An 88020-nucleotide genomic window follows, 5' to 3' on the forward strand; every position below is an offset into this window, starting at 1 on the left:
GACCCCGACCCCGATCCCGACCCCGACGGGCGGCGCCTGCAGCGCGACCTACCGCACCGTCAACTCCTGGTCCGGCGGCTTCCAGGGCGAGGTCACCGTCACGGCGGGCAGCGCGGCGGTCAGCGGCTGGACCGTACGGTGGACCCTGAGCAGCGGGCAGAGCATCACCCAGCTCTGGAACGGCACGGTGACCACCAGCGGCTCGACCGTGTCCGTGACCAACGCGTCGTACAACGGCACACTCCAGCCGTCCGCGTCGACGACGTTCGGCTTCACCGGCGGCGGCTCGCCGTCGACCCCGGCCCTCACCTGCACGGCGGCCTGAGAACCGAACACTGGGAAACGGCGGGCCCACGGACGGAGAGCCGTCCGCGGGCCCGCCGTTTCTCAGTCGAGCCAGATCACGACGCCGGTCAGCCCGCTGAGCACGGCCGCGGCACCGGCCCGAACGGCGCGCCCGGCGCGTTCGGGGGTGAAGGAGGCCGCGTCGTACGTCGACGACGCGCCGAGCCCCTCCCCCCGGAAGGAGGCGCCGGCCCAGTCGGCGGAGGTGACGTTCGCCGTGGGCTCGGCCAGCTCGGCGCCGACCACGAGGAACTGCTGGTCGAGGTGGTTGGGGGTGACCATGGCCAGCGGGTCGATGAGGTCGTTGCCGGCGCTGATGATGAGGTCGGGCTTCATCTGGATCGCGCTGCTGATGCTCGGGATGAACCGGTCCGGCTTCGTCGCCCTGATCGTCTTAAGGCTGACCTGCTGCTCCTCGGCCCATCCCGTCACGGCGTCCACCAGTGTCCTGGTCTGGCGGTCGTCCCCAGCGGTGAGCAGCACGACGCGATAGTCCGGTGACGGACGGACCCCGTCCCACGACCGGGGCCGGGGCGTGATCGTCGCCTCCGGAGCGGGTGGCGCGGCCGGGTCGAAGAACCCCGGGCCGAGGGTGCCGACGGCGGTGGGCTTCGCGTGCGGCCGGGACCAGTCGTCGCCGGGGCCGCATCCACCGACCAGTACGACGGTCGCGACTGCCGCCGTGAGCATGCCGGCGGGCAGAAGCCGAGAGCGCATGGGGATCGTCCTTCGAGGTGACGGGAAGTGCGCCTATTTCCTACCTCAACCAGCGCCGTCCTCGGAGCGGGGGCTGTGTCCATCTCGGCCTGGTTCGTCACTGTTTGCGCGCACGCCGCCGTTCGTTCATCTCCGTCGAGCAGATTGCGTTACCCAAACCGGAAAAGGAGTCACATGTCCCCCGCCGCTCGGCGTCGTGCCTGTGCTGTCATCGCCGCCGTAGCCGTGGCCGTCCTGCTCAGCGCCCTGCCTGCTTTCGCCCACGGACTCAGCTCGACCGTGTACGTCGACCTCACCTCGCCCGCGGCCGGGCACGTCCGCACCGAACTCGAGCTGGAGTACGACCTGCTCGTCGTCTCCGCCGCCGACGCCGAGAAGGACGACCCGCTCTTCCAGACGGGCAACGCGGCGTTCGAGGACCACGACACGGCGAAGCAGGCCGCCGCGCTCAACGCCCACGCCCGCACGGTCGTCGCGTACGTCACCCAGCGGTTCGGCGTCACGGCCGAGGGCAGGCCCTGCGCCCCGGCCCAGGAGGGCGGCTTCAGGATCGGGCAGCGCGAGGGCGTCCCGTACGCGCGGATGGTCCTGGACTTCCGGTGCCCCGAGTCCGCCGAGTCGCACGAGGTGCGCGCCCGGCTGTTCCCCGACTCCGAGGGCTACGTGCGCGACAGCAAGACGATCGTGACCTACGACCTCGACCTGAGGACCGGGAGCACCGCGATCGACGCCCAGCACCGGTCGTTCTCCACGCAGCAGTCCTTTCTCGAGCGGTTCTGGCAGTTCTTCCGGCTCGGCGCCGAGCACCTGCTCACCGGGCTCGACCACATCCTGTTCCTGCTCGCGCTCATCGCGGGGTCACGCCGGCTGCGCGAGATCGTGCTGGCCGCGACGACCTTCACCCTGGCCCACTCGGTGACCTTCATCCTCGCCGCCCTCGGCCTCGTGCAGCTGCCCGGGTCGTTCGTCGAGCCCGTCATCGCCCTCTCGATCGCGGTGGTCGCGGCCTGGCATCTGTGGCGGCTCTGGCGACGCCGATCGCACGCCACGGATCTCGAGACGACCGGGCACGGTCACCTCAGTCTGGACCGCGCGGGCTGGACCCGGCTGGCGGTGGTCTTCTGCTTCGGCCTCGTGCACGGACTCGGCTTCGCCTCGGCGCTCGGGATCAACCAGGCCTGGTCGTGGACCCTGCTGTGGTCGCTGCTCGTCTTCAACGTGGGCATCGAGGTCGTCCAGCTGTCGATCATCGCCGTCGTCTTCCCGTTGCTCGCCCTGCTGCGTCACCGGCGGCCACTCGCCGGGCTGGGGACGACCGGCGCCATCGCCACCGGCGTGTCCGTGATGGGCCTGGTCTGGTTCGTGGAGCGCGTGGCCGGGATCTGAGGAAACGTCACAACTTCCGGCACGCGCAACGATCCGCCTGTCTGACGTTCACCTCCAGGTCATCGACTTCCGGAATCTTGACAAACCTCCCCAATACCCTCAAATCGGATGGAACTTCATGAAGATCGACAAGGGGACGCAGCGCCCCGGGCTCGTTCTGCGCCGCGCGGCCATGACCGCCACCGTGGCGGCCATGGGCATCACCGCCGCCTTCGGCGTCGGCATGGCGACCGCGGCCCACGCGGACAACGCGGCCGCTCCCACGGGGATCGTCCTCGGTGTGGGCGCCAACGAGGCGCAGCGCGTGCTGTCCTGGTACTCCTCCACCAACACCCCGCAGGTGGTCCAGGTCGTACCGACGCACTCCCTGAAGCACGGCCAGTTCCCCAAGAAGGTCGTCACCTTCCCGGCCACGGTGACCGCGAACACGGTGAACGGCGGCTACAACGCGCACGTCACCCTCGACGGGCTCAAGCAGAACACCTCGTACTCCTACCGGGTGGGCGCCGAGGGCAGCTGGTCCGCGACCTACACGTTCAGGACCCAGAGCTTCAAGGGCGACTTCGACTTCCTGTTCTTCGGCGACCCGCAGATCGGCTCGTCCGGCGACACGGCGAAGGACGGCGCCGGCTGGCAGGACACCCTGAACGTCGCGCTCTCCGCGAACCCCAAGGCCGAGCTGCTGGTGTCGGGCGGCGACCAGGTCGAGTCCGCGAACACCGAGACCCAGTGGAACGCGTTCCTCGGCTCCGACAAGCTGCGCCAGTACCCGTGGGCCGCCACCATCGGCAACCACGACGTGGGCGGCAAGGCGTACGAGCAGCACTTCTGGACGCCGAACACCGACCGCTCCGCGCCGTTCTACAACGGCGACGCCACCACCCGGTCGGGCGGTGACTACTGGTTCATCTACAAGAACGTCCTGTTCATCGACATCAACAGCAACGCGTACGCCAACGGCGCCGACGCCGCGCACATCGGCTACGTCACCAACGTGGTCAAGGCGCAGGGCGCCCGCGCCAAGTACACGGTGCTGGTGTACCACCACTCGATCTACTCGCCGGCCGACCACGCCAACGACTCCGACAACAAGCAGCGCCGTCAGGACTTCCCGACCGCGTTCTCGAACCTCGGCGTCGACCTGGTCCTGCAGGGTCACGACCACAGCTACTCCCGTAGCTACGTGATCAAGAACGGTCAGAAGGCCAACAAGGACGAGCGCCCCGGCGACGCCCAGGTGGTCGAGGGTCCGGGCGGCGTCGTCTACGTGACGGCGAACTCCGCGTCGGGTTCGAAGTACTACGACCTCACCGCTCCCGACACGACGGCGGACCCGAACTACGGCCCCGACCCGCTCAACCCGAAGAGCCACTGGGCCAATTCGGTCGAGAACCAGGAGCACGTCCGCACCTACGTGAAGGTCCAGGTGCGCGGCGGCAAGCTCGTCGTCCAGAACATCCGCAGCGGCAACTGCGCGGCGCCCAACGCCGCCGTGGAGCTGGGCAAGGTCTCGTGGTGCGGCCCGAACAGCGGCGCCACCCCCGCCCAGCCGGTCGGCTCCACGGTCGACAAGGTCGTGATCCACACGGCTCACGACAACGGCCACGGTGACGACCACGGCAACGGGCACGGCCACGCCACCTCGGCGGCGCTGGAGTCCTGGCTGCAGTAGCCCGCGGTAACGGCGCCGGAACCGTCGGCGCGCTCGCCGCGCCGGGCTGATCCGGCTCCCTCCACCAGGTGGGGTGGGCACCGTCCGGTGCCCACCCCATCACCCGTCTTCCCACCTCGCCGTTCATAGGGATCACCAGATGCACCCGTCCAGACCCCGTACGACCACAGCAGCCCTCGCCCAGGTCGCCGTCGCGGCGCTGCTCGCCACACTCGGCCTCCTCGTCACGGGAGCGGGACCCGCCGCCGCGGACGGGGACGTCACGTGGACGGTCAGGACGGCGTCCAACGACTTCGGGTCGGACCGGGAGAACTTCAGCTACACCCTCGATCCGGGCGGACGGATCGAGGACGCCCTCGTGGTCGCCAACAACGGCGCGGCGCCGCTCCACCTCGCCGTGTACGCCGCCGACGGCTTCACCACGAAGGACGGGCGCCTCGACCTCGTCGGCAGGGACGTCTCGTCGGCGAAGGTCGGCGCATGGGTCCACGCGGACCGGCCCGACGTGACCGTCCCGCCCGGCGAGTCGGCCGAGGTGCCGTTCACGCTGACGCTGCCGGACAGCGCCGTGCCCGGCGAGTACATGGGCGGCATCGTCACCGTGCCCGCGGAGGCCGGTCATGGGGACCGGCGTCTCGGCATCCGGATCCGGCTGCGCGTCGGCGGAGAGCTCAGGCCGAGCGTGTCGGTGGAGGACGCCCGGGTGCGCTACTCGGGCACGTCCAACCCGTTCGGGAAGGGCGACGCCACTGTCACGTACACGATCCGCAACACCGGCAACGCCATCCTCGCCGCCCGGCAGGCGGTGTCCGTGTCCGGCCCCTTCAGCCGCCTGGCCGTCCGCGCCGGCCGCATCGGCGACTCGCCCCAGCTGCTGCCCGGCGACACCTGGAAGGTCTCCGTACCGGTACGCGGGGTCACGCCGGCGCTGCGGCTGACGGCGACGATCAGCCTCCTCCCGCTGCTCACCGACTCGGCGGGCTCGGTCGCCCCGCTCGCCGTCGTGGAGGGCACGGCGGACGCCTGGACCGTCCCGTGGGCGCTGCTGCTCCTCCTCGTCGTCGTCCTCGCCGGGCTGGTCGCCGCGGCCCTGGCCGTCCGGCGCCGCCGGAACGGGCCCCGGGAGGACGTCCGCGAGCACGAGGACGTGCGCGAGCGGGGGCCCGCCGAGCAGCCGCTCCGCGAGCGGGAGACCTCCGGCCAGTGACCGCCCGGCGGCGCGGGGAGCGTGACGCCGAGCCTGACGGGGGCCTCGGCGATCGGACCCTGTCCGTCAGTAGACGAAGGGCCAGCCGGCCGCGTCGTAGCCGATCCGGTTGATGCCGAGGCTGGAGGCGCCGTTGTCGGCGTACCAGTGGTAGAAGAGGACGTCTCCGTCGTTGTCGGCGAGGACGGCCTGGTGGCCGGGTCCGTGGATGCCGCCGTGGCCTGCCAGCACCTGCGTGCCTCCGCCGGAGTTCATCGGCACGCCGTTGCGGTCGGCGTACGGGCCGGTGACCGAGGTGGAGCGGCCGACCATGATGCGGTAGGTGCTGGCGGCGCCCCGGCAGCACAGGTCGAAGGAGACCCACAGGTAGTAGTAGCCGCCGTGCCTGAAGACGAACGGCGCCTCGATCGCCCCGCCGCCCCGGCCGGCGATGCTGAGGACGGTGCCGTCGGCGCGCTTTCCGGTCGCCGGGTCGAGCCGCACCATTTTGATCCCGGACCAGAACGAGCCGAAGTCCAGCCACCAGCGGCCCTGGTCGTCGATGACGAGGTTGGGGTCGATGGCGTTGAAATTGTCGGAGGTGGTCGACTCGACCACCAGGCCCTGGTTGGTCCATGACCCGGACGCCCCGGTGGCGCTGGTGGCCAGGAAGATCGCCGAGCGGTTGCTCCCGAAACTGGAGGCGGCGTAGTACATGTAGTACCGCCCGTTGACGTAGGTGATGTCGGGCGCCCACAGCGTGTCGTCGCCACCGGTGTAGGCCCGCGCCCAGGGAACCCCGCCCGGGAACGCCACTCCGGCGTCGCGCCAGGTGATCCGGTCGGTGGAGGTCTTCAACGAGATGTCGTTCCCGGTGTGGGCCAGCAGGTAGGTGCCGTCCGGCCTCTTGGTCACCTCGGGGTCGTGCACCCCGACGTCACCGGCCACGCGCCCCGGATTGGGATAGGAGGCCGGCGGGGTCGACGGCCCGCCCGACGGCGCCGAGGGACTGGGCGAGGAGGACGGCGAGGGCGACGGGCTGGGAGTCGCGCTCGGGGAGCCTGGAGTGCCGGTGCACGGCACGCCGTTCAGGGAGAAGGATGACGGATTCGGGTTGGCGCCGTTCCAGGACCCGTTGAACCCGAACGCCGTGGAGCCTCCGGAGGGGATCGCGGCGTTGTACCCGGCGTCGGCGGCGGTCACGCCGCCGCCGGCCTGGGTGACGGTGGCGTTCCATGCCTGGGTCACCTGCTGACCGGCCCCGAACGACCAGGTCAACCGCCAGCCGTCGACCGCGTCACCCAGGTTGTGGATCGTCACGCTCGCGCCGAAGCCGCCGGACCACTGGTTGGTGACCGCGTAGTCGACACGGCAGGAGACCGCGGCCATGGCCGGCGCCTGAACGGCGATCGTTCCGGCGAGCACCGGCGCGAGAACACCGGCGAGGGCCGCCAGACGTGCCGCCCGCGTGGAACCTCGCATCGTCAACCCCGTTTCGAGCCGGAGCGTGAAGGGGATTTCCGACGCTAAGAAGCAGGGCGCACAACGTCAACGACGCGAATGAATGGACTGAATCCGCGAGACCGGCGTTCACGGCCGATATCGCAGGTCGCATGCGGGTCGATCTCCATCCCATGCCGGTGAAACTTTCACAGGACATCGGACGCAATCAAAACTTTCGCGGCAATGCCGAAATTTTCCAGCTCGCCGAATGCATATCCGTACCGGGCCTCGTCGGCATTCATCTCGCGGGAAACGCCGGAGGCGTATTGGAGGCAGGGTAATCGCCTCCAGGACCTGCCCTGCCTGTGTGGCGACTCAGGCGGCGAAGATCAGGGACAGGCGCACGGCCTCGGGTCACCCAGGCACGAACGGCGTCACGCCCTCTGGATCACCCCACAGGCGATCCGGCCGCCGGAGTCACCGGCCTTGAGCGTCTCGGCGTCCGGGCCCGCCTTCCCTGACTGGGTGTACCGAGCGGGGACGTTGGCCTCGTTGTCGGGCTTGGCATGGATGACGACCGACGTGCCGCCCGCCTTCAGGAGATCACCCACACCGAAGCGGTCGGTGACGAAGGACGCAGTGCCGGCGCCGTTCCTGGCGACCAGGAGACCGGGCAGGTCCCCCGCGTGCCCGGGATGGGAGCCGGAGCCCAGGTGGGGCCCCGCGCTGAAGAAGGGACTGCCGGTGGCCGGGTCGGTCGACCGCGGGTCGCAGACGCCCTTTTTGTGGATGTGCAGTCCGTGGAAGCCGGGCGGCAGGTTCGAGGTCCTGATAGTCAGTCTGGTCCTGCCGTTCCCTCCGTCCTCGACGCGTAGGGTGCCCACGCGCTGCCCCTTGACGTCCTTGAGCACCGCCGCGGCCCTGACCGCGGCCGCGTCTTCGGACGGGCCGGCGCCCGGTGGTGACGCGGTGATGCCGCCGGGCGCGGCCGCTCCAACGACGAGCGCGGCGGTCAGGGACAGATATGTCTGCCGGAGCATGAGGTCCACCTCCTGCCTCTACGGCGGGGTCCCGCGACCGGGTCCGTCCTGCGGACGCTCGGCGAGAACGCGCGGGACCCTCCCTCTGACCAGCCTAGGTACGCCTGCCCGCGACCCGGACACGGCCGCCGGAGGGGACACCGCGAAGGCGAATCCCGAGCACCCCGGCGCTCAGTAGCTGAACGTGGTCGCGCCCTCGTCGCCGATCCACTGCCACATCGGGATCGTGCCGCCCAGCTCCGCGCCCTCGATGAGCCGCCGGCTGTCGAGCGCACGCGCCTCGAAGCAGATCGGGCAGACGAGATATCGGCCGCCCGCCTTGGCGTACCGGGCCACGAGGTCGGTCAGCGGAGGGCAGCCGTCACATGCGACGGCGGTGGCGACGCCCTCCAACGCCAGCCGGGCGGCCTCCTTGGTGAGGAACATGAGCGTGGGGCGGCCCTGTTCGGCCGCCCCCAGCGCGACCAGGAAGGCCACGGTGACGCGCTCGGGATCCTCGAGCCCCGTGGTCAGGCTGACGACGGCTTTACCTGCCATGATCTTCTCCTTGTCCGTTGTCGTCCGGGCCGGCCGGGTCACTCGCCCCGCCGACATGGGGAGGCCTCGTCGCCGGTGACCTCGACGGCCGCCCGGATATCGGGGGGCAGGTCGCGGAGGACCGGATCCGGGACGGCGCCGACCGCCGACAGCACGCCGCTGAAGAACCGGCGCAGACAGACCGCGAGGACGATCTGGAGGATGTCGTCGTCGGCCAGCCCGTGCCCGCGCAGGACGGCGATGTCCCTCTCGGTCACCGCCGTGGGATCGGCGGCGACGCGGTCCGCGAAGTCCATGACCGCCACGTCCACCGGCGCCAGCCCCGCGTCGTGGTGGTCGGCCACGATCGCCCGCAGCGCCGCGTCGTCGTAGAACCGCTGACGCAGCACGCCCGCGTGCGCGAGACCGCAGTACGCGGAACCGAGGCGACGGGCCGCCGTCAGGGTGACCAACTCGTAGCGGCGCAGGTCCATGCCTGCCCTGACCGCCTCCGCCAGCCGCAGCCAGGCCTGATAGACCTCCGGTCGCGGCGCCAGCACCCGCAGGTAGTTGGGCACGTATCCGAGCACGGCCCGCTCGGCCTCGTAGAGCGGTGACTCGGTGGGCGTGCTGAGATGACTCATGTCTCCCCCTTGCGGCGGCGTCTGCGCGTGGAACGGTAGGTCCTCGCGACGATCCGCGATTGGGGAGAACTCCCTACTTTGCCGGCTTCCGGACCAGGTTCAGCCGGTGCGCCGCTGCGGCCGCCTGACCCCGGCTGGCCACACCGAGCTTGCCCAGCACGGCGGAGATGTGATGATCGACGGTTTTGGCCGACAGCGACAGACGCCCGGCTATCTCGGCGTTGGACAGCCCCTCGGTCAGCAGCGCGAGCACCTCCGCCTGCCGGGGTGTGAGGCCGCCGGGGTTGGCGGCCGTCGCCGGGCGCGGGCCGCGCGGCATCCCGGTGAACCCGCGCCGTCGAAGCTCGCCCCGCAGCCGCTCCGCCGTCCGCGTCGCCCCCAGCTCGCCGAGGACGCGCAACGCCTCGGCCGCCGCGGCCCGGTCACCGCCCGCCAGCGCCTCGGCGCGCATGTACGGGGCACCGCGCCGGGCCCACTCCTCCGCCGCGCCCGCCCAGTCTCCGTCGGCCATCAACCGGTACGGCCGGGCCCCCGCCTCGGGGAATCCGGCGCCCCCGGCCCGCCACAGCCGGTAGGCCAGCTCCCCCATGTACACCGAATGACCCGCCCGACCGGCCAGGTCCAGGCCGCGCCGGGCCTCCTCGGCGGCACGCCCGGCATCGCCGTACAGGAGGAAGTACTCCGAGCGGGCCGCAGCCACCGGGCAGACCCGCTGCACCTCGCCGGTGCGGTCGGCCTGGCGGGCGGCCTCGTCGAGCGTGGCCCGCGCCTCCGGCTCCCCCCGCGCCGCCTGGATCCTGCCGCGCGCCACCAGCGCGGGCACCACGGCCACCCCGGCCCGGGCCGGCCGGTCCAGCGCCGCGTCCGCGTCGGCGAGAGCGCCGGCCCAGTCACAGCGCACCAGCCGCACCCCCGCCCGCACCCCGAGCAGGTACTGGACGTACCCGTCGAGATCCTGTTCGGTGGCGTACTCCAGTGCCCGGTCGACCGCCGGTGCGGCCGCCTCGTACTCGGCCAGCTGCACCAGCGCGGTCGCCAGGTTGACCAGCGCCCGGGCGGCGTGATCGGCCATCCCGAGGGCGGAGGCGCGTTCGTGCACCTCCCGCAGCGCCGCGGCCGCCGTTTCGTCGCCGTCCGTGAGCCGGGCCGTGCTCACGTTGATCTCGGCGTGGACGGAGGTCTCCGCGTCCCCCAGCCGATCGGCCAGGGTTCGCGCCCGTTCCCCCCACGCGACCGCCGGCTCCGGCTCGCCCGCGAGCATGTGCAGCTGCGACAGGTTGCTGTAGGCCATGGCCAGGGGCCGGCCCGGCGGCTCGGACTCCAGGACGGTGACCGCCCGCGCGGCCGCCTCCCACGCCTGCTCCGCGTCCCCCGCCCACCAGGCCAGCCGGGAGATCCAGCGCAGGTTCTCCCCGGCCGCCTCGGGTTGCCGCAGACCCTCCCGTACGGCGAGCGCCGCCCGCCGGGCGCGCAACCCCTCCTCGGCCAGCCCGGCCAGGTACGCCTGGAACGCGTAGGCCTCCAGCAGTTCGGCGCGGCGCGGGGCCGGCAGCCGGTCGGCGTACACGGCCGCCGACCGGTAGTGCGCCGTCGCCTCCCGGTGGGCGCCCTGCCGGGCCGCGCCGGCCCCCGCCACCTGGCCGTACCGCAGGACGGCGGCCTCGTCCCCCGCCTGCGTCGCGTGGTGCACCAGGCGGCCCGGATCGATTTCGGCGACCCCGGCCAGCACGTCCAGCACCCGCCGGTGCAGCGCGGCGCGGCGCGCGGGCGAGAGCGTGTCCTCCACCGCGCCGCGCAGCAACTCGTGACGGTACGACACCCCGTCGCCGGACGGCACGAGAACTCCGGCGTCGACGCACATGTCGACCAGGTCCGGCGCTCCCGCGACGACGGCGGCGTCGGCACGGGTCGGGATCACCGACACCAGATGGGCCAGCTCCCGGGCGGGACGCGGCAACTGCCGCAGCCGGTCCAGGACGAGGTCCTGCACAGTGGCCGGCACCGCCCGCCCCTCCGCCTTGAGCAGTTCGGTCACCAGCAACGGGTTGCCGCCGGACAGCCGGTAGACCGGCTCCGGATCCCTCCCGGCCCGGCGCGCCTGGCCGGCCACGCACTCGCGCGACAGCGGCGGCAGCGACACGCGCCGGGTGATCGCGCTGGGCAGGGCGGCAAGGGCGCCCCGCAGCGGATGCTCGGCGCCCACCTCGTCGTCACGGTGGGTCACCACGAACAGGACCGGCAGCCGGCCGATCCGCCGGCCCGACCAGATCAGCCAGTCGAGTGTGGCCTCGTCGGCCCAGTGGGCGTCCTCCACGACGACGACCGGCCGCGGACGCTGCGACGGGCCGGAGACCGCCTCCAGGAACGCCGCGAAGAGCTCCTCCTGGGCGGCGCCGGCGTTCAGCCGCTCGGCCAGGGCGCCCCCGGCCTGGCGCCCGATGTCGTGCAGCGGACCGAGCGCCCGGGGGGTGATCAACCGGTCGCAGCCGCCCCAGAGCACCCACGCCGCCGGCCCGCAGCGCCGGGCGAACTCGGCCACGAGCACGGACTTGCCGATCCCGGCCTCGCCGGCCACCACCGCCACGCGGCCGCCGTGGGCGCTCTCCCGCAGAAGACCGCTGAGGAGATCCAGCGTCTCGGAACGCTCCCACAGCTCCATGCGAACGATGGTAAAGGCGCACCCTCCACACAGCCCGTCTCCCGATTCGGCATGCGCCGTTTTTAGCCGCCTTTGAGTTAGTTCCAGAGCTTTAGGAGGCACGAGACCCTGGTCAACGCATGACTGGGGGCACGCGATGGCCCGTGCGAAGGCGCCCGTCCGGGACTGGACGCGGAGGCGGACCGCGAAGCGGGAGCGGCTGGCGGCGGTCCGGCCGTTCGCGTCGGGCCGGATCGTGGACGCCGCGCGGACGGGCGACGCCGTGCAGGCGCTGCTGCGCCCGGGCGACCGGGTGGTCCTCGAAGGGGACAACCAGAAACAGGCGGACTTCCTCGCCGGGGCGCTGGCCGCGTGCGATGCGGATGTGGTGCACGACCTGCATCTGCTGATCGCCTCGATCAGCCTGCCGGAGCACCTGGACGTGTTCGAGCGCGGCGTGGCCCGCCGGCTCGACTTCGCCTACGCCGGTCCGCAGAGCGTCCGCATGGCGCAGTTGCTCGCCGACGGCACGGTCGAGGTCGGCGCGATCCACACCTACGTCGAGCTGTACGCGCGGATGTTCGTCGACCTCATCCCGGACGTGGCGCTGCTGTGCGCCGAGCAGGCCGACCGCGACGGCAACCTGTACACCGGCGCCAACACCGAGGACACGCCTACCATCGCCGAGGCGACGGCCTTCTCGGACGGGGTCACCGTCGTCCAGGTGAACGAACTGGTCGACAGGGTCCCCCGCGTGGACATCCCGGGCGACTGGGTGGACCTGATCGTGGAGAGCCCGCGGCCGGTCGCGCTGGAGCCGCTGTTCACCCGCGACCCCCGCCGCATCGGCCAGGTGGAGATCCTGATGGCGATGATGGCGATACGCGGGATCTACGAGCGGCACGCCGTGACCACGCTGAACCACGGGATCGGCTTCGACACGGCGGCCGTCGAGTTCCTCCTGCCCACGTACGGCGAGGAGCTGGGGCTGCGCGGGAAGATCTGCCGGCACTGGACGCTCAACCCGCATCCGACGCTCATCCCGGCCATCGAGAGCGGCTGGGTCGAGTCGGTGCACTGCTTCGGTGGCGAACCCGGCATGGAGCGCTACGTCGCGGCCCGCCCTGACGTGTTCTTCACCGGCCCCGACGGCTCGCTGCGGTCGAACCGGGTGCTGTGCCAGCTCGCCGGCCAGTACGCCGTGGACCTGTTCATCGGGTCGTCGCTGCAGATCGACGCCGACGCGAACTCCTCGACGGTCACCGAGGGCCGGCTGACCGGCTTCGGAGGGGCGCCCAACATGGGACACGACCCGCACGGACGCAGGCACGCCTCCCCCGCGTGGCTGGGCCTGCGGGCCGGAGAGCCCCCCGCGCTCCGGGGGCGCAAGCTCGTCGCGCAGATCACGCAGACCTTCCGCGCCGGCGGCGTTCCCGCGTTCGTCGAGACGCTCGACGCGGTGCAGGTCGGGACGGACGCGGGCATGCCCATCCCACCGGTCATGATCTACGGCGACGACGTCAGCCACCTGGTGACCGAGGAGGGAGTGGCCTACCTGTACAAGGCCGCGGGGCCGGCCGAACGGCGCGAAGCGGTGGCCGCGATCGCGGGCGCCACCCCCGTCGGCCGCGACGCCGACGAGCGGCGCGTCGAGGCGCTGCGCCGGGACGGCCTGGTCGCGCTGCCCGAGGATCTCGGCGTCGACATCCGCAGGGCGCGGCGCTCCCTGCTGGCGGCCCGCAGCATCGAAGACCTCGTGGCCTGGTCCGGAGGCCTGTACGACCCGCCCGCCCGGTTCCGGAGCTGGTGATCCGCGATGGCGGCCGGGAGCGGGACGTCGGCGGGGGGAGGCACCCGCACGCCGTTCCCGGCGCTGCTCGCGGAGACGGCCGTGCGGGCGCTGCGCGACGAGGCCTGGCTGAGTCCCACGCCCGGCCTGGTCGACCGCCGCGGAGGCGGCGCGCACGATGACATGGATCTGGCGCTCCTGCTGGCCTCCGCCGAGGCGCTGCGCCCGGCGTTCCGGCGGATCGCGGAGGCGGCGGAGCGGACGGCCGCCGGCGTCGGGCTCCGGGAGGAGCTGGGCGGGCTCGGCCGCATGGGCGAGCGGGCGATGCTGCGGGTCACGGGTGGGGTCAACACCCACCGCGGGGCGTTGTGGGCGCTCGGGTTGCTGGTCGCGGCCGTGGCCGGGGGCGCCGGCGACGAGCGCGAGGCCGCCCGCGCCGCTGCCCGGCTGGCCGCTCTGCCCGACCGGTGGGCCCCGGCGGGGACGCCCTCCCACGGTGAGTCGGTACGGCGGCGGTACGGGACAGGCGGCGCCCGGCGCGTGGCCGAGGCGGCCTTTCCCCACGTCACCGAGGTCGCGCTGCCGCGGCTGCGCCGGGCCAGAGCGGCCGGCCGCCCCGAGGAGGTGGCCAGGCTGGACGCGTTGCTGGAGGTGATGAGCCTCCTGGACGACACCTGCGTCCTGTACCGCGGCGGCCCCGACGGCCTGCGCGCCGTACGGCTGGGCGCCGGACACGTGATGGCCGAGGGAGGCGCGGGCACGGCCTGCGGCCACGCCGCGCTCATGGAACTGGACGAGCGGCTGCGGAGACGGCGGCTGTCCCCCGGCGGGAGCGCCGACCTGCTGGCCGCCGCCCTCTTCCTCGACGCGGCGCCATGGCCGGCCCGCTCCCCCCGTGCCGTACGGGAGGCGCCGGCATGCAGACGCTGACCTACGAGTTCCCCGCGGACCGGCCGGCCGCCCGGCGAGCCCACGTCGGCGTGGTCGGTTCCGGCGATCTGGAGGTCCTGATCATCCCCGCGGACGGCGCCGCCCGGGTGCGGGTGCGCACCAGCGTCGACGGGTTCGACACGGTGTGGCGAGTCGTGCTGGAGCGGTTCTTCGCCCGTCACCCCGTCGCCGGCAACTACGAGCTCAACGACTTCGGGGCCACGCCCGGGGTGGTCACCCTGCGCCTGCGGCAGGCGATCGAGGAGAGCGGGCCATGACGGCCCCCGAATGGGAGGCGCTGCTCGGCCGTACCAGCTTCATCGAACTGGACGCCCGCGCGCGGGCCGTCGCGCTGCTCGACGACGGCACGGCCCGTGAGCTGTGCGGGCCCTTCGACCACCTGGACTCCCCGTGGCTGGAGCCGCAGGGCGTCGTCCCGCAGTCGGACGACGGCGTCGTCGTGGTCAGGGGAAGGCTCGACGGCCGGCCCGCGGTCGTGATCGCCGTCGAACAGGCCTTCCAGGGAGGCGGCATCGGCGAGGTCTCCGGCGTGAAGATCGCGTCCGCGCTGTCCCTGGCCGCCCGGGACAACCGCGACGGCATCCCGACCAGCGCGGTGCTGCTGCTGGAGAGCGGGGGCGTACGCCTGCAGGAGGCCAATCTGGGCCTCGCCACGGTCGCCGAGGTGTGCTCCGCGGTGCTGGAGCTACGCGCCCACCAGCCCGTCATCGGCGTCATCGCCGGAGCGCTGGGCTGTTTCGGCGGCATGAGCATCGCCGCCGGGCTGTGCACCAGACTGATCATGACGGCCGAGGGCCGGCTCGGGCTCAACGGTCCCGAAGTGATCGAGTCGGAGGCCGGTCTCGCCGAGTTCGACGCCTCCGACCGCACGCTGATCTGGTCGATCGACGGCGGAGCGCAGCGCGTCAGGACCGCTCTGGCGGACGCGCTGGTCCTCGACGACGCCGGCGCGCTGCGCTCCGCCGTGATCGAGGCCGTACGACAAGGAGTGCCGGGCGAGCACCGCTCGCAGCGCATCGGTGAGCTGCGCGCCCGCGTCGAAGCCGTCGACCCGGCCCACCCGCCCCAGCCGTCCGGCCTCGCGACCCCGGCGAAGGGCGCACCGCCGGAGGGGGACGGATGACGAGCCGCGGGCGGACCTGGACGCACGCGCTGGCGGACGGCGCCGTGGGGGGCGCCGTGCCGTCGGTCGTCACGGCGGACAGCTCGGTGGGCCACGACGTCGCGCGCCTGATCGCCGTCGTTCCCGACCCGGGGAGCCCCTACCCCCGCGCCCGCGACGGCGAGGTCGGCCTGCGCGAAGGACTCGCCCTCGCCGAGGCGGTGACCGAGGTCGTCGCCGGCGACGCGCCGCTGCCCGACGACCGACGCCGGCCCATCGTCGCCGTCGTCGACCTGCCCAGCCAGGCCTACGGACGCGTCGAGGAGATGCTCGGCATCCACCAGGTCCTGGCCGCCGCCGTCGACGCCTACGTCTCCGCCCGCACGGCCGGACACCCCGTCATCGCGCTCATCGTCGGGCAGGCCCTGTCCGGCGGACTGCTCGCACACGGCGGCCAGGCGAACCAGATCCTGGCGCTCGACGACCCCGGCGTGGTCATCCACGCCATGCACAAGCGGGCCGCGGCCAAGGTGACCCTGCGGACCGTGGAGGAGCTCGATGAGCTGGCCCGTCACATTCCGCCGCTGTCCTACGACGTCGCCGACTGGGCGACGCTCGGCCTGTGCGACGGTCTCCTGATCGTGGACGACGCCGACGACCCCACCGAGAGGGACGTGACGACGGTGAGGGAGGCGCTCACGGCCGCGGTCGAACGCGCCCGCCGTGGCCCGCGCGACCTGAGCAACCGCCTCGACTCGCCCGGCGCGCGTGAAACCCGGGTGGCCTCCCGCCGTGTCCACGAGGCGCTGGCCGCCCAGTGGCGACGCGCCCGCGACGACGACGGGAAGCCGCCTCAATGAGTCCACCACCATGAGTCCGCACCGCGACGCGTCCGCGATGGCGATGGAGATGGCCGCGCACGGCGACGACCCGGCGCCGGCGACGACCGCGCGCCCACACGACCTGCTGCGCATCGCGGGAGACACGGTCGCCGACCCCCTGGTTCCCGGCTGGGCCGCGGCCTCGCTCGCCGCCTGCCCCTGGGCGGTGGTCCGGCGGGCGCCGCAGCCACCCGGCCGGATCCCGATCGGCGTGCGCGGCCGGGAGCGATGGCAGCGCCACGCCGCCCTCGTCCCCGCCCACGCGGTGACCCGCCGTGTGCCGCCCGAGGACCTGACCGGACGGCGTCCCCGCCTCCCTCCGCTGGCCGCCACCCTGGCGGCCGTCGCCGTACGGCTTTCCGACGAACTGGACGACGACATGGCCTGGGGCCCGATCGGCGGCGTCGGCTTCGAACTGGCCACCGGACAGCCGGCCACGCACCCAGGAAGCGATCTGGACCTGCTGATCCGGGCGCCGCGCAGGATGGAACCGGCCCTGGCCGCGCGGCTGGCGGCCGCCTTCGCAGGACTTCCCCGTACGGTCGACTGCCAGGTGGAGACGCCGCGAGGTGGGATCAGCCTCATGGAGTGGGCCCGTACCGGCGGGCCCGTCCTGCTCCACACCGGGCACGGCCCCGAACTGGTGGACGACCCGTGGGCCCGCGCATGAGAGTCGCCTTCCTCTACCCCGGCCAGGGCACCCAGCGGCCCGGCATGCTCCACGACCTGCCCGACCACCCGGCCGTCGCCGCGACCCTGGCCGAGGCCGAACGGATCCTGCCCGGCTCATCCCGGCAGGACGGCGCGCAGGCGTTGACCTCGACCGTCACCGCGCAGGTCGCCCTCTGCGTCGCCGGCGTCGCCGCGGCCGACGCGCTCGCGTACGAGGGCGCCGCGCCCGACGCCGTGGCCGGGCACTCCATCGGGGCGTTCCCCGCCGCCGTCGCCGCCGGGGCCCTGACCTTCGCCGAAGCCCTTCCCGCCGTGCGCCGCCGCGGCGAGCTGATGCGTGCCGCCTTCCCCTCCGGGTACGGCATGGCGGCCGTCCTCGGGCTGGGCGTGCTCCAGGTCCGGCGCCTGGTCGAGGCGATCACGACCGGCGACGACCCCGCGTACATCGCCGTCGTCGACGCCGACCAGCAGATCGTCGTCTCGGGCAGCGTCCGCGCGCTGCACCGCCTCGCCGCGGCGGCGGCGACTTGCGGGGCCCGGCGGGTCAAGCTCCTGGACATCGGCGTCCCCTCACACTGCCCGCTGCTCGGCCACGTGGCCGACGCGATGGCGGAGCACCTCGCGACGGTCCCCCGGCGTCCCCTCGCCGTCCCCTACCTCGGCAACTCGACCGGTCGTCTCCTCCGCGACGCCGACGCCGTCCTCGACGACCTCGCCCGCGGCGTCGCCGCCACCGTGCGGTGGCGCGACATCACCGCCCTGCTCGGCGAGCTCGGCACGACCCTGTTCGTCCAGGCGCCCCCCGGACACGTGCTCGCCCGGATCGCCCGGGCCGCGCACCCGCAGGCCCGCGTCGTCGCCCTGGAGGACACCGGCGTCGCGGACGCGGCGCTGCTGGTCCGCCGCGCCCGGCAGCGCGACGGCCTCGCGCACCGGACGTGACCGAACGCCGCACGCCGGTGGGCGGCCCCGCCTGTGCGGGTGGTGGCCGAGTCAGTCGGACGCCGGCTGCGTACGGCCGGCCACGGCGCGGAGCTCGTCGACGACGGCGGGCCAGAGTGCGCGCGGGAGGTCGTGGCCCATGCCCGGGTAGAGGACGAGACGGGCGCCGGGAACGGCGTCGGCGATCTCCTTCGCCGAGCGCGGCCGGATCATCGGATCGTCCTCGCCGTGGACGACCAGGGTGGGCACGTCGACCGCGGCCAGCCGCGGCAGCAGGTCGCCGGTCGCCCCGGCCGCGGCGGACTGGCGCATCTCCCCACCCGCCGGGCTGGAGTCGCGCTCGTACGACACCCCGGCGGCGTGACGCCACCACGCCTCGTCGAGCGGGTAGCCGGGCGATCCGAGGATGCGCATCGCGTCGACGACACGCTGGACCGCTCCCTCCCGTCCGGAGGGGTACCTCTTGAGAGTCTGGCTCAGCATCAGCCTGAGCACGGTCCGCATGTTCACCCTGCCGCGCTTCCACCCGGCGTAGCTGGAGGAGACGGTGAGGCTGCGCACCCTTTCGGGGTGCCGGATCGCCGTGAGCTGGGCGATGGCGCCGCCCAAAGACGCCCCGAAGAGGTGCGCGCTGCTCCAGCCGAGCGCGTCCATCACGGCGAGGGCGTCGTCGGACATGTCCTCCAGCCGGTACGCCGCCGTCCTGCCGGCCCGGAACCAGTCCTTGACCAGACCCGGCCGCCCCGCCTCGGAGAAGTGCGTCGACAGGCCGGCGTCGCGGTTGTCGAACCTGGCCACGGCGAACCCGTGGCCGGCCAGCATGGAGCACAGCTCGTCGGGCCACATCACCATCTGCATGGCCGTCCCCATGATCAGCAGCAGGGGCTCGCCGTCCGGCGACCCGAACGTCTCGTGGGCGATCTCCACCGCGTTGTGGCGCGTCGTCCGGATGGGCATGATCCTCCTCCGCTTTTGCAATGCACTTGCATCGTAAAAGCCGGACGTACGGGTGGCAATGCGACCGCATGAGAAATCCACCACCGCGTCAGGGTGCGTGAGACCGCGTTCCTGCTCGAGCGGGGTTCGAGATGATGGCCGTATGGCCGATTACCCTGTCGTTCTCTTCTCGTACGGCACGCTGCGGCAGCGCGACGTACAGCTGTCGGTGTTCGGCCGCGAGGTGATCGGCACTCCGGACGCGCTGCCCGGCTACCGGCTGTCCATGGTCGAGATCACCGATCCGCATGTCGTCGCGGTCAGCGGGGCCACCCATCACCCGATCCTGCGGGCCACGGGACGTGCGGACGATGTCGTGGAGGGGACCGCGCTCCGCCTGAGCGAGGACGAGCTCGCCGCGGCCGACGAGTACGAGGTCGACGACTACCGGCGCGTCCTGGTCCCGCTGGCGTCGGGTCTGCAGGGCTGGGTGTACGCGGCCGATCTCAGCAGGCCGGGGATTCGCGCCGGCAGCAACAGCGGGAGCCTGCCCGGCTTCGCGGCGTCGGCGAGCTCGGCCTTCGGCGCGGGCCTGGCGTTCCCCCTGCCCGGGACGCTCGCCCTGCGGAAGGAGGCCGAGGACTCCCGCGCGGCGGCCCTGGAGGCCAGGACCGAGGCGGAGGCCCGCCGGATCGTCGAGGCCATGAACGAGAAGATCCACGAGAGCCGGGGCAGGCCCCTGATGGGCCCGCCGGTGCTCCAGCGGCTCATCGACGTGGAGGACGTGGCCCGCGAGTGGCGCAGCCGCCATCCGGTGGCGCAGGACGACCGCCCCGAGCCGCCTCGCGAGACGCGCTCGTTCTTCCGGCGGCTCCGGCGGCGCTGACCTGACGCGGCTCCCACAGGTCCACCCACCCATCGCACCACACAGGTGCGGGCGCTTCGCGCAGGACGTGGCCCGGGTCCGTCAGTGCGCGGACGCCGTCGAGCCGGCCGGAAGCGGCGTCCTCCGGTCGGGCTCCAGCGGAGCCGGGGGCGCGGGCAACCTGATCGTGACGCGCAGGCCCCCCTCCGGACGCGCGACCGCGATGACCGTCCCGCCGTGGGCGTCGACGATGGCGCGGACGATCGACAGCCCGAGCCCCGCGCCGCGCGCCGAGCGGACCCGGTCGCCCTGCTGCCGGCTGAAGGGCTCGAAGAGATCCTCCACCTCGTACGGCGGAATCGGAGGCCCGGTGTTCTCCACCGTCAGGCCGTCCGCGCCGCAGGAGACCCACACCTTCCCGTCGCGCACGTTGTACTTGACGGCGTTCTCCACCAGGTTGAAGACGGCGCGCTCGAGGAAGAGCGGGTCGCCCTCCACCGTCAGCGGACGCAGGTCCTCGTGGACGGCCGTCGTCCGCCTGCGAGACCTCGGATCGGCCTGGCCGAGCTGGTCGAGAGCCGCGCGCACGACGTGATCGAGCCGGAGCCGCTTGCGCGTCGTCAGCTCCTGCGACGACTGGGCGAGCAGGAGCAGACCCTCGATCAGCCGTTCGTAGCGCGCGTTGGTGCCCAGCAGCGCGCGGGCCATCGTCTTGAGGTCGGCGGACGCCTCGGGCTCCTCGAGCGACACCTCCAGGACCGTACGGTTGATCGCGAGAGGTGTGCGCAGCTCGTGTGAGGCGTTGGCGATGAACCGGCGCTGGGCGTCGAACGCCCGGTGCAGCCGGTCGAGCATCGCGTCGAAGGTGTCGGCCAGCCTCTTGACCTCGTCGTGCGGGCCGCGCAGCCCGATCCGCTCGTGCAGCGTGCTCTCCGACAGCCGCTGCGCCGTCTCGGTGACCCGTTCGAGAGGCCGCAGCGCCCGGTCGGCGACCAGGTAGGCCAGCAGCAACGCGATGATCCCGATCATGATCATGACAACGAGGGACGAACGGACCATCTCGCTGAGCACGCTGCTCGTCCGGTTCTCGATGTCGCTCAGGAAGACCTGGTTCACCTGCTGTTTCGTCGGCACATCGAGCGGCAGTCCCCGGCTCTGGCTGATGACCTTCACGTTGAACTGCTGAGTCAGCACGCGGGCGGTCAGCAGATAGGTGAGCCACAGCAGGATCGACCCGGCCGCGAAGAACAGCCCGCCATACAGCAGCGTGAGCCGGGTCCGCAGCCGGCGCGTCTCCCACCAGTGGCGGGCCGCCCTGACCCGCGCCCCGCCGCTCACAGCCGATACCCCCGGCCGGGCACGTTCTCGATCAGCGGGGGCGTGCCGAGCTTCTTGCGCAGCGACGTCAGGGTGACCCGCAGCACCCCGCTGCCGGTGTCGGCGTACTCGTCCCACACACTCCTGCGCAGGTCGGCCGTGGTGATCAGGCGCCCTCCTGCGCGCAGCAGCTCGTGCAGCACGTCGAACTCCTTGCGGTTGAGAGTGATCTCCCGCCCGTCGCGGGCGACCGTACGGCGGGCGGGATCGAGCGTGATCCCGGCCCGCTCCAGTGTGGACCGCGTCTCCCTCGGGGAGCGCCGGGACAGGGCGCGGATCCGGGCCACCAGCTCGGCGAAGGCGAACGGCTTGGTCAGGTAGTCGTCGGCCCCGAGCGACAGCCCCTCGACACGGTCGTGGACCCGCCCGGCCGCCGTCAGCATGAGGACGCGGCTGCCGTTGCGCAGCTCGCCGCAGACGTCGTCCCCGTGCACCTCGGGCAGGTCCCGGTCCAGGACGACGACGTCGTAGCGGACGTAGGAGGCCATCTCCAGCGCCTCCTGCCCGTCGTAGACCACGTCGACGGCCATCGCGTGGAGCCGCAGGCCGTGCGCGATCATGTCGGCCAGTTCCTCTTCGTCCTCCACCACGAGCACGCGCATCCGCTCCCCCTTCCGCCCCTGCGTCGAGGGTGGCGGAACGGGTGTTAGCCACGAGTAAGGCGATCCCGCTTATCCGCGTTTAGCACCCGGCTCGCTGGAGTGAGCCTCGCGCCCCAGGCGAGCGACCCGCGGCGCGAAGGAGCGGCATGTCATGAACGTACGACGGTTGCTGGCGGCCACACCCCTGGCGCTGACACTGGCGGTCAGCGCGTGCGGCGCCGCCGCGCAGAACGACGTGGCCAGCGCGGATGGCGGCACGGCGAAACCGGCCGCCTCGGCGTCCGGCTCGGCGCCGACCGACCGCAGGGAGGCGCAGCTGAAGTTCGCGCAGTGCATGCGTGAGCACGGCGTCAACATGCAGGACCCGGGCCCCAACGGAGAGATCAAGATCGAGGCGCACAAGGGGGACGGGCAGAACGTCCAGGAGGCCCAGCAGGCCTGCCAGCACTTCCTCCAGGCCTCCATCGGCGAGGCGGGCGGTAAGCCGGACCCGCGGCGGCTGGACCAGGCCCTCAAGTTCGCCCAGTGCATGCGCGAGCACGGCATCGACGTGCCGGACCCGACTTCCGACGGCATGATCCAGGTCAAGATCAAGGCGGGAACCCCGGAGTCGAAGGTCAAGGCCGCGCAGGAGGCGTGCCAGGAGTTCGCGCCCGGCAAGGGCGCGCCATGAGGAAGGGACTCGTGTTCGCCGCCGGCGGCGTTCTCGCGGTCGCCGCGGCGTGGACGGCGCTCGTCGTGGTCGGCGACCGCACCGGCGGCACGCCGGCTCCGGCCGCGGCGTCCGTCCCGCCCACGGCGACGGTCGAACGGCGGGACCTGGTCGGCACCAAGACCGTCGACGGCGCGCTCACCTACTCGGGCGAACGCCGCGTGAGCACCGGCGCCGCCGGCACCGTGACCTGGGCGCCGGCCGAGGGAGCGGTGATCCGCCGGGGGCGGGCGCTGCTCAGGGTCGACCGCAGACCCGTCGTGCTCATGTACGGCAAGCTTCCCCTCTACCGGGAACTGCATGAGGGCGTCTCGGACGGCCCGGACGTGGAGCAGCTCGAACGCAATCTGAAGGCTCTCGGATACGGCGACTACATGACCGTCGACGATCACTTCAGCTACGCCACGTACCTGGCCGTCAAGGAATGGCAGGACGATCGGGGACTGCCCGAGACCGGGCGGGTGGACGCCTCGCAGGTGGTCTTCCTGCCCGGGGTGGCCCGCGTCACCGAGGCCAAGGTCGAGGTCGGCGACCGTGCCGCGCCGGGCGCGCAGGTGCTCACCGTCACCGGCATCCGGCGGCTGGTGCACGTGGACCTCGACACCGCCGACCTGGACCTGGCCCGCAGGGGCGCGAAGGTGACGGTCGAACTGCCCGGCGGCGAGCGCGTCAAGGGGAGGATCACCTCGGTCGGCTCGGTCGCCCAGGCGAGCCAGGATCCCAACGACGACACCTCGACCGTCGACGTCGACATCACGCTCGGCAAGACGCCGAAGACCGGGCTCGACCAGGCCCCGGTCCAGGTGGAGATGGAGAGCGAGCGGCACAGGAACGTCCTCGCCGTACCGGTGGAGGCGCTGCTCGCGCTGCGCGAGGGCGGCTTCGGCGTCGAGGTCGTCGAGGGCGGCTCCACGCGGATCGTGGCGGTCGAGACCGGCGCGTTCGGCGGCGGCATGGTGGAGATCACCGGCGCGGGGCTGTCGGAGGGCATGAAGGTCGGGGTGCCGGCGTCATGAGTGTGCCGTACGTCGTGGAGTTGCGGGGCGTGACCAAGGTCTACTCCGGTGACGTGCAGGCGCTGCGCGGAGTGGACCTGACGGTGGCCGGGGGCGAGCTGCTGGCCATCGTCGGCCCGTCGGGATCCGGCAAGTCCACCATGCTCCACATGATCGGAACGCTGGACCGCCCGACCAGCGGAACCGTGCGCATCGACGGGTTCGACGTGGCGGGGCTGTCGGACCGGGAGCTGTCCGCGCTGCGCGGCCGCAGCCTGGGGTTCGTCTTCCAGCAGTTCCACCTCGCGCCGGGCGTCAGCGCGCTGGACAACGTGGCCGAGGGCCTGCTCTACACCGGCACTCCCCGCCGGGAGCGGCGCGAGCGGGCCGCCGCCGCCCTGGAACGGGTCGGCCTCGGCCACCGGCTGGCGCACATGCCGCACCAGCTGTCGGGCGGCGAGCAGCAGCGGGTCGCGGTGGCCCGCGCCGTGGCGGGGGACCCGCCGCTGCTGCTGGCCGACGAGCCGACGGGAAACCTCGACTCGGCCGCGGGCGCCGAGGTGCTGAGCGTGTTGCGCGACCTGCACGCCGCGGGCACGACCATCGCGGTCATCACGCACGACGCGGAGATCGCCGAATGGTGCCCGCGCCGGGTCCGGGTCCGCGACGGCCGGATCGTCGACGACGCGGGAAACGGGGCCGACCCCCCGGCCGGCGTCCCGGGGCGAGCCGGGAGCACGGCGGACGCCGCGGACCAGGCGGACGGTTCAGCGGACGTCCCGGGGCGGACCGGAAGCGCGGCGGACGTCCCGGGGCGGGCGGCGCGTGCGGCGGCGGACATCACCGGGAGCAGGACATGACCCGCAGACTGAGCCCGTCCCGGCTCGCGCCGTCCGACGTGCTGCGCGTGGGCGCGGCCGGGCTGCGTGCCCGCCCCACCAGGGTGATCCTGTCCGCGCTCGGCATCGCCATCGGCATCGCCACCATGATCGCCGTGATCGGCATCTCGTCGTCCTCACGGGAGGAGTTGCTGCGCCAGCTCGACCGGCTCGGCACCAACCTGCTCACCGTGTCCCCGGGTCACACCCTGTTCGGGGAGCAGGCCGAGCTCCCCACCACCGCCGTGCCCATGGTCAGACGCGTCGGCCCGGTCTACACGGCCTCCGCCACCGGCTCCATCGACACCACGATCCGTCGTACGGACCGTATCCCGGCGGCCGTCACCGGCGGCATCAGCGTCCAGGCCGCGACCACCGAGCTCCTGACGACGCTGGAGGGCCGCGTGACGAAGGGCGCGTGGCTGAACGCCGCCACGGAACGGCAGCCGGCCGTCGTCCTCGGCTCGGAGGCCGCCAAGCGGCTGGGCATCACCAGGATCGGCGTGCAGGTCTGGATGGGCGAGCGCTGGTTCACCGTCGTCGGCATCCTCGGGCCCATGCCGCTCGCCCCGGAGATCGAGCGCTCGGCCCTCGTCGGGTTCCCGGTGGCCGAAAGGCTCCTCGGCTTCGACGGACATCCTTCGAAGATCTACGAGCGTTCGAGCGAAGAGTCGGTGGAGACCGTACGGGACGTCCTGCCGCGCACGGTGAACCCGGAGAACCCGCAGGAGGTGGAGGTGAGCAGGCCCTCGGACGCGCTCGCCGCCAGGGCCGCGGCCGCGGGCGCGTTCACGAACCTGCTGCTCGGCCTCGGGGCGGTCGCGCTGCTGGTGGGCGGCGTCGGCGTGGCGAACACCATGGTCATCTCGGTGCTCGAACGGCGCCGGGAGATCGGCCTGCGCCGCTCCCTCGGCGCGACCCGGGGCCAGGTCCGCATCCAGTTCCTGGCCGAGTCCCTACTCCTGTCCGCGCTGGGAGGCGTCGTGGGGGCCGTCCTGGGCTCGCTCGCCACGGCCGGCTACGCCCTGTCCCGCGGCCTGCCCACGGTCGTGCCGCCCTGGGCGATCGGGGGCGCGGTCGGCGCCACCCTCGTCATCGGCGTCATCGCGGGGATCTACCCCGCCATGCGCGCCGCCCGGCTCTCCCCGACCGTCGCCCTGTCCACCACATGAGAATCGACGGGAGAGCCGGCCGGCGGCCGGCGTGAGGGCACTGACAGGGACGGTCGCCGGGGGTGGTGGGAGGCGGGCCGCGGCCGGAGGTGGGTGTCGCGGGTCAGGGGGGCCAGCGCTTCGGTCGGGGACAGCCGGGCCGCGCGGATCGCGGGGTAGAGCCCGGCGACCCCGCCGATGAGCACGGTGGCGGCGAGGGCGCCCGCCGTCGCCCAGGCCGGCACGACCGCCGGCCAGCTCTGGTAGGCGGCGTACCCGGAGGTGACGGCGATGCCCAGCAGCACTCCGCCCACGCCGCTCCGGCGCGTGCGCCACCGGGTCGAGCACGCCGATGACGGTGAACCGTTCGCCGCCGACCAGGATCTCCACCTCCGGGCTGGCCCGGCCGATGCCGAGCCGCTCCGCCGCGGCGGCGCCGAGCACCGCCGCCGGGTAGCGGCCCGTGACGCCGTTGAGCCAGGCGCCGTCGCTCGGGGTCGCGCCGACGGTCTGCGGCAGGCTCGTGCGGGCGGCCAGCACAGTCAGCGCGTTGGTCTCCACCTTGGGGATCCTGTCCGAGCGGTACACCTTGGCGCCCCGACCCTCCAGCGCTGGCACGCCCGCGGCCAGGTGGAACTGCTGGAACACGAAGCCGATCCGGCTCTCGCGCAGGGCTCTCGGCGTGGCCCTCGGACAGCCGAATCCGGGCCGCCCTGATTCAGAGCCAGCCGGTGAGCCGGGCCGCCCAGACGAGGGCCGCCGTCAGCGCGGCCGCGGCGAGGACGGTCCGCAGCCGGGCCGGCCAGGCGGGCCGCAGGACCAGTGCGAGCGCGAGCGACAGGGCGAGACCCGTCCAGTCCTGCCAGGGGTGCCCCCACTCCACGCCGGTGCAGCACTCGCCGTCCGGACCGGTCACGAGCGCCGTCACCGCGGGGACGAGCTGCGCCTGGAGCAGCAGGGCGCCGGCCAGATCCCCGGCCACGTCACGGCGCCGGGTGAGACAGGCGAGCACGGCCCCGGCCACGGGCGCGACCAGCACCCACGCGTTCAGCGGGGTGGAGAGGTCGGGCACCAGCGCGTCGGGAGTGCCGCGGAGCGCGGAGACCGCGGCGTCGCCGGCGAGCGCCGCGGCCATGACGATGACCCCGTGGACCGCCGCCCGCGCGACCGTCGGTGAAAGCCGCCCGACCGCGACCACCACCAGGAAGTACACGAACCTGAAGAAGAACGACGAGGCGACCAAAGCCACGTCGGGCCAGTCGCCGCCGTGGTAGGCGACCGCGCCGCTCAGCGCGCCGAGGACGACCCCTGCCGCCGCATACCGCAGACCGACTTTCACCGGCGACCCTTTCGGCCCACTTACTCCAGAAGTTGAAAAATTAGACTTCCACCCCTTAACGAGAACGTGATTCACTTTAGCCGTTTCGATCATGCTTTCGTCGAGAGCTGGAGAACCCCCCATGCGCAACGCCTTAATTCGGCGTGCCGTACTTTCGGGCGGCGTCGCCGCCCTGACCCTGACCGCGCTCCCCTCGGTCACCGCCTCCGCCGACCCGGCCCCGATGGTCGAGGTCTTCACCGACGATCCGTACGCCAACGTGACCGCCCCCGACTACAAGCTGAGCTACGCGCTCAAGGAGGCCGAGGCGCGGGCCCTGGCGAAGCCCGACCAGTACGCCCAGCCGTATGTGCAGTCGGGCGCCGTCTACATCCCGGTGACCAGCCAGGACGTGGTCTCCGAGGCGAGCCAGCCGCTCAGCCTCCCGCCCCAGCTCACCCCGCCGGACGACGGAAGCGGCGACCCCACGAACGTGCCCGACCCGGTCGACAAGGACGCCGTCCCGGTCACCGAGCCGACCGCCGCGGCGACGCAGACCGCGAGCGCCCAGCAGAAGCAGGCGGCGGCCCTCGCTGAGGCCACCGCCGGCGGCACCGCGAAGACCACGACCCAGTCGGCCCAGTCCGCCTCCCCCGGGGTGACGAACCCGTGGATCGTCTACCCCAAGGTCCGGGTCGTGGCCCACAGCATCACGCAGCTCAACGCGTTCAAGGACGAGGTGCTGACCCTCGGCACCGATGTGCTTCCCGGCGGCGACAAGCTGCTCACGTCCACGATCCAGCCGGAGCGCGACCGGGTCATCCTGGAGTCGACCCTCGCCTCCGACGAGCTGCGGACCGCCCTCGCCGCCCGGTACGGCGCCGACGCCATGGCCATCCGGCTCGTGTCCGACCCCGGTGAGGTCCAGCCGTCCTCGGGACGGTGGGACGACGGCCACGTCGGCGGCTTCTACGGCGGCGCGCACATCGACACGTCGGTCGGCGGCTGCACCGACGGCTTCTCCTGGTACTCGGGCAGCACGAGGTACATGCTGACCGCCGGCCACTGCACCACCCTCGGCGGCTCGGTGTGGACGTCGGCCGAGTACCTCGGCAGCGTCGTCGAGGACACCTTCGCCAACGGCTCGGGCACCGTCTACATCAACGGGCAGAGCACCTACCACGGCGACCTGTCCCTCATCAAGATCACCGGCAGCTACTACGGCGCGCCGCGCATCTACGTGGGCGGCAAGACCAGCAAGACGAGCCGGCCGGTCAGCGCCATGTGGTCGCGCCGCGCCGACTACGGCGACCAGTACTGCACGGGCGGCGCGATGGCCGGGGAACTGTGCGGCTGGCGGGTCAACGCGCTCCGGATCAACTTCAAGTGGAGCGACGGCCGGATCACCAAGAACATGATCCGCGGCATCAAGCAGGGGCAGTGCATCATCAAGGGCGACTCCGGCGGCCCGGTGTACACCGTGACCTCAGCCGGCAACGTCGTCGCCAAGGGCATCCAGAGCGGCAAGGGCGGCGGCGGCTCCGACAACTGGGGTGGCGCCTTCGACCCGTGCATCGACACGTTCACCGACGTCTGGGAGGCCTACTACGGCTTCCCCGGGTTCCTGAGCACGACGTGACGTGAGGGGTGAGCGGGGTTTCGCCACCGGCCGTAATCCGGGAGGAGGGGCCACCGGCGGGGACCCCGCTCACCACCACGATGTGTCAGACACCACCTAGGTGTATTGACCACGAGCGTTGTTGACAGTTCCGCTTGATCAAGAGGAAGACCTCCGGTGTGGTGGAGGTGTCGAGGCTCCACACCACGCACGGAGGTCTTCGTGTCCCACCGTAATGCCCGGCTGACCGTTCACGGCAGGCGTCTTTTGGTCGACCGCGTCCTGGCCGGGCGAGCCGTCGCGCATGTGGCGGCGGAGATGGGCATCTCCCGGCCCACCGCCTACAAATGGGTCCGCCGCTGGCGCGAGCTGGGCGAGGCAGGACTTCACGACCGACCAAGCCAGCCGCCCACACCACGCCGCACCGCACCCCCGCCACGGTCGAGCATGCTCTCCATCTTGGACATCCTTCGGGGGACGAACCCCTGATCTCAGATGTCCGTCAAACCGGATCAAGCCCAGGTCATCTCACCGCTCGACTGCAGTGCGCGGCCCGTTCCTGCCGTATTCCGGTGGCACCCCAAGTGCGGGCGTGGTGTGTCAGCTGATGGTGCGTAGGGTGGGCCAGATCGTCGTCCACGGGGCACGGGTGCTGGTGCATACCGTGACCGGTCTGCCCTGTTCGCCGTTGTCGATGCCAAGCTGGTTGTCGATATGGGCGACATCCCGGCAGCCGGCGAAGTACTGGGCCCAATTGGTCGGTCGCCAATCCCCGACGTGGACGACAGTGGTGCGGGCGGCGGGTGGAGGTCCCCAGCTCCAGTAGGAATTGTGACCCGAGTAGACCGGCGGCAGTCCTTCGCCGAGGAGAACGAGGGCGCTGGCCTCGCTGTAGTCATTGGTCAGGATCACCGCGTGGTCGCGCTGCTCCGGGGGCAGGGCGGACACGACCTGCGCCACGGTGGCGACGAACTGCGGCCAGCCGATCTGATTGGCCACGTCGGGCACGGTGGCGGGCAAGGCGGTCCTGGCGTAGTCGGCGACCGGCAGGACCGGCAGGGTCAGCAACGCGATCAACCCGCCGGAGGTGATGGCCGCCGCGGCGAATCCCGCGGTCTTGAGCAGTCGATGGCCCCGGGCGATCCACCCGTCCAGGACGATCCCGCCGGCCGCCATGAACAGAGAGGCGCTGCCGATCACGTAGTACGTCTTGCCGCCGCTGACGAGGTCCAGGGCCAGCGCCACGAGGGCCGCGACCCCGAGTGGTCGCCACAGCGCGGCCGCCCGCGACCCCAGCACCCAGACCAGGCCGGCGATGCTCACGGGGAACAGCAAGGGACCGGTGAACAGCCACAGGAATGGCAGGACCTGGGCCCGGTTCGTCGCGGAGTACCCGGCGATCTGCGAGGCCATGGTCAGCTGCGGCCAGCCGTGTACAGCCTGCCAGGCCAGATTCGGTGCCCACCCGATGGCCGCGATGGCGGGCGCGGCCCACGCCCACCGCGAGCGCACGACTTCCCAGCGCCGGCACAGCAGCACCCCGGCGGCGAGGCCCGCGGCGAGAAACAGCAGTGTGTCCTTGTTCTCCAGCCCGATGCCCGCACCCACCCCCGCTGCCACCCATAGCCGCCGGTCGCCGCCGGCGAGCACCCGCACGAGCAACCACAGCACCGCCGCCCAGACCAACAGGTCCAGCTCTGTGGTGGTGTTCAGATGCCCGGCCGCGAGGTAGCCCGAGACGCCGGCCGTCAGCGCGGCCAGCACCTGCGCCCGGCGGGAGCCACCCAGGTCACGGGCGATGAACCCCACGATGACCACAACGAAAGCCATCTCCAGCGCCGGCAGGATCCGCATGGCCGTCGGCGAGACGCCAAGGAGCGCGACCCACGCCGCCGACAGCAACGGGGTTAACGGGGGCTGATCCACGTACCCGAACGCCGGATGTCGCCCGGCCACGACGAAGTAGAGCTCGTCGCCGTGGAAGCCGTACGCCCCCGACAGGCTGAGCAGTCCGGCGAGCATCAGCCCGGCAGTCAGCCACACGGGCCACGGCACCGTCCACCATCGGGAGGCAACCAGCGTGACGTGCCGGCCGGCGGGCGGATGCGGAAGCGACAAGACTTCGGCGTCCGGCGGCGGCGCCATGTCAGGCGCCCTGCCGTTGCCGGGAAGCATGCGACGCCAGGGTGGCGGACGCTGCGATCGCGGCGGCGCCGGCCATCCAGAACAGGGCCAGCCAGTCCCGGATCGACTCGATGTCCAGGTGGAGTCGGACAACGCCGGCCAGGAGCAGCGCCACCGGCATGGTGGTGACTAGGAGGTTGATTCGGGTGTAGCCGAATCTGATCAGCAACGGGAGTTGAATCGAGATGTTGACTGCGAACAGCGCCCAGCACAGGGTCAACAGCGTTGCCACACTTCTGCCGAACGGTATGCCTTGGGCCTGCGCGAGGAGAGCAGCCAGAGCGGTACCGGCGATGGCGACGACGAAAAAGCTTATCAGGGCCCAGGCGTAGTGCCCGAGCAGCACCGTTCGGCGCGGCAGGGGCAGCACGGCGTACAGGGTCTGCAGGTCCGCCTTGTCACCGACGACGAACGGCTGCGCGGTGAGAATCGGCGCGAGCACCAGCGCGAGCGTCGGTACGAGAACCACCGGGTTGCGGGAGTCGATCAGGACGATCGCTCCGAACACCAGCAGGCCCGGGATCCGATACGGCGCAATGGTACGCAGGTGGAGCAGCGTCATCCGGGCGACGGCGGTCATGCGAACTCCTCCCGTCGGCCGTTGGGCACGGTCGCCGCTGAGTTCCTCGACGACACTCCGATGTGGACAGCGATCTCCTCGAGGGTGGGAACCTCGACCAGGACGCCCCCGCCGAGAAGGTCGGCCTCCTCGGTGCGGACCAGCGCCTGCGCCGTGGTCGACGACCGCTTGACGCCGATCAGCTCTACGCCGACAAGGTCGATCAGCTCGTCCGGCCCGGCCCGCACCACCCGGTAGCCGTCCAGGATCTCGTCCTTGCGGCCCGTCCGGACGACCCGACCACCATGGATGAGCGTCACGAAGTCGCCGATGCGGTCCAGGTCCGTGGTGACGTGCGTGGAGAACAGGACACTGTGCCCCTCGTCAAGAAGGAAGTCCCCGATGATACCGACGAGCTCGTCCCGAGCCACGAGGTCAAGGCCGCTGGTCGGCTCGTCGAAGACAAGGAGCCGCGCCCGGTGCGACAGCGCCACCGCGATCATCAGCTTCATCGCCATGCCGCGGGAGATTTCTTTGACCTTCGCCCGCGGGTCCAGGCCGAACTCCGCGAGCAACTGTCGATATCGGACGCTGTCCCAACGGTCATAGAAGGGCCGCAGCGTCCGTTCGACCTCAGCCAGCCGCCAATCGCCCACGAGATAGGTGTGATCGAGCACCACCCCGACGTCCTGGCGCAGCGCCGCCGGTCCGGGCACCCGATGGCCCAACAGCTCGATCTCTCCCGTCTCGATCCCGCGCATGCCCAGTAGGCAACGAATCGTCGTCGTCTTGCCGGCACCATTGGCACCGATCAGGCCCATAACGTAGCCGGTCGGCAGCTCGAAGCTCACATCACGCAACGCGAAGCCGTTGCCCACCGCGCAGCCCACTCCACGCAGGGCGAACGCGAGATCGCCGTTCACTGATTCATCCCTCCTGAGCTGAGGCGTACTCATACCCGCCCTGGAGCAAGCCGTCCAGGATCTGAATAAGACCGTCACGATCCAGGCGAGCCAACAAGGCGGCGTCTAAGGCGGCCTGCAGACCGTCCTCCACCCGGCGCAGCAGCTGCTCGCGTACCAGGGCCGAGTCCAGCGGCAGAACATAGGCGCCCTTGCCGGGGACCGTGACGATGAACCCCTCCGCAGCCAACTCCGCGTAGGCGCGGGTCGTGGTTATAACGCTGATCCGCAGATCACGAGCAAGGACCCGTACAGACGGCAGAGCGCTGCCCTGTACGAGCTCCCCCGACAGGATGGCCGTACCGACTTGTTCCTTGATCTGTTGATAAAGGGGCACGCCACTGCTATTGGACAACACCACCCGCACGACAGCCTCCGTTCGCCCGCATCTGTACATAGCGACTATATACAGTGATTACGGTAGTTGCACAAGGACGCGGGCAGGAGTTCCAGTAGTTCGGCGAATTTCCAACGGATATGCAGGTCAGGGACCCTTCCAGGGTTCGCTCTGGAAGACCCTTCGCGACGACGACGGGGACAGGGCCCAACGCCGGCCGCGCCGTCCTGGCCGGTATCAAGGTCCGTGTTCGGATCGGCCGCCCGCGTACCCGACCGGACGCGGTGGCCGCGGATAAAGCGTACTCAGCCCGCGCTTAACCGCCTCTACCTGCGCAGACGCCGCATCCGGGCGGTGATCCCTGAAAAGGCGGACCAGGCGGCCAACCGTAAGAAGCGCGGGTCGCGCGGTGGCCGCCCGGTCAGCCACGATCCGGATCTGTACAAGGAGCGCAACACGGCCGAGCGCTGCATCAACCGGATCAAGGAGTGGCGTGGTCTGGCCTTCCGCTTCGAAAGACCCCGGACAGCTACCTCCCTGGCCTCCATCTACGAGGTGCCATCTTGTGGATCCGAAGCCTCCGGCCCGCGTGAAGATCCGAACTCCCGTACAGCCCCTAACCCGCGTTGGCGCGGCGGGCCGTGCCGAACCGGCGTTGGTAGGCGGCGGGGCTGATCGACAGCTTCCTGGCGAAGACCCGCCGCATGCTCTCGTAACTGGGGAACCCGGCGAGGGTCGCGGCCTGCGTCGCGGTGTGTCCCTGGTCGAGCAGTGCCCTGGCCAGGTCGAACCGGATGTTCTCCACGTAGCGGGCCGGTGTCGTGGACAGCTCGTCGTGGAAGAGCCGGGTGAGGTGCCGGGTGCTCACATTCAGGTGTTTCGCGAGCTCACCCAGCGAGTGGTCCCCGCCGGGGTTCGCCGTCACCAGGTCGGTGACCGTGCGGAGAGCCGGCGAGCGGGGCGGCGGTCCCTGCAGCGGCGCCGAGAACTGGGACTGGCCACCCGCACGCTGCATGTACACCACCAGGGCGCGGGCGACATCGCGCGCCAGGTCGGGCCCGTGGTCCTCCTCGACGAGGGCGAGCGCCAGATCGATGCCGGCCGTCACCCCCGCCGACGTGTACGTGGCGCCGTCGCGGACGTAGATCGCGTCGGGCTCGACGTGGCACGTCGGACACCGGGCGGCGAGCTCGTGCGCGACCTTCCAGTGCGTGGTCGCGCGCTTGCCGGCGAGGAGGCCGGCGGCGGCGAGGACGAACGCCCCGGTGCAGATCGACGCGACCCGGCCGGCCACGGCCGCCGGTGTCCGCGCGGCGTCCGCCAGGTCGCGGGGAACGCGGCTGCGGGGGTAGAGATCGGACCCGGCCACCAGTAACGTGCCGAAAGCCGGCTCCGAGGAGACGGCGCCGTCGACCGCGATCCGGACCCCGAGGCTCGTCGTGACGTCCGCCCCGGTGGGCGACAGCAGCATGATCCGGTAGTCGGCACCGAACCGGTTCGCCTCCTTGAACACCTCCGCGGGACCGGCGACGTCCAGCAACGTCACTCCGTCGTAGACGAGGATCCCGACACGATGAGGGCCGGCGTCCGCCGCTCCGGCCCCTCCGGAGCCGGATATGCGCGGTGTGGACCCCGCCGGCACCGACCGCCCTCGGACCGGCGACGCAGGAGGCATGGACACCGTTCATTGGTAGCACACGGTCACCGGAGATCACGGAGGCCCTCGGGGGGCGAGGCCGCTCAGCCGGCACGCGTCGCGGAGCAGGGCGGGGATGCCGCCATGTCCGGATATGTGTGATTCGTGGCCGTACACAGGCGGCGCCGCGGGCCGATCCGTCGGGAGTATGGAACTCGGACAATAAAGTCCATACCTCCCGGAAGGGCCGGCGGTCATGCCGCATCGCGGGCTGGAGGCCCCAGAGACAGCGGCGGTCGCCGACGCGACCCGAGCGGCCGTCGCCCATCCCGCAGCGTTGAGATGACGTACGGAGCACGATGAAGGAAACACCAGAGGCGGCGTCAGGGCGCGAGGACGCGGCCCTCGATCAGGAGCACGTCTTCGGCACGCTGCTGCAGATGATCACCGGTCACCAGGTGGCGCAGATCGTCCGGACGGCGGCGGCCCTCTCGATACCCGACCATGTCGCCGCCGGGGCACGTACGGCCGGCGAGGTCGCCGAACGGGCGTCCACCCATCCGGCCACGACCTACCGGCTGATGCGGGCGTGCGCCTCGATCGGCCTGCTCGCGTACGAAGGGCACGGCAGGTTCGTCACCACCCCGATGGGAGAACTGCTGCGCGAAGGCGTCCCGGGCTCGCTGCGCGACACCACCCTGCACCTGGCGGGCTACTCGACCTGGGTGAGCTGGGCGCACCTTCCCGACGCCGTACGGGAGGGCAGGACACAGGTGTACAAGGCCCTGGGCATGGACCAGTTCACCTACTTCTCCCAGCATCCGGAGGAGGGCGACGCCTTCGCCTCCAGCGGGTCGAGCATGTCGGAGGTCGTGGCCGCCGAGGCCGTGGGCATGCTCGACCTCTCAGGTGTCTCGACGGCCGTCGACGTGGGCGGTGCCAACGGCCGGCTCGTGCTGGGGCTGATGCGGGCCAACCCCGCACTGCACGGCGTCGTCCTGGATCTGCCGCATGTGACCGTCGCGGCCGCCCGTGCCGCCGAGGACCTCGGCTTTTCGGACCGCTTCAGTGTGAGGGAGGGCGACTTCTTCGACGAGGTGCCCACAGCGGACCTGTACCTGCTGAAGTGGATCCTGCACGACTGGGACGACGAGGCGTGCGTCCGCCTCCTCCGCAACTGCCGGGCCGCCGCCCGGCCCGGAGCCCGTGCCCTCGTCTTCGAAATCGTGCTCGGCGAGGTCGGTACGCCCGACTTCGGTGCCGTGGTGGACATGAACATGCTGTCCGTCACCGACGGAGGCCGGGAACGACACCTGCACGAGTACGACGCCCTGTTCGCGGCCGGCGGATGGCGCCGGGTCTCTGCCCGGCCCACTCGCTCACCCCTGTGGATCATGGAACTCGAGGCCGCCTGACGCCGTCCCGTACTCGGCTGGTCCCCCGCGTTCGACCGGTCAGGGCTGCAGGATCCGGTAGTCCGCGACCGGCCGGTAGCCGATGCGCTGATACAGCCGATTGCTGGTCGCGTTCGCGAGGTCGGTGAAGAGGAGGACGTGTGCCGCGCCGGCCTCCTGGGCGGCTCTGGAGACGGCCATGGTGACGGCGGCGCCGTATCCCCGCCCGCGGTGCCGGGGCGGGGTGTAGACGGGGGTGATGCGCGCCATGCCGGCCACGGCGGGGGTCGTGGCGGCCATGGCGACCGCTTCGCCCCCGTCGTCCCACAGTCGCCACCCCTGTCGGGCTATGCGCTCGTCGATGAACGTGTCGAGGTCTGCCCCGAGAGAACCGGCCTCCGCGACGAAGCTCGTGCACCAGTTGTGCAGAAGGTCGCGATCCCCGGCGGTCGCCACGCGAGGTTCCCCCGGAGGGACGACACGCGGAGGGACGACCTGGTCCAGACGGTACAGGCGCAGGTGCACTCTGCTCTCAGGGGCGGACCCCGTGGCCGCCTTCCATGCCTCCGAGAAGACTCCGATCGTCGCGTCGTCAGCCATCAACCCGCTGAAGGACCGGTCTCCGGCGGAGAGCAACCGGGCCAGGCCTGTGCATGCGGCGCCGGAAAGACGGCTCGCCGCGAGCAGTTGCGGCGGCGTCCAGACGAAGGCGGCCGTCGTACGGCTCTCGCCCCGGTCTCGCCACCATCCCAGAACAGCAGGCGGCGTCGCGCCGCCGGAGCGAAGGCGCTCAATCGTGTCGAGTCCCGACAGCATCATGGTGTGCAGGTCAGGACGCGACGCGACGAAGGCTCCCGCCTCGGCACGAAAAACGTCAGGACTGTCCGTGATGGACCAGGCCATGGATCAGGTCTCCCAATCATCAGCGGGGCGATGTTTTCGTCGCTCGTCTCCAGGCAACCGGCGGCGCCTTCCGGTCCGGGTGGGTGGCTGAGCGTCGGAGACATCAGGTGGTGATGCCGTCCAGGACCAGCCGCCGCACGTGGCCCTCGCCGAGGGATCGCGCTACGCCATGAGCGCGCCGTAGTCGACCGACTGGCCGGGAGCCAGGACGACGTCGAAGCGGACCCGGGCCCACTGCCTGCCCTGCGGATCCCGCCCGTCCGGGGTCGGCTCGGCGGCGGAGTGGTGCGACCAGTCGTGAACCAGGGAGTCCTTCACGCCGAAGACGGAGTCCTTGTCGAGCAGTTCGTCGCCTCGGACGAAGATGTGGGTGACGAGGGTGCGGTAGCCGGGAGCGCTGACCATGAAGTGCAGGTGAGCCGCCCGATACGGGCTGCGTCCGGTGGCCTGGAGGAGGTCGCCGACCGGCCCGTCGTCCGGGATCGGGTACGGGGTGGGAAACAGGCCCCAGAAGCGGAACTCGCCGTTCTCGTCGGCGAAGAGGCGAGCACGGCCGTAGACGCGGCCGTCGTGGTGCTGCACGTCGTAATGGCCGTCCTCGTCGGCCTCCCACACCTCGATGCGGGCGCCGGGGATGGGCACACCGCCGACACCCTTGACGGTGCCCTCGACCCAGGCGGGCTCGCCGGGAGCGCCGCCGGACACGTCATCGCCGTTTTCGACCTGGGGGGCGTCCTGGGCGAAGAAGGGGCCGAGCACGGTCGCCTCGGTGGCGTTCCCCGCGGCCTCGCTGTTCACCGCGACGGTCTGCATGGAGACGCCGAGCACGTCGCTGAGCAGCACGAACTCCTGTCGATGCTGGTTGGTCATGTGGCCGACCCGGGTGAGGAACTCGATCGCGGCGTTCCATTCGGACTGGGTGAGCCGCACCGTGCGCACGAAGGTGTGGAGGTGCGTCACCAGCTCCTGCAGCAGGTACCTCAGGCGCTCGTCGGGGGTGTGGTCGAACGACCGCAGCACGCGGGTGAGGAGCTCTTCCTCCCGGGCGCTCTGCTCGGGCGAGATCTGGCTGGTCATGGTGGCGGGCTTCCTTACACGATCTGCTCGCCGGCCCAGGCGGCACGGATGACGCCTTCCAGGTCGGACACGGTCAGGGGTCGGACGGCGGCACCCGCGGGCAGGGCCGGTTCCGCCGCCTGGGGGATGCCGGGAGCGCGCGCGATCGGAGCGGTCGTCGGCGTGCCTTGACCGTCACGGCGAGCGACAAGCGGGGCCTACCCGCGATCTTATCCAGGGACATGTCTCGACATGTCTGGCAGCCGCTCCAAACCCGCTTCTCAGGCGAAGCGATCACGTGAGGATGAAGTCCTGGTTCACGGGTGCGGCGGGGCTGAGCAGTAGACGTGAGGCGGCCGGCTGCCGGCCGGGGGCGCCGGCGACGACGATGGCGAAACCGTGGTGGAAGCCGGTGGCCGCGTACTCGCCGTTCTGGTCGGTACGGGTACGGACCAGTTGGCGCCCGCGCGGGTCGGTGACCGTGATCGTGGCCGACAGTGGTTCTCCGGCGAGACCGCTGACTCTCCCGGTCAGTATCGGCAGTTGCTCGCCGAAATGGTGCCGGTGCGGGGGGAGGGCGACCGGCTCGGGGAGCTCCACGGTGGGATCCTCCGGGGGAGGTGCGGGGACGGCTCCCGTCATGCCTGCCTGTGCGTCGCGCACGAGCTGCCGTAGCTGCTTGAGGTATCCGAGCACGATGAGAGCCGCGCCTGTCGCGATCCAGGCGCAGAGCACCGCGGTGGGCCGGCCCAGTTGCCGGTAGTCGAAGTAGCCGACAAGACGCAGGGCGTCGGCGGCGTTGCCCATGGGCAGGACGGGGTGGAGGAAGCGGAAGAAGCCGTTGAGCAGGTCGACGGGGACGGTGCAGCCACTGGAGGGCACGCCGAGCAGGAGAAACAGCGTGACGGCCGCCCCGGGGAAGAACGGGCCGAGAAAGGGGACGAACCCGTACGAGGTCAGCGACACGGCCTGCGTCAGCAGGAACAGGTACAGCAGCGCGAGCGGATGCCGCGGGATCGCGTCCATCCCGTAGGCGCCCACGAGGTAACAGGCGAGGGCGGCGACGGCGCCGCCCCCCACCATCGTGGCCACGTGCGCCCGACGGCTGAAGCCCACCGCGCGCTGCATGGCGACCACCAGGAAGTACGCGGGGAGAGTGCAGGCCATCAGAAGGTACAGCGGGCTGATGCCCAGGCTGTCTCCCGGCCTCGTCGAGACCAGCTCGTGAAAGGCGAGGCCGGCGCCCGCCTTCTGGACCGCGGAGGTGAAGACCTGGCGGACGAGCGATTCCATGGCGGCGCCGTCGGCCTTGGCGCCGTACAGCTGGGGATGGTGCGGCGCCGGCACGAACGCCGCCACCACGTCGTGGTTCAGGACCTCCGCCCGCGCCTCGGCCGCAGAAGCGACCGGCTGAAGGGTGAAGCCGCCCGGGACGGCCGTGTCGAGCTGGGACTGCAGCTGCGCCGTCGTGGTCGGCGGGGCGGCTACCGCCACTTCGATGTGGTGCGGCGTCGGGTTGTGGAAGGCCAACAGGAAGGAGAAGAGCAGTCCGGTCAGGAAGATCGCGGGGAGCCAGACGCCCATCGCGAGTGTCCGCATGATCTCACCAGGGCGTTTCTTCTTCGCGTGCGCAGATGCCATGCCGCCCAGGCTAGCGATTCCTGCACTCGTGCAACGATGCACCCGTGCAAACTTCTGGGTGAGTACGCTGACCCCCGCAGGTGGTGAGAGGACGTGGTCGACATGCAGGGCGCGGTTCCAGGACTTCGTGAACGCAAGAAGGCCGAGACTCGTGAGGCCCTGCGTGCTGCCGCGATCCGGCTCTTCCTGGAGCAGGACCCCTCGACGGTAACCGTGAACGACATCTGCGAAGCCGCCCGGGTCTCCCGCCGGACCTTCTTCAACTACTTCGAGAGCAAGGAGGAGGCACTCTTCGCCTGGGACCAGCGCCTCACCGACGAACTCGCCTCCAGACTCGCCGCGCGGCCATCGCATGAACCGCCGCTCACGGCCCTGCGCCGGGCGATGGACGACACCATGCCCAGCTTCGCCACACAGACCGGCTGGCATGCGCGCAAGGAGCTGTTCAGCGCGTCTCCCGAACTGAGGACCAAGACCCTGCACGCGGTCTTCCGCCTCGAGGACAGGCTCGCCGACGTCCTCACCGACCGCATCGGATGCCCGCCGGGCAGCCTCTATCCGCGGCTGCTCGCGTCGGCGACCGGGTCGATCTTCCGCTCGGCCTTCATCACCTGGAACCCGGAAACGGGGATCGAGGGCCTGCGAACGCTGATCGACCAGGCGTTCGACCACCTCGCCACCGGCCTCACCGCCCTCTGACCTCCCCCTGACCGTCAAGGGCGGCGGCCGGCGCTTTTCCGCTGATTCGTCACCCTCTCGCCGCCAGGAAGAACACCGGATGATGGCCGCATGAATTTGCCGCTACGCGTCACGTAATAGACCCTGATGTGCCGTATATAGCCACTAGCCTGTGCTCGCCCTTTTTGTGGTGATTCATCAGGAGACGATCGTGGACATCAGGCGGCCGGGCGCGGTGCTTGCGGCGTCGCTCCTTCTCGCGACCGGGTGCTCGGCGACCGGTGCCGACGACCGTCCCTCGCCGCCCACGCCGCCCACGGTCCAGATCTCCGCGAGCCACTGCGGCGAGGGCTGGACGAGTCCACAGGCCGGTCTCCAGACCATCATGGTCACCAACACCGGGGACGTCGCCTCGGGGGTCGACCTCATCGACGTACCCGGCGGCGCCGTACACGCCGAGCTGGAAGGGCTGGCCCCGGGGGTGACCCGGCCCCTGCGGGTCAGCCTGGCCCAGGGGACGTACGCCATCCGGTGCGACGTGGACGAGCGGGACCTGGTCGTCGGGCCGTCCGTCAGGGTGGTGGGGAACGCCCCCGGTGGACCGGCGACGGTCCCGATTTCCTCCAACGACCTGTTCGCCCCGGCGCAGGCGTACACCACGTACGTGAACGGCGGGCTGAAGACCTTGCTGGCCAGGACCGAGGCGCTGACCAAGGCGGTGGACCGGGGCGATCTGGCCGCCGCGAGGACGGCGTGGCTGCCCGCCCACCTGGCCTACGAGAGTCTCGGCTCCGCCTACGGCACCTTCGGCGACTTCGACGGCGCGATCAACGGGCGCCCTGCGGGCCTGCCTGGGGGCGTCCACGACACGAACTTCACCGGCCTGCACCGGATCGAGTACGGCCTGTGGCACGACGAGTCCGCCACGACGCTGCGCCCGGTCGCCGACAAGCTGCACCAGGACGTCAAGGCGCTGAGCGGCGACTTCACCGGCGAGCGGCTCGACCCGGCCGATCTCCCGCTGCGCGCGCACGAGATCCTGGAGAACACCCTCCAGTTCGAGCTGTCCGGACGGTCCGACCAGGGCAGCGGAACCACGTTGGCCACCGCCGCGGCCAACGTTCAGGGCACCCGGGCGACCATCGGCGTGCTGCGGCCGCTGCTCGAGAGCCGCTACCCCGGGCTGAAGCAGGTCGATGCCCACCTGAAGCGGTTGCACGCACTCCTCGCAGCGCAGAAGCACGGCGACGCCTGGACACCGGTCGACCGGCTGGACCCCCGAGCCCGTAAAACCATCAACGGCACGGCCGGTGAGTTGCTGGAAGAGCTCGCCCCGGTCGCCGAAATCCTCGTCCCGAGGCGGACACGATGACCGGCCACAACCGCAGGGCGTTCATGGCCGGAGCGCTGGCAAGCGGCATCGCCGCCACCGTCGCCCGTGCCGCGCAGCCGGCCGGCGCCGACGCGGGCGCACCGCCGGTACCCGCCTTCCACGGCCCGCACCAGGCCGGCATCCTCAACTCCCCCCGGCGCAGGACGGTCGTCGTGGCCTACGACGTCATCGCCGACGGCAAGGACGCGCTGACGGACCTGTTCCGCACGCTCACCGACCGGGCGCGCGCCCTGACCACCGGCGGCGTCCCGCCGCAACCGGGCATCACCGCGCCGCCCGCCGACTCGGGCATCCTCGGGCCGGACGTACCCGCCGGGGCGCTGACCGTCACCCTCGGCCTCGGCGCCTCCCTCTTCGACGACCGGTACGGCCTGGCCTCCCGCAAGCCGGCCGGCCTGGTCCAGATGCCGGTCTTCCCCAACGACGACCTGGATCCCGCCTGGTGCCACGGCGACCTCAGCCTGCAACTGGAGGCGGACGACGACGACATCGTCCTGCACGCGCTGCGCGACATCGCCCGGCACACTCGGGGGGCGATGCAGATCCGCTGGCGGATGAACGGGTTCGCCAACCCACCGCGGCCGAGCGGCACCCCGCGCAACCTCATGGGCTTCAAGGACGGCATCTCCAACCCCGACACCAAGGACCCCGCCGAGATGGACAGGCTGGTGTGGGTGCGGGACGACAAGCCGGAGACGGCCTGGGCCACGGGCGGCAGCTACGTCGTCTTCCGGCTGATCCGCATGCTCGTGGAGTTCTGGGACCGGGTCGGGCTGAGCGAGCAGGAGCGGATGTTCGGCCGGACCAGGGACACCGGCGCGCCGCTGGACGGCGCCCGCGAGCAGGACGTGCCCCGGTACGAGCTCGACCCGGCGGGCAAAGTGATCCCGGTCACCAGCCACATCCGGCTGGCGAACCCGCGCAATCCCGAGACGGACGACAGCCGCATCCTACGCCGCAGCTTCAACTACGACCGGGGCGTGGACGACGTGGGCAACCTCGACGTCGGGCTGCTCTTCACCAGCTACCAGCAGGATCTGCACCGCCAGTTCGAGGCGGTCCAGATGCGCCTGGTGGACGAGCCGCTGGTCGACTACATCTCGCCGTTCGGCGGCGGCTACTTCTTGGCGGTCCCCGGCGTGCCGGACGCGTCGACGTTCTACGTCCAAAATCTAGTTATCTGAGCGCTAAGTAGATGTTTGTCGTCGCGGCACCCGCCATGCGACCGTATGCGCCCATTCGTTACTTATTCACCCTCCCGTCCGACACGTGATCTAGTGTCCTGCCCGATTATTGCCGCGCGGTACCCAAAAAGGTGGATACGTGTCGTTCACGAAGAGAGCAGTGTTGACACTTGTGGGGGTGGCTGCGGCGATCACCGCGGTCATCCCCCAGGTGGCTCAGGCAGCGCCTCGGGCGGCCCAGGTGGCCCAGTCGGCCCAGGCGACAGGAGACGAGCTCGAGCGGATCACCCCGCCGGCGGACCCCGCCAAGCCGCCACAGGATCAGCTGGTCCTCGCCGTGATCGGCGACTACGGCGGCTGCGGTGTGGACCGGGGCTGTGCCTCGGAGAACCAGGTGGCCGACATGGTCCACTCCTGGAACCCGGCCGCCATCCTGACCGTCGGGGACAACACCTATCAGCAGGGTCGCCCCGAGGAGGTCGTCAAAGCGCAGGCGCCCTACAAGGCCGACATCGACGCGGGCAAGTTCTTCCCCATCATGGGCAACCACGACTACGGCAACGGCTGCAACCCCGAGAGCGTCAAGCCCAGTGTGGACTACTTCAAGGTCCCGGTGGCCTTCGTGGCCGGGTTCGGCAACGGGCTGGTGGACTTCCTCAACCCCGACGTCAACTGCCAGTCGGCCTCGGGTACTGCGAAGCCGCCCATCTACAACCAGTACAAGAGCACGGTCGACGACAGCACCGCCGCATGGGTTCTCTCCGGCGGCCACCAGCCCATCTACTCCTCCGGCAAGGCGGGCAACAATCCGGACAAAGCGTGGTTGATGACGCCGGGCGTCGATCTGATCCTGGCCGGCCACGATCACCACGCCGAGCACGTCGTCACCTCCGACGGCTACAACATCGCGATCACCGGTAACGGCGGCGAGGGCCTCACGCCCCTGTTCAGCACCGCTCCGGGCAGTGTCTACCGCGAGGCCACGGAATTCGGCGCGATGCGGCTGACCGTCACGAAGGACTCCCTGAAGGCCGAGTTCGTCACGCTGCCCAACAAGGTCGACTACTACTTCATCCTCAAGAAGGACGCCCAGGGCAAGGCGTACGTGGCCGAGCGCTCCGACTGGGTCGACCCGAACCCGGATCCCGGGCAGAGCCCGACCCCCAACAAGTACAGCGTCTCGTTCGACCTCGCGGCCGGCACGACCGACGGCCTGACGTACAAGAACTACGACGACGGCCCCATCGAGGAGACCACGGTCGACGGCCGCAAGGCGATCCAGCTGCAGAAGAACTCCTTCGGTGGAGCCAACCAGCTGTACATGTTCGTCGACGACGACGCGATCTCCGGCGGACCGTACGCGGTCAAGGCCACCTTCACCTACCGCTCTCCCGTCCCGGGCACGTTCGCTCTCCAGTACGACTCCGCGACGAGCGGCTCCGCGTACCAGAAGTCGACGTCGGTGACGATCGGCGCCGACCAGGTGAACCAGTGGCAGACGGCGTCGATCGACATCCCCGACATCCGGTTCACCAACCGGGAGAACGGCAGCGCCGACATGCGTCTGTCGGCGCCGGCCAACCTTCCGCTCGCCGTCTCCGGGGTGAGGATCGACGTCGCTCCGCCCAAGCCGACCGCGACCCACGTGTCGATGGACTTCTCCGGCGACCCCGACGGGCTGAACTGGATGCCCTACGAGAGCGGCCCGGCCCACGAGATCACCGTCGACGGCCGCCGGGCGCTGCAGGTGGACAAGAACACCTTCAACACCGGCAACAACCTCTACCTTGTGGTCGACGACAAGTTCATCCAGGGCGGGCCGTACGACGGCACGGCGACCATCGAGTACCGGTCTCCCGTATCCGGCTCGTTCGTCCTTCAGTACGACTCCGCGGCCACCGGGTCGGCCTACCAGAGCACTGCCCGGGTGACCATCACCGCCGCCCAGGTGAACACCTGGCAGACCGCGACGCTCGGCATGCCGCAGGTGATGTTCCGCAATCGCCAGAACGGCAACGCCGACATGCGGATCGTCGCCGCCAACAATCTGCCCATCATCATCGGGTCGATGGGCGTCGACATCGCCGGGGGCGAGGACGAGGCGCTCGAGGACGCGGTGAACGCCGTCGCCGCCGCGGAGGCCCACCCGTCGGCCGAGACGATCCAGGTCGCCGAGGCCGCCATCGCCAAACTCCCCGCCGGTCCCGACGCCGACGCGCTGACCCGGCGGCTCACCGCGGTGAAGGCCATCGTGGCGGCTCAGGACCTCACGGCCGCCCGGGAAGCGGTCGCCGCCGCGGAGGCCCACCCGTCGGCCGAGACGATCCGGGCCGCCGAGGCCGCCATCGCCAAGCTCCCCGCCGGCGCCGACGCCGACTGGCTGACCCAGCGGCTCGACGTTGTCAGGGCGATCGTCCAGGCGCACGACCTGCTCGCGGGGATCACCGCCCGCGACCTCACCGACCAGGCCGCCGTCGATGACGCCATCGCCGACCTGGCCGAGGCGAGGGCGATCATCGATCGGCTGCCCGAGGATCAGCGCGGATCCCTGCAGGAAAGTGCCGCGGCCGCGCAAGGGCGAATCGTGGAGGCGATCACGGCAGTCCTCGCCGCACCGCACCAGGGCAAGCCGGCTCCCATCGCCCGTCCCTGGCTCGACCTCGTGATCGCGGACACGTACGGCCGATACGGCAAGGACACCATGCAGGGCCAGGTGATGCGGATCGTGGCCGGCCACGCCACCGGCAGAGAGGTCAAGACGGCGATCGAGGAGTTCCTCGCCAAGCAATGAACCCCCAGGCGCGGTAACGGCTGACGAACCCATCGCGAACAGGCCCGGTCATCACGACCGGGCCTGTTCGTACGCGACGCACCCCACCGCAGACAGAACGGCGGTTCTGGTAGGGGTGGCGTGGTCTGGCCTTCCGCTTCGACACGACCTCTAGTTGATCCGGAAGACGGGAAAGCCCGGAGCGATCGCCTTTATCTGTTCCTCGGACGCGTTCGCGTTGACTCCCTCGAAGAACCTCCCGACCTCCCAGCCCCAGCGCTTCAGGTACGCCTGGAGAACGGCCGGCTTCTCGTCGTCGGACAGTTCGGTGGCGGTGAACGTCTCGATCCGGCGGCCCACGTGCAGCTCGCCGTTTCCAGCGACGCGCAGGTTGCGGACCCACTGGGTGGTGCCTCGGGGTGCGACCAGGTAGCGGGAGCCGTTCAGGGTCAGCATGTTCACGGGCGTGGTGCGCCATTCGCCACTGGACCGGCCGCGGACATACAGGATCCGGGAGCCCCAGAGGCTGATCCCGAGCCGGGTCAGGCCCGCGACCGTACGGTTGAACAGGTGATCCATGCGGGTCGGTTCGATATAGCGGGTCATCGCCGGCTCCTCAGCGGAGGGTTCCGAGAGCATTGCTCTCGCTTGAGGACAAGCATGCTTGGCGATCCGCTCACCGTCAAGAGCAGTGCTCTCCGATTTGTGCGCCGATCTCGATAGCGGACGACTCTGGCGCGCCGCCGCACGCCCGTCTTCGCCGGCGCGCCGCGTCTGGAGGGTCGTCGGGCTACCAACGACTGCATGCTGTCAGCGTTGCTGTCGCTGGAAATCAAAAACGCCCCGGAGCGTGATCACTCGGGGCGTTTCGGGACCACCACCGCCTGGCGATACGTGCGCGAGTCGGTCGACCTGCATCGCCGCCCTGGCCGACGATGTGCAGGCCGCCGCGCTGCGAGCCGCCAGGCTGGCCTACGCCATCCTCGACGGCACGCTCATCGCGATCGACCGCATCGCCGACCAGAAGCCCTACTACTCCGGCAAGCACGAGCACCACGGGATGAACGTCCAGGTCGTCGCCGATCCCGCCGGCCGCCTGGTCTGGGCCTCTCCGGCTCTGCCCGGGGCCGTGCACGACCTGACCGCAGCTCGCATCGTGGGCCTGATCGATGCTCTGACCGCCAACGGCGTGATGACCTTCGCCGACAAGGGCTACCAAGGCGCGGGAGGCATGATACGCCATTCAAGCGTCACCGGCACCGCCCGCGGCTGTCACGTGGGCAGAAGGACGTCAACCGAGCACACGCGCGCATCCGAGCCCTCGGCGAACGCGCCGTCGCGACCCTGAAAGCGTGGAAGCTGCTGTCAAAGCTCCGCTGCTGCCCTCACCGCGCCACCCCGATCGTGCAGGCCATCCTCGTCCTGCAAGCCGTCGAAGACGACCGATGGTCAGATGAAAATGGCTCAGTGGACGATCGGCCCATAGCCGAAGTATGGACATGCTACCCATTGAGGTAGATGGTCAAATGGCGAGGGAAGAGAGCGGGGGATCTCGCCCGTGAGGCTGACGACTGCCTGATCAGGGAGGTAGTTGATACATGCGAGCCGTCTTGCGACCCCGATTAGCTATAGTGACCCTCATCCTCTTTGTGTGGTGCACGGCTTGCGCGCCCCATGACGACACAACCGGCGGACTTGGCGACATCCTCGCCTCGCTAGGAGCCGTGTTCGCAGGAACGTCCGGAGAGATCACGATTCCGGTCGCCGACACGACTGCTCCTATCCAAGTTTTTGTGGTGAACCGTCTGGCCAGTGGGGAGCAGACGGGGGAACTATCGCACCGCAGCCGTCCGGAGAAGTACATGGTTGGCCGCGGCGACGCGCAACTTTTTACGGCCGTTGGTCTAGATCCTGAAGGGCTGAAGAACATTGAGATGATCGGTCATGGCGAGCTCGTCTGTGCTGATGAGCCGCCTACGATCCTTTTCAATGAAGTCGTACTCGTCGAGTTCCCGGATCGCGGCGTCAGCGGCACAAAGGGTTATCAAACTCGCTATGCATCCAGCAAGGTATCGAAGGAATCCGTTGCGCCGTTTCTCGCAGTCAACAAACCGAGCTGCATTGTACGCACGTCGGTTTGTGCACGGGCGACGAACTTTGGTGGGCAAAAACTACAGTCAAGCTCGTATGTCGTTGACTTCGGTGGCCCACTTCCGAAGTACGAGTACAACGTGTATCGAACCTGTACGGGCCAGAATATCGACCCTCCTCCGAACGACCGGCCATGGTACGGCGGTTCCTCGCCAACGACAATTCCACCGATCGAGCCCTCTCAGAGCCCGGAGCCTTACAAGCAATTCGAGTTCTGCTTGACTGGCCCTGGCGGCAAGATCCACACCTTTGTAACCGCTCGCAGTGAATCGGAAGCCCGAGAGGAGCTCGCCAGGACGTATGGCGGATACACAATTGCGACCGGGCCTTGTCCTCCAGAAGAGACTTCCACGCCGACATCCTCACCTTGATGCCCGGAGTCGAGGAGGCCTCGCCCGCGTCGCCTCACCGTGAACGAGGGCACCCCGCGGTGCTGTGGGAGCCGGCGTGAACGTGAAGGAACCGCGGGGCGCCGTCGCAAGGCACCGGGCGTGGCAGCAGGTCCCGGCCAGCGAGAGCGTCGGCGTGTGGTGCGTCATGCTCAACCAGCCCGGGCACCGGCCACACGGCTTGGCTGGAGTCCACCGCGCCTGACCACCGGCCGGCCCTGCTGTTCCTCGGCGTCGGCGGCGGTCTCAGCATCAAGCGCGGCGCCTGCCTGGGCTGCGAATGGGAGGGCCCCGACCGGTCCAGGGAGACCGAAGCCGTCGAGGACGCGCACGACCACGTATGGCCCGGCTGGAATTGTCCACCTGTGCGCTGGAGCCTGCCCGGCAGGCGGGGCGGGCCGTCTTTTTTGCCCGGAGCAGGCCGTTCCCCCCGGAAGCGGCGGCATAAGCTGAGACCGTGATCAATGGCGTGCACATGATCGTCTACAGCCGTGACGCGGAAGCGGATCGCGACTTCCTCCGGAACGTGCTCGGATTCCCGTGGGTCGACGCGGGCGACGGCTGGCTCATCTTCAAGACGCCGCCCGGCGAGGCCGCCGTCCACCCGACCGACGGTCCGGGGCACCACGAGATCTACCTGATGTGCGACGACATCAAGAGCACCGAGGCGGAGCTCGCGGACAAGGGCGTCCGGCTCGCCCGGCCGGTTTCCGACCAGGGCTGGGGCCTGCTGTCCGCGGTCAGGCTGCCCGGCGGCGGCGAGCTCGGGCTGTACGAGCCGCGTCACCCCACCGCCCACGATCTCTGACGTGCGATCGCATTCACCCGATCCGTCGCCGATGTCGGCGAACGGACGCGGGACGGCTCAGCCGGCGACGGCCGGGGGACGTTCTGGTTCAGCCGGAAGAGGTTGTCCGGATCCCACTCCCGCTTGATCCGCACATCCGCTCGATCAACGCCGCCGCCAGCCACCGCGTCGGGTGGTACGACTCCATCCCCGGCTTCGCCCCGTCGTACCGGGGGCGGAAGATCCCCATCGGCGCGGTCGTCGAGGTCAAGGAAACGACCTTAGCCGCGGGTGGAAGGGCCGGATCGGCGAGCACATGATGTGGCACGGTGGTAACTACACCGGGCTGTCCATCGCCGAATGCCTCGACACCGGCGGCATCCTCAACAAGGTCGTCGGCCGGGCGACCAGGTGGAGATCACCCACTGCAAGATCACCCCTTTGCGGACGAACCGGTGAACTTGAGGTGCGACCCAATCCAGCCTCCGTCGGTCAGTCGGCCGGAGCGCAGATCGCGTACACCTCGACGTCGATCTTCTGCCGCGTTGGGTTCACCACAACGAAGTCCCAGGCGTCCTGGACCGCGCCGGGGGCGTCGCTCGCGCTGCCGGGGGCGCTGACAGGGAAGGCCACGGGCGAGCGCGGATCGTGAGCGCCGCGGAAGGCGTGGCCGCCGCCGATGGCGCGCCTGCCCTTCTCGCAGACCACATTCGTACTCAGGAGGCCCGGTCCCTCGACACTCCGTGTCTGCTTCACGATGGTGACATCAGGTCCATGTCCCCCGGCCCGGGCGTCGGAGGCGACGATCCCGCCCCAGGACAGGCCGACGGCGACCAGGATGCCCGCTCCCGCCAGCGCGACCTTCCCGCCCTCCTGCCCGGAAAGCCTCATGGCGGCTCTCTCCGTCCGGAGATTCTTGATCACACTGTACTTCGGCGCGGGCTGGGCGGGGCTCAAGGCATACGCGCCCAGGTAGACGCTGCAACACACCCGGCGGGATTCCGCCCGGGCTCCCGCTCGGCGACCGCAGGAAGATCCTCCGTCGTTGCCCGTAGCGTGCCGGCGAGAGCCGTGCCATCGGTGCCCAGAGCACGAAGCCCTTTCTCGCCCGCCCGCCGCACGGCTCTTCTACTTCGCCCACACAAATAGGCGGTCTCCTGCTCGGTCCAGCCGTCATGATGCAACGCAACCAGGACGGCACGCTGCAAATTGGAGAGTTCCTTCCCCCAGCCCGGATCGGGCCAGACGCGGAAGCAGCTGAGATAGGACCGATAGAGCGAGAAGAAGGCGTCCTTCGTGCCTGCCCTGTCGCGCAGTGCCTTCTCCGCCATGCGCCGGGCATACGGCGTGCGTCCGCCCAACAGCGACGCCGTACGGCGGAGCTGCTCGTACCAGTCCGACATCAACGGACCTTCCCGAAGACGATTGAGTCGGAGTATGGGATGCCAATCGAGATGAGCTCGCCCGTTCTGGCGTCGATAGCTATGTAGTCGTCCCCGTCCTGGATATCCGCGTCTCGTGCGACCAGGATGTCGGCGCCCGCCCACTGGAATTCGCTGAGCTCAGAGGGCAGGACCCGCACCCGCCGCCCGGTTGCGGTCTCGTACACCGAAGTCGGCTTCCCGAAGTCGATGTACCACCGAAGATCTGCGGACATATCACAGGGGCGCTCCTCCTCCGACCGGAAGCGAGTCGCCGTGCCGTCGAAGCGGATGGCGTCGATCGAGACGTCCTGACCATCGCAGCCCGCGCTGCCCATCAGGCTGTCGCCGGTCAGCCCGTAGGCCCAGCACACCTGGTTGAGTGTCCTCGTCCGGCCCGTCTCGAAGTCCGTGACGAATGTCCGACGGTTCTCCCTGGTGGACACGGCGAAGTGGCGGCTGTCGGCGGAACTGGCCACCGAGGTGATCGCGACGATCTCCTCAGGGGTGAGGCGTGGTGTGATCGGGCGGGTGAAGCCGGAGCGGAGATCCTTGGCGAGGTAGCGGAGCTCCCTCACGTCCAAGTAGGCGACGCGGTGTCCGTCCGGGGTGATCTCGATGGGTATAAGGCCGGTGTCGTACATCGACATAGAGCGAGCATGGCTGGCGGCCGTACTGAGCTCGATATCCGTGCCGAATGGCACGTGCAGTGTCCACCCCACGCAATCGATCACCGTTTCGGCCGCGGGCCCGGGCTCGAATAGGCCGCTGGGGCACGATGTGGGCTCGCCGTATGTGACCGCCTGGATATTGCGCCCGAACGCCCCCTGACAGGCGGCCAGACCCACGAAGACCACGGCGATGCCTGTCCATCTACGGATGCGCCTCCAACGCGAGAGCCTCGCCCACGAATGTGCCACAGCAAACAGTGATACATAGACGCGATCACAAACGAATCAACGTCTGACCTCGGACGTCTGCGGACAGGCGTCGACGCCCGGATCTGGCGCTCATCCGCCATTAGGGCTGTTGAACGACAATCCCTTGCTGGAAGAGGACGATGCTTGTTGCTGTCAGCGTTGCTGTCACTGGAGATCAAAAACGCCCCGGAGCGGGATCGCTCGGGGCGTTTGGGCTGTTCAAGGGTGGTGGTCAGGGGCAGGGTCGAACTGCCGACCTTCCGCTTTTCAGGCGGACGCTCGTACCAACTGAGCTACCTGACCTCGGCGGCTGCCGCCGTACGCGGTCCTGACGGGACTTGAACCCGCGACCTCCACCTTGACAGGGTGGCGAGCACTCCAAACTGCTCTACAGGACCTTTATGTCCGGAAGCTTTCGCTTCCGTGTTGTTCGGCTCGCTTAGCCTACCAGTTCCCGGGAGGTCTTCGACCTCTCCGCTTCCCGGCACGCCAGGCGTTCCGTGTGCCCCCAACGGGATTCGAACCCGTGCCGCCGCCTTGAAAGGGCGGTGTCCTAGGCCGCTAGACGATGGGGGCTCAGGGACGGTGCCCTGTTCCGTGACGCCTTCCGTCGGAGACCCCTGAAGCATAGGGGACGTTCGCCCCCGATGCCAAAGCGGTTGGCGACGGGGAGCCGCTGATCGTTCCGCTCGGAGAGGGAACGCCCTGCGACCCGGGAGAGATTCTACGACCCGGGTCCGGCTCGATATGTCGCTTGCACTGGATCCACTGCTCGCCGAGGCCGCCCACGGTGATGTCGTCCCAGGCCTGGAGACGGTGTGTGCTCTTGCTGAAGTACAGGACGGAGGCGGTGAGCGGCGTGGGCTGGTCGTGCTCCAGGCCGCGCAGGCCCGCCCCTCCGGTCGAGCCCTGGATCATGAGACGGGTGCCCGTCGGCAGCAGTTCGGTCGAGCGGGCGTGGACGTGGCCGGCCAGCACGAGGGGCGCGTACCCGGACAGGCCGCGTCCCACGGTGGGATCGTGGACGGCCACGATGTCCGTGGGGATCTTGTCGGGGGCGGACGTGGAGGCCGCGCGGGGCCAGCCGCGGGGCACGATCCGCTGGGCGTTGAAACGGCCGAGGTCCAGCAGCGACTGCGCCTCGTCGTTCGGCTCCTGGACCGTCTTGTCAGGCGTGAAGCGGGGGTCCCCGATGCCGTAGATCGTCAGGCCCTTCACGGTCGCCGCGGTGCCGTCCAGGACGATGGTGTGCTTCTGCCGCGCCACCGCGCGCTGGGTGGTCATGGAGTCGTGGTTGCCGCGCACGAAGACGTACGGCACGCCGAGGCGGCCGATCTCCTCCACGTACGTGTTCTCCGCGCTGGTGCCGTGGTCGCTGATGTCCCCGGTGTCGATGATCATGTCGACCTTGAACTGGTCCTTCAGCGACCTGATGACGTTCCAGCCGACCGGGTTGATGTGCAGGTCGGACACATGGAGGACGCGGACGGTGTCCGGGTCGGGGTCGAAGACGGGCAGCGTCGAGCCGGCCTCGTACAGCTGGGAGACGTTGGTCACCAGCTTGGCGAGCTGGCCGCGGTACTCGGAGAACCTGTTCACGATCGACTCGGCGCTGCCCACGAGGGACGGGACACCGGTCAGCAGGCCCGTGTAGCGGGGCTCGGACATCGAACGGGGGTTGAAGGTGAGGGCCGACGCCGCCCCGATGGCCGCCACCATGAGGAAGGACCCCAGGCCGGTCCAGGCGGCCGAGGAGATCCGCCGGAAGACGACGAGACCCGTGACGAAGCCGGCGATCACCGCGCAGACGACCGCGCGGATGGCGAGCCGCCGCAGCCCGTCGAGCACGTCGCCCTCGATGGTCGTGGGAAGGCGGTCGGCCCAGCGGGGGTTCTTGAGAATCTCCTCGGCGGCGTCGGGATGGACGGCCTCGAGGGTGAGGTTGAGCCGCACCGGCCCGTTGTGGCTGTCGAAGTCGAGGGTCCCGAGCGGCCGCACGTCGATGACGGTCTCACCGCCCAGGGACGGCTGGAGGGACATCCCGATGTCGGCGGGCCCGACCGCCGTGTCGACCGACGCGCCGAACGCGATCCCGAGCCAGCCGCCGAGCACGGCGGCCACGGCGACGGCGAGGACACGAGCCGCCCGGCCGTGCACGACCCGCCGGGCGAACGTCGTCAAGCGCGAGATCTCCATGCCCCTCCTGCCTACCCCACTTCCCCGCCGCCCGCGCACCGCCTCCGCCCGCGATCACCGGCGGGAGACGCTCCGCGACGCCCCTGGGCGAGGCTCGGGGCAGCGCCCTACGGCCCGGCCCGGCCCGCCGTCTCGGCGAGGCGGGCTCGCATGCCGGCGAGGATCAGCGCGACACCGCCCTCGAAGGAGGCGTCGCTCTGCGGGCCGCCCTGGTCCTCCAGGACGGCGCGCAGGAGAGGGTATGCGTCGAGTTCGTCGACCGCCTCCTCGAACTGCTCTGGACCACTGACCCCACGTTCCCTGTCCGCCTGCTCCTCAAGCACGAAGCCGCCCAGGAAACTCGCGAGGGTCCCGAGCCCGGTCATCGCGTCCGTACGGGTGAACCCGACGCGTACGAGGGACTCCAGGATGAGCTCGACCGTGGCCAGGGTCCCCTGGCCGGGGTGAGTGCCCGCGGTGAGCCGTGCGCCGTCACGGTGGGAGTTGAAGGTCCGGCGCCGGCCCCGCACCCAGTCCGCCAGCCAGGTCTCCCACGACTCCCCCTCGCCGAGCGGCCGCAGCACGGGGGCCGCGCCCAGCGCGATGGCCTCGGACATCGCGTCGAGAAGCTCCTGCTTGTTCCTGAAGTGCCAGTAGAGGGCCGGGGCCTGGACGCCCAGTTCGGCCGCGAGCCGGCGCAGGGTCAGCTTCTCCAGCCCCACCTCGTCGAGGAGCCTCAGCGCGGTACTGACGATCCGGTCGCGTTCGAGTCGCACGCTTGACAGCTTAACAACGTTCAATGCATGCTTAACGCTGTTAAATTTAACGACGTTAAGGAGAGGGATGATCCACGCCGAAGGGATCAGGAAGCGGTACGGCGAGACCGAGGCCCTGCGCGGCGTCGGCCTCGACGTGCCCGCCGGCGCCGTCTGCGGCCTGCTCGGCCCGAACGGCGCCGGGAAGACGACGATGGTCCGCATCCTCACGACGCTGCTGCCGCCGGACGGCGGGTCGGCCCAGGTGGCCGGGTGCGACGTGGTCCGCGAGGCCGACCGCCTGCGGTACCGCATCGGCCTGGCCGGGCAGCACGCGGCGCTGGACGAGCTGCTCACCGGCCGCCGCAACCTGGAGATGTTCGGCCGGCTCTACCACCTGCCCCGGCGTTCGGCTCGCCTGCGGGCCGGGGAGCTGCTCGAGCGGTTCGGCCTGGCGGAGGCGGGCGACCGGCCGGTGCGGACGTACTCGGGCGGCATGCGACGCCGGCTCGACGTGGCCGCCAGCCTGATCGTGGCGCCGCGGGTGCTCTTCCTCGACGAGCCGACCGCGGGACTCGACCCGCGCAGCCGCCTGGGGCTGTGGGACATGCTGCGCGAGCTGGTCGCGGAGGGGACGACGCTGCTGCTGACGACCCAGTACCTCGACGAGGCCGACCACCTGGCCGACCAGATCGTAGTTCTGGACACCGGACGGGTGGCCGCGTCCGGCTCGCCGTCCCAGCTCAAGGCGAAGGCCGGGGGCGACCGTGTGAGCGTGGCCTTCCGCGAGGCGGGCGACCTCGCCGAGGGGGAACAAATCGTCCGGGGAGTCCTGCCGGGCGAGCCCGAGATCGACCGCGGCGAGCGGCGGCTGGCGGTCCAGGTCGAGGACGGCGCGACGTCGCTGATCAAGGTCGCCGCGGCCCTGGACGCGGCCGGGATCGCGGTCGACGACCTCGGCCTGCGCCGGCCCACGCTCGACGAGGTGTTCCTGCGGCTGACGGGGGCGAAGGCGGCATGAGCACCACCGGCCCCAACACCACCCGCCCGGACACCAGCAGCCTGAACACCCCAGGCCGGGGCGCCGCCGGTGTGGCGGCCCTCCGGCTCGAGCCGCCGTCGACGCCGCTGGAACGGCTGCGGTGGGGTCTCGGCGACACGCTCGTCATCGCGGGCCGCAGCTACGCCCGCCTGCGCGCGCAGCCCGGCGAGATCGCGGGCGCGCTGATCTTCCCCGTCATCATGACCGTTCTGTTCGGGTACGTCTTCGGCAGCGCGATCACGCTGCCCGGCGGGGGCGACTACCGGAACTACCTGATGCCCGGCATCTTCATGCAGGTCATGGCCCTGGGCACGGTGGCGTCGGCGACGGCGGTGGCCGAGGACATGGCCCAGGGCGTCATCGACCGCTTCCGCGCCCAGCCCATCGCGCGCAGCGCCGTCCTCGCCGGGCGGACCGTCGCCGACGTGTCCCGCGGGGTGATGTCGCTCGGCTCCATGGCGCTGTGCGGCGTCCTGCTGGCCGGCTGGCGCCCGCACGGCGGCCTCCTCGCGACGATCGAGGGCTTCGCGCTGTTCGCGCTGTTCGGGTACGCGATGATCTGGGTCGGCACGTACATCGGGCTGTTCGTGAAGAACGGCGCGCAGGCGGACGCGGCCACGTTCGGCTGGGTGCTCCCGATGACGTTCCTGGCCAACGCGTTCGTGCCACTGGAGGGGCTGCCGCGCTGGCTGCGGGCCGTCGCCGACTGGAACCCCATGAGCGCGGTGGTCTCGGCCGGGCGGACGCTGTTCGGCAACCCGGGGTCGGCCGCGGACTCCTGGCCGCTGCGCCACCCGGTGGCCGCGACGCTCGCCTGGTCGTTGCTGATCATCGCGGTGTTCGTGCCGCTCGCCGTACGCCGCTACCGGACCGCGACGTCCCGCTGACCCGACGCGCCGCCGGCGGCGGCCTCGGGGACGGGCGCACGCGGCGGTCTCGCGGGGACCGGGGCGGCGGTGACACGATGGCGGTGTGATCGACGTCCCGCTGAAGAGGTTCGAGGAGCTCGTGGCCGAGGCGCTGGACACGATCCCGCCGGATCTGGCCAGGGTCATGGACAACGTCGTGGTGGTGGTCGTGGACGACCCGCCCGAGCCCGGGCTCCTCGGGCTCTACACCGGCATCCCGCTGACCGAGCGCGGCGACTGGTACTCCGGCGTGCTCCCCGACCGCATCGAGATCTACCGCAACCCGACCCTGGAGATCTGCGAGACCGAGGACGACGTGGTGGAGGAGGTGCGCGTCACCGTCGTCCACGAGATCGCGCACCACTTCGGGATCGACGACGAGAGGCTGCACGAACTCGGCTGGTAATCGTGGGGTTGCAAACGGTCCCCACAGCGGGCACTGTAAGTAACATGTTGACCACGGCCCGTCAGGCGAACCGTTGCCGCGGGCCGGCGCGACCCCACCAGCGGAGCACGTCAGCGGAGTGACATTTGGCGGCCACCAAGCAGCCCGGCAGGCTATCAGGAAGGCACCGCCGTCCTCCCGAGACGCGCATCACCTACCGCGAGGTCGTCGCGGTCAGGGAGTTCCGCGCCCTGTGGCTCGGGCAGGGCATGTCGCTGCTCGGCGACCAGCTCGCCCAGGTGGCGCTCGCCGTCCTCGTCTACTCCCGCACCGGCTCGCCGCTCGCCACGGCCGCCGTGTACGCCCTGACCTACCTGCCACCCATCATCGGGGGCCCGCTGCTGGCCGGGCTGGCCGACCGCCACCCGCGCCGCCGGGTCATGCTCTCCTGCGACCTGCTGCGCGCCCTGGCGCTCGGCGCGATGGCCGTGCCCGGCATGCCGTTCGCCGCCCTGTGCGCGCTGGTCTTCCTCGTCGTGCTGCTCGGCGCGCCGTTCACCGCCGCCCGCGCGGCGCTGCTGCCCGAGGTGCTGGAGGGCGACCGGTACGTCGTGGGCTCCGCCCTGCAGAACGTCACGAACCAGGCCGTCCAGATGCTCGGGTTCGCCGCCGGAGGGGCCTCCATCGCCGTCCTGGGGCCGTACCGCGCCCTGGCTCTCGACTGCGCCACGTTCCTGGCGTCGGCCCTGGTGATCGTGGCCGGGGTGCGGCGACGTCCGGCGCCACACAGGGGCGAGGGGGGACGGCCGTCCATGTGGACGATGACCGCGGCCGGCGCCCGGCTCGTCTTCGGCGAGCGGCGGCTGCGCACGCTCGTCCTGTTCGCCTGGCTCTGCGGCTTCTACGTGCTGCCCGAGGGGATCGCGGTGCCGTACGCCGCGACGCTCTACCGGGGCGACCTCTCGGTGCCGGCGATCACGGGGCTGCTCATGGCGGCGATGCCGCTGGGGACCGTCGTCGGGGCGTTCGCGTTCGGGCGGTTCGTCACGCCGTCGTGCCGCCTGCGGGTCATGGGGTGGCTGGCCATGCTGACCTGCGCGCCCCTCGTCCTGTGCGCCATGCGGCCGCCCCTGGAGTGGGTGCTGGCGCTGTGGGTGCTGTCCGGAGTCGGCGGGGCCTACCAGCTCGCCGCGAACGCGGCCTTCGTCCAGTGCGTCCCGCCGGCGGGCCGCGCCCAGGCGTTCGGGCTCGTGCAGTCGGGGCTGCTGGCCGCCCAGGGGGTGGGGATCCTCATCGGGGGCGCCGCGGCCCAGCGGCTCGGTCCAGAGCCTGTCGTGGCACTGGCCGGAGCCGCCGGGCTCTCCGTCGCGGCCGTGCTCGCCATGCTCTGGACCGAATCTCGTACGGAGATCATTTCCACGGTCCGGGCCCCCGCCACCTGAGTCAGGCCTGCGGGCCGTCCTCGGGGCGGGTGGCGTCGGGGCCGGGGGCCGAGGGCCGGCCGTACGGGTGCTGCTCGTAGCCGCTGCCCTGGTGCGTGGGCTGCGGGGCCTCGGGAGCCCGCGGGGCCTGGTTCCAGCCGCTCTGGGCCTGGTCCCACTTGGACTTCACGTCCTGCCAGACGTGGCCGTCCTTGTTCTTGTCGATCAGGTCCTGCACGATCGAGCCGTGCCGGCCCTCCTCGGGGAGCAGGAGCCACGCGACCGCGTAGACGCCGATGCCGAGGCCGCCGAAGAAGCTGGCGACGGCGAGCGCGAGGCGGAGGATGTTGGGGTCGACGCCGATGTACTCCCCGACGCCCGAGCACACGCCCGCGATGATCCTGCCGTTCCTGGTGCGCTGGAGCTGCTTGCCCGAACCATTGGTGTTCATCTCGTTCATGCCTCCACAGTGCCTCTCGGGGTGCCTCGCGCACATCGGGATTCCCCCTGGCACTACCCCGAGGGGGCCCGGATACCCTGGCGTCCATGGACGACCTCCTCCAGCTCGACGACCAGCTCGGCACCGAACACCGCATGGTCAGGGACGCCGTGAGGGACTACGTCTCCGACCACGTGCTTCCCCACGTCGGGGACTGGTTCGAGCGCGGCGCCTTCCCCGCGCGGGAGGTCGCCCCGGTGCTCGGATCCCTAGGGGTCCTCGGGATGCACCTGGAGGGGTACGGGTGCGCCGGGCTCGACGCCCTCTCGTACGGCGTGGCCTGCCGCGAGCTGGAGGCGGGCGACTCGGGCCTGCGGTCGTTCGTGTCGGTCCAGGGGTCGCTCGCGATGTTCCCGATCTGGAAGTACGGGTCGGAGGAGCAGAAGCAGGAGTGGCTGCCGCGGCTGGCTGCCGGCGAGGCCATCGGCTGCTTCGGCCTGACCGAGCCCGACCACGGCTCCGACCCGGCCGGCATGCGCACCACCGCCAAGCAGGACCCGTCCGGCGACTGGATCCTCAACGGCTCCAAGATGTGGATCACCAACGGCTCGGTCGCCGACGTGGCCGTCGTGTGGGCGCAGACGGACGGCGGCGTCCGCGGCTTCGTCGTCCCCACCTCGTCCCCCGGGTTCTCCGCCCCCGAGATCCACAGGAAGATGTCGCTGCGCGCCTCGGTGACGTCCTCGCTCTACTTCGACGACGTACGGCTGCCGGCGTCGGCCGTCCTGCCCGGCGTCACCGGCCTGAAGGGCCCGCTGTCCTGCCTCACCGAGGCGCGGTACGGCATCGTCTGGGGCGTCGTCGGCGCGGCCCGCGCCTGCCTGGAGGCGGCCGTCGACTACGCCACCACCCGCGTCCAGTTCGGCAAGCCGATCGGGGCGTTCCAGCTCACGCAGGAGAAACTGGCCTGGATGGCCGTCTCCCTCGGCCAGGCCGGCCTCACCGCGCTGCACCTCGCCCGGCTCAAGGACGCCGGCAGCCTGACGCCGCGGCAGGTCAGCTTCGGCAAGCTGGCCAACGTCCGGGCCGCCCTCGACATCGCCCGCCAGGCCCGCTCGGTGCTCGGCGCCAACGGGATCACGCTGGAGTATCCGGTCATCCGGCATATGAACAACCTGGAGTCCGTTCTCACATACGAGGGCACCCAGGAGATCCACACGCTCGTGCTGGGCGAGGCCCTCACGGGCCTGCCCGCCTACCGTTGACGGTCGTTCCCGTCGCCGTGGGGGCGGTACTCTCTGTACCCTGCATCTAGGGAAGTGTCGCGCAGATCTTGCCGTGGTCCGCGAGACATCGCCCTGAAGGGGTGCTAGCTCAATGGCAGAGCTGCGGACTTTTAATCCGTCGGTTCAGGGTTCGAGTCCCTGGCGCCCCACCCTCAATGAGCTGGGCAGACTCCCGAATCGTGTTCGTTCGGAAGCCTGCCCGGTTGCATTTCCGGTTGCAGTTGTGCACTCGCTGGTTCACTCGTCCCACAGCGCCCGGCCCATCCGCGCCATGGCGTCGCCGGCCAGGTTCTCGGTGACGTGCCTTCCACTCCTCCCAATCCTGCCGCGAGTCGATCGGGCTGCCGTCCGGCTCGCACCAGACGAGGTCTCGGTCCTGCCACCTCTCCCCCGCCGCCGCGCGTTCGGCCTCCTGGGCTTCACGGTGCAGCTTCAGGAGCGGGATCAACGGCGGAGGAAGCGGGACTACTCGCCTGCTCTTGCCCTTGGGCTTCACGAAGGTCCACCCGCCGACGCGTTGAGGGGCATGAGGGCGCGTGCTTGGTGCAGCCGGGTTCGCAGAACTTCGGGCACTTGCCGCCGTGCCGGTTGCACGAGGCCGGACACCGCTGCTTGACGCAGGTGTGCCGCCGTCCGGACGTTCGCTTCGCCTTGGGGCAGTCGGCCGGGCACGGATACCGGTGGAGAGCGCGCCCGCAGGCGTGCGGATCTGCACAGCCGTGCCGATAACGCTGGTGCTTGATCTGCCAGAAGATCCGGAGCTGTCCCCGCTTGAGATCCACGTACTTCCACCGCAGGCCGAGCGCCTCACATTGCCGAAGACCGAGCGCGAGCGCCACCGACCAGCGCGTACCGTTCCGGCGATCCTTGGCGACGTCAAGGGCGGCGCTCCGCGCCGCCTCGCGGCCCTGCGCCCGCTCGGCGGCCGGGCATGCGGCCTGGGGGCCGGTCCCGGCCGCCGGCAGCTCGGGCCGCCCGCCGCACGAGCAGGTGCCGTGTGACCGCGTCGGTCAGCGGTTGAGCCCCTTGCGGTAGCGCAACTTCCTGATTGGCAGGACCTCACTGCGGTCAACGACGAGCGCACCATCGTGGCGCCAGCCATTTCGCTCGTAGAAGGAGCGTGCTCGCGTGTTCCCTTCCAGAACCCAAAGGGTTGCCTCGGCGTATCCAGCCGATCCCATAGCGTCGAGGACAGCGGTGATCAGTGTTTTGCCCACGCCAGTGCCCCAGACATCGGGGAGCGTGTAGATCGAGCCGATCATGCCCACCTGCACGGAGTCGTCGTCCTCGTCGTCAGTGGGATAGAAGCGCGAGTATCCAACAACGTGGTCAGTCTGCTCAACGAGCAACGTGCATTGCCGCGCGCCCCCGCCGCGGGTCAGCAAGCTTTCCCACGTCTTCGTCAGCGTCTCGTGGTCGAGACCGTCCAGGTAATCGTCCGACAGAAGCCCACGGAAGGCCGCACGCCATGATGTCCTCTGGACCCTGGCCAGGGCCGGGGCATCTTGCTGCGTGGCGAGTCTGATTCGATGTGTCACGTGGTCTTCTCCCATGGCGTCGTCTCTCCGCGTGCTCGCAGACGCTAGCCGTGACCGGGGCGGACGCAAATCGGTTGTTCTCTCGCTCAGCCCACCTTCGTTCCCGCGGCCCTTACGCTCGCCTTGCTGCGGCCGATCGCGGTACGTGGTTGGGGGCGATCGCCGGGCCGGGACTTCGTGGGACTTCGTCCCTCAGCCCCGGCCCAACGGAATGCCGTGGGTTGCACTTCGGGTTGCGGTACGGGCCTGTCCGGAGCGGTTCAACATGGACTGGACAGGCCAGCTGGCCTGCACTGAACTGTCCTGAACCATGATCGGCCGAGCTATTAATCCGTCGGTTCAGGGTTCGAGTCCCTGGCGCCCCACCTGCGAAAACAGCCCTGCAAGAGTGATCGTTAAGGGCTGTTGACGGCTACGGTTGACGGCAACGTCCTACGCGAGTCCCCCGAGCGCCTTTTCCAGCTTGTCGAGTGCTGTCGCCTGGTGCTCGGGCAGCACGTGAGCGTAGGTGTTGATGGTCAGCACGATCGTGCGGTGGCCGAGGATCTCCATGATGGTCCGGGTGTCCACGCCCTGTGCGAGCAGGATCGTCGCACAGGTGTGCTGGAGGTCGTGCAGCCGTACCCGCCGGATGCCCGCCGCGTCGCACACGGCCCGGAAGTGCCGGTAGAGGTTCTCCAGCTCGACGGCGGTCCCGATGTGCGTGGTGAACACCAGGCCGTGCGGGTTGTTCCAAGCGCCTCACCGCGCCGGAGGCCGACGCCCAGAGCCACGGCGTACACCGCGTAGAACCGGCCCTTGCGCGCCTGCCGGAGGAACTGCTTGGCATCGTCAGAGGACTGGATCTCCGGCCTCTCGACGGTGCCCAGTTGGACATTCGTCGCGATCTTGCGAAGCGCCAGATCTTCACGGACCGCCTGAGCGAGCGCGGCCCGGAGCAGGGCGTGAAGGTACTGCACCGTCCGGGACGACGGCCCTTGTTGCAGCACTTCCCGACAGCGCAGCACCGCTGCTGCTTCTCCGGGTCCTTGTGCCGCTTCGGCCGCTTCGCGTCGTGCCCCTGTAGGCAGCACTGACACGCCTTGGACACCTTCACGAGCCACGTCCGGATGTCCTGGGCCTTCAGCTTCTTGAGCTGCTTCTTGCCGAGCCCAGGGGTCAGGTACAGCCGCACGTACCTCTCGTACCACCGGTACGTGGACGGCCGGACCTTGGGCTTGGCGACCTGTTCGAGCCAGTACGTCAGGTAGACGCCGAGGCGTCTTGGGCACCTTGACGGTGTCGATCCGGTCCATGGGGTTGGCCTGCAGAAGGTAGTGGCGGACCGCCCTCGGCAGAAGGAGGCGAGGGCGCCAGGAACGAGGTCGGCGTTGGCGGCGTTCCCGCTCGCCAACGACACCGCCGGAAGCCTGCCGCGTCCGACACCGAAAATCTATGTTCGCCGCAGTAGACAATTGTGTCCGCTGGGGCTACTGTTTCTCGCATCGTAAGGAACGGTTCGGCCGGGCGGCGGAAGTACTGGCACCACGATGAACTGCCCGGAGCAAGACGAAGTTGGAAGTTGACAGCAGAAGGTCGGACGTGACGGGCCAGCGCAGTGTTCAGGGGCCCTGATCGTGGACGCGCTGCCGCAGGTGAAGCCGGACAGTGGTCCGGAAAGAGAGATGAAGGGAGTGTTGACGCCATCAGGATCGCCCGTAGCCGGCTGAGTCTCGCCGCTCGGGTACCGCAGTTCCACAGATTGGAAGGTGGTCTACGGTCACGCATCCGCGATCCCCGCACCCCCGCCGCTCAGTACGGCGGACGCGGAAACAATGAACCGGCCAGATGGCCGGTAGATGGTGTTGAACTCTTCGGGGCCCCGGCGCGACAGGTGCCGGGGCCCCCTGTGCGCGTGATGGAAAGGAATCTATGGATCAACCTCGCTCGGCTGCCGAGGACGACACACTCGCTCACGGCAAGACTGCGGACACGGCCGGCTCCAGGGCTGGATTCAGCGCCGAAGACCGGTTCGATGATGATGACTACCCCGCCTACAGCATGGGCGCGGCCGCGGAGATGCTCGGTGTCAGTCCCGCGTTCCTGCGGGCCCTGGGTGCCGCGAAACTGATCGAGCCGAAACGCTCCAGCGGCGGCCACCGCCGCTACTCCCGCTACCAGCTGCGGCTGGCCGCGCGCGCCCGGGAACTCGTCAATCAGGGCACTCCTGTGGAAGCCGCCTGCCGGATCATCATCTTGGAAGACCAGCTCGCCGAGGCGCTGCGCATCAACAACGCGCGCGACCGCCCGGCCGGACATTAGCACCGGCGGTGAGGAGACCCGGGCACCGTGAAGCTGACCGGGTCTTGGTGTGCAGCTTGGCGACATGGACGCGCTTTTTGTCGCCGGCCCAACATCTCCCGGCTACGTGCCTCCTACCAGGCGTGATGACCTTTCACACGCTGTCGATCACTGGTATTGAGGAGCTGTGCGGCTGTGATTGACATCCCGTGCCGCCGATTCTCGTGCGGCAGCGATGCAGCAGCCGGAAACGTATCAGGGCTCGCACCGGTGAAGGTGCGAGCCCTGCTACGTGGCGCTACTTCGTCAGGCGGGAACGATGTTCTCGGCCTGAGGGCCCTTCTGGCCCTGGGTGACATCGAAGGCCACCCGCTGGCCATCGCGCAGCTCGCGGTAGCCGCCCTGAGAGATGATGTTCGAGTAGTGCGCGAAGACGTCGGCGCCGCCGCCGTCCTGCTCGATGAAGCCGAAGCCCTTTTCCGCGTTGAACCACTTCACGGTGCCAGAAGCCATGTTGATCTCCTCTTGATAGGCGTAGCCGAAATCCGCACTGTCACGAATCCCGCGTTGCCGCGATAGGCCCACACCCGGAGAAGACCGGAAAACAAAAATGCACCTGAGGCTACATACCGTCAGGTGCACACAAGTTCATCATGGGTACCACAACTGCAACTACGTCCAGCCTAGCACATGTGATACGCATATCCCACCGCCATCCGCCTGGATGCCGCTGGGCGGCGGCTCGCGCCGTCCGCCGCACACCAGCACGCCGCACCCAAGCGCCCCTCGGGCAGGCGCTGCGCCGCCACCATCAGGTGATGCAGACTTCACGCCCGCCGCCGTCCGGGCGTGCGGCTCTCCGGCCGGTCCCGGACGTCGGCGGCTCGGGCCGCCCCGCCGTAGCCAGCGCCACGCCGTACCGACCGAACTCGCCGACCACACACGCCCCGTCGCCCACCGCTCCGCCGCCGGCCCAACCGCTTCGCGGCCCTTCGGGCGCCTACGCGCAACGCTCCCCGGCTTCAGGTGGAGGGCCGAGGGGTCTGAGCTTGAATACGCCTCCGGCGGGGGCACTCCGGCCCCGAGGTGATCGCCGAGCACGAGCACGGGCCTGTAGGTAGCGGGACTGATCGCCGGCGCTGTGACCGAAACGTTCACCGTGGTTCACAGTCTCCGCGTGGGGGCGAACCTCAGCTTTTGACGGCCTCTGCGATCTGCAGCGCTACCTGGGCGGGTGTTAGGTGCGTGGTGTCGACGACCTCGGCCTCGCCGTGTAGCCACGTGCGGGCCGCCTCGGCGTAGGGCTCAAGGTATCTGAGACGGAAGGGGGAGGGGCGGGAGCCGAGAAGAGTGTCCCCCTCGATGCGCCTGCGGAGGGTGTCTTGGTCAGCATGGAGGACGAAGTGCCGTATGGGGATGGCATGTTGGGCGAGGCCCGTGCTGATCTCGCGCCAGTACTGCTCGACCAGGACAGTCATGGGCATCACCAGAGTGCCGCCGGTGTAGTCGAGTACGAGGCGGGCGGTCTCGACTACGAGTGGCCGCCACGGCGGCCAGTGCTGGAAGTTGTCGGTCGCCGGCAGCCCCGGCGTGATGTCCATGAGTGTCTCGCCTACCTTCTCGGCGTCGAACACCCGTGAATTAGGGATCAGTTGTTGCACGAGTGCCGCGGTCGTCGTCTTGCCTGCGCCGTGGGTGCCGTTAAGCCATACGATCACGGAGCCCGATGCTAGTGCTGTCCGGGCCGTGGGCACGGACGCCGAGAAACAGGTCCTGCCGTGGCGGATGGCATGACCACCCATGGTGATCGTTTCTGGTAACAGCACTACGGATGTCCCGCCGGAGAAAGGCTTGCTGCGGTGTCGCGTCGGCGGCCGTGTCAGCACGGCAACGGGGTGGTGTCAGCGCTTCCGGCGATCGTTGACGCCATGAACAGATCAGCAAGCGCTTCCTCGCGGTCGCGGGCACTCCCGCCACCCCACAGCGATCGAGCCCCCTGAGGCATGACGGACTCGCCCACGGACAGCGACCAGGCCGCTCCCACATGCACAGCTATTTAGTGTTGCTAGGTACCAGTACTCGGTGTTACTTTGTACCAGTAGCTAGCGCCACCAAGTAGCCGAAGGCGCCATCCGGACAGCACCGGGCCCGGGAAGGGCATCGATTCGCCGGCGCCATCGCACGCGCCGCCGGCGAGAACCCCGAAAGAGAAGACAGGACCAAGCGATGACGACAGAACAAGCCCCGGCGATCCAGGTGCACGGCCTGGAGAAGTCGTACAAGGAACTCAAGGTGCTGCGCGGCGTGGACTTCACCGTGGCGCGCGGCAGCATCTTCGCCCTGCTCGGCTCCAACGGAGCGGGCAAGACCACCGCCGTGAAGATCCTGTCCACGCTGCTCAAGGCCGACGCCGGCACCGCACGCGTGAACGGCTTCGACGTCGCCACCCAGGCCGCCGACGTACGCGAGTCGATCAGCCTCACCGGACAGTTCGCCGCCGTCGACGAGATCCTCACGGGGCGGGAGAACCTCGTGCTGGTCGCCCGCTTACGGCACCTCAAGGATCCCGGCAAGATCGCTGACGACCTGCTCGCCCGCTTCTCGCTGACCGACGCGGGCGCCCGGAAGGCGTCGACGTACTCCGGTGGCATGCGCCGCCGCCTCGACATCGCGATGAGCCTCATCGGCAACCCGCCGGTCATCTTCCTTGACGAACCGACCACCGGGCTCGACCCCCAGGCGCGCATAGAGGTGTGGCAGGCCGTTAAGGAGCTCGCCGAGAACGGCACCACGGTGCTGCTCACCACGCAATACCTGGACGAGGCCGAACACCTCGCCGACCGGATCGCGATCCTGCACGAGGGCCGGATCATCGTCAACGGCACCCTCACCGAGCTCAAGCAGCTCCTCCCGCCCGCCAAGGTCGAGTACGTCGAGAAGCAGCCGACCCTCGAGGACGTCTTCCTCACCCTCGTCGGCACGAAGTCATAAGGAAACCACGATGAACAAGCATTTCTTCGGCGACACCACCGTCCTGCTGGGACGCTCCCTGCGCCACATCACCCGCAGCCCCGACACCATCATCACGACCGCGATCATGCCGATCGCCATGATGCTGATGTTCGTCTACGTCTTCGGCGGCGCGATCAGAACCGGATCGGGCTCGTCGTACGTGAACTACATGCTGCCCGGCATCCTGCTCATCACGGTCGCCTCGGGCATCGCCTACACCGCGTACCGGCTGTTCATGGACATGAAGGGCGGCATCTTCGAGCGCTTCCAGTCGATGCCGACCGCGCGGTCGTCGGTGCTGTGGGCGCACGTGCTGACCTCGCTGGTCGCCAATCTGGTCTCGCTCGTGGTGGTGATGCTCGTGGCCCTGCTCATGGGCTTCCGCTCGGGGGCGGGCCTGCTGGCCTGGCTGTCGGTCGGCGGAATCCTGATCCTCTTCACCCTGGCGCTGACCTGGATCGCCGTCATACCCGGCCTGTCGGCCAAGACGATGGAGGGCGCGAGCGCATTCTCCTACCCGCTCATCTTCCTGCCGTTCCTCAGCTCGGCGTTCGTGCCCACCGACACCATGCCCACCGTGGTGCGCGTCTTCGCCGAGAACCAGCCCGTGACCTCCATCGTCAACGCCATCCGCAACCTGTTCGCCGAGCAGCCGGTCGGCGACGACATCTGGATCGCCCTGGCCTGGTGCATCGGCATCCTCGTCGTCGCGTACGTCTTCGCCATGAACACCTACCGCCGCAAGATCTCCTAGGGAGCAGCGCGGTTGCTCTGACGAGAACCGCGCTTCCCCTACCCGTCTCGCGCCGCCGGCAGTATGCCCGGCCACGAGCCGGGGCAGGTCAGGCCCCAGCGCACCACTACTCCGTGGTACGGTATAGCACTACCCGGTACCACCGAGTACTAGGGGGACGGAAGAGGACCCACTGTGGACAACCTGACGGAGATGCTGAAGGGCACGCTCGAGGGTTGCGTGCTCGAAATCATCGGTAGCGAGGAGACCTACGGGTACGCCATCACGCGCCGGCTGAACGAACTCGGCTTCGCGGACGTCGTCGAGGGGACGGTTTACACCATCCTGCTGCGACTGGAGAAGAACGGGCTCGTCCAGGTGACGAAACGACCGTCCGAACAGGGCCCGCCGCGCAAGTTCTATGCCCTCAACGACGCGGGGCGCAAAGAACTCGAGACGTTCTGGGCGAAATGGGAGTACATCACATCGCGGATCGACAAGCTCAAGGAGGGTGGAAAATGAACTTCTGGGAGACCATTACAGGCAGCGATCTCACCCGGGAGTGGAAGGCGTTCGAAGCCCGTGCCGAGGCATTGCCGGCCGACTACCGGGCAGCCTGGGAAGAGATCAAGGGCCATCTTTCTCTCTACGGAGACTTCACAGGTCGAAAACTGATGCCGATTCTCGATGGTGCTCTGGGGCTGCTCGAAGAGACGGCGTCCGACGGGCAGAGCATTCACGAGGTGCTGGGTGACGACATCCCCGGCTTTTGCGCGGCACTGGCCGGCGGAGCAGGTGCTCGAAGCTTTCGCGACCGGTGGCGCGAGCAGCTGAACAGGAACGTCGCAAGGAAATTGGGCCGGCTAGGAGGCTGACGTGGGCATCCACGACATCATCGAGGGCAAGAAGCAGTGGCGGGCGCACATGGCCCGCGTCAAGGCGCTTCCGCCGGACTACCAGATCGTCTACAAGGAGATTCAGCGGTACTTCTTCAAGGTCGGACCGGTCGGACTGGCTGACGGGTCCCTGCTCTCGGGGATCGTCGATTTCTTCGAGGAGGGCGTCGAGGCCGGCAAGGGAGTCCTCGAACTCATCGGCACCGACGTCGCCGCCTTCTGCGACGACCTGATCAAGGACTCGCGCACCTACGCGGACATCTATCAGGAGTCCATCAGCGGGAAATCCGGAACGGCCGAAAAGTAGCACCTTTCAAAACCGGCGGACGCCTTGACCAGCCTGCGTGCCCACAGATAACTGCAGCACCTCGCCCTGCCTCCGCCAATCCGTGACCGGTCAGCCCTTCCGGATGTCGTGTTCCCTGAGCGGGGATCTGTCGCCGACAAGCCACAGATGGCCGAACGGGTCGATGAAGCCGCCCTGCCGGTGAACGCCCCACGGCGCCTCGTGGTCGCGGATCTCGTCGACGCTGCCGTCCGCTCCCGCCGCGACGGCGCGCTCGATGAAGCTGTCGGGATCATCCACGAAGACCTCGACGCGTACCGTTCTGGAGCCGAGGACGGCGGGGGTGTCCCAGTTGTTGTTCGCAGGTTCACCCAAGAAGAACGGGGCGCCCTCGACGGTGAGTCCCACCACGCCGCCGAGGTTCCACAGCTCGTTGGCCCCGAGCGCCTGGGCGTACCATCGCGCCGCGGCTGAGGCGTCAGGCACGGCGAGCATCAGCGAAATGACGGGAGGGTGGGCTTCGGCTGCCATCGGGTTTCCTGCCTTTTGTCGGGGTAAGGGGCCCTGATCGCGCCCGTCGAGTCTGACACGGTTCGGAGTCCCCGGAGCGCCTTTCAGCGTGTCGAGGCGGTCGCCCAATGCGCTGGGAACTCGTGATCGTGGGTCTCATGGCCGCTGGCGCTCCGCGCTCGCTCGGCTGGCGATCAGGTGTCGTAGGAGCCATCCCACGGCTCGTAGAACCCGATGTGGTTGGGGTAGTACTCGACGTGGCCATCGCCGTCTTCGGCTTTGTCCGTCTCGTCTATGAGACCGAAGATGCAGTCGTGGGCGTCGACGCGGAAGAGACGAACGGCGATGTCCCGGTACTCGACGTCCTGCAAGCGGGCCAGCATCCGTCGCAACGCCTGATCTGCCTCGGTACCGTCCGCGAACGGACTGATCTCAGAGCCGAGGTGCCCGCCGTCGCGGTCGAACAGATGAAGGATCGCGAACCAGGGCCCCGGCATCGGCTCACCGTTCTCATCACGCCAGGGCCACTCGCCCACCTCTTCGTGAGCCCCGACTGGCCATCCCCTGCACACCCCTCCGAAGAACAGGCCTCCAGCGTGAGTGCCGATGGTGTCGGTGTGGTAGTCGGGCTCGTACGAGATGGGGATCAGCTCAGGTACCGGCATGGCAGCGACAGTAACCCCGGCCGGCGACATTTCCCGGCAAGACGCGCGCCCGACCTGCCTACGGCGACTGACACCGCTGTCCCGTGTTTCGGCCGGGACGTCACACTTCCTCCCCGAAGGTTCTCTCAGGAGGCATGACCGTTCCCGTACGCGTACAGCGAGCGAGCCGTCGTCCACCGGCTCGTCTCCGCGGGTGAGCCCTCGATGCCGACCGCCTACGTCGTCACCGCTCTGGTGACCATCGCCTTCAACACGTTCTCCGGATTCGCGGCCATGACCCGCTTCGCGCCGATCATGCGTACCCTCGGTCCCGCGCTCGCCCGAGCCGGCGTGCCCGAATCGTGGCTGGTCTGGCCGATCGGCGCGCTGAAGGCCCTGGGCGCGCTGGGACTCACGCTCGGTCTGCTCGGCGTGCCCCTCCTCGGGACCGCCGCCGCCGCGGGGCTCGTCCTCTACTTCGTCTGCGCCCTCTACACCCATCTGCGCGTCGGCGACTTCTCACCCCAGTTCTACCTGGCGATCGTGTTCCTCGGCCTGGCGGTCGCCACACTGGCGCTCGATCCCGCCCTCGTGCTGCGCGAGTATCCGTACCGGCAAGGAGTCGCATGATGTGTGAAACCCCCGCCGCCGACGCCTCCGAGGTGTTCGCCGGCCACCGCGAGTTGTTGTTCTCCATCGTCTACAACATGCTCGGCACGGTCGGCGACACCGAGGACGTGCTTCAGGAGACCTGGCTGGCGTGGGCGGCACGAGATGTGGCCGGCATCGGCAACCCCCGGGCGTACCTGGTGCGCGTCGCGGTCAATCAGGCTCTCGCCCACCAGAGCGCGTTGCGCCGGCGCAAGGAGACCTACCTCGGCCCATGGCTGCCGGAACCGCTGGTCACCGACCCCGACGCCGCGGAGCCCGCCGTACGGGCGGAGTCCGTGTCGATCGCGCTGCTGGTGGTCCTGGAGACGCTCACCCCACTGGAGCGGGCCGTGTTCGTCCTGCACGAGGTCTTCGCCTACCAGCACACCGAGATCGCCGCCATGCTGGACCGCAGCCCGGCCGCGATCCGGCAGATCGCCCACCGGGCACGCGAACACGTCCAGGCGCGGCGCCCGCGCGCCCGGGTCGACCGTCGTACGCACCGGGAGGTGACGGAGCGTTTCGTCGAGGCGGCGTTCGGCGGCGACCTGCCCGCGCTGATGGAGATGCTCGCGCCCGACGTCGTCCTGTGGCCGGATGGCGGAGGCAAATCGGCGGCGGGCGGGCCTCGTCCGATCCGCGGCCGCGACAAGGTCGCCCGGTTGGTCGTGGCCAACGCACGCGGCGGCGTAGACGTCCGGTACCACCACGTCAACGGCGACCCCTCGGTGGTGATCTTGACGGAGGGCGCACCCCTCGCGGTGATGGTGCTCGACCTTGATGCCGGCGGGGAGCAGGTACGCGACATCTACGTGGTCAGCAATCCCGACAAGCTGGGATCCGTCCCCGGCCACGCCGCGGGATGAGGTCCGCAGCTCCCGGCAGCAGCCCCCGTCGCAAGGCCCGCCACCCCCTTCATGAGTCTGGTGATGACAGAGAGTCCCTACTCCTGGCACGCTGCCCGATCATGGGAATCTTCTACGACTACTTCAGGGCTGCCACGGACGACGAAGCCGCGGCCGTCTGCGACTGGCCGGCAGGTCCCACCTGCCCGCCCCCTGGCACCGAGCCGAAAGACAGCGTCGAACTCAAAGGCATCGATCCACACGTGATGATGGGAACCCTTGAAGCGCTGCTCACCGTAAGCCGTTACGAGGACATCGCCGATCGGTCCAGGCACGCCGCGACTTTGCAGCACAGTGACGACGGACACCAGGGCCTCTTCACCATCACCGATGAATTCACCACGGCACTCGCCACCGCCGGCGATGAGCAGATCCGAGCCGTGGCACACCCCTGGTCACAGACAGAAGAGTTCTGGGGCAACGCAGACCCGGCTGAACTCAGCGAGGCGCTTTACGAGTTGCGTGACCTGGCGGTGCAAGCCAGGCAGCACGAACATCACCTGTACTGCTGGATGTCTCTCTGAACACCACAGCAGACCTGAGTTACGAGCAGGCCTCCGACTCGACCGACGAACGCTGACGGTCCCCTGCATGGTCGAGGGGGGCGAGGAGACCACAGGCTTGCTCGATGTCTCCCGATTCGATCAGATCACGGATGGCAGCCGCCATTTCCTCGAAACCGACATTCCTGATGATGATCAGATCGGAGCACCAGAAGTAGCGGCCGCCAAGGGACTCACCGGTGCGTGCGTTCTTATCTATGACCTTCTGAATCACGTCCACCGTCATGAAGGTCGCGTACCGGCGGGAGCCGTCGGGAAAGGTGATCGTGACGTCCGCCTCATCGGCCGTGTCCGGCCCATAGCCTTCCCAAGCCGGAATGGTCATCTCGAACAGAGGGTCAGCGATCGTGTAGAAGGTCCCGTCGAAACTGATCAACGCTCCGCCTCCTCGATCCTCTCCGGCCACACCACGATGGCGGCTGACACCGAGGCGACGCAACAGCGCCCAACCCCATACCGATCCGTCTGCGGCTCGGGGCTGCTCAGCCGACGCCGACAGTCTGGCGCTCGGGCTCGATCACGATCACGACGCGCTCCTGCCCTCGGGGGTACGGCACGCCGGTGTACTTCATGGCGAGCCGGTCGATGATCTCCCAGGCCGCGTCGCCCTCGATCCATTCGACGGCCCTCCCGCGGACGACTACGGGTTCGAACGGGTTGTCCACGGGCGCGATGGACAGCGCCAGCCGGGGGTCGCGGCGCAGGTTGCGTGCTTTGCGCACCTCCGGGCCGGTGAAGAAGACGATCCGGTCATCGAGGGTGCCGATGTAGACGGGAGCCGAGTGGGGCGAGCCGTCCGGGAGGACGGTGGCGAGGTGCGCGATCGACGTGCCGTCGAGGACGCGGCGCACAGTGGGGTCGAGCATGGGTGTACTCCTTCAGCGGGGGTTGTCTGCGCGCCGCGCGACGTGGTCGGCGACCGCCACTCCGAGGTCCACGCGGGCGGTGGGGGCGCCGATCATGCCCAGCTCTCCCGTGACGCCACCTCGTAGTGGAGGTGGGTCACGCCGGGGGCCGGGACGGCCTCCAGCAGGCGGAGGCGCACGTGCTCCGGGAGCTCCTGGAAGAACCTGCGACCGCCGCCCAGCAGAACGGGCACCTGGTGGAGGACCACCTCGTCGACGAGGCCCGCGTGCAGCGCGGACGTCACCACGCCGCCGCCCATGAGGGCGACGTCCTTTCCCCCGGCGGCCTCGCGTGCCGCCGCGATCGCGTCCTCGATGCCGGTGGTGATCAGGGTCTGCGTCTCGCCGATCTCCGGCACCGGCCGATGGCTGACGACGAACAGCGGGGCCACCGGGTGCGGGCTGCCGCCTCCAAAACGGTCGGAGTCCTCGTAGGTGTTGCGCCCTGCCACGACCGCCCCCACCCGGGCGGCGAGGGTGTCGAAGACGCGGGCACTGGGGCCGCTCAGCCGGAATCCCTCGGACACCCGGCTGGGCGTGTCGCCGTCGAAGTACCAGTCGAACAGCATCGTTCCGTCGCCCAGGCCGCGCCCGGCGCCGGGGTCGCGCCCGGTGATGTATCCGTCCACCGACACCGCGAGGGCGCTGAAGACCTTGCTCATCGTGCCGACTCCTTTTTGGGTTCCTTGAAGAGACTCCACGACCATAACAGTCGGAGTTCCTTCAGGGAACCCCAATTGCTAGACTGCTCTCATGCAACGCACGAAGTTCGGGGAGATGGCCTGCTCGATCGCGCGCACCCTAGACGTGATCGGGGAGCCGTGGTCGCCGCTGATCCTGCGTGACGTGTGGGTCGGCATGCGCCGGTTCGACCAGCTTCAGGCCGACCTCGGGATCTCGCGCAAGGTGCTGACCGAGCGGCTCAGCCACCTCGTCGACCAGGGCGTGCTCGAGCGCCGTCCCTACGACCAGCGGCCGCGCTACGAGTACCACCTGACGGCCAAGGGCGCCGAGCTGGTCGACCTGCTCATGGTCATGGCCGGCTGGGGGGACCGGTGGCTCGCGGGAGAGGCCGGGCCGCCCGTGCTCTACCGCCATCACGCGTGCGGGGAGATCAGCCATGTCGACCTGCGCTGTGCCCACTGCGGTGAGCCGATGCACGGGGGCGACGTCGACCCGCTGCCAGGCCCCGGCGCGGCCGTCTGACCAAACCCGCCCAGACCCACACGGGATCGGCGCTACGACGGACCCTCGGCCGGTTCCGTCCGGTAGATGTCGGCCGCGTCGGGCACTGTGGACACGCCCAGTTCCTCCGCCAGACTCGGCAACGCCGAAGCCGCGACGCGCGGATCGTGGCGGCCGTCGGCGGTGAAGTACGGTGCGACGTAGCGCTCGTAGTGCCGGCGGGCCTCCGTCTCGGTGAGGCTCGGAATGAGGGCGTTGACGTACCGCACAGCGAGATCCGGCTCGTCGTGGATGGTGCGCAGGGCTCGGCGGTTGGCCCGTACGAGAGCCTGTACCGCCGGGTCGTCCACCGGTGTGTGGGTGGGGTCCACGGCGATCCCCACGGTGGGCGTCCTGAAGTGGTCCCCGACGAAGGCCATCAGCCGCAGGCCGTTCTCCCGGACCGTGACCTCGGGGGCGAGGGTGCTGCCGACGAACGCCGCGTCGAGGGAGCCCTCGGCGAGCCGGCGGAGGTGGCGGCCGTAGTCGCCGGGTGTCATGACGACCGGCCGGACGTCACGGTCCGGATCGATCCCGTGCCTCCTGAGCACGATCCGGGACAGGCACCCGGGCGCGGTCGCCGGCGGGTGGATGCCGATCCTGCGGCCCCTCAGCTCCTCGACCGACGCGTAGACGTCCCGGGCGAGCAGCCAGAACAGCGGGCGGTGGGTGTTCACGCACAGGACCGTCCACGGGACGCCGTCGGTGATGCGCGACAGCACCGCCCGGGCCAGGCCGATCGTGGCGGTCCGCCGGACGCGTTCGCCGTCCCAGGCGCATCCGTCGCGCAGGGCGACGTGGACCCCCTCCTGCTCGTAGTAGTTCTGCTGGTCGGCGACATAGGCGACCAGTTCCTCGTGGATCCCCCGCCCGACGAAGGTCAGGTCGATGATGTGCACTGCGAGGACCCCCTCCGGGGTTACGTCAACATCAGGATAGGAAACCGCAGCTCAACGCCGCCCGGCGCGTCCCTGCCGGCCTCTGATCCACGGCGTCCGCACCACGGCCGACGCGAGGCTCCTGTGCGCCCGTCGCGCCGATCTCGATCCCCCGGGCGGCGGAACACCTCTTTTCCGGGGGCTCGTCAAGATTTTGCCCGCACCATTCGTACGGCCCCCATGGGCGGGCGTTGACGCGGACCGGCAGGGAAGACATCAACGATGTCGCCGGACCGCATTCGGCTTTCCGCCGAGAGCGCTCGAGAGCGTTCGAGAGCGCGGAGAGCCGCCGGGAGGTCGAGCCCGATGCTGGATCTGACGTTGGACGAGAACGAGGACATCTACAAACGCGTGCTCTTCTTCCTGATGGACAACCCCGACGAGTGGCGTCAGCGCTCGATCGAGCACATTGAGCTGTCCAGTGCTCTGTGGTCCGAGCGGGAGCGGGAAATCGACGTGAAGCCGCTGAAAGCCGTACTGGCCGATTTCGGGTTGACCGGCGACGACTCGGTGCGACTGGTGCTTCCGATAACCCTACTGCCCAAGATCCCGCTGATCGATCTGTCGATCACGGTCGCCGGGGCGCCGGTGTACCGCGTCTCCGGCGGTCTGGCCGGTGAGCTGCAGGCCGAGTACATCCTCCATCTCGTCGAGGAGGCGGGCGTCGCGCCGGGCCGTACGTCCGAGGGGCGCGACGCGGAGGCGGAACTCGGAGAGTTGCGGGAGTTCCTCGCGGAGATGTTCGGGCTCGCCCCAGGCCCGTGGATAGGCTTCCTCGCCCGGACCGGTAAATACGGCCAACGGCGGATCAGAAAATACCGGCACAAGCTCGGGAACGCGTGCGCGTACTTCTTCACCGAGTGGCCGCGGCTGTACAGATACCTCTTGGACGGCCTCAAGGACTGCGAACTCCACTGGTACCTGACGTACGACATGTACCGGACCTGGTGCGGGAAGGCGGCGGACATCCGCAGGATCGTCAGGACGGAGGTAGCGCCGCACAACGAGAGCGTCGCCGAGAATCCGCTCATCGCACTGCCGAGCTTCGTCAAACACGGCGGCCTGTCGCGTGCCGTGAAGGCCGCCGCGGACCCGGGCAAGACCTTCGAGGAGAAGTGCCGGAGCCTGGAAGACGAGGTGAACGTACTGCTCGAGAACCTTCGCACCATGCTCGACGAGGCGGCGCGGAAGGCGGCGGACATCGAGACGTCCACCTTCTGGTCACGCAGGCGCGCCCAATGGAGCCTGGTCGAACGGCGGCTGCGTGCGAGACCCGGGCGGCCTCGATGTGAGGAGCAGGACGTCTCCGCGTCGTCCCCCGGCGAAGGGGGCTCGGCGCGCACCGCCGACGGCGAAGCGCGTGCCGCCTGCCGCGGGACGCGTGCCGCCGACCGCGAAGCGTGCACCGCCGACCGGAGAGCGTGGACCGCCGACCGCGAAGTGCGTGCCGCGGCCCGCAGGCTCGTCACCGCCTACGCGGGATACGGACGTCGCTGGGAGCTGTTCGCGGAGTGTGTCGTGCCCCTCGGCGACTCGTTCATCATCACGGTGTCCGATCGGCGGGCGATCTACTTCTCGCACCCGCGAAAGGGCGGGCGGGAGCTGCAGAAACCGTGGTTGACCAGCTCCACCGCCTGGGAGTGGGTGATGTTCAAGGACGCCGTGTCGAGCCACCTCAACATCAGGGTCACCGACACCAGCGTCGAGCTCGGCAAGTGCGAGCTCCGCGGGGAAAGCCGCAACCTCACAGAACGCACGGTCGTCGATCATCTCTACAACACCGAGGAGCTGTTCTCGGCCTACTCCGGCAGCAGGAGACGTCCCGAGCGCGTCTGGATCAAATGCCCGCTCCGGCCCGCGCACTTCATCCGCCGGGCACACTGGCTGGTCATCGCGGGAACGGCGGCGGCGCTGCTCACTCTCCTCCGGCTCGTGGACCTCTCGTGGTCGTGGCCGGCGCCGGCCGTCTGGTGGTGGCCCCCGTCGTGGTGGCCTCCGCTCGTGGTACGGCGGGACATTCCCGGGCAGTTCCTGTCCTTGCTCCTGTTGCCGACGACCTTCGCGGTGTCGCTGCTTCTCGTCCGGGAGTCCTCGACGTTGAGCGGCCACGCCACGAGGCGGAGGAAGGTGCTCCTCCTGCTGTTCTTCGCCGTACTGTGGGGTCTGGCGCTCTGGCTGCTGGCCACGGGACACGTCGTACACCCGCACGAACCGGGCGCACTGGTCGGCCCACGAGGCGGAGCGCCTCAGGCGTGAGGTCCCTGAGGGGATACCCATCGAGCCCGTGGCCCGGCGGCGGCGCCGGTCGGCCACGGGCCCGAGGGGCCGTTCACCTATCACGGGCTCGTGCAGGTGAGGGTCGGCGTCGCGGCGGCGCCGTTGACGGTGAAGCCGAAGGTCGTGGTGGCGTTCGCGACGAGGCCGCCATGAGCCGATCCTTGGCCGCCCGCCGCTCTCCGGTGAAGGCATCGCTCCCCGCGCCACGTGCGGACGTACCGCGCGTGGGCCGCGGCCGATCGACGAGACGACCGAGGAGGAATGGCACGCCACCCTGGACGCCAACCCGACCTCGGCCTTCCTCGTGGTCAAGAGCTTCCTGCCCGGCATGCGGGAGCGCGGCCGCGGGTTCGTCATCACGATGTCGTCGCTCGCCGCCCGCACGCCGACCCCCGCCTCGGCGGCCTACACGGCGGCCAAGGCCGGGATCGTCGCACTGACGCGGCAACTGGCGCACGAGCTCGGCCCGTACGGCATCCGGGTCAACTGCGTCACCCCATCGACGATCATGACGGATCGTCTCGAGGGGCGGATGCCGGAGGGGTTCAGGAAGCGGGTGCTCGCCGGACATCCGCTCGGCCGCCTCGGCACCCCGCTCGACGTGGCCGAGGTGACGGCCTTCCTCTCCTCCGACGCGTCCTCCTGGCTGACGGGCCTCACGATCGACGTCGCCGGCGGCAGATGGATGCCGTGACCCGGCGACGGGCCGCCCGCCGTGCGGGAGTCAGCGGGCCGGATGCGCGACGAGGATCTTCTCGAGTCTGCTCACCACGGGCTTCCAGGTCGCGGGCAGGGTGTAGCGGACGGCCCGGTGGCCCTTGTAGGCCAGGCCGTACCGGATGAAGTCGGCCCCCGGCGGCCGGGCCTCCGAGCGGCCGAGGCGCAGGTGCTTCAGCGAGCCGCGCAGGCCGCGCCACTCCGCGGCGGTCAGGCAGGTGCGGACGGTCGGGCCGGTACGGCGGCTCAGGGCGGCGCAGCCGTCGGTGTAGACGGTCACGCGGTTGTCGAGCCCGGCGAAGCCGCCCTCCTCCCGCAACGCGACGAGCGGCTTCCGCGGCGCGGCCGCCGCCCCGGCGGGAGCCGTGACGGCCAGGGCGGGCAGAACTGTCAGGACGGTCAGGGCCGCCGCCGGCGGCAGCGCGATCCGCGAGATCCTCATGCCCTCCACCATGCACCGCGACGCCCGGCGGTTCACCGTAAACGGCATTTCAGGTGCGGCGTTTACAGCCCGCACGCCCGAGGGGCGCCGATCGCGCGGGCGCGTCGTCCATTCGCAAGGCCCGGCTTCAATCCGAGAGGCCGGTGATCCGCACGGAACGCGCAAAGATCTGGGTTTTGACGGAGGCTTCGGGCAAACTTCTGCCATGAGTTCCCCCGAGCAGGCGCAGCCGATCACGATATGGGTGATGAGCGACGACCCCGGCGAGAAGGAACGGCTCGACGAGAGCCTCCAGCAACTCGCCACGGAGTTGCGCGAGGCCAACGGGGTGGTCCGCGTGCAGCGGGTGACGAAGGAGCCGCCGCCGGGCACCCGGGTCGGCGCCGTGATCGCCGACGGTGCCATGGTGGTCCTGCTGTACGCCTACGGCGTGCGGCCGGTGGCCTCCATCATCCGCGACTGGCTGCGCAGGCACGAGAAGAAGAAGGTCAGCATCGAGGAGCACGAGGACGGCAGGTTCCAGGCCGCCATCGTCGGCTACGACGAGAAGACGAGTCTCCAGCTCGCCGAACGCATCATGATCCGCAGCGAGCCCCGCCGGGCACAGGAGAACAACGGCGCCGATGACGCCCGAGAATGATCTGCGCGGGAGGCACGGCGCCCGTCGCGCGATAGCGGTCGCGGTCGGCCGTTATCGCGATCCCGCCTTTCCTGCCCTCGCCTCGCCCGTCGAGGACGCGAAAGCGATGGAGCGGGTGCTCACCGACGAGGATCTCGGCGGCTTCGATTCGGTGCGGCTTCTCCTGGATCCCTCCCGGGCGGAAGCCGAAGTAAGCATCTACGAGTTCTTCGCCAACGCGGATCCGGACGACTTCCTTTTCGCCTATTTCTCCGGCCACGGATTCGTCGACGAGCACAATCGCTATTTCCTCGTCATGGCCGACTCCGATCCCCGGCGCGCGCCGCTGACCGCGATCTCCGCCGAATGGCTCGCCGACTGCCTGCACGGGTGCCCGGCCGGCAGGGTCGTCGTGGTGCTCGACTGCTGCTACGCCGGGCGCTTCCTCGCGAGCATCCGCCCGCGGGGAGATGTCGAACGGGTGGTCATCGTCTCCACCAGCGCCGTCCAGCTCGCGCACGAGGGCGCGCCGGGCCCGGCGGGGCCCAAGCCGTCGGTGTTCGGCGCCGCCTTCTTCGACGGCATCGCGTCGGGCGCGGCCGACTTCGACGGCAACGGCTGGACCAGCGTCCGCGAGGCCTTCGACCACGCGGTGGAGAAGGTCAGGACGAGCGGCCACGAGCAGACGCCCAAGATGGCCGGGACGGTGACGGGCGACTTCTGGCTGTCCCGCTCACCCCGCAGGACCAGCGGGCTTCCGCAGGAGGTCGCCAACCTGGTAAACAGCCCGAACCCGCGGGCACGGCTGGCCGTCGTCGACGAGCTCGTGGCGCTGCTGACCGAGGGGGGCGGCGTCGAGACGGCGGCGGCCGAGGCCGCCCTGGTCGCCCTCCGCGCCGACCAGGACGAACAGGTCCGGCTCGCCTCCCGGCGCGCGCTCGCCGGGCGGAGCGTCGCGGCGAGCCTCGAACCGGTCAGCACGGCGTCGGCCGACCCCTACTGGTACCGCAAGGCCGTGTTCTACGAGATCCGCGTCCGGTCGTTCGCGGACGGCGACGGCGACGGGGTCGGCGACCTGCGCGGGCTCACCCGCAGGCTCGACTACCTGCAGTGGACCGGCGTCGACTGCCTGGTCCTGTCCTCGATCTTCGACTCTCCGCTCAGGGACGACGGGTACGACGTCAGCGACTTCACCGCGATCCACCCCGGCCTCGGGACCATCGGCGACCTCGTCGAACTCGTCGACGAGGCCCATCGGCGGCGCATGCGCGTGGTCCTCGACCTCGTGGTGAACCACACCAGCGACCACCACCGGTGGTTCCAGGAGTCGCGGGCCGGCCGCGAGGGGCCGTACGCCGACTTCTACGTCTGGCGGGACACGGCGGAAAGCGACGACCTGAACCTCCCGGCGAGCGAGACGGCCTCCGCTCAGTGGCGCTACGACCCGAGACGCCGGCAGTACTACTGGCACCGTTTCCAGCCGCACAGCCCGGACCTCAACTTCGACAACCCGGCCGTCCAGGAGAGCATGCTCAAGGTCGTCCGCTACTGGCTGGAGCTCGGCGTCGACGGCTTCCGCCTCGTCGCGGCGCCCTTCCTTTACGAGCGTGAGGGCGACGGAGAAGGCCTCAGCGAGACCCACGACTACATCCGGCGGATCCGCGAGGAGATCGACAAGGTCTACCCGGGCCGCATCTTGATAACCGAGGTCGGCTCGGAGCCCCGGGGAGCGGCCGGCTACTTCGGCGGGCCGGAAGAGGGCAGGGAATGCCACGTCGTCCAGTACGACTCCCTCGTCCCCCGTCTGCTGCTGGCGATGAGCCAGGAGAACCACACGCCTCTGTCGGAGGTGCTGAGGCAGGCCCCGCCGCTCCGGCCCGACTGCCAGTGGGGTCTGTTCCTGCGCAACGGCAACGAACTGTCGCTGACCGGGATCGATCAGGAGGCGCGCGACCGCCTGCTCAGGGCGTACGCGCCGAGCCCCGGCATGAGGACGTCCCAGGGCATCCGCCGGCGGCTGGCGGCGCTGCTGGAGAACGACCGCGCGCACCTCGAGCTTGCCTTCTCGCTGCTGCTGTCGATGCCGGGCGCGCCCTTCATCTACTACGGCGACGAGATCGCCATGGGCGACAACCTGGCGCTGTCCGGGAACCAGAGCGTGCGAACCCCCATGCAGTGGACGCCCGACAGGAACGCCGGCTTCTCCGCGAGCGAGCCCGAACGTCTCGCCCTGCCGGTCATCATGGACTCCGTCTACGGCTACCAGGCGACCAACGTCGAGGCCCAGCGGCGCAGCAGGTCGCTGCTGCGCTTCCTCCGCCGGCTCATCGAGGTGCGGCGGCTCAACCCGGCCTTCGCCGAAGGCGAGTTCCGGCTGGTGACGACGACCAACGCGGCCGTCCTCGCGTTCGTCCGGGTGCACCAGGGCGCGCACGTGCTGTGCGTCACCAACTTCTCCCGGCATGCGCAGGCCGCGCGCCTCGACCTGCGCGGCTACCTCGGCAGCATCCCGACGGAGCTGCTGGGGGGAGGACGCTTCCTGCGGGTGGAGGAGGCCATGTACCCGCTCACGCTGTCCGGCCACGGCTACTACTGGCTCTCGCTCTGACACGGCCGCGCCCGGACGGCCTCAGCTCGGGCGCAGGGTCTTCTCGAAGCACAACGACTCCGGGTCGCGGTCGTGCGGGGGGTAGGCGGGGATCGGCCGGTAGCCCGCCCTCTCGTACAGGCGGACGGCCGCCGGCTGCCGGATCCCGGTCTCCAGCCGCATCCGCTCCGCCCCGAGGTCCAGCGCGGTCCGCTCCGCCCGCTCCAGCAGCCGTACGGCCAGCCCGGTCCCCCGCTGGGCGGGGTCGACGTACATCCGCTTCAGCTCGCACACTCCTGGGCCGAGCGGCTGGACCGCGCAGCAGCCGACCGCCTTCCCGCCGTCGATCGCGAGGAGGTGGCGGGCGTCCCGGGCCAGGGGCGCGGGCCTGGCGTCGGGAGGCAGACCGTAGAGCGGGACGAGTTCGGCCGTCATGGCGTCGACGAGGGCGAGCAGGCCGGGGTCGTCCGGGGGGCACACGCTGACCACGATCACGCCGACATCCTCACAGAGACGACCGCGGTCGCCGACGCCGCTCGGCGAGATGCGATCGCGGACGGCCGTCCACAGGGCGCGTCCGAGGGCCGCGGCTCGGCGAGGCGCGATCGCGCGGGCCGTCCACAGGGTGCTCCCGGGACGGGACGGCAGCACGGTGGCCGACGCCGCTCGGCAAGGGGCCATCGCGCGCGGCCGTCCACAAGGCGCGTCCGAGGGGACGGCGGGGCCCGGACGCCGTGGCACACTTCCCCGGTGACTTCGCAGAGCATCACCGCCGCGACGGCGGGCACCTGGACGCTGGGCGACCTGACGGTCAACCGGATGGGATTCGGCGCGATGCGGCTGACGGGCGGCCGCCCCTTCCACCGCGACCCCCCGAGTGACCGCGACCGCGTGATCGCTGTGCTCCGGCGCGCGGTCGACCTGGGAATCGACCACATCGACACGGCCTCCTACTTCTCCCCGCTGCGCTCGGCCAACGAGCTCATCAACAGCGCGCTGGCGCCGTACCCGGAGGGTCTGGTCATCGCCACGAAGGTGGGCCCGGGGCGCGACCCGTCCGGCGCGTGGCTGCCCATGGCCCGCCCCGACCAGCTGCGCGGCCAAGTCGAGGAGAACCTCCGCCAGCTCGGCCGTGACCACCTCGACCTGGTCAACCTCCGCGTCATGCGGCTCGACTCGGTCGCCGAGCACTTCGGCGCCCTGGCCGAGCTGCGGGAGGCCGGCCTCATCCGGCACCTCGGCCTCTCCGGCGTCCGGCCCGGGCACCTCGCCGAGGCACAGGCCATCGCGCCCGTCGTCTGCGTGCAGAACCGGTTCGGCGTCGGGGCGGAGGAGGAGGACCACGCGTTCGCGCGCCTGTGCGGGGAGCATGGCGTCGCGTTCACGCCGTTCTTCGCCGTCGCCGGGCAGGGGCGCGAGTCGGGCGCGCGCGGGGACGACGCCGAGGAGGTGCTCCGCGTCGCCCGCGCGCACGGGGTGAGTGCCGCGCAGGTACGGCTGGCCTGGACGCTCCAGCTCGGGCCCCACATGCTGGCCATCCCGGGCACGGGCGACCCCGATCACCTGACGGAGAACGTCGCGGCGGGCGCGCTCCGGCTCACGGACGACGAGATGGCCCGCCTCACGTCCCTGCGGGATCCCGGAGCGTGACAGGCCGGGGGCTCCCGCGCCCCGACAGCCGCCGGCCGAGGCGCTGCGCGGGGGCCTCGATCAGCCGGTGGGTCAGGTAGCCGAGCGGCACCAGGATGAGGAAGAACAACGGGAGGTTCGGGCTCAGCCGCAGCAGGAGCGGGTGGAGGAGGTAGAGCGAGAAGCTGATCACTCCCAGATGGCTGAGCCAGCGAGGGAACGACCGGTGCCGCAGGGCGAACGCCGCCGCGAAGAACGCCGTGGCCAGCACGAGCGCGGGCGCCCAGCCGGGATCGTCCTTGGCCGGGACGCCGCAGACCAGGACGGCGAGCACGGCGGCCACGGCCCAGCGCCACCGGATCGTCCCCTGCTCGGCCCGGTGCACGGCCGTGCCCGCGAACATCGCGGCGAGGATGACGAGGCCCTGCCAGGCGCCGATCCGGCTGCCCAGGACGACCAGGGCCAGCCCCAGCAGCCCGCCCGCGACGGCGACGGCCGTGCGCGTCCCGCCCCGCGCCCGCGCCGTCACGACCACGACCGCGGCCGCCGCCAGGGCGAGGAGCGCGGCGAGCAGGTCGGCCCGCCCGCTGATGACGGGCCGGGGCAGCAACGCCCCGAGGAGCACGCCGAGCACCGCCAGGACGACGGCGATCGGCGCCGACCGGTGCGCCTGCCGCGTTGCGTACAGGGCCACGGTCAGGAGGTAGAACGCCATCTCGTAGGAGAGCGTCCACATCACGTTGATGACCGCCGGGACGCCCAGCAACTCCTGCAGCATCGTCACGTTGCCGAGCACGACGACGGACAGGGGTCGCCGGCCGAGGCCCGGGTGGAGGGCGAACGCCCCGGCGTATCCGAGCAGGAGGGCCAGGGCGACCGCGGTGAGCAGCAGTGGCAGCAGGCGGAACGCCCGGCCGATCCAGAACGCCCGCAGGTCTCCCCGCCGTTCCAGCGACGCGGGGATGATGTAGCCGCTGACCAGGAAGAACACGAACACGCCCCACGTACCGACGTCGATCCTGCGGTCGACGGCCGCCCATGCGCCAGGGATGAACGTCCACGCCGAGTGGTGGAGCGCGACGGCCAGGGCGGCCGGCCCCCGCAGGGCGTCGAGCCAGGCGAGCCGGGACGGATTCGGGGCCATTCGCGTGACTTTAGGCGATAGACCCTGATTACCGCGCTCCTCCCCCTGAGCAACCCAAGGTCCGTTTGCCCGGCGAGCCCAGCCGCCGGGCCGCTCGTCCATCAGGCGATCAGGGGCTGCCTGCCCGCCCGCAGAGCGAGCCGCGCCGCCGGGCTGCCTGGCCGCCCGCAAAGCGAGCCGTGCCGCCGCGCCGCCGGGCTGAAGGCGAGCCGGGCCGCCGGTCCGTCAGGCGAGGATGACCGTTCTCAGGCGAGCGGGATCCGCAGGACGAAGCGGGCCCCACCGCTGGGCGCGTCGCCGACCTCCAGCGTCCCCCCGTGGGCGTGGGCGATCTCTTTCGCGATCGCCAGGCCGAGCCCGGTGCCGCCGCGCTCACGGCTGCGGGCGTCGTCGAGCCGGGCGAACCGCTCGAAGATCCGCTCCCGGTCACCCACGGGGATCCCGGCGCCGTCGTCGGACACGGAGAGCTCGGCGAACCCCCCGCACCGCCGCAGGTGGACCTCCACCGACGCCGCGGCGTGCCGCTGGGCGTTGTCCAGCAGGTTGGCGAGCACGCGGGCGATCTGCGGACGTACCGCGCGGACCAACAGTCCCTCGTCGAGCCGCGTGCGCACCGGCAGGCGGTCGGCCGCAAGGGAGACCTCGTGCCGGACCAGCTCCGGCAGGTCCACCGGGGCCCGCCCGGCGCCGTCGGCGGCCTCGACCCGGGTCAGCAGGAGCAGGTCCGCGACGATGGCCTCCAGCCGGTCCACGTCGGACAGCGCGCAGTCGATCATCGTGGGCACGTCCGTCTCCTCCGGGTGCAGCCGGCACTCCTCCAGCTCCGCCCGCAGTCCGGCGAGAGGGGTCCGCAGCTCGTGGGAGGCGTCGGCCGCGAACCGCCGCAGCTCGCGGAGCACGCGGTCGCTGCGCCGTTTGACGTCCCCGATGCGGCTCAGCGCGCCGTTGACGCTGCGGGCGAGACGCGCGACCTCGTCGTGCTTGTCCGGCTCGGGCACCCGCGCGCCCGGCTCGCGCATGTCGAGCGCGGCGAGTCGCCGGCGGATGTCCTCGACGGGTCTGAGGGCGCGCCCGGTGATCCACCAGGTCGCCAGCGCGGCCAGGATCGTCAGGAGAGCTTCCTGGAGGCCCAGGAACCTGGTGAAGACGACGGCGGAGGTGAGCCGGGCGCCCAGCCGGCCCGCGGGGATCACGGCCGTCCGGGTCCCCGTCCCGACGCTCTGCGCGGCGAGCCGTACGCGTGCCGGAGGCGCGTGTCCGTGGATCCGGACGTCCTGCTCGGGGTCGCCCCCCGGTGGCCGGACCGAGGCGGGGGGCGGCAGCCCCCGCACGTCCCTCGCCGCGTCGAGCACCCGGTGGCCCGGCGCCACCACCTGGACCAGATCGACGCCCGCGACCTTCGGGACGATCGGGGTGGCGAGCGCCGCCGCCCGCAACGCCGCGGCGACGAAAGCGGTCTGCCCCCGGTCGCTCAGCCGGAGTGTGCCGGCGAACGCCCTCCGCCCGGCCTCGCTCGTCATCGCGTTCGTGGGCAGCAGGAGGAGCATCGTCAGGAGGGCGACGAGGGCGGTGACCCGACCGCGGATCGTGCCCGGCCATCGCGGGCCACCCGGCGGACGCACACGCGCGATGACCCGCCCCCGGATCGTGCCCGGCCGTCGCGGACGACCCGGCGCACGCGCGTTACGACGCACCCAATCGATCACGACGTCCCCCCTTCACGCCTCGCTCGCTCCATACTGTATACAGCATGCAGCTCGGCATTGTTCCCGCTGGGGGTCAGCCGCCGGGAGGGGGCTCAGGAGCCCGAGGCCCCCGATAGGGGAGCGTCGAGCTGTAGACGATATTGGTGGTCGTGCTGCCGAACTGGGCCAGTTCGTCCACGATCCGCTCCAGGTGAGCCATCGAGGTCGCCGCCACCTTGAGGGTGTAGCAGTCGTCCCCGGTCGTCCTGAGGCACTCCAGGATCTCGAACCGCTCGGCGAGCAGGCGGCGCAGGGGCTCGTGACGGCTGCCCGGATACTTGAGCCGCACGATCGCGAGGACGGCGAAGCCGGCCTTCTCCAGGTCGACCTCCGCGCGGTAGCCGGTGACGACCCCGTTCGCCTCCAGCCGTCTGACCCGCTCCGTCGTGGCCGAGGGGCTCAGGTTCACCACTCGCGCCAGCTCGGTGATCGTGATGCGGCCGTCCCGCTGGAGCTCGGCGATGATCGCCCAGTCGATTGCGTCGAGATTCCCGGTCATCGCGTCACCGTACCGGGATTTCCACGGCCGATCCCCGCCTTTCCCGTGATGTTTCCCTTCAGGCGGCCCGTACCACCTGGATAGCCTGAACCGGTGCGGTTAGGCGTCAACGTCCCCAACTTCGGCCCCGGCACGGACCCGGGCGTGCTCCTCCGGTGGGCCCGGCTGGTGGAGTCCCTCGGCTTCGACCTGCTGATGGTCTCCGACCACGTGGTGGTCACGCCGGACGTCGCCGAGCAGTATCCGCCGCCCTTCTTTGAGCCGTTCACGACCCTCGCCTGGCTGGCGGGCGTCACCGAGCGCGTCCGGCTCGGCACGACGGTCCTGATCGCGCCGTACCGGCATCCCCTGCTGGTCGCCCGGATGGCCGCGAACCTCGACCGGATCAGCGGAGGGCGGCTCGTCCTCGGCGTCGGCGTGGGGTGGGCGCGGCAGGAGTTCGCCGCCCTGGGGGCGCCGTTCCACCGGCGCGGGGAGCTGACGGACGACCTGGTCACCACGCTGCGCGCCGCCTGGGACGACCGCGACGACTACGGCGAGGGGCGGATACCGATCTGGATCGGCGGCAACAGCGACGCGGGGATCCGCCGGGCGGTACGGCTGGGCGACGCCTGGCATCCGCTGCGCACCACGCTCCCGTGGCTGGAGGAGGCCGTCGGCCGGATGCGGGCGATGGCCGGAGAGGAGGGGCGGCCCGTGCCCGGTCTCGCCCCCCGGATCGCGCTGCGCCTCACCGACTCCCCCGTCACCTCTCCCGGCAGGCTCGCCGGCGAGGGCACGGCCGACCAGGTCCTGGACGACCTCCACCGCCTGCGCCGTCTCGGCGCCGGCACCGTCGTCCTCGACCCGTTCGACGGCGACCCGCGCGAGACGTGCCACCCCGAGATCGCGTGGCGGCGGCTGGCGACCGTGCACGCGGCATGGACCGGCGCCCTGCGCCATTCGAGAACGGAGACCACGTGACCGACGACGAACGCTTCCTCCGCAGGGCCATCGAGCTGGCGGCGTCCGCCCGGGAGGGCGGCGACCCGCCATTCGGGTCGCTGCTGGTCGGTCCGGACGGCGGCGTGCTCGCCGAGGAGCGCAACACGACGATCCGCGACGCCGACATCACGGCCCATCCGGAGCTGAAGCTGGCCAGGTGGGCCGCCCGCGAGCTCGACCCGGCCACGGCCGCGGCGACCACGATGTACACGAGCTGCCAGCCCTGCGGCATGTGCGCCGGGGCCATCGAGCGGTCGGGTCTCGGGAGAGTCGTGTTCGCCCTGTCGGGCGAGCAGCTCAGCGACCTCAAGCCGCCCGCCGGGCCGCCGGCCGTACGGCTGGAGGGCCCGGCGCTGTACGACGAGGCCCGCCGGGCGGTCGAGGGCTACTACGTCTGACCAGCGGGACGACTGTGCCGGGTCGCCGACGCGCCGAGATCGGGCCGCGAAGTACGATCGCGGGATGACGGAAAAGACCGAAACCGTGCCCGGATGGCTCGCTCCGGACGAGCTGGAGTCGGTACGGGGACGCATGCCGATCCTGTACATCGACGCCGTGCCCGTGCGGGTCGACGACACCGGCACGGTGACCCGGGTCGGTCTGCTGCTGCGGATCGGGTCCGACGGCACCGTCAGCCGCGCGCTCGTCTCCGGGCGCGTCCTTTACCACGAGCGGGTCCGCGACGCGCTGTTGCGGCATCTGGAGAAGGACCTCGGGCCGGTGGCGCTTCCCCACGTGCCGATCTCGCCTCAGCCGTTCACGATCGCCGAGTACTTCCCCACCCCCGGTGTCACGTCGTACCACGACCCGCGCCAGCACGCGGTCTCGCTCGCGTACATCGTCCCGGTCGCCGGCGACTGCCGTCCCCGCCAGGACGCGCTCGACCTCGTGTGGTTCACCCCCGAGGAGGCCGCCTCGCCGCTCGTCCAGCAGGAGATGACGGGCGGCCAGGGCGTGCTTCTCAAGCAGGCTCTCGCCCACGTCGGCCGCCTCACCTGACCCGTCGCCGGCACCCGGGCGCCTCATTCGGTAAAGCGTTCTTGACAGATTTCTGAGTGGGAAAAGCGCATCGGGTGAGAGCGCTCTCACCGGATTCGGCCGAAGGGTGCCGGGGCGGCCGCCCCGGCACCCCAGTAGAGC

The 88020-nt window shown here is 70.3% G+C and carries 91 protein-coding genes, 4 tRNA genes and 4 pseudogenes; 53 read left to right on the forward strand and 46 right to left on the reverse strand.

What is annotated here, in order from left to right; genetic code table 11:
• The coding region (locus MPTA5024_RS39545; protein WP_198167134.1) for a cellulose binding domain-containing protein at positions 1-325 on the forward strand (325 nt) is incomplete at its 5' end.
• 62 nt (positions 326-387) lie between these two features.
• Here the strand turns inward: MPTA5024_RS39545 and MPTA5024_RS12805 are convergent.
• On the reverse strand, positions 388-1062 hold the full coding sequence (locus tag MPTA5024_RS12805) for a hypothetical protein (protein ID WP_036324161.1): 675 nt from the start codon (positions 1060-1062) through the stop codon (positions 388-390).
• A 174-nt stretch (positions 1063-1236) separates the two neighbouring features.
• Between MPTA5024_RS12805 and MPTA5024_RS12810 the strand changes: the two genes are divergently transcribed.
• The 3 genes from MPTA5024_RS12810 (at position 1237) to MPTA5024_RS12820 (ending at position 5327) form a co-directional block, all read left to right on the forward strand.
• The gene (locus MPTA5024_RS12810; protein ID WP_036324162.1) at positions 1237-2448 is read left to right on the forward strand and encodes a HupE/UreJ family protein; all 1212 of its coding nucleotides are present in this window, start codon (positions 1237-1239) and stop codon (positions 2446-2448) included.
• 118 nt (positions 2449-2566) lie between these two features.
• Positions 2567-4120, forward strand: coding sequence for a purple acid phosphatase family protein (locus MPTA5024_RS12815; RefSeq protein WP_084369669.1), 1554 nt, complete (start codon positions 2567-2569; stop codon positions 4118-4120).
• A 139-nt stretch (positions 4121-4259) separates the two neighbouring features.
• A complete protein-coding gene (locus tag MPTA5024_RS12820) occupies positions 4260-5327 on the forward strand; it encodes a WxL protein peptidoglycan domain-containing protein (RefSeq protein WP_036324163.1) in 1068 nt (355 codons plus the stop codon).
• A 66-nt stretch (positions 5328-5393) separates the two neighbouring features.
• On the opposite strand, the gene MPTA5024_RS39550 is transcribed toward MPTA5024_RS12820, so the two are convergent.
• Positions 5394-6788, reverse strand: a complete 1395-nt coding sequence (locus tag MPTA5024_RS39550) for a family 43 glycosylhydrolase (protein ID WP_198167135.1) — start codon at positions 6786-6788, stop codon at positions 5394-5396.
• A gap of 131 nt (positions 6789-6919) precedes the next feature.
• Between MPTA5024_RS39550 and MPTA5024_RS40830 the strand changes: the two genes are divergently transcribed.
• A complete protein-coding gene (locus MPTA5024_RS40830) occupies positions 6920-7090 on the forward strand; it encodes a hypothetical protein (RefSeq protein WP_157099447.1) in 171 nt (56 codons plus the stop codon).
• Positions 7091-7183: 93 nt separating this feature from the next.
• Here the strand turns inward: MPTA5024_RS40830 and MPTA5024_RS12830 are convergent, their stop codons facing one another.
• From MPTA5024_RS12830 to MPTA5024_RS12845, 4 genes are all read right to left on the reverse strand, one after another.
• A complete protein-coding gene (locus tag MPTA5024_RS12830) occupies positions 7184-7789 on the reverse strand; it encodes a superoxide dismutase family protein (protein ID WP_157099448.1) in 606 nt (201 codons plus the stop codon).
• 171 nt (positions 7790-7960) lie between these two features.
• On the reverse strand, positions 7961-8326 hold the full coding sequence (locus MPTA5024_RS12835; protein WP_036325932.1) for a DsrE family protein: 366 nt from the start codon (positions 8324-8326) through the stop codon (positions 7961-7963).
• A 38-nt stretch (positions 8327-8364) separates the two neighbouring features.
• Positions 8365-8949, reverse strand: a complete 585-nt coding sequence (locus tag MPTA5024_RS12840; RefSeq protein WP_063794684.1) for a carboxymuconolactone decarboxylase family protein — start codon at positions 8947-8949, stop codon at positions 8365-8367.
• 73 nt (positions 8950-9022) lie between these two features.
• Positions 9023-11608 carry an ATP-binding protein gene (locus MPTA5024_RS12845; protein ID WP_036324164.1) on the reverse strand — a complete coding sequence of 862 codons (2586 nt, stop codon included), beginning with the start codon at positions 11606-11608 and terminating at the stop codon, positions 9023-9025.
• Positions 11609-11744: 136 nt separating this feature from the next.
• Between MPTA5024_RS12845 and mdcA the strand changes: the two genes are divergently transcribed.
• Genes mdcA through mdcH form a run of 7 tightly spaced genes read left to right on the forward strand, consistent with a single transcriptional unit; the run spans position 11745 to position 17924 of the window.
• Complete coding sequence (gene mdcA / locus MPTA5024_RS12850; RefSeq protein WP_036324165.1) at positions 11745-13397, forward strand: malonate decarboxylase subunit alpha; 1653 nt, start codon at positions 11745-11747, stop codon at positions 13395-13397.
• Between the two features lie 6 nt (positions 13398-13403).
• On the forward strand, positions 13404-14306 hold the full coding sequence (locus MPTA5024_RS12855) for a triphosphoribosyl-dephospho-CoA synthase (protein WP_051458114.1): 903 nt from the start codon (positions 13404-13406) through the stop codon (positions 14304-14306).
• A complete protein-coding gene (locus MPTA5024_RS12860; RefSeq protein ID WP_036324167.1) occupies positions 14294-14584 on the forward strand; it encodes a malonate decarboxylase subunit delta in 291 nt (96 codons plus the stop codon). The genes MPTA5024_RS12855 and MPTA5024_RS12860 overlap by 13 nt, the downstream gene beginning before the upstream one ends.
• Positions 14581-15450 (forward strand): biotin-independent malonate decarboxylase subunit beta, encoded by an 870-nt coding sequence (locus MPTA5024_RS12865; protein ID WP_036324168.1) that lies wholly within the window; start codon positions 14581-14583, stop codon positions 15448-15450. The genes MPTA5024_RS12860 and MPTA5024_RS12865 overlap by 4 nt, the downstream gene beginning before the upstream one ends.
• Entirely contained in the window at positions 15447-16289 is an 843-nt protein-coding gene (gene mdcE / locus MPTA5024_RS12870) for a biotin-independent malonate decarboxylase subunit gamma (protein WP_051458115.1), read from the forward strand. Before MPTA5024_RS12865 ends, mdcE begins: the two co-directional genes overlap by 4 nt.
• Positions 16290-16299: 10 nt before the next feature.
• Positions 16300-16980: a malonate decarboxylase holo-ACP synthase gene (locus MPTA5024_RS12875; RefSeq protein WP_084369671.1), complete on the forward strand. Its 681-nt coding sequence runs from the start codon at positions 16300-16302 to the stop codon at positions 16978-16980.
• A complete protein-coding gene (mdcH, locus tag MPTA5024_RS12880) occupies positions 16977-17924 on the forward strand; it encodes a malonate decarboxylase subunit epsilon (protein ID WP_036325944.1) in 948 nt (315 codons plus the stop codon). The genes MPTA5024_RS12875 and mdcH overlap by 4 nt, the downstream gene beginning before the upstream one ends.
• Positions 17925-17975: 51 nt before the next feature.
• Here mdcH and MPTA5024_RS12885 read toward each other — a convergent pair whose 3' ends face one another.
• Entirely contained in the window at positions 17976-18881 is a 906-nt protein-coding gene (locus MPTA5024_RS12885; RefSeq protein ID WP_036324169.1) for an alpha/beta fold hydrolase, read from the reverse strand.
• A gap of 142 nt (positions 18882-19023) precedes the next feature.
• Here MPTA5024_RS12885 and MPTA5024_RS43450 point away from each other — a divergent pair, with 142 nt between their 5' ends.
• Positions 19024-19746, forward strand: a complete 723-nt coding sequence (locus tag MPTA5024_RS43450; RefSeq protein WP_063794685.1) for a gamma-glutamylcyclotransferase family protein — start codon at positions 19024-19026, stop codon at positions 19744-19746.
• An 81-nt stretch (positions 19747-19827) separates the two neighbouring features.
• Here MPTA5024_RS43450 and MPTA5024_RS12895 read toward each other — a convergent pair whose 3' ends face one another.
• Together MPTA5024_RS12895 and MPTA5024_RS12900 are read right to left on the reverse strand one after the other, a co-directional pair.
• Positions 19828-21063: a sensor histidine kinase gene (locus tag MPTA5024_RS12895; RefSeq protein ID WP_051458117.1), complete on the reverse strand. Its 1236-nt coding sequence runs from the start codon at positions 21061-21063 to the stop codon at positions 19828-19830.
• Positions 21060-21704, reverse strand: a complete 645-nt coding sequence (locus MPTA5024_RS12900) for a response regulator transcription factor (protein WP_036324170.1) — start codon at positions 21702-21704, stop codon at positions 21060-21062. The genes MPTA5024_RS12895 and MPTA5024_RS12900 overlap by 4 nt, the downstream gene beginning before the upstream one ends.
• Positions 21705-21855: 151 nt before the next feature.
• Here MPTA5024_RS12900 and MPTA5024_RS12905 point away from each other — a divergent pair, with 151 nt between their 5' ends.
• From MPTA5024_RS12905 to MPTA5024_RS12920, 4 genes are read left to right on the forward strand one after another with little or no spacing between them, the layout of a single operon-like run.
• The gene (locus tag MPTA5024_RS12905; RefSeq protein WP_036324171.1) at positions 21856-22377 is read left to right on the forward strand and encodes a hypothetical protein; all 522 of its coding nucleotides are present in this window, start codon (positions 21856-21858) and stop codon (positions 22375-22377) included.
• The gene (locus MPTA5024_RS12910) at positions 22374-23432 is read left to right on the forward strand and encodes a peptidoglycan-binding protein (protein WP_036324172.1); all 1059 of its coding nucleotides are present in this window, start codon (positions 22374-22376) and stop codon (positions 23430-23432) included. Before MPTA5024_RS12905 ends, MPTA5024_RS12910 begins: the two co-directional genes overlap by 4 nt.
• Entirely contained in the window at positions 23429-24271 is an 843-nt protein-coding gene (locus tag MPTA5024_RS12915; RefSeq protein WP_084369672.1) for an ABC transporter ATP-binding protein, read from the forward strand. Before MPTA5024_RS12910 ends, MPTA5024_RS12915 begins: the two co-directional genes overlap by 4 nt.
• Positions 24268-25461: an ABC transporter permease gene (locus MPTA5024_RS12920; RefSeq protein WP_036324174.1), complete on the forward strand. Its 1194-nt coding sequence runs from the start codon at positions 24268-24270 to the stop codon at positions 25459-25461. Before MPTA5024_RS12915 ends, MPTA5024_RS12920 begins: the two co-directional genes overlap by 4 nt.
• Here the strand turns inward: MPTA5024_RS12920 and MPTA5024_RS42080 are convergent.
• A complete protein-coding gene (locus tag MPTA5024_RS42080; RefSeq protein ID WP_036324176.1) occupies positions 25404-25754 on the reverse strand; it encodes an ABC transporter permease in 351 nt (116 codons plus the stop codon). The genes MPTA5024_RS12920 and MPTA5024_RS42080 overlap by 58 nt on opposite strands.
• Before the next feature lie 404 nt (positions 25755-26158).
• Complete coding sequence (locus MPTA5024_RS12930; RefSeq protein WP_036324178.1) at positions 26159-26779, reverse strand: hypothetical protein; 621 nt, start codon at positions 26777-26779, stop codon at positions 26159-26161.
• Between the two features lie 121 nt (positions 26780-26900).
• Here MPTA5024_RS12930 and MPTA5024_RS12935 point away from each other — a divergent pair, with 121 nt between their 5' ends.
• Positions 26901-28397 (forward strand): hypothetical protein, encoded by a 1497-nt coding sequence (locus MPTA5024_RS12935; RefSeq protein WP_036324179.1) that lies wholly within the window; start codon positions 26901-26903, stop codon positions 28395-28397.
• A 201-nt stretch (positions 28398-28598) separates the two neighbouring features.
• Positions 28599-28831 (forward strand): annotated as a pseudogene (locus MPTA5024_RS39565) (helix-turn-helix domain-containing protein); the annotation flags it as partial.
• Positions 28832-28976: 145 nt separating this feature from the next.
• Here the strand turns inward: MPTA5024_RS39565 and MPTA5024_RS12940 are convergent.
• From MPTA5024_RS12940 to MPTA5024_RS12955, 4 genes are read right to left on the reverse strand one after another with little or no spacing between them, the layout of a single operon-like run.
• Positions 28977-30551 carry a glycosyltransferase family 39 protein gene (locus MPTA5024_RS12940; protein WP_055725767.1) on the reverse strand — a complete coding sequence of 525 codons (1575 nt, stop codon included), beginning with the start codon at positions 30549-30551 and terminating at the stop codon, positions 28977-28979.
• Complete coding sequence (locus MPTA5024_RS12945) at positions 30523-31140, reverse strand: ABC-2 transporter permease (RefSeq protein ID WP_036324181.1); 618 nt, start codon at positions 31138-31140, stop codon at positions 30523-30525. The genes MPTA5024_RS12940 and MPTA5024_RS12945 overlap by 29 nt, the downstream gene beginning before the upstream one ends.
• Positions 31137-32042: an ABC transporter ATP-binding protein gene (locus tag MPTA5024_RS12950; protein ID WP_051458119.1), complete on the reverse strand. Its 906-nt coding sequence runs from the start codon at positions 32040-32042 to the stop codon at positions 31137-31139. Before MPTA5024_RS12950 ends, MPTA5024_RS12945 begins: the two co-directional genes overlap by 4 nt.
• A gap of 4 nt (positions 32043-32046) precedes the next feature.
• Entirely contained in the window at positions 32047-32448 is a 402-nt protein-coding gene (locus tag MPTA5024_RS12955; RefSeq protein ID WP_036324182.1) for a GntR family transcriptional regulator, read from the reverse strand.
• Between the two features lie 194 nt (positions 32449-32642).
• Between MPTA5024_RS12955 and MPTA5024_RS39570 the strand changes: the two are divergent.
• Positions 32643-33011 (forward strand): annotated as a pseudogene (locus tag MPTA5024_RS39570) (transposase); the annotation flags it as partial.
• A gap of 23 nt (positions 33012-33034) precedes the next feature.
• Here MPTA5024_RS39570 and MPTA5024_RS12960 read toward each other — a convergent pair.
• Positions 33035-34036: a GlxA family transcriptional regulator gene (locus MPTA5024_RS12960; protein WP_051458406.1), complete on the reverse strand. Its 1002-nt coding sequence runs from the start codon at positions 34034-34036 to the stop codon at positions 33035-33037.
• Positions 34037-34413: 377 nt separating this feature from the next.
• On the opposite strand from MPTA5024_RS12960, the gene MPTA5024_RS12965 reads away from it, so the two are divergent.
• Positions 34414-35469: a methyltransferase gene (locus MPTA5024_RS12965; RefSeq protein ID WP_051458120.1), complete on the forward strand. Its 1056-nt coding sequence runs from the start codon at positions 34414-34416 to the stop codon at positions 35467-35469.
• Positions 35470-35508: 39 nt separating this feature from the next.
• On the opposite strand, the gene MPTA5024_RS42085 is transcribed toward MPTA5024_RS12965, so the two are convergent.
• The 3 genes from MPTA5024_RS42085 to MPTA5024_RS12980 form a co-directional block, all read right to left on the reverse strand.
• Positions 35509-35904 (reverse strand): GNAT family N-acetyltransferase, encoded by a 396-nt coding sequence (locus MPTA5024_RS42085; RefSeq protein WP_232326450.1) that lies wholly within the window; start codon positions 35902-35904, stop codon positions 35509-35511.
• 609 nt (positions 35905-36513) lie between these two features.
• On the reverse strand, positions 36514-37428 hold the full coding sequence (locus tag MPTA5024_RS12975) for a dioxygenase family protein (RefSeq protein ID WP_036324185.1): 915 nt from the start codon (positions 37426-37428) through the stop codon (positions 36514-36516).
• A 273-nt stretch (positions 37429-37701) separates the two neighbouring features.
• Entirely contained in the window at positions 37702-39048 is a 1347-nt protein-coding gene (locus MPTA5024_RS12980) for a carboxypeptidase regulatory-like domain-containing protein (RefSeq protein WP_051458121.1), read from the reverse strand.
• A 102-nt stretch (positions 39049-39150) separates the two neighbouring features.
• Between MPTA5024_RS12980 and MPTA5024_RS12985 the strand changes: the two genes are divergently transcribed.
• The 4 genes from MPTA5024_RS12985 (at position 39151) to MPTA5024_RS13000 (ending at position 45094) form a co-directional block, all read left to right on the forward strand.
• Positions 39151-39747, forward strand: coding sequence for a TetR/AcrR family transcriptional regulator (locus MPTA5024_RS12985; protein WP_036325969.1), 597 nt, complete (start codon positions 39151-39153; stop codon positions 39745-39747).
• A 169-nt stretch (positions 39748-39916) separates the two neighbouring features.
• Complete coding sequence (locus MPTA5024_RS12990) at positions 39917-41098, forward strand: EfeM/EfeO family lipoprotein (RefSeq protein WP_198167138.1); 1182 nt, start codon at positions 39917-39919, stop codon at positions 41096-41098.
• Positions 41095-42303, forward strand: a complete 1209-nt coding sequence (gene efeB / locus MPTA5024_RS12995; protein WP_036324187.1) for an iron uptake transporter deferrochelatase/peroxidase subunit — start codon at positions 41095-41097, stop codon at positions 42301-42303. Before MPTA5024_RS12990 ends, efeB begins: the two co-directional genes overlap by 4 nt.
• Positions 42304-42481: 178 nt before the next feature.
• Complete coding sequence (locus MPTA5024_RS13000) at positions 42482-45094, forward strand: metallophosphoesterase (protein WP_198167139.1); 2613 nt, start codon at positions 42482-42484, stop codon at positions 45092-45094.
• A 150-nt stretch (positions 45095-45244) separates the two neighbouring features.
• Here MPTA5024_RS13000 and MPTA5024_RS13005 read toward each other — a convergent pair whose 3' ends face one another.
• Positions 45245-45679, reverse strand: coding sequence for a nitroreductase/quinone reductase family protein (locus MPTA5024_RS13005; RefSeq protein WP_036324190.1), 435 nt, complete (start codon positions 45677-45679; stop codon positions 45245-45247).
• Positions 45680-45943: 264 nt separating this feature from the next.
• On the opposite strand from MPTA5024_RS13005, the pseudogene MPTA5024_RS13010 reads away from it, so the two are divergent.
• From MPTA5024_RS13010 to MPTA5024_RS13015, 4 genes and pseudogenes are all read left to right on the forward strand, one after another.
• Positions 45944-46525: pseudogene (locus MPTA5024_RS13010) on the forward strand (transposase family protein); the annotation flags it as partial.
• A 272-nt stretch (positions 46526-46797) separates the two neighbouring features.
• Positions 46798-47595 carry a hypothetical protein gene (locus MPTA5024_RS40835; RefSeq protein ID WP_157099449.1) on the forward strand — a complete coding sequence of 266 codons (798 nt, stop codon included), beginning with the start codon at positions 46798-46800 and terminating at the stop codon, positions 47593-47595.
• A 203-nt stretch (positions 47596-47798) separates the two neighbouring features.
• Positions 47799-48074 (forward strand): DUF6349 family protein, encoded by a 276-nt coding sequence (locus tag MPTA5024_RS44615; RefSeq protein WP_442922066.1) that lies wholly within the window; start codon positions 47799-47801, stop codon positions 48072-48074.
• On the forward strand, positions 48071-48421 hold the full coding sequence (locus tag MPTA5024_RS13015) for a VOC family protein (protein WP_036324191.1): 351 nt from the start codon (positions 48071-48073) through the stop codon (positions 48419-48421). The genes MPTA5024_RS44615 and MPTA5024_RS13015 overlap by 4 nt, the downstream gene beginning before the upstream one ends.
• Here the strand turns inward: MPTA5024_RS13015 and MPTA5024_RS44620 are convergent.
• The 9 genes from MPTA5024_RS44620 to MPTA5024_RS13055 all read right to left on the reverse strand — a co-directional run bounded on the left by MPTA5024_RS44620 (position 48397) and on the right by MPTA5024_RS13055 (position 53692).
• Positions 48397-48585, reverse strand: a complete 189-nt coding sequence (locus MPTA5024_RS44620; RefSeq protein WP_084369676.1) for a BBE domain-containing protein — start codon at positions 48583-48585, stop codon at positions 48397-48399. The two genes, MPTA5024_RS13015 and MPTA5024_RS44620, sit on opposite strands and share 25 nt — an antisense overlap.
• Before the next feature lie 307 nt (positions 48586-48892).
• Positions 48893-49291, reverse strand: coding sequence for a hypothetical protein (locus MPTA5024_RS13025; RefSeq protein ID WP_157099450.1), 399 nt, complete (start codon positions 49289-49291; stop codon positions 48893-48895).
• A 62-nt stretch (positions 49292-49353) separates the two neighbouring features.
• A complete protein-coding gene (locus tag MPTA5024_RS40840; protein WP_157099451.1) occupies positions 49354-49803 on the reverse strand; it encodes a hypothetical protein in 450 nt (149 codons plus the stop codon).
• Positions 49803-50471, reverse strand: a complete 669-nt coding sequence (locus tag MPTA5024_RS13030; RefSeq protein WP_157099452.1) for a hypothetical protein — start codon at positions 50469-50471, stop codon at positions 49803-49805. The genes MPTA5024_RS40840 and MPTA5024_RS13030 overlap by 1 nt, the downstream gene beginning before the upstream one ends.
• A 496-nt stretch (positions 50472-50967) precedes the next feature.
• Positions 50968-51044 (reverse strand) — tRNA-Phe (locus MPTA5024_RS13035).
• A 20-nt stretch (positions 51045-51064) separates the two neighbouring features.
• Positions 51065-51139 (reverse strand) — tRNA-Asp (locus MPTA5024_RS13040).
• Positions 51140-51244: 105 nt separating this feature from the next.
• Positions 51245-51317: transfer RNA gene (locus MPTA5024_RS13045), tRNA-Glu, on the reverse strand.
• Positions 51318-52937, reverse strand: coding sequence for a metallophosphoesterase family protein (locus MPTA5024_RS13050; RefSeq protein ID WP_036324196.1), 1620 nt, complete (start codon positions 52935-52937; stop codon positions 51318-51320).
• Between the two features lie 107 nt (positions 52938-53044).
• A complete protein-coding gene (locus MPTA5024_RS13055) occupies positions 53045-53692 on the reverse strand; it encodes a TetR/AcrR family transcriptional regulator C-terminal domain-containing protein (protein WP_036324198.1) in 648 nt (215 codons plus the stop codon).
• Positions 53693-53759: 67 nt separating this feature from the next.
• On the opposite strand from MPTA5024_RS13055, the gene MPTA5024_RS13060 reads away from it, so the two are divergent.
• From MPTA5024_RS13060 to MPTA5024_RS13075, 4 genes are all read left to right on the forward strand, one after another.
• The gene (locus MPTA5024_RS13060) at positions 53760-54692 is read left to right on the forward strand and encodes a daunorubicin resistance protein DrrA family ABC transporter ATP-binding protein (protein ID WP_036324199.1); all 933 of its coding nucleotides are present in this window, start codon (positions 53760-53762) and stop codon (positions 54690-54692) included.
• Positions 54689-55600 (forward strand): ABC transporter permease, encoded by a 912-nt coding sequence (locus MPTA5024_RS13065; RefSeq protein WP_084369678.1) that lies wholly within the window; start codon positions 54689-54691, stop codon positions 55598-55600. Before MPTA5024_RS13060 ends, MPTA5024_RS13065 begins: the two co-directional genes overlap by 4 nt.
• 85 nt (positions 55601-55685) lie before the next feature.
• Complete coding sequence (locus MPTA5024_RS13070; protein ID WP_036324200.1) at positions 55686-56027, forward strand: metallopeptidase family protein; 342 nt, start codon at positions 55686-55688, stop codon at positions 56025-56027.
• A gap of 125 nt (positions 56028-56152) precedes the next feature.
• Positions 56153-57448, forward strand: a complete 1296-nt coding sequence (locus tag MPTA5024_RS13075; RefSeq protein WP_051458122.1) for an MFS transporter — start codon at positions 56153-56155, stop codon at positions 57446-57448.
• Position 57449: 1 nt separating this feature from the next.
• On the opposite strand, the gene MPTA5024_RS39000 is transcribed toward MPTA5024_RS13075, so the two are convergent.
• Positions 57450-57887, reverse strand: coding sequence for a PspC domain-containing protein (locus MPTA5024_RS39000; RefSeq protein ID WP_063794686.1), 438 nt, complete (start codon positions 57885-57887; stop codon positions 57450-57452).
• Between the two features lie 86 nt (positions 57888-57973).
• On the opposite strand from MPTA5024_RS39000, the gene MPTA5024_RS13085 reads away from it, so the two are divergent.
• Together MPTA5024_RS13085 and MPTA5024_RS13090 are read left to right on the forward strand one after the other, a co-directional pair.
• Complete coding sequence (locus tag MPTA5024_RS13085; RefSeq protein ID WP_036324201.1) at positions 57974-59131, forward strand: acyl-CoA dehydrogenase family protein; 1158 nt, start codon at positions 57974-57976, stop codon at positions 59129-59131.
• A gap of 98 nt (positions 59132-59229) precedes the next feature.
• A tRNA-Lys gene (locus tag MPTA5024_RS13090) sits at positions 59230-59301 on the forward strand.
• Between the two features lie 861 nt (positions 59302-60162).
• On the opposite strand, the gene MPTA5024_RS13095 is transcribed toward MPTA5024_RS13090, so the two are convergent.
• From MPTA5024_RS13095 to MPTA5024_RS44625, 3 genes and pseudogenes are all read right to left on the reverse strand, one after another.
• On the reverse strand, positions 60163-60690 hold the full coding sequence (locus tag MPTA5024_RS13095; protein WP_198167141.1) for a GNAT family N-acetyltransferase: 528 nt from the start codon (positions 60688-60690) through the stop codon (positions 60163-60165).
• Between the two features lie 432 nt (positions 60691-61122).
• Positions 61123-61404 carry a tyrosine-type recombinase/integrase gene (locus MPTA5024_RS13100; protein ID WP_051458124.1) on the reverse strand — a complete coding sequence of 94 codons (282 nt, stop codon included), beginning with the start codon at positions 61402-61404 and terminating at the stop codon, positions 61123-61125.
• 442 nt (positions 61405-61846) lie between these two features.
• A pseudogene (locus tag MPTA5024_RS44625) lies at positions 61847-62089 on the reverse strand (hypothetical protein); the annotation flags it as partial.
• Between the two features lie 641 nt (positions 62090-62730).
• Between MPTA5024_RS44625 and MPTA5024_RS13105 the strand changes: the two are divergent.
• Positions 62731-62991 (forward strand): helix-turn-helix domain-containing protein, encoded by a 261-nt coding sequence (locus MPTA5024_RS13105; RefSeq protein WP_051458407.1) that lies wholly within the window; start codon positions 62731-62733, stop codon positions 62989-62991.
• Positions 62992-63276: 285 nt separating this feature from the next.
• Here MPTA5024_RS13105 and MPTA5024_RS13110 read toward each other — a convergent pair whose 3' ends face one another.
• A complete protein-coding gene (locus tag MPTA5024_RS13110) occupies positions 63277-63483 on the reverse strand; it encodes a cold-shock protein (RefSeq protein WP_036324202.1) in 207 nt (68 codons plus the stop codon).
• A gap of 677 nt (positions 63484-64160) precedes the next feature.
• Entirely contained in the window at positions 64161-64688 is a 528-nt protein-coding gene (locus MPTA5024_RS13115; RefSeq protein ID WP_036324204.1) for an AAA family ATPase, read from the reverse strand.
• A gap of 508 nt (positions 64689-65196) precedes the next feature.
• Here MPTA5024_RS13115 and MPTA5024_RS13120 point away from each other — a divergent pair.
• The 5 genes from MPTA5024_RS13120 (at position 65197) to MPTA5024_RS13140 (ending at position 67918) form a co-directional block, all read left to right on the forward strand.
• Positions 65197-65961 (forward strand): ABC transporter ATP-binding protein, encoded by a 765-nt coding sequence (locus tag MPTA5024_RS13120; RefSeq protein WP_036324206.1) that lies wholly within the window; start codon positions 65197-65199, stop codon positions 65959-65961.
• A gap of 10 nt (positions 65962-65971) precedes the next feature.
• Positions 65972-66736: an ABC transporter permease gene (locus MPTA5024_RS13125; protein ID WP_036324207.1), complete on the forward strand. Its 765-nt coding sequence runs from the start codon at positions 65972-65974 to the stop codon at positions 66734-66736.
• A gap of 174 nt (positions 66737-66910) precedes the next feature.
• Complete coding sequence (locus MPTA5024_RS13130) at positions 66911-67237, forward strand: PadR family transcriptional regulator (protein WP_036324208.1); 327 nt, start codon at positions 66911-66913, stop codon at positions 67235-67237.
• Complete coding sequence (locus MPTA5024_RS13135; RefSeq protein WP_036324209.1) at positions 67234-67590, forward strand: DUF1048 domain-containing protein; 357 nt, start codon at positions 67234-67236, stop codon at positions 67588-67590. The genes MPTA5024_RS13130 and MPTA5024_RS13135 overlap by 4 nt, the downstream gene beginning before the upstream one ends.
• 1 nt (position 67591) lies before the next feature.
• A complete protein-coding gene (locus tag MPTA5024_RS13140) occupies positions 67592-67918 on the forward strand; it encodes a DUF1048 domain-containing protein (RefSeq protein WP_036324210.1) in 327 nt (108 codons plus the stop codon).
• A gap of 90 nt (positions 67919-68008) precedes the next feature.
• On the opposite strand, the gene MPTA5024_RS13145 is transcribed toward MPTA5024_RS13140, so the two are convergent.
• A complete protein-coding gene (locus tag MPTA5024_RS13145; protein WP_157099453.1) occupies positions 68009-68392 on the reverse strand; it encodes a VOC family protein in 384 nt (127 codons plus the stop codon).
• 209 nt (positions 68393-68601) lie between these two features.
• Positions 68602-69072 (reverse strand): hypothetical protein, encoded by a 471-nt coding sequence (locus MPTA5024_RS13150; RefSeq protein ID WP_055725768.1) that lies wholly within the window; start codon positions 69070-69072, stop codon positions 68602-68604.
• Between the two features lie 204 nt (positions 69073-69276).
• Here MPTA5024_RS13150 and MPTA5024_RS13155 point away from each other — a divergent pair, with 204 nt between their 5' ends.
• The 3 genes from MPTA5024_RS13155 (at position 69277) to MPTA5024_RS13165 (ending at position 71131) form a co-directional block, all read left to right on the forward strand.
• Complete coding sequence (locus MPTA5024_RS13155; protein ID WP_036324214.1) at positions 69277-69681, forward strand: DoxX family protein; 405 nt, start codon at positions 69277-69279, stop codon at positions 69679-69681.
• Positions 69681-70568: an RNA polymerase sigma factor SigJ gene (gene sigJ, locus MPTA5024_RS13160; RefSeq protein WP_036324215.1), complete on the forward strand. Its 888-nt coding sequence runs from the start codon at positions 69681-69683 to the stop codon at positions 70566-70568. Before MPTA5024_RS13155 ends, sigJ begins: the two co-directional genes overlap by 1 nt.
• Positions 70569-70669: 101 nt before the next feature.
• Positions 70670-71131, forward strand: a complete 462-nt coding sequence (locus MPTA5024_RS13165) for a hypothetical protein (protein WP_036324216.1) — start codon at positions 70670-70672, stop codon at positions 71129-71131.
• Positions 71132-71150: 19 nt separating this feature from the next.
• On the opposite strand, the gene MPTA5024_RS13170 is transcribed toward MPTA5024_RS13165, so the two are convergent.
• The 3 genes from MPTA5024_RS13170 to MPTA5024_RS13180 all read right to left on the reverse strand — a co-directional run bounded on the left by MPTA5024_RS13170 (position 71151) and on the right by MPTA5024_RS13180 (position 72737).
• A complete protein-coding gene (locus MPTA5024_RS13170) occupies positions 71151-71546 on the reverse strand; it encodes a hypothetical protein (protein ID WP_051458125.1) in 396 nt (131 codons plus the stop codon).
• Between the two features lie 106 nt (positions 71547-71652).
• Positions 71653-72036: a PPOX class F420-dependent oxidoreductase gene (locus MPTA5024_RS13175; RefSeq protein ID WP_036324218.1), complete on the reverse strand. Its 384-nt coding sequence runs from the start codon at positions 72034-72036 to the stop codon at positions 71653-71655.
• 92 nt (positions 72037-72128) lie between these two features.
• Positions 72129-72737 carry a dihydrofolate reductase family protein gene (locus MPTA5024_RS13180; RefSeq protein ID WP_036324219.1) on the reverse strand — a complete coding sequence of 203 codons (609 nt, stop codon included), beginning with the start codon at positions 72735-72737 and terminating at the stop codon, positions 72129-72131.
• A gap of 91 nt (positions 72738-72828) precedes the next feature.
• On the opposite strand from MPTA5024_RS13180, the gene MPTA5024_RS13185 reads away from it, so the two are divergent.
• Positions 72829-73281: a winged helix-turn-helix transcriptional regulator gene (locus tag MPTA5024_RS13185; RefSeq protein ID WP_036324221.1), complete on the forward strand. Its 453-nt coding sequence runs from the start codon at positions 72829-72831 to the stop codon at positions 73279-73281.
• Between the two features lie 32 nt (positions 73282-73313).
• On the opposite strand, the gene MPTA5024_RS13190 is transcribed toward MPTA5024_RS13185, so the two are convergent.
• Positions 73314-74198, reverse strand: coding sequence for an ABC transporter substrate-binding protein (locus tag MPTA5024_RS13190; protein WP_036324222.1), 885 nt, complete (start codon positions 74196-74198; stop codon positions 73314-73316).
• A 345-nt stretch (positions 74199-74543) separates the two neighbouring features.
• Between MPTA5024_RS13190 and MPTA5024_RS13195 the strand changes: the two genes are divergently transcribed.
• Positions 74544-76493: a hypothetical protein gene (locus MPTA5024_RS13195; RefSeq protein WP_036324224.1), complete on the forward strand. Its 1950-nt coding sequence runs from the start codon at positions 74544-74546 to the stop codon at positions 76491-76493.
• A gap of 259 nt (positions 76494-76752) precedes the next feature.
• Complete coding sequence (locus MPTA5024_RS13200) at positions 76753-77208, forward strand: SDR family NAD(P)-dependent oxidoreductase (protein ID WP_269750610.1); 456 nt, start codon at positions 76753-76755, stop codon at positions 77206-77208.
• A 30-nt stretch (positions 77209-77238) separates the two neighbouring features.
• On the opposite strand, the gene MPTA5024_RS13205 is transcribed toward MPTA5024_RS13200, so the two are convergent.
• On the reverse strand, positions 77239-77673 hold the full coding sequence (locus MPTA5024_RS13205) for a hypothetical protein (RefSeq protein WP_157099454.1): 435 nt from the start codon (positions 77671-77673) through the stop codon (positions 77239-77241).
• A gap of 205 nt (positions 77674-77878) precedes the next feature.
• Here MPTA5024_RS13205 and MPTA5024_RS13210 point away from each other — a divergent pair, with 205 nt between their 5' ends.
• Both MPTA5024_RS13210 and treS read left to right on the forward strand, forming a co-directional pair.
• Entirely contained in the window at positions 77879-78313 is a 435-nt protein-coding gene (locus MPTA5024_RS13210; RefSeq protein WP_157099455.1) for a hypothetical protein, read from the forward strand.
• A complete protein-coding gene (treS, locus tag MPTA5024_RS39585; RefSeq protein WP_084369681.1) occupies positions 78297-80900 on the forward strand; it encodes a maltose alpha-D-glucosyltransferase in 2604 nt (867 codons plus the stop codon). The genes MPTA5024_RS13210 and treS overlap by 17 nt, the downstream gene beginning before the upstream one ends.
• Positions 80901-80921: 21 nt before the next feature.
• Here treS and MPTA5024_RS13220 read toward each other — a convergent pair whose 3' ends face one another.
• Positions 80922-81374: a GNAT family N-acetyltransferase gene (locus tag MPTA5024_RS13220; protein ID WP_051458127.1), complete on the reverse strand. Its 453-nt coding sequence runs from the start codon at positions 81372-81374 to the stop codon at positions 80922-80924.
• A gap of 255 nt (positions 81375-81629) precedes the next feature.
• On the opposite strand from MPTA5024_RS13220, the gene MPTA5024_RS13225 reads away from it, so the two are divergent.
• The gene (locus MPTA5024_RS13225; RefSeq protein ID WP_036324230.1) at positions 81630-82529 is read left to right on the forward strand and encodes an aldo/keto reductase; all 900 of its coding nucleotides are present in this window, start codon (positions 81630-81632) and stop codon (positions 82527-82529) included.
• Here MPTA5024_RS13225 and MPTA5024_RS13230 read toward each other — a convergent pair.
• The 3 genes from MPTA5024_RS13230 to MPTA5024_RS13240 all read right to left on the reverse strand — a co-directional run bounded on the left by MPTA5024_RS13230 (position 82501) and on the right by MPTA5024_RS13240 (position 85896).
• Positions 82501-83652: an acyltransferase family protein gene (locus MPTA5024_RS13230; RefSeq protein WP_036324232.1), complete on the reverse strand. Its 1152-nt coding sequence runs from the start codon at positions 83650-83652 to the stop codon at positions 82501-82503. The two genes, MPTA5024_RS13225 and MPTA5024_RS13230, sit on opposite strands and share 29 nt — an antisense overlap.
• A gap of 245 nt (positions 83653-83897) precedes the next feature.
• On the reverse strand, positions 83898-85199 hold the full coding sequence (locus MPTA5024_RS13235) for a sensor histidine kinase (RefSeq protein WP_051458408.1): 1302 nt from the start codon (positions 85197-85199) through the stop codon (positions 83898-83900).
• 232 nt (positions 85200-85431) lie between these two features.
• The gene (locus MPTA5024_RS13240) at positions 85432-85896 is read right to left on the reverse strand and encodes an Lrp/AsnC family transcriptional regulator (RefSeq protein ID WP_036324235.1); all 465 of its coding nucleotides are present in this window, start codon (positions 85894-85896) and stop codon (positions 85432-85434) included.
• A gap of 93 nt (positions 85897-85989) precedes the next feature.
• Between MPTA5024_RS13240 and MPTA5024_RS13245 the strand changes: the two genes are divergently transcribed.
• The 3 genes from MPTA5024_RS13245 (at position 85990) to MPTA5024_RS13255 (ending at position 87879) form a co-directional block, all read left to right on the forward strand.
• Positions 85990-86859, forward strand: a complete 870-nt coding sequence (locus tag MPTA5024_RS13245) for an LLM class flavin-dependent oxidoreductase (protein WP_036324236.1) — start codon at positions 85990-85992, stop codon at positions 86857-86859.
• Entirely contained in the window at positions 86856-87278 is a 423-nt protein-coding gene (locus MPTA5024_RS13250; RefSeq protein WP_036324237.1) for a nucleoside deaminase, read from the forward strand. The genes MPTA5024_RS13245 and MPTA5024_RS13250 overlap by 4 nt, the downstream gene beginning before the upstream one ends.
• Before the next feature lie 64 nt (positions 87279-87342).
• On the forward strand, positions 87343-87879 hold the full coding sequence (locus tag MPTA5024_RS13255; protein ID WP_036324238.1) for an NUDIX hydrolase family protein: 537 nt from the start codon (positions 87343-87345) through the stop codon (positions 87877-87879).
• Positions 87880-88020 lie beyond the last annotated feature (141 nt).

It is taken from the genome of Microbispora sp. ATCC PTA-5024 (assembly GCF_000511135.2).
Lineage (GTDB): Bacteria > Actinomycetota > Actinomycetes > Streptosporangiales > Streptosporangiaceae > Microbispora > Microbispora corallina.

Bases quoted from the DNA above. Each gene is read 5' to 3' on its own strand.
- MPTA5024_RS13235 (WP_051458408.1), bottom strand. From the start codon at position 85,199: ATGCTCCTCCTGCTGCCCACGAACGCGATGACGAGCGAGGCCGGGCGG.
- mdcE (WP_051458115.1), top strand. From the start codon at position 15,447: ATGACGAGCCGCGGGCGGACCTGGACGCACGCGCTGGCGGACGGCGCC.
- MPTA5024_RS12920 (WP_036324174.1), top strand. From the start codon at position 24,268: ATGACCCGCAGACTGAGCCCGTCCCGGCTCGCGCCGTCCGACGTGCTG.
- MPTA5024_RS12830 (WP_157099448.1), bottom strand. From the start codon at position 7,789: ATGCTCCGGCAGACATATCTGTCCCTGACCGCCGCGCTCGTCGTTGGA.
- MPTA5024_RS12885 (WP_036324169.1), bottom strand. From the start codon at position 18,881: ATGCCCATCCGGACGACGCGCCACAACGCGGTGGAGATCGCCCACGAG.
- MPTA5024_RS12820 (WP_036324163.1), top strand. From the start codon at position 4,260: ATGCACCCGTCCAGACCCCGTACGACCACAGCAGCCCTCGCCCAGGTC.
- MPTA5024_RS12915 (WP_084369672.1), top strand. From the start codon at position 23,429: ATGAGTGTGCCGTACGTCGTGGAGTTGCGGGGCGTGACCAAGGTCTAC.
- MPTA5024_RS40830 (WP_157099447.1), top strand. From the start codon at position 6,920: ATGCGGGTCGATCTCCATCCCATGCCGGTGAAACTTTCACAGGACATC.
- MPTA5024_RS13210 (WP_157099455.1), top strand. From the start codon at position 77,879: ATGAGTTCCCCCGAGCAGGCGCAGCCGATCACGATATGGGTGATGAGC.
- MPTA5024_RS12845 (WP_036324164.1), bottom strand. From the start codon at position 11,608: ATGGAGCTGTGGGAGCGTTCCGAGACGCTGGATCTCCTCAGCGGTCTT.
- MPTA5024_RS13230 (WP_036324232.1), bottom strand. From the start codon at position 83,652: ATGGCCCCGAATCCGTCCCGGCTCGCCTGGCTCGACGCCCTGCGGGGG.
- MPTA5024_RS12840 (WP_063794684.1), bottom strand. From the start codon at position 8,949: ATGAGTCATCTCAGCACGCCCACCGAGTCACCGCTCTACGAGGCCGAG.
- MPTA5024_RS12810 (WP_036324162.1), top strand. From the start codon at position 1,237: ATGTCCCCCGCCGCTCGGCGTCGTGCCTGTGCTGTCATCGCCGCCGTA.
- mdcA (WP_036324165.1), top strand. From the start codon at position 11,745: ATGGCCCGTGCGAAGGCGCCCGTCCGGGACTGGACGCGGAGGCGGACC.
- MPTA5024_RS12835 (WP_036325932.1), bottom strand. From the start codon at position 8,326: ATGGCAGGTAAAGCCGTCGTCAGCCTGACCACGGGGCTCGAGGATCCC.
- MPTA5024_RS13005 (WP_036324190.1), bottom strand. From the start codon at position 45,679: ATGACCCGCTATATCGAACCGACCCGCATGGATCACCTGTTCAACCGT.
- sigJ (WP_036324215.1), top strand. From the start codon at position 69,681: ATGTGTGAAACCCCCGCCGCCGACGCCTCCGAGGTGTTCGCCGGCCAC.
- efeB (WP_036324187.1), top strand. From the start codon at position 41,095: ATGACCGGCCACAACCGCAGGGCGTTCATGGCCGGAGCGCTGGCAAGC.
- MPTA5024_RS13175 (WP_036324218.1), bottom strand. From the start codon at position 72,036: ATGCTCGACCCCACTGTGCGCCGCGTCCTCGACGGCACGTCGATCGCG.
- MPTA5024_RS13135 (WP_036324209.1), top strand. From the start codon at position 67,234: ATGAACTTCTGGGAGACCATTACAGGCAGCGATCTCACCCGGGAGTGG.
- MPTA5024_RS12855 (WP_051458114.1), top strand. From the start codon at position 13,404: ATGGCGGCCGGGAGCGGGACGTCGGCGGGGGGAGGCACCCGCACGCCG.
- MPTA5024_RS13065 (WP_084369678.1), top strand. From the start codon at position 54,689: ATGAGCACCACCGGCCCCAACACCACCCGCCCGGACACCAGCAGCCTG.
- mdcH (WP_036325944.1), top strand. From the start codon at position 16,977: ATGAGAGTCGCCTTCCTCTACCCCGGCCAGGGCACCCAGCGGCCCGGC.
- MPTA5024_RS13025 (WP_157099450.1), bottom strand. From the start codon at position 49,291: ATGAGGCTTTCCGGGCAGGAGGGCGGGAAGGTCGCGCTGGCGGGAGCG.
- MPTA5024_RS12935 (WP_036324179.1), top strand. From the start codon at position 26,901: ATGCGCAACGCCTTAATTCGGCGTGCCGTACTTTCGGGCGGCGTCGCC.
- MPTA5024_RS12815 (WP_084369669.1), top strand. From the start codon at position 2,567: ATGAAGATCGACAAGGGGACGCAGCGCCCCGGGCTCGTTCTGCGCCGC.
- MPTA5024_RS12965 (WP_051458120.1), top strand. From the start codon at position 34,414: ATGAAGGAAACACCAGAGGCGGCGTCAGGGCGCGAGGACGCGGCCCTC.
- MPTA5024_RS43450 (WP_063794685.1), top strand. From the start codon at position 19,024: ATGGCCGATTACCCTGTCGTTCTCTTCTCGTACGGCACGCTGCGGCAG.
- MPTA5024_RS13155 (WP_036324214.1), top strand. From the start codon at position 69,277: ATGCCGACCGCCTACGTCGTCACCGCTCTGGTGACCATCGCCTTCAAC.
- MPTA5024_RS13165 (WP_036324216.1), top strand. From the start codon at position 70,670: ATGGGAATCTTCTACGACTACTTCAGGGCTGCCACGGACGACGAAGCC.
- MPTA5024_RS13240 (WP_036324235.1), bottom strand. From the start codon at position 85,896: ATGACCGGGAATCTCGACGCAATCGACTGGGCGATCATCGCCGAGCTC.
- MPTA5024_RS13120 (WP_036324206.1), top strand. From the start codon at position 65,197: ATGACGACAGAACAAGCCCCGGCGATCCAGGTGCACGGCCTGGAGAAG.
- MPTA5024_RS13030 (WP_157099452.1), bottom strand. From the start codon at position 50,471: ATGTCGATGTACGACACCGGCCTTATACCCATCGAGATCACCCCGGAC.
- MPTA5024_RS12905 (WP_036324171.1), top strand. From the start codon at position 21,856: ATGAACGTACGACGGTTGCTGGCGGCCACACCCCTGGCGCTGACACTG.
- MPTA5024_RS13110 (WP_036324202.1), bottom strand. From the start codon at position 63,483: ATGGCTTCTGGCACCGTGAAGTGGTTCAACGCGGAAAAGGGCTTCGGC.
- MPTA5024_RS13255 (WP_036324238.1), top strand. From the start codon at position 87,343: ATGACGGAAAAGACCGAAACCGTGCCCGGATGGCTCGCTCCGGACGAG.
- MPTA5024_RS12805 (WP_036324161.1), bottom strand. From the start codon at position 1,062: ATGCGCTCTCGGCTTCTGCCCGCCGGCATGCTCACGGCGGCAGTCGCG.
- MPTA5024_RS12975 (WP_036324185.1), bottom strand. From the start codon at position 37,428: ATGACCAGCCAGATCTCGCCCGAGCAGAGCGCCCGGGAGGAAGAGCTC.
- MPTA5024_RS12945 (WP_036324181.1), bottom strand. From the start codon at position 31,140: ATGACCGCCGTCGCCCGGATGACGCTGCTCCACCTGCGTACCATTGCG.
- MPTA5024_RS13125 (WP_036324207.1), top strand. From the start codon at position 65,972: ATGAACAAGCATTTCTTCGGCGACACCACCGTCCTGCTGGGACGCTCC.
- MPTA5024_RS13105 (WP_051458407.1), top strand. From the start codon at position 62,731: ATGGGCGCGGCCGCGGAGATGCTCGGTGTCAGTCCCGCGTTCCTGCGG.
- MPTA5024_RS12900 (WP_036324170.1), bottom strand. From the start codon at position 21,704: ATGCGCGTGCTCGTGGTGGAGGACGAAGAGGAACTGGCCGACATGATC.
- MPTA5024_RS12910 (WP_036324172.1), top strand. From the start codon at position 22,374: ATGAGGAAGGGACTCGTGTTCGCCGCCGGCGGCGTTCTCGCGGTCGCC.
- MPTA5024_RS13180 (WP_036324219.1), bottom strand. From the start codon at position 72,737: ATGAGCAAGGTCTTCAGCGCCCTCGCGGTGTCGGTGGACGGATACATC.
- MPTA5024_RS39000 (WP_063794686.1), bottom strand. From the start codon at position 57,887: ATGAACGAGATGAACACCAATGGTTCGGGCAAGCAGCTCCAGCGCACC.
- MPTA5024_RS13195 (WP_036324224.1), top strand. From the start codon at position 74,544: ATGCTGGATCTGACGTTGGACGAGAACGAGGACATCTACAAACGCGTG.
- MPTA5024_RS13050 (WP_036324196.1), bottom strand. From the start codon at position 52,937: ATGGAGATCTCGCGCTTGACGACGTTCGCCCGGCGGGTCGTGCACGGC.
- MPTA5024_RS13185 (WP_036324221.1), top strand. From the start codon at position 72,829: ATGCAACGCACGAAGTTCGGGGAGATGGCCTGCTCGATCGCGCGCACC.
- MPTA5024_RS13145 (WP_157099453.1), bottom strand. From the start codon at position 68,392: ATGCTCGCCGTGCCTGACGCCTCAGCCGCGGCGCGATGGTACGCCCAG.
- treS (WP_084369681.1), top strand. From the start codon at position 78,297: ATGACGCCCGAGAATGATCTGCGCGGGAGGCACGGCGCCCGTCGCGCG.
- MPTA5024_RS40840 (WP_157099451.1), bottom strand. From the start codon at position 49,803: ATGTCGGACTGGTACGAGCAGCTCCGCCGTACGGCGTCGCTGTTGGGC.
- MPTA5024_RS39550 (WP_198167135.1), bottom strand. From the start codon at position 6,788: ATGCGAGGTTCCACGCGGGCGGCACGTCTGGCGGCCCTCGCCGGTGTT.
- MPTA5024_RS13205 (WP_157099454.1), bottom strand. From the start codon at position 77,673: ATGAGGATCTCGCGGATCGCGCTGCCGCCGGCGGCGGCCCTGACCGTC.
- MPTA5024_RS12860 (WP_036324167.1), top strand. From the start codon at position 14,294: ATGCAGACGCTGACCTACGAGTTCCCCGCGGACCGGCCGGCCGCCCGG.
- MPTA5024_RS12940 (WP_055725767.1), bottom strand. From the start codon at position 30,551: ATGCTTCCCGGCAACGGCAGGGCGCCTGACATGGCGCCGCCGCCGGAC.
- MPTA5024_RS13150 (WP_055725768.1), bottom strand. From the start codon at position 69,072: ATGCCGGTACCTGAGCTGATCCCCATCTCGTACGAGCCCGACTACCAC.
- MPTA5024_RS13060 (WP_036324199.1), top strand. From the start codon at position 53,760: ATGATCCACGCCGAAGGGATCAGGAAGCGGTACGGCGAGACCGAGGCC.
- MPTA5024_RS12865 (WP_036324168.1), top strand. From the start codon at position 14,581: ATGACGGCCCCCGAATGGGAGGCGCTGCTCGGCCGTACCAGCTTCATC.
- MPTA5024_RS12985 (WP_036325969.1), top strand. From the start codon at position 39,151: ATGCAGGGCGCGGTTCCAGGACTTCGTGAACGCAAGAAGGCCGAGACT.
- MPTA5024_RS13085 (WP_036324201.1), top strand. From the start codon at position 57,974: ATGGACGACCTCCTCCAGCTCGACGACCAGCTCGGCACCGAACACCGC.
- MPTA5024_RS12875 (WP_084369671.1), top strand. From the start codon at position 16,300: ATGAGTCCGCACCGCGACGCGTCCGCGATGGCGATGGAGATGGCCGCG.
- MPTA5024_RS12980 (WP_051458121.1), bottom strand. From the start codon at position 39,048: ATGGCATCTGCGCACGCGAAGAAGAAACGCCCTGGTGAGATCATGCGG.